Origin of the sequence: Paenibacillus sp. UMB7766-LJ446 (assembly GCF_030226665.1) — a bacterium.
Lineage (GTDB): Bacteria > Bacillota > Bacilli > Paenibacillales > Paenibacillaceae > Paenibacillus > Paenibacillus vandeheii.
On record NZ_JASOYM010000009.1, the window covers coordinates 115,344 to 230,686 of the forward strand.

Below are 115,343 nucleotides of genomic sequence, written 5' to 3' on the forward strand. Positions count from 1 at the left end.
CACTCCCATCGTCTATGATCCTCAGCTCGAACGAAGCATTCTGATGCTGAACGAGGCTGTTCAGAACGGACAGGATGAAGCGAAATGCAGTGAACTGTTCTTTGACCTAGTGCAGTTGCTCTCCCAATCGGAAATGGAAACCAAGCTATGGCGGCCTCAGGACAATCTGGTCCGAAAAGCCAAGGAAATGATGTTTTGCAGCATTGAAGATGTGCTGAAATTGGATGACCTATGTGCTGAATTCAACATGTCCAAGTTTCAGTTCATTCGTGAGTTCAAATCACATGCTGGCATATCCCCTTACCAATTTTTCCTGAACTGCAAGGTAGAACATGCACGGCAATCCATCGAGAAACATAAGGATATCTACTCAGCTGTAGCCGAATGTGGATTTGTCGATCTGACTCATCTGAACAGACACTTTAAACGGGTATTCGGTATTACGGCGTATGAATATATGCTGCAACTAAATGAATTGAATTGATTTCCAACAGGTTAATAAAGCTCCATACAAACGAAAGAGCATATTTTTAGCCCTCTTACTTCCTATTAGGAAACAAGAGGGCATTATTTGTGTTCCGGGACATTTCCGATACTAATCAAAAGGCCCGATATGGGATGCTTTTTCGAACTATTGCTTGGGTTGTGGTCCTGTTGTTTTGTTATTTCAGAAAAGACTGGGAAATCTGTTTCGCTGTATCCATCATGACTGAGTCACCGGACATCACCGTTAAAATACTCGCTCTTGTATTCACGTCCATTTTCTTCAACACCTCTATCGTTTTGGCAGAATCCGTCTGGAACAATTTTTGGATAAGACGGGCTGCACTTGGGGAAGACATCTTGGAGAAGGTATGTACCAGTTCCTTGACCGATTGATTGGCTATGTTGCTGTTTTGCTTTTTGATTTGACGCTGAATAAGGGCAAGCTCATGATCGGTAGCCGAATTGCGAGGCTTCATTTGCACCGAAAGGTCGGCAACCCGGTCCGGGTCCATTTTGCTCCAAATTAGCGCTCTCTGTTCTGTGGACATCTCGGTCATGGCATACACAATCTCCAGATCGCTCAATTGAGCCAGTGCTGCAGCAGCTTTGCTTGGAGGCATATTGGCGTAAGTCTTGGCAATATCCTTGGCTGCAGCAATATGATTTGTTGACTGTACAGCCGGAATCGCTGAAGTTGTGGTTTGTGACTGAACGGTTTGCTGTGCTTGCGACGATACTGTAGATGATGGTGATTGCGCTTGTTTGACTGGATTGGCAGATGCAACAGGCGGTGTGGCTTGAATTCCAGCCACATTCTCCACAGCATGCAATACGGTGTTTTTGACAGAAGGGACCAGAAAAAATAATGCTGCCCCTGCAGCACCAATACAGATTAGGGCAACAAACCACCTTATCCCCGATGATTTTTTCTTTGTTGAAGTTTTGGATGAACTCTTGGCAGGCTCAGGTTTGATTTTGTTATTAGGTGTGTTGGCAGATGTTGTTGCATGAATAGATTGGACCCTATTCGACTGGCTCATCATGATCACTTCCCTCTCGTTCTGAAGTAATCCCCAGTCTATACCTTCTTCATTAAAATTTGATAAGAAAATCAGATTACATTTTTTAATCTTTTCCAATTTGAATGTTGTACACTGGACTTGGTAAGCTTAACCTACAAGCTCAATCTAGCTTCTCCAAATTAAAGGAATGGATCGATTTCTAATGAAAAACATATTACTGATTGAAGATGAGAAAAACCTGGCTCGCTTTATAGAACTGGAACTGCAGCATGAAACCTACACGGTCAGTGTAGCCTACGATGGAAGACAGGGATTAGAACTAGCACTCGAAAAGGATTGGGATCTGATCCTGCTTGACCTCATGCTGCCGGGAATTAACGGGGTAGAGGTGTGCCGAAGAATACGTAATATCAAACAAACGCCCATCATCATGATTACGGCACGGGATGGTGTGATAGATCGGGTCATGGGACTCGACAGCGGAGCCGATGATTATATTCCCAAGCCTTTTGCCATAGAAGAGTTGCTGGCACGGATGAGATCCTTATTCCGCCGTTCCAACGCGGAGAGTAAGCAATCCTTGCTTGAATATCAAGGATTGCAGCTGGACCTGGAGGCGCGAATTTTTCAAAAATACGGAGAAATTGTTGAATTAACCAAACGCGAATTCGATCTGCTTGTCATCCTCATGCAAAATATTGGTCGTGTCATGACTCGGGAAGTGCTGCTTGATCTTGTGTGGGGATACGATGCTGATGTGGAGACCAATGTGGTCGATGTGTATATCAGTTATTTGCGCAATAAAATCGATGCTCCAGGCTCCCCCAGCTTTGTGCAGACGATACGAGGTTTGGGTTACGGGATTCAGAAATGATGCGCTGGATTCGGAAATATCTCCCCCATACCCGTGGCTCTATTCGCTGGAAACTCACGATCTGGATCTCGCTCTTGCTGGGCACACTGTTTATTGTGTATAACATTGTCCAATACTTTGTCATCATTGAATGGCTCACGGTTCAGGAAGAACAAAACATTGAGAAGAGCATGAATGAGATCGAAGGTTACCTCCAAGAGAAAGAAGTATCCGCAGCGCAAATTGCATCTAACCGTTCTTTCATTACCAAGTTGAATCAGGAGAATCAGATGATCCGCATTCTAGATCAGAACGGTAATGCGCTGCTTGAAGTAACCAACGGCCTTCCTAAACAGTGGGTCGAGCCGCAAAGGGTGCAAAAACGCATTTTGATCACTGCATGGCATTACGAAGATCACCTGCTAATCATGAGATCCCCCCTCATAACCACACATTTCAGCGGGACGATTGAAATCGTGAACAATCTCGAAAATACGGATCAATTAAGCGATATGCTGGTGTTGGTGATGTTTGGCGGGGGGATTGCAGCTGTGGGATTAAGCCTTCTGGGCGCATTTTTGTTATCACGCCAATTCGTCAAGCCCATTATGACTATGAATGCAACGATGATCCAGATCCAGCAAAAAGGACTTCATGAGCGGGTTGATGTGCCGGATCAACACGATGAACTGTCCAATCTTGCCCGGATGTTCAACCGCCTGATGGATGAACTAGAGCTTTCTTTTCAGCAGCAAAAACAGTTTGTCGAAGATGCTTCGCATGAGCTGCGTACACCCGTGGCCATCATTGAAGGGCATATTTCCCTGTTAAACCGTTGGGGCAAGCATGACCCGACTATCTTGAATGAGTCCCTTGATGTCTCGGCCCAGGAACTTAAACGGTTAAAAAACATCCTGAATGAACTGTTAATGCTTAGCCAATCCGAGTACGGTCACATTACAGTAGAAGCTGCGGTCGATCTTTGCCAGACTGTGCAGCATGCGCTCACCAACGTGGTGCAGCTACACCCGGACGCTACCTTTGACATTGATCTGGAGCACCTATCCGGTATTGAAATGGAGATCCTTCCTCAACATCTGGAGCAGGTCCTGCGGATATTAGTGGATAACGCCGTTAAATATTCACCACTGACCAAAGAGATTCAGATCTGTGGAACGCGACGTGACAACGATGTATCTATTCAGGTATCTGATAAAGGCATGGGTATTCCTGTAGAAGATTTGCCGTATGTTTTTGACCGCTTCTACCGTGTGGATAAAGCCCGTACCCGTGAGCAAGGCGGTACGGGCTTGGGACTCTCCATCGCGGAACGTCTCATCAAACGATACAACGGAAAGATATTCATCTATAGCCGGGAAGATGAAGGAACCACCGTGACTATTCTGCTTCCCGTATACGTGCATCCTGAATAAATTTGAATCGAAACGGGATATGGATAAAGATCCGTCCAATTCCCCAAGCGCTTGCCACACCAACGAGTGCGCCTGCAATTACATCCGAAGGGTAGTGTACTCCAGACCATACTCGGGCAAATGCAATACAAGCGGCAACGAGAACCCACCCCCATCGGTATCTGACGTGACCCAGCCAAAAGACAGTGGCACATGCAAAGGCAACCGTCGCATGATCACTTGGAAAGGAAGCATCTGCGGTATGGCTGATTAATTGGATGACCGAGTGGGATACAAATGGCCGATCTCTGTATAGCAAGTGACCAGTAATAAAACTGACGGCGGTACCGGAACATGCTGCCAGAATGGCTTGAAGCACCATCATGCGGTTTCTTTGACTCTTCGATATCCAATACACAATCATTCCCACCGGGAACATAAAAAGTGAAAACTGCGCTAAAAATATCATGATGCCATTCAAGTATGTGAGCTGACCCGCTTGCTGGTTAACCCAGTGAAAAAGTTCGTAATCGAATAATATGAAAGACATAAGCATCCCCTTTTCCCAATTTAAAAAGCCTGTTTTTGATCATAGCCCTCTTTTCTGGGAGCAGCTTAAAAGGGAAATTAGAAAACGATAAGAAAACAGACACCCTGGAGGAACATAACTATTGATGCAAAATTTGAAAAAGAACATTTCCATCCCACTACTCTCCGCAGCACTGTGCCTTGCTGTGTTTTCAATCATTGCCCTGTCTATTAGTGATAATCAAATACACCGATTTGACGATTCCCTGATAACGTGGATACAGGGCATGGAATCACAAGGCATGACCCGCTGGATGGAGCTGTTCACCTGGATTGGCAGCGGTATACCTGTTGTTATCATTACGATCCTTTCAATGGTCGTATTGTATGTCTTTTTGAAACACCGACGTGAACTTCTGTTTCTGGGCTGCGTCATTGCAGGCTCAGCGATATTGAATACCCTGCTGAAGCTTATGTTTCACCGCGCCCGACCAACCATTCACCGGATTATTGAAGTGAGTGGTTACAGCTTTCCGAGCGGACATTCCATGGCAGCATTCAGCCTGTATGGTGGACTGGCCTTCTTGATTTGGAAGCATATCCCCACCGCAGTTGGCCGTGTACTGATGATTATCGTGAGTGCAATGTTTATATTAATGATTGGAATGAGCCGAATTTATCTGGGGGTCCACTATCCCAGTGACGTGGTGGGAGGATACTTTATGAGTGGATGCTGGCTTGCCGTATGCATATGGTTTTATCAGCGATACCTGGAGCGAGTCTCCCTACTGCAGTCTAAGCCCCTGGCTTAGACTCTCTTTGTTTTCATGCATATGATCTGCCCCATACCAGAAGCGGATCAAGCAAAAAGAACCTCACGGGTGCACCCAGCACCCGTGAGGTTCTTTCAAGTCATAAATCCATTTTAAAGTGAAAACTTATAGCTCCTCGCCATTGGATTCAATGACTTTTTTGTACCAATGGAAGCTCTTCTTCGGTGTTCTGCTCAGATCACCATTACCGTCATTGTCCTTGTTCACATGAATGAAGCCATAACGCTTCTTCATCTCGCCCGTGGATGCGCTAACCAGATCGATACATCCCCACATCGTATAAGCGATAAGATCTACACCATCGGCAACGGCTTCTTTCATTTGTTCAATGTGACCCTTCAAATAATCAATACGATAGTCATCCTGAATGGAGCCATCTTCCTCGACCACGTCCACTGCACCCAGCCCGTTCTCCACGACCATCAATGGAATCTGGTAACGGTCATACAGGTGGTTCAGGGTGTAACGCAATCCTTTCGGATCGATCTGCCAGCCCCAATCAGAAGCCTCCAGATACGGATTTTTGATGCCGCCAAGAAGGTTTCCTTCTGTTTTCTCCAACGAATCATCAGCACTTTCAACCATCGACATGTAATAGCTGAACGAGTAGAAGTCCACGCAACCTTCACGCAGTGTTTGCTCGTCTTCCAGCTGCATCTCGATCTGGATGCCCTGTTCCGCAAAGAAGCGTTTGGCGAAGCCGGGATACGCTCCTCTAACTTGTACATCCCCGCAGATCATGTTGGAAATTTGATCCTTCTTCTGTGCCAGCAAAATATCGTCTGGATTACATGTGTTCGGATAGGTTGTCATGAAAGCAACCATACAGCCGATTTGGAAATCAGGGTTGATCTCATGTCCCAGCTTCACCGCTTTTGCACTTGCTACAAATTGGTGATGCAGTGCCTGGAAGCGGGTCTGTGGATCATCAACGCCGTCAACCAGCGTTTCTTTGCCTTCAAACAGGATGCCTGCCGCCATATATGACCCCATTGGCATCGTCAAACAGTTGATCTCGTTGAAGGTCAGCCAGTATTTCACCTGATCCTTGTATCGGTTGAAGAGGGTTGTACAATATCGGATATAACAATCAATGACTTCGCGGGAAGCCCAGCCGTTATATTTCTCGGTCAGACCGAACGGCGTCTCGTAGTGGGAAATCGTCACAAGCGGCTCAATATTGTACTTTTTCAGCTCGGCAAAGACGTTGTCATAGAACTGCAATCCCTCTTCGTTTGGCTCCAGATCATAACCGTTCGGGTAGATGCGGGACCAGTTGATCGACATGCGGAACATTTTGAAACCCATTTCGGCCATCAGGGCAATATCTTCTTGGTAATGACCATAAAAATCAACCGCTTCGTGGCTTGGATAATAGGTTCCCTCTTCCAGTACTGGTGTAATCCGGCGCGGTGTCGTGTGCGTTCCACCTGTCATCATATCGGAAGTACTTGGGCCTTTGCCACCCTTGTCCCATCCACCTTCAAACTGATTGGCAGCCGTTGCGCCACCCCAGAAAAATCCGTCTTTCATCGACATCATCCATTCCTCCTTATCATCTTCGTAACACTGTACATTCAGTGTACCACCCATACCCTGACACCTATTGTCATGGTATAATATCGGCATGGAAAATAACCGATTATTCAGAATGCTATTGCTGTTATTGGAGAAAAAGAAAGCTACCGCCCCCGAGCTCGCGCGTTTGTTCGAGATATCCGTGCGCACGGTGTACCGTGATATCGACAGACTGAGTGCGGCAGGTATCCCCGTATACACAACCACGGGAAAACATGGCGGTATTCATCTGATGGACAACTTTGTCATGGACAAATCCCTCTTGTCGGAAGACGATCAGAATGAAATTTTGCTAGGACTATATAGCGTCAGCGCCATACCTCATCTCAACACTGCCCATATGCTCAAACGTTTAACCACCCTGTTTGATCATAAGCTGGATTGGATCGAGTTTGATTTCTCGCCATGGGGCAGCATTCCATTGCAGGAAAGGGAACTGTTCAATCAGGTGAAGCAGGCGATATTTACGAATCAATGGATCACGTTTCACTATGTGGACTCCAACGGGGAACCCAGCGATGAGACGATCGCCCCCATCAAATTAATATTTAAAAACAATACCTGGTATTTCAAAGGAAAGGATCAGAACAGGCCAGGTCAGACGGAAGCCCTGACCTTTAAGATGAAGCGCGTTTCCGAGCTTAAATTGCTGCAACGGCCACTCGATCAGCATACAACCACCGGACCTACAGATAGCGTGCAGCCTGTGCCCAACACGCAGGTTCCCATGGAAATGCTGTTTTCCAGTGCCATTTCGTACAGGATATATGATGTTTTTGAGCCGTCGCGCGTTGAAAAAGTGCCTGACGGCAGGCTTCGCGTCGCTCTTGAACTGAATGAAGGCGAATGGCTGTATTCCTTCCTGATGTCGTTCGGTTCAGACCTGACCGTAGTTAAACCTCCTCACATCGGACAGGAATTGCTCAGACGACATATCAAAGCGGTAGAACATTTGCAGCAGGTCGTTAACAACGAGTTGAAAAATGAATGATATAATGGAGCTCTGATTACGTTTTAATTCTTTTGAATCTATTAATGCTTTTGATTTTAAAATCTTTTGCTTTCCTATCCGTTCATATCCTGAAGGAGGCTTGTCCATGCAAGACATTAGACGTAATAATGTGGAACGATTCAAAGGTTTTGGTACGTTATATGACCAGAACCGACCTGCTGCGCCCACTGAAGTCGTGGATATTCTGACGAATTATTTGGGCAGCAAACCTCGCATGGTCGCGGATGTTGGCTGTGGTACCGGATTATCTTCGTGGATTTGGTTAAATGAAGCAGAACGTGTTATTGGCGTGGAACCAAGCGACGACATGAGAGCTGTGGCGCAGTCCAAGTGGGAAGCTGCGGGCAAGCCGGACCATCTCCGCTTTGTATCCGGCCTGTCCCACGAACTGGGACTACCGGATGGCAGTGTCGATATCGTAACTTGTTCACAGTCGTTCCACTGGATGGAGCCCCAATCCACACTGCATGAATTTGCACGTGTACTGCGTCCAGGAGGCATATTTGCAGCCTACGACTGTGACTGGCCGCCAGTGATCGATTGGCAACTGGAACAAGCCTACCTGCATCTGAATACGGAGGCAGATCACCGGGCAGCAAGTCTGGCGCCTCAGGAAAATCAGGCACATAAATGGAGTAAAGACGGGCATTTGCAGCAGATAGAGCAGTCCGGCTTGTTCCGTTATTCGCGTGAAATTGTGTTTCATCACCATGAAACGTTCGATGCGGATCGTTATGTCAATTTGGCCCTGAGCCAAGGCGGCTTGCAAACGGCAGTGAAACTCGGAGCCACTGATTTGCTCACAATCGCAGAGGAGTTCAGACAGCTGGCAGCCCGCATATTTGCCGGTGAATCAAGAGAAGTTTTGTTCTCTTATCGGATGCGCCTTGGGATCGTTTGATCTTAAGCAAAGCTCATCCAGATTCTCACCAAAACAAAATACACAAAAGAACCCTAGACCGTCACTTGAATCGTGATGGTCTAGAGTTCTTTATTTCAGATAGCCATCAGGAGGAGAACAGGTCACTTAATTGCCCCTCTTGAACATTCAGTGCCAGCACCACTTTTGATGGGTCCTGCTTCGAATAGATCACGTTAATGATATGACCTTGCTGAACCTGAGGCAGAGCAGATGGATAAATCTCCTTTTGAGTGGTGACCTTAAACGTCTCTCCATTTGACTTTGTGACACTAAGCGTAAGCTGAAGTTTGATTTTGCCATTACCTCCGCTTCCAAGTGGAGTAACATCCAAAATTTTGGCCATTGCTTTCTCGCCCGTTCTGGCAATATCCATCATCTCAGGTGCTACACCTTGCTGCACCATCTTCTCATTCAGCAATTGCTGCATATGTTCCTGCGACAGATGGCCTTTCAGATCAAGCCCTACCTTGCGCTCATCCTTCACGGAGACCACTAAGGGGACGAAGCTGCCTGGCTGGAACTGGGCCATGGATGTCAACGGGATAATGGTTCTCAGTTCGGTATCGTATTTCTCACGGCCTTTGCGCGAAACGGTCAGACCCAATCGGACTTCCGGCTGTTCATTAATATACGTTCCCGTCTGCTGGACGCTCTGAATGACTCCAACCGCCGGTAATCCTGACTTCACCCGCCCTACGCCCAAGATATTACCCAAAATGGCAGGAATAAAAATCAGCCCGAATCCGGCAAAAATGGCCGGTTTATACCACCATGCCTGCATGATAATAAAAGGATCATTCCACAATTGTTGTGCCAGAAATGGGGAGAACCCTACCCCGAATACAGTCAGCACACCAACCAATCTCAGAAATCCCACCATCTGCCCCACCCTCTCTATATCTCTATTTCTCGTTGTTAATTGTATTTTCTAAATGATAGAACTCTCTCTTCCCTCAAGAACCTTCTAGTCAGACAACAATCCCATGTAGATCAGCTCGGATGGATTCGCCGGATTTTGGCCCAATCCCACCCGATCTCCCACGCGTGGAATCTGCATCTTGGACACCAATGTTTCCAGTGTTCGCTGATACTGATTGCCGTTCGTCTCTGTCACATCCAGAACAAGCACAACAATTGGATCAAAATTGATCAACTTGCCTGTATCGGTTATCGTGATTACCGTGGCTGTTGCAGTTAACGGAAGGGAGCCGCTTCCTGCCAGTTGTGCCTGCTTCGCCGAATCGAGGCTCTGATTGATCAACTCCCGATGTTCCTTAGATACGAAACCTTTCATCATCATGCCGCTAAGACCTTTGTTCATCATTTTATCCGCCTTGGCAATCGCATCTTCCTGTTTGTTCTTTTTACCAAACCATCCCATAATAAGCACCTCGTTTTTTTATTTTTGGTTATAGTTAAAGTATAAACAGCACGGTTTGTCCTTGAATACCCTTTTGACTGCATACAAAAGAAACGAAACTTCGGGCGTTTAAACCACTGGATTTTCGTTTCTTTATCATGCTTTTTGGTTGATTACGCAAAAAAAGAGCCGTAAAACGACTCTTAAATGAAAGGTTGGGAGGCATATTTTGTGCCTAATGCACGGATATTGAACAAAATCAGGCAAAAAAAACGGCTGTTCCAAGCCATTTTTGATCTATTTTTTGCGTAACAGGTAGACCAGCTTTCGATAATACATGGCAGCTTCCTTATATTTTCGCTGATCCTCAGACACCACAGCCATTCCCTCATATAAAGGTTCAAGTCGCATGACATGCTGTACGGACTCAAAATAAGGTAGACACGCGAGCGCACGCTCCATGAACACTTCACGATCTCCATGCGCAAGAGCCAGCTGGCTCTGGTAGAACGTTGCACTCATCTGCTGATCCGGAGTCGATGCACATTGGAGCAGTTGATCTATACTCTGCGCAAGTACACCCCAGTCCTTACGTGCCAGAGCCACTTCACACCGATACACACTCACTAACGGCTTCATGGCCTGCTGGGTTTCTTCGGGTTCCTGCTGCAAAAGGGAGTCGAATCGATCGATCTCCGACTGCGCCTGATCCAGCTCCCCCGTCATCGTTAACATAACAATCCGATTATTCGCAATGGCGGTGACCAGATCGCCCTGATTCCCGGCATACACCAGATTCGCCTCTGCCATGGTCAATGCCGAGAGTGCCTCCTGTACCAGTCCCATCGCAAAGCAATATCCGCTGTACGCCACATATAATCCGGACAAGCGATGAAACAGCCGCTGATCATAGACATGTCTCATGGTGAGATCAAACACCTGCTTGGCCTCTTCGTACTGTTTGACCTGAATGTAGGCCTCCATCTTGATATTTTGCACAGACAGCCAGAATTCACTTCCAGGAAGGACCAACTCACTCAGTCTGGTTGCATGTGTTAACACATCCACATAGGCGAGCTTGGAACGATAGTATTGCACTTTGTAATATAATAACGCCTTTGCCAGCGGATGCGGCAGATCTACATCGTCAGGGCGACCGTACTTCTCCAGATAAAAATTCAAATAAGATGTATGTATATATTCATGAGCTGCTGCATCATTTAGTTGCTGATAGTAGACTGCCTTCATCAAGGCCGTGGTCAGCTCTACTGTCAGCGCATCATCCCGATCCTCCAGCGCGTGCACGATATCTTCTGCTAACACTGAAGCTGGAACTGACATTTGATCAAAAATAGCCTCTGCCCGCGCCAGTGTTTCCTCATCCTGTGCAGAAGCATTTAACAGATAGGAAGACGTAACGCCAAGACGTAACGCAACAGCCTCTGCCAGATCTTGAGGGAGTGGATAACGATCAGCCAGAATATTGGCAAAGTGAGCCTGCGTGACCAGACCTTCCACGAGGTCTTTGCGAGAGATTTGCTTTCTTTTGCTCAGAAATTCAATCCGTTCCTTCAGCATGGCTAGTCTTCCTTTCAGGATAAAGGCGAACCCTTGGCTTCTCCAGTTTTGTTCTGTCCTCACCGTTATCGTGTAAATGTTTAGTTCAAATTATATAATAGCACCCCGGATGCGAAGTCGAAATACCGCCTTATAGCCAAATCCATCGAAACGGTTTCCGTTTCGGAGGCAATTGTTTTACAATAAGAAGGTATGTACAAGAGCATGATCCATTAATGATGAACAAGAGTTGAATATGAAAGGATGCAAATGAATGATTATCAAACCAAGAACACGTGGTTTTATTTGTACAACTTCCCATCCTGTAGGCTGTGCTGCACAAGTGCAGGAACAAATTGATTATGTAAAATCCAAACCGCAATTGAACGGACCACGTAACGTCCTCGTCATTGGAGCCTCCACTGGATATGGACTCGCTTCGCGCGTCGTATCCGCATTTGGTGCCGGAGCCAATACCATTGGCATTTACCGCCCGAGCAGCTCCACTGAAAAACGTACGGCTTCAGCAGGCTGGTACAACTCCGCTGCATTTGAGAAAGCTGCGGAAGAAGCAGGACTGAAATCGTACAGCATCACAGGTGATGCCTTTGCCAACGAAACAAGAGAAAAAACCGTTGAACTGATTCGCAGTGAACTCGGTCAGGTTGACTTGGTCGTTTATAGCGTAGCCTCGGCACGCCGTACCGATCCAAACACAGGTGAAGTATTCAACTCCGTGCTTAAACCGATTGGACAATCGTACACCAACAAAACAGTCAATTTCCATACGGGAGAAGTAACGTCCGTTACGATCGATCCAGCTTCCGATGAAGAAATTCGCCAGACCGTGACCGTGATGGGCGGAGATGATTGGGAACTGTGGATGGATGCCTTGCAACAAGGTGGTGTACTCGCCGACAATGCAACAACCATTGCCTTTTCTTATATCGGTCCTGAACTTACGCATGCGATCTATCGTGATGGTTCCATCGGTCAGGCCAAGAATCATCTGGAAGCGACAGCACACAAGCTGAATGATCGTTTGAGTGCAAAGGGTGGTCGTGCTTACCTCACGGTAGCCAAAGCACTGGTAACCCAATCAAGCTCCGCAATTCCAGTGGTGCCGCTGTATATCTCTGCACTGTACAAAGTCATGAAAGAAAAAGGCTTGCACGAAGGCTGCATCGAGCAATTACAACGCTTGTTTGCTGACCGTCTGTATACGGGTGGAGAGGTTCCGACCGACGCAAAAGGCCGCATCCGTATCGATGATTGGGAGATGAGAGCGGACGTTCAGGAAGAAGTAGCGAAGCTCTGGAACGAGCTGAACACCGAAAACATCTATGATCTGTCCGATCTGGAAGGGTACCGTAAGGAGTTCTTCCAACTGTTTGGTTTCGAAACCGACGGCGTGGATTATGAAGCAGATGTTGATCCGAACGTTGAAGTACTGCATCAGCGTTAATTGAAAACCAATCTTGCTGAGGGACTGTAGTAACCAGGTTTGGTACAAGTCCAGATCATCCTTTGGGGAGCTATTGCTCCCCTTTTTGGTGTCTACCGATTCTACAAAATCGACTTGAGCTGCTTTTTTAGCCCCTTGGGTACGGCCTTCTCTACCGTAATGGATCGTGCTCCATGTATGGTTGCAAATAATTGGAGCCCCTCTCGAAAATCGGCAATCCATTCCTCCACAGGCGGAGCAGTCTCTTCCATCGATAATAACCGAACCGTTAGCACGCTCGTTTTGCGATCCAGTCGTGGGTCCATGCGTCCAATCAGCCGATCTCCGTGAAGAATGGGCATCGCGTAATATCCGTAGGTTCGTTTCACCTCTGGGGTGTAAATCTCCCACTTATAATGAAAATCAAATAAATCCACAACCCGTTCCCGTCTCCACAGCAGGTTATCCAGCGGGGGCAGGAATCGTACCGGGCCTGATGGATCATAATGCGTTTCTTCCCTTTCCATCTCACGCAACATCTCTTCATCTTCTGCGCGAATGTAATAAGGCGTCGCAACGTCCTCCACCTCCAGCGGGATCATTCGCCCATCTGCGACACGTGCAGCTATATCATTCCGACGTTCCGCAGCGGTGGATTTCATCCAGCCCAACCGTGGATCTCTCGCGTCCACGACCCGATATGCGTGAATGTACTTATCCATCAGAGCCTGCTTTTGAGTCAATATATCGATATCCGATGTCATGGATTGGCCCTGCTCCAGCAGCCCGGATTCCGTAATATGAAAATAACGTTCATTCCCCTGCCTTGCCACGACACGAATGGCGGCCGAATCCAGCAGCAAGTTTAACGCTAACGTGGTATCCTTTGTTTTCGGTACATCCGCACTGTCCCAATATCCGCTTACTCGTTCGATGGCACGAAATGCTCTTGAGGGTAACGGCCCCTCTTCCTCCAAACGCTTCAGCACATGCTGCACGGTATTTTCCAGCCCTTGTAGGGAAGGAGCCAAACGATCCCGTAATCGGGCACGAACGGGTTCAAACAGAGCATAGTCTTCCATCGGAATAACACATGCGGCGTTAGCAAAATATTCAAACACTTTGTGATCACTCAGCAAGGTATGTAAATCATCGGAGGTATATCCAGAATCACGGGCACTCAGCACCAAATGCTGGTTTCCGGTTACGGCAGCGACAGGATCAATCTGAACACAGCCAAGGGATCGAATCAGGCGCATGACCTGTTCAGGACCCGAAGGCAAGGAAGCGGCGGGCCAACGTCCCAATAAAGATTGCGTTTGCAGCAAAAATCGCCGAACGATTTTTTTATTCATGCGCAGCGCTGTTGTCATATGTAGAATTCTTCCCTTCTTCGAAGATAGGAGGATATGTAGCGATAGCAATCCAATTCAAAAGCGATATATTGATTTTAACAGTCCATGGGATACCATTCCAACCGAAGGAAAGGCTTTTTTTTCAATTGGATGCTTATGCAGCACTCCGCACATTATAGACAAAATAAAAAGAAGCACCACCATCCTGGGTCCGCTTCTTGTGTTTAACCTTTTGCAATTTTTCCTGCTTCGTGGGCATGATTCGAACATGCTGGGATAATGCTCCATAATCTCCATTTACTCTTCGACCTTGTTCCGGACACCATTGTCCAGACCGCTCTGCTTTGCGCAATGTTTTTTGCGTTTGCGTACGTGCCATAGAATGAACACACTCCCTTGATTGGTATGCACTCAATATATCATGTGCAGGCAGACAAGTGAAGGTGATCTACGCGGATTCAACTCCAGTTTATCCACTAACGCGGAACTCTTTTTCGTCGCGACTGCCAAGTCTCCACAGGCTCCTGATCGTCTTCCTCAATCAATTCCAGTGCTTCTTCCATTCTTCTGGACTTAAACAGCGTGATCAAGTCCATCAGATCTTCCCGATCCAGCAGCTTCACCCCGTTGACTGCTGCCAGCGTCCGACATGCTTCCGTATATCTGGCTGAGGTGAGCACAATGGATCGATCTGCCTCATAATAACGCATGGACGTGTAAATCTCCTGTACTGCGCTGAGTCCAACCGGATGATTCGCTCCGTAACGCTTGGCCTGAATGACATTACGTCTGCCTGCTCTATCCACAAATACAAGGTCCGCTCCGAAATCACGACTGCTTGTCGTCTTATGTACTTCGGCATAACCGAGCTGCTGGAATAAATGATACAGGTACAGTTCAAATTCCGATCCATCCTGCATTTTATCAATATCCTTCATCGTTATCTTACGCGGATTGGCCTCACTTCGTATGCGCTGCCCTCGACGAATGACTCGACGAATGATCCAGGCGATGAGCAGTAAAAGGACAATAACGCCTATACCCACAGTGGTTATATTTTCATTCCAGTTCATAGCTGTTCTCCTTGTCGTTCCTCTAATCTGGCAGACTCGTACCCTTATCAGCCCTCGTCACCCGACTAAATATAGCAGACTTCACTCTTAACAGAAAGAAGATGAATTCCCTGTAACCCTCGAACTTCCCCAAACAACAATAATATTATATATCAATCATAAAAGGTTACAGACACTCAGGTTGAATTTCACATGTATGAAATGGTAGAATTCAACAATCGGTTCTATTTTGAATCGAAGAAAGGTGGTTTATAACTTGCATACATCCAACAAACGAAAGTCCAAAACATGGGCTGCACTCATTCTCAGTGGCATGCTCCTCTTCAGCCTGCATACACCAAGCTACGCAGCAGAGTCTAATGCCCCACTGCCCAAGCCTGCGTGGACCTCATCATCCCTGGCACTCACTGAGGTGAATACGGAGAAGGACGTCATCATTAAGGAATTGAATGCTGTGCCTTCCAAAAACTTGGTGTACGTTCATTCTTCACAACCCGTGATCAAAACAAGCAGCAATACCAAGCTGGATTGGCAGCTGGATTCGCTCCAGGCACTGGATGCCACAACCGGACAATTGAAGTGGAACGTGATCTTCCATGAGAAAAGCGGCCCTTATACGACTTATTCCAACTCCCTCTATTCCAGCTACGGCACAGCCTATGTCTATATGGAATATTCCGATGGAACCAAGAAAGTATATTCGTATAATACATCCGGCAAAACCAACTGGGTCAAAACCGTAAATAATTCATCATCCATCTACCTTCTGGATAACGATACATTACTGGTTGCCTCAAGCGCGGGTGTCCAATCGAACGGTTCCGTACGTTCGGCCATCTCGCTATATGACAAAAAGGGCAAACTGATTACAGAAAAGACCATTAACGGTGCTGTACTCAAGGCAGGCAGTAATCGAATCGTTGTAGACGCCAGCAAACAAACCAAAGTCGGCAACTACTGGCAAGCAGCGGCTAATCCAAAAGTGGAGATCTATGATCGCACTCTGAATCGTCTTTCCTTCTATCAGTTCCCTAGCAATGCCAACACCCTGGGAGACGGTGGCGGTGAATCGCTGGCCATTCTGGACGATGGCTCTGTGATCATGCGTGCCAATTTTGCAAACACAGGCAACAAACTGATGGGCTTTGGCACCGATGGCAAGATGGCCTGGGGTCGTGCCATTGCAGGTAATGCCTATGTTCAAACTGCAGGCAGCGGATATACCGTATTTACAGGTCAGAAGCTGGAGCTGTACACCATGAAAGGCAAAGTCACAGAGCGTACGTTCAAAGATCAACAGGAACCGTTAATGGTCGTTGAGCGTACACAGGATGAAAATTACAAATTGAATTTTGCCAAGTCTGGCTACATTCTTGATCCGCAAACATTGGAAACGGTCCATGAATATGCATTCGCATCAACTCCTGGTGTGCTCGATGGTTACTCAACATACAGCGATCATATCATCTACCAGATCAATGACGATGCATTATCCAAGTATGTGTTGAAGACTGCCTCAGCAAAATAATAAATGGAGCGCTCTGGTTGACCGACTAACGGTTAACAGAGCGCTCTGTTATTTTACACAACGATGTAGAGTCTCCTCCCTTTTGTCCTCTCTGCTCAAACTGTTATAATAGTATCGTCAACTTTTTCACCCTACTCTTGATTGGCAAAGGAGCGTAGTCCTCCCATGATTATTCAATTCATTCGATACAGATAACTTGGGGCATAACATAACCTCTTTTTTTAAGATGTACGATAGAGGTTTATTTGTTATGCCCTTTTCTTTAGTTATCCATATCTGAATGAATGGGGTGCTATTTCATGTCAATCCATCGCAGAGAACGTAGTGCTGCGCTTATTTATAGATACATCCATATGCTTAAATGTCCCATCTGTCATCACTCAATGACAACGATTAGTCGGGACAATATTCAATGTAGTTCCAGTCATACCTTTGATTTGGCAAGACAAGGCTATATTAATTTCATGACACGTTTTTTCAAAGGCAACTATGACAAACGTTTATTTACGGCTAAAAGGAATATTTTATCTCATACGGCTATCTATACGCCTCTGACAGATATCATTCGTCATTGGATTGAAGATTACTCCAACGGCAGCAGTCATCCCTTGCATATTCTGGACGCAGGTGCAGGAGAAGGATCTCTTTTGCAGCAGATTACACAGAATACTTCATCCGTGGGATGGGGGATCGACATCGCCAAAGAGGGTATTGCCATGGCTTCTTCTACTTACGACCAGCAAGTCTGGTTTGTTGGTGATCTTGCTCATAGTCCGTTTGCAGAGGGGCAATTGGACGTGATTCTGAATATCCTCTCCCCTTCGAATTATGAAGAGTTCGAACGAGTGATGAAGAAGGATGGCTGGATCATCAAAGTGATCCCCCGTAAGCAATATCTAATGGAAATGAGAGAGCTTTTGTTTCGGGGCCGATCTCATCAACTCGACGGCAGGGAGCACGTACTGGACCGATTTGCCAGGCATCATTATCTCATAGACAGTATTCCGCTAACATACACTATGCCTGTAACGAAAGTCATGATGGATTCGCTGATTCATATGACGCCACTCGCCTGGCATGGAAAAGAATCAGCCATAGCCAGTATTCAAGAGACCTTGACGCAGATTACGATTGATTTAGAAATACTGGTGGGAAAACGCAGATAAGCTCTGTGTCCATTAAGGCATCATTTTCATCATCATTGAACAATCAAAAAAAGCCGGGGAAGTTCCTGTTGGAACGTTTCCCGGCTTTTTCAATGTGATCTGAGGGCAACTCATCTGATGTATTGAAATCAATTATTTCCAGTTGTCTTCAATAAATTCATCCCGTCCAGATATCGCACGGTCTTCCTTGTAATGCTTCTCATTTTTCTTGTGGTAATCCTGATGGTAGTCTTCTGCCGGATAGAACATAACTGCATCCCGAATCTCCGTTACAATCGGTTGGTTGAATCGTCCACTTGCTGACAACTCTTGCTTGGACTGCTCTGCGAGCTCACGTTGACGTTCATTATGGACGAAGATCGCTGTCCGGTATTGAGTACCACGATCCTGAAATTGCCCTCCATCATCGGTTGGGTCAATCTGAGGCCAATAGAGCTCCAACAGTCGTTCGTACGGGAATATCTCTGGATCAAAGGTAATTTCAACGACTTCGACATGACCGGTCTCCCCGGTTTTGACCTGCTCATATGTTGGATTATCGACGTGACCGCCGGTATAGCCGGATATAATACCATGAATGCCTGGCTGTTCTTCAAACGGTGTAACCATACACCAGAAGCATCCGCCGGCAAATGTAGCTTTTTCCATTCAGATTCATCCCTTTCTTTTGTACATCTATATCTTAAAACAAAAAGAGGTTGATGGAAAGCCACCTCGTGGACTTCCATCAACCTCTTAAGATCATTTGTTTGTATTAACCGTCATTCAAATTGCTCGTTGCCGACTTAATATATTCAAGAGATCTTGAACGCGTTACCCGCGGCTGCGACCCATGGAACGGAAGATCAAGCTTACGATCGCTACAAGTACGATAGCACCGATTAATGCCGGCACAATGTAGAATCCGCCCATTTCAGGACCCATATCTCCCAGAATCACTCCGCCTAACCATCCGCCGATAAAACCGGCAATGATGTTACCGATAACGCCGCCGGGAATGTCACGACCAACAATCAGACCTGCCAACCAACCAATGATACCACCGATAATTAATGACCATAACCAACCCATATCAATCACCTCTAATTAAAGTTTTTGTTGTTGTCTGTCTACTATTAACCGCTACAGAAGCATTTAAACAGTTGGCATAAAAATTGTTGTATATTACCTTTTGTTCATATGCCCTCTTCTCTGCCAAACAGCCCTTAACACAGGATTGAAAACAGATCGCGTCACTTCCCGGCATCTTACACAGTTCAAGACTGCGTTATGTACCTCCCGAAAGTCATTGTATGTTAGATCAGACCGCCTTAGTATAACCAATTGAGGTGAGAATATTTTTGGTCTATTTTAAAAAGTTAGCGTACAGCAAGGAAGCCGTTCCGGTTACGAATCGTTCTTCCGATCGCTGTTATCCCCGGATTTTTTTTCATTCCCTATATAGTAGGGAAAATCCGTTGATAAAGGCAAGATAATGCTTACGAAGTAGCTTTCTTACAGAAATCTTTTGGCTTCGCTTCTTCAGAATCGATTTCGTACCCTCCACTAGATTGTCCTTATCTATCCAAAATTTTTAAGATCCTTAAAATATTTAGATATTAATAAAACCCTGCACGCCCCTTGCCTGGCTGGGCCAGCCAGTTGTGTTTATGGCTCTTGTCCAGCTCTCCTCGCATCGATTGAATGATCTGCACAATGTCTGTCTGTCCATTCTGATGCCATTCCAGCGCTGCGCTGACATACAGCTCTCCCAGCTGTGCAAGTGAAAAGGTATCCGTCAGTCGCGCAGCTTCCTGCGTGCCCTCTTCCCCTGCGAAGACAGCAAAGCCTCGCTGGTTCAAATATTGCAGGCGGAGCCCTTCATCCGGCAGCGGTATTTCATACGCCCGATCAAACCGTCCGGCACGGTTCATGAGCCCCGGGTCTATTTTCTCCGGATAATTCGTTGTGCCAATGAGGAAAATGCCCTCTTTGGATGTTGCCCCATCCAGTGTATTTAGGAAAAAGGAACGGACTTCATCCGGCATAGAATCGATATCCTCAATAATCAGCACCATCGGCGCCAGACGTTTGGCTGCTTCAAATACTTCACGTACCGATTCGCTATTGGTGTATTCGGTAATTTGCCAATATGCAGCAGGACCCGGAATGCTCCCGGCAATGGATTTCACAAGGGTCGTCTTACCGTTCCCCGGGTGTCCATAGAGCAGAATCCCCCGTTTATATGGGATATCGTAATCTCGATAAAAGGAGCGATCCGCCTCGAAAAACTGGTCCAGAGAACGAAAAATATCCTGTTTAATTTGCGGAGATAGCACGACCTCGTCTCTCCCCACAGAGCGGGTAATGGATTCGACATGACGGTCACTGCCATTGCGGGCATCCGTGTATACCGTAACCTTTTTCATATTTTGCTGCCGTTCCCGTTCTCTTACACTGCCCAGAAACTGCTTCAATTCCTCTTCTCCTGTAGCAAAAACAAAATCCTCATTGTAGATCCCGTTCTCCCGGAAGAACGGAATGCGGACAAGTGCTACGCCCCAGTGGGGATAGGCAAATACATTGTTGCGAATCGAATAATGTATACCATAGGTTGGCGCATCTCCATCGTCTTCATAATGCAGTGTGCGCAGCTCCAGATCTTCGAAAATCCGGGCAACCAGCTCCACTTCGGTACTGTTGCTTTGCAGATCTTCTTTAAGCAGATCCCAGTATTCACTGTTTGGATCATCGCTGGCATAGAGTTCATAACGAACACCATATCGATTGCCTAGCGCTTCAATAATGCCGCGAATCAAGCGGGCATATATGGCATAGCCTTCGTTTCGGATTTGACTGTCTTGTTGCTCATAGGAATAAATAACTCCATTAGGATTCATTTGTTTTTTCTCTACGGTCATTACTTAGCTCCCTTCACAGCGGCAAGTGGTTTACATTTGGCTACAACTTGAGCCAGACCTGCGCCGGTCACACTATCCATAATTTCATCGACATTTTTATACGCTTGCGGCGATTCATCTATAATGGATTCAAGCGAACGCTGGTTCACCACAATCTCATCTTCAGTTCCTACGCCCAGCGCCGAGGCAAAATCCTCCACGGTAACCAGGCGCTTTGTTGCTGTACGCGAACGAATGCGTCCTGCCCCATGACAGATTGAATAATAATTATCCTTCCCCTCGGGTTGGCCTACCATGATATAAGAAGCAGTCCCCATTGAACCGGGTATGAGCGCGGGATGACCTGTTGCCAGGTATGGCTTTGGATTATCCGGATGACCTGCAGGCAATGCACGTGTTGCCCCTTTGCGGTGTACAAAGACGGAGCCCTGATCCGCGTGAGATTCCTCCCATGCATAGTTGTGCATCAGGTCATAGAGGGTGCGGAATTCGCACTTCGGACCAAACACATCCCGAAAAGCTTCGCGAATCGCATACGCAATCAGATGGCGATTCACTACGGCATAATTTAATGCAGAGTACATCAAATTGACGTAATGTCGACCTTCCGCATGATCGAGCGGAGCAAAAACCAGTCTTGGATCGGCTGTTCCCAGACCATTCCGCTGCATCACTTTGGCAATCGCCGATGAACTGGTTTGGCTTACATACCCGCCCCATGCCCGGGAACCGGAATGAATCATAACAACAATTTGGCCATCGTACAGGCCCCAGGTTTCCGCAATCTCCCGGTTATCCTCGGCAATCTCAATGGCTTGAATCTCGGCAAAATGATTACCTCCACCCAAAGTCCCTAACTGGCGATGAGCCCGATGCCATGTCATATCTTGTACCATATTCAACACTTCCTCGTCAAAGGCAAACTTGCTGCTCTCGAAATGAGTAATGGAAGTAGATTTTTTCGGTGTGTAGCTGTCCGGAATATATTTCTTGGGTAAGCCATGCAAGCCTTTGCGCACGATATGCTCCAGGCGTATATCCGAGTAATGACCGCGCTGATTTGCCTCCATCGGCAGCACCTTCTCAATAGCTTTCACAAGTTTACGGCGCAGCTTCACGTCTTTCAGGTCGTCCTTATGCAAATTGGTCATATGCACCCGCATGCCACAGCCGATGTCGCTGCCTACGATGGATGGAGATACAAAACCACTCTTGGCATCCCATACCGCTGTTGTGCCGATGCAGGTACCTACACCGACATGCACATCAGGCGTGTAACTCATGTAGGAAATACCCGGGATTTGAAGATTGTTGTTCGCCATTTCGAACACCTTATAATCCAATGAGGAGAACAGCTGTTGTGCCGCATATACCGTTAAGTCCCCAGCAGGCAATTTGACTTTATGTCGGTATCCACCTGTGAGTTCGTTTTGGCTTGTAAATAAATTGGGTTGTGTATTCATAAATGTTTTTTTCCTTTCCGTACGTTCAGCTAATTCAGTTCAATTCAAAAATCGAACGCTAACTCTTTGTAATTCATATCCATATTCAGTTAAACAAAAAAAGAAGCCACGGACAGTTCGCCCGTGACTCCTTCATGACAATAACAGAAAACAAAAGCTGCATGAACATGCCGCGTCTGTTCTCCATTGCTATATACGCTGAGAGTAGCATATCGATTAATAACGTTCCAGTGATAAACGATATGCATCTTCCCCTATGTCGCCCGTATGAGGCCAAAGAGACGATGAACTGGGTATACAATTGTGTCTGTGCTTCGTAGTGTCATTGTGAGTTTCAAATCATAACCAACCATCATGTCTCTCGGCCTCCCTTCGTAAATATTATGTTTATATTAAGCGGACTCGTTTCAATGTGTCAACCCTTTTCTTGGAAAATCCCTATTGTGGATATGCACTAGATTATACTTCATACTAATAAATTTTATAAAAAAAAGCAGGATCTGAAGGAACAGACCCTGCTTACTCAAGCATATCATGATATTAGATATTGATTATTATTTTTGACAGGGTTGACCATGTTTTCGTCATTTCCCTGCTTGTTGTTCCAGTTCTTCCACCGGATTCTCATCTTCTTTTGCAGGAACCTTAGAGGACAAGAACCAACCGCATACCGCAATCGTAATCAGCACAATGTAGAACCCGAATTTCCAAATTTTATTTTCCGGGAAATGCTCATCCAGAACGCCCAATGAAGGGTGCGCCAGTGTAATAACAGCCAATTTAACCCCAACCCATCCCACGATAACGAAGGCTGCAACTTCAAGCCCTGGACGTGAATGGAGCAGCTTGACGAAGAAGGAAGCCGCAAATCTCATAATCACCAGACCGATGAATCCGCCGAGGAAGATAACGATAAACTGTCCACCGTCAAGTCCGCCGATCGGAGGCAATCCACTTGGTGGCAAAGCAACAGCCAACGCCACAGCTGCGAGAATCGAATCTACCGCGAACGCGATATCTGCCACTTCCACTTTAAATACAGTCATCCAGAAACCAGATTGTCTTTTTGGTTTTTTGGGTGTGGAATCCGCTGCTTCATCTGTTTTATTTCGGCTGCCCATAACCTTTTTGACAATGTGATTAATGGAGATGTACAAGAGGTACAGGGCTCCAATCGCTTGAACCTGCCACACGTCCACCAGGAACGAGATCAGGAACAATGAACCCAATCGGAAAATGAATGCACCCAACAAACCATAAAATAACGCTTTTTTGCGTTTTTCGTCAGGCAAGTGCTTAACCATAATAGCGAGAACCAATGCATTATCAGCTGCAAGCAATCCCTCAAGGACTACTAATACGGCGAGAACCCACCCATACTCCAATAATAATGACAACTCCAAAATTGACTCCTCCTTAGTATCCTTATGATGTACAAAAAAAAGGACCTTTACCATTACTGGTAAGGTCCTTTTTATTCACAAAAAGAGACCTTTACCCAGTATGAAAACTTGGTAAAGGTCTCGCTAACAACAAAATTGCTGCCAATAAAGCCGGGGATGGAATCCCGAACTGACGACTTTACTGTGAAAGCTACTCCCCTTTAACATAAGGAATATGCGGTTTTTAGTTGGAACGGGTTCAATAACCTGTTCTCATCATATTCATAACGATAAGCAAAGTCAAGCTTTATTTGACAGTCTTCGATCCAGCTTGCGAAAGACCAGCAGATCATAGATGAAATTGCCCAAAGGGATAAACGATACAAAAAATAAAGCGATCGGACGACGTAAGCGCCATTTTTGCGTGGTATACATACTCACCATAAATAATAAATACATCAGAAATAAAAAACCATAAATGTTCCCAAACCATGTAACCGCCTGCGGCATGATCCCCGCATTTCGCAATGGAAAAGCAACAAATAACAACAGCACATATGAAAGCCCCTGCAACCACAGCAGCAGTCGAAAGCGACCAAGTGTAGAATGTAACATTTTTTTCCTCCTGCTTCTAAATACGCGCAATGAATTCACTGCAACCCGTACAGTATATCACAAAAACGAAATTTACCCTCACGCGCAGTTCCACAGGAGCCAAACCCAGCCGAAGCACATAGGATATATGACTAAGATTGTTGCGAATATGGACAAGGAGGATCCTGTTGATGAAAATAGCCCTAATAGCACCAGAAAAATTGCCAGTCCCAGGTAACGGATCTGTCGAAATCTGCATTCTGGGCATTGCTCGCGAACTTGCGCTTCGTCACCAGGTGACGATTATAAGCCGTCAGATGCCCGCCCTTGCCATCACAGAGCAAATCGATGGAATTACGATCCGGCGTGTGCCAGCATCCAGCCCCAACGAGTACACAAGGGCCGTTATTCGTTTTCTGAAAATTCAACCCTTCGATCTTATTCAGGTAGACAACAGACCCCATAGTATGGCCGCAATTAAACGTGCTTTCCCTTCGATCCCCGTGGTGCTCTATCTTCACTCGTTAACCTTTGCACAACCTGGGCCAGCAAGATTAGCACTGCTAAAAAAAGCGAATTGGATTGCCGTCAACAGTCAATCCCTCAGGCAAAGGCTGGGTCGCAGATTCCCATCCTTGAAACGACGGATGGGCGTGGTGCCGCTTGGCGTGGACCTAAGCCGCTTTTTGCCAGCAATAAAAGGAGAGCAGCAGCTTCTGCGCAAGCAGTTCGGTATTTCAGGGCCATTCTCCATTCTGTATGTAGGTCGACTTATTCCTGGCAAAGGTGTGGATGTGCTGATTCGTGCCGTAGCTATTCTTCAGCAGCAGGTACCCGTACAACTGATCATTGCAGGGAAAGGACCTCAGGTCTACGTCCGCAAACTGCGACAGCTTGCCCGCAAATTAAAGGTTGAGGCCGCTTTCCGAGGTCAGATCGCCCATGAACACATTGACCGTTTGTACCGGGCTGTGGACTGCCTGGTATGCCCTTCCCAAGAACATGAAGCCTTTGGACTGGTGAATGTTGAAGCTATGGCTTCGGGACTACCCGTCATTGCTTCAGACAATGGGGGCATTCGTGAAATCATTGACTCCGGGAATAATGGATACCTTGTGAGACAGTATCACAACCCCCGAAGTTTCGCTGCATACCTGTATAAATTGGCAGACAATCCTTCTCTCGCCCGCTCTCTCGGAGAAGCCGGTCGTGCAAGTGCAGTTGAACAGTTCAGTTGGGCTAGGACAGCCATGCATCTCGAAGCAGCTTATACAAGGCTCATCCGGTGATTGATCTGGTTAAGGCCGCGCTTTCCGTCAGGCTTTTTCACGCGACTGCCAGTCTGCAATAAAGCTATCCATATGCGGAACAGGGACATACAACATTTCAATTAATTCCACAATTATCATCTCTTTCATGGTAAACCTCACTTTAGCACAGGTCTGTTGGTGGAAAGCATCATAGATTCCTGAGCCTGTCCAGCAGCCGTGAGGAGCGAGCAGAGGGTTATTAACAATATATCCAACCGTCCCAATGGGAGGAACGACAACCCTAATGGCTTGAGAATCTACCCGATTGTCGGGATCTTTGACCAGAAATAAGGTATCCCCCACATTTAAAGCTTCTACGCCATGATAATGTTCCATTCCATACATGGCGGCAAATATTTTGGTTTTCATCACAAAAGCTCCTTTTACACATTATTTTAAATTTAGAAGGGTCGAAATTATTGATCTTCCTCATAATGCTTCATCCACTCTATGAGTTGTTCACGAATTTCTTTACGATATTCACGGGGTTCAATTACCTCCGCTTCGGGGCCAAATTGATATAACCATTTTAGGAATTCACGACTACTGTTCAGCGTTACTTCAAATAACAATCCGCCATCAGGCATATCCGTCATTCGTGGACGAACAAACATCTCTTCTTCTTTTATGTAGGGGGCCACCTCTTTACTAAATCTTACTTTAAAATGAATCAGTTTATCCCCACGATCAATGGACCACGTGTTTTTCATGAACTGCGTTATGTTGAAATCCCCCATAACAAAATGGGTATTAGTTTGTATAACGTCCAGAAAGCGACTGATCCGAAACAAACAAACTTTCTTCAGCAAGTGACAATAACCAATCAAATAAAAACGCTGGTCGCGCGGAATGAGGTAATAGGGGTCAATGTCGCGGACCGTGATTTCATTTTTCGTAAGTGTGTGATATTGAGTTCGAATCGTTTGTTGATCCAGAATGGCTTCAATGACTGGAATAAGCAAATTGGGATACTTCCCTTCTTCCCGGTATGCAGGTGTGCCCATACGAATAATACCTGCAATATTTTCTACAATGTCACTGTTTCTCGATTTCATTTTGGTATGGGCCGTCATCACCTTATCAAAAGCTGAATCAAATTCAGCCGGGAGTTGCGAAGTATCCACCACGGATGGAAGCATGGAGAATACCATGGCTTCCTGTTCGGTAAAATCCAGAGGATACATGGCAAATTCACCAATGAACCGATACCCTTTGCCATAACCTTCATTCATGATAGGGGCAACCCTGTCCAAAATTCGGAGATCGCGATAAATCGTGCGCACAGTTGTACCACATTTCAACGCCAATTCTTTGGCGGAAATTCCGGGATTCGCTTGTATAGCCTGAAGTATACGCAGAAGACGAATTAATTTCTCTGTCATGTAGTTTCTCCCCTTCGATATTTTATCGGCAAGGAAAACTAGTTCCTTTAGTCCGGTACTAAATCTTTAGTCCCAAACTTGTTTTCGCACTTTCACCTTATATGTATAGTCCAATCGCACTTATTCGGCTTACTAAATATACAATCTCTTACTTGCTTGCGTAAAATTTTAACCTCAAGTCCATATACCTACGCCAGATAGCCTACTTGGCATTCAAAAAAAACGAAAAAAAATCTTGCCTCTTTGACCAGAGACAAGACTCTTTTTCATGTTTATTTGTGCAATTGCAATAATTTAGTCAGCACATTGACCATATGGTCGCACAGTTCAGGAATATCTCCCATCTGATCTTCATTTACACTGCGATCAAAATGTACTTCAGCTGTGACAGCATACGTTGCTGGCTCATCTTCAAAAATATAATGAATATGCTGCTGCTTTCGTTGTTCCGGCCAGCTCTGCTGTATTATGGAGCTAATCGCCAGACATTGTGTCTCAGGGTCCTTAATAACCATCCTGAACCGAAGTCGCAAACGGCAACCGAATTGACCACCCGGTGTTTCCAGAATTTCAACTGCAAGCTCCTCAAGCGATGTGCTCAGGACCACTTCACCTGTTATGTTAGGGCAATCTCTCAGGCAGAATTGCAACACGAACTCTCTGGACATACGCGCCATCTCCAGCTGATCCTTCCGGTCCGTTATGGAAATAAGTTCATCCAAATTATCAAGATCATACAGGTGGTTTTCAAAGCCTACTTTCAAATTGTCATAAATCGTCGGATCAAACATGATGCGAAACCTGCCTTCTTGTACAAATTATTCCGATTAGTTGCTTTTCCGGGGCAAATAGCTTGCCAATTTGCCTAACTGCGCAACTTGCGAGAGTCTCATTCGGCCTTACCATCATAACGAATAACGCCACTATGCGGCAATCTCTCATAAGTAAAACGGCATACGATACCACACCTTGCCCGGCCCCCCCCCACTTAGGACAGAACCTTTCCAATATAAAAAAGCCCGGTCATTACGACCGGGCTTGGTTAAGGTCAGAATATTGAATATTCTGATCCCTTATTCTTCTTTAGCTGGCTCTTCCGATGCTGCCGGTTCCGCTTCATCCGCAGAAGCCGTAGGCTCTGCCTCAGCCGCTTGTGGCGGCATCACGGAAGCGATGATGGAATCAGCTGCCGTCACCAGTGTCAGACCTTTATCCAGCTTGATATCCGCAGCCGTCAAACGATCACCAATTTCCAGTCCGCTGACATCCACCTCAATGGAGGTTGGCAGATCAGCTGGCAGTCCTTCGACCTCCAGTTGAGTTTCCTGCGTCTGGAACACACCGCCTGCCTTCGAGCCGGCTGCGGTGCCTTGGAAGTCGATCGATACACTAACGCTGATCGGCTTGTTCTTCGAAATCTGCAGGAAGTCCACATGCAGCAGACGTCCGTTACGTTCCTGCTGGTCCTTGATCAGCACTGGAACCGTTTTGCCCCCCTCCAGATTGAGGTTGAACATCTCGGAGCGACCTGTACGTGCTACTTTCAGCATTTCTTTTTCATCTACATGTATCGCGGCACCTTCCAATCCCGGGCCATAAACGACTGCCGGAACACGTCCGCCTTGTCTTAACAGGCGCAATGCTGCACCTTTCTTTTCAGTTCTTGGTGTTGCCGTAAGTTGAGCCATTTTTCCGTTGGATTTCATGATTGAACATCCTCCTTCAAGGGATCCTTACTTCATATTTGTTAGGAAGCCATAAGCTTCTCTTTTAGACCAGAATGGCCTTGTTCATGCTTGGCCGAATCTGGGGCCATATCTATATTTACCCCAATGAAAGGCCATCTCAAACACTGACTTGTACAGTTTTTTTATTTTCCAGGTGAAATGTATCTTTCTGATGAACAAAAAAGCCGCTAGATAGCGACTTTCAATAAAATAAAAATAAACGACAGCTTTCTATGGTTTAGATCGTATTTTTATCCAATGAGATCCAATCAAAATCAATATATCCGTTATTCTCCTGTTGTCCTTTGTTGATACAAAATAATCCGATCTTCGAACCAACCCAATGGTCGGGTTGTGCTTCAAACTTTGGACCAAGCTGGTTAAAATGTACGTTGTCCAGACTATAACTAAAGATACATAGGGCATTTGGTGCAATGCCTACTCTTAAATATAAGGGTTTATCTGCCGCCACTCTTGCATATTCATATTCATTTTCCCTGCCTTCTGATGGAAAACCCAGGATCAACGATATTTTTAAACGTTCCCGATCGTCTGAACATCGAGTTAATGAAACACTTGCATATTCCCTTCCGGTTATGACCACGCCTGCTTGATCATTTTCCTCAATGGAGGAAGCCATAAGCTTAGCGGTTACCGTATAAGAGGGAGACGATATTTTTTGGCAGAGCACATTGGGCACATCATATAAAAGTGTTTCTGGTCCATTGGGCGGTTTTACCGCATACAGCCTTAGAAACCCTGCTTTTGCAGATAAAGAATACCATTCCGGTTTTTCGTTCGCTGCCCACTGCCACTGCAAATGCAATGATGGATCATTAAAATGGTCACTCACTACAGGAACGTTAATTGGGTAAGTCCCACCCACGTCAGGCTTTGCCCATTCCTGGACAGGTTCGCCGATCCCCTGTTCATTATGGTTATGCCCCATTACAGGCCAATTATCTACCCACTCCACAGGCTGTAAATGTATAATTCGTCCATATGCGCCCTTGTCCTGGAAATGAAGAAACCAGGATTCGCCCGATTCCAGTTCAATCCATCCTCCTTGATGGGGGCCATTAACGTTTGAGTTACCTTGGTGCAAAACGATTTTATCTTCGTATGGTCCATAGATGTTCTTTGACCGCAGGATGGTCTGCCACCCGTTTCTGACCCCTCCCGCAGGTGCAAAGATATAATAGAATTCCCCGCGTTTATAAAGTTTTGGCCCTTCAATCGTCGGATGGTTTACCGTTCCATCGAAAATATGAACAGGATCATCCAGAAGCCCCGTTCCGTCGGGCTTCATTCGGCTAAGCCCCAGCACGCTTTTCAAGCCACAGCGGCTTTGGGCAAAAGCGATGACCAGATAGGCTTGCCCATCCTCATCCCAAAAGGGACAAGGGTCAATCCACCCCTTGACCTCCTTAACCAGATGAAGCTTGGACCACTTCTTCATTGGGTCTACGGCGCTGCTCATAAAAATGCCATGATCAGGCATGCTGAAAAACACCCAGAACTGTCCGTCATGATACCGAATGCTTGGTGCCCAAGCGCCCTCGGAAGGACGAACCGTATCATAGTATTCGTAGGGCAGTCTGTCATAAACGTAATTGATGATTGTCCAATGAATCAAATCCTTTGAATGCAAAATTGGAATGCCAGGCGAGCTGCAAAAGCTCGAGGCAACCATATAAAAATCACTCTCAACTCGAATGACATCCGGATCTGCGTAATCCGTATGCAGAATCGGATTTTGGTACCTGCCGTTTCCGAGATCGGCCAACCAAACATGCTGCTCTTGTATGGATATTTTCATTGAAATCCTCCACTCATTCTTTGTAATCCAAAGGCGCATATTCAAAATAATCGAAATCTGCATAGTTCGCGCTGGTTTCACCATTGCTGCTTGCGAACAAGCCAATATAGGTTCCTGAAAAACCCCCTGCTACATCAACGCTTAATATGGTTCCATCGGCATGCTCAATTAACGACTTCCATTCTTCGGGCTGCGTGCCAAAGTAAAAGCTGAAGTCTTGGCCTATCGCTTCCACTTTGAGGTATAGCCTCCCGATCGATTGTGCAGGTGCAACATCATGTTGGGCCAGTAATTGATCGGTTCCTTCAACACACTGAATGAGTCGAACAGTTTTATTCGTATCGTTGATTGTGCATTCCACACGGTACTGAAAATCGTTATTCTGTAGAAGAATCAGCCCTGCTGTTTCCTTCGCAGAATGCGGAACGAATTCAAGTACTGTTCTTACCGCAAAACAAATATGCTGCTGTCGCCTGCCAACAAAGCTGGGATTGCCACAATCAGTCATTTTTTCAGGCTTAAGTCTTAATCGCAAATGTCCCGGGCGTTCCGATAGGGACATGAAGTTCCCGAGTGGAGTTCTGATAAAATTCCATTCCGGTGCAAGACATTCAGCGTCGAAATGGTCGCATATCGGATGCGATGGCCATCGGTGTTCCGGAAGGCATGGCCGCGGCAGCTCAAGCTCAACGATTCCTTTGCCAGGATTAACAACGGGCCACCCCTCCTCCCAAACCAATGGCACAAGAAAGGTTTCTCGACCCAGGTTTCTGTAATAGCCTCCATAAGGGCGCGAACCCAAACAAAACATCCACCACTCGCCGTTTTGCGTCTGCACAATATCAGCATGTCCAATGTTCGTAACAGGGTGATTAAGTCCCAAATGCCGATGAGTAAGAATCGGGTTACGTTTGCAGTTTTCGTATGGCCCTGTGATGCCTGTACTGCGCGCGATAGTAACCGAATGGGTATGGCCTGTTCCGCCCTCCGCGATGATTAAATAATAGTATCCGTTCAGCTTATACATATGCGGTCCCTCTTGAGCGTGAATAAACTTCATAGCCCCATCCCACAAACTGAATTTGGACCCAATCAGGCAACCTTTAGTTACATCCAGCTCCTGCATCCAGATCTCCATGTGCTTTGGATATTGCTGTCCATCCGGTGGAAGACGGTTTGCCATCATGTAACATCTTCCATCATCATCGAAAAATATCGAGGGGTCGATACCTGGAGCATCTTGAAGCCATACCGGATCTGACCAAGGGCCAGAAGGGTCGGTTGACGTTACATAGAAGTTATTGCGAGCACCGGTTACGCTTTCAACAAAAGTGGTAATCACGTAAAAAATGCCGTTATGATGCCGGATCGTTGCTGCGTATATTCCTTTGGAGCAAGGTGTGCCTTTCAGGTTGAGTTGAGACGGGCGATCCAACACATGTCCGAGCTGCCGCCAATGGACAAGATCCCTGCTATGAAAAATCGGAACACCGGGAAAATATTCAAACGAGGAAGTGACTAGATAGTAGTCCTCTTCGACTCTGCAGACGGAAGGATCAGCATAACAGCCCGGGATCACGGGATTGCGAAACGTACTCATTTTGATGCCCCCTATTGATTAAAGAATATGAATGAACTCATTATAGGGCAATAAAAACAAAAATAGTTCTGTTTTGAAGCTGAAAACTGCTTTATAATTTGTTATTATTGTCTTTTTAATTTACATACACCGTAAAGGATGAATACGATGAAGGAGATAATTGGAACCAAATTTGCTACAGAAGATAACGAATTTACCATTCAGTATCTACATCAGACCGGGCATGTTTCTATGTTTAAGCCACACGCCCACCCAACCTATGAAATGTATTATGTCTTGAATGGCGGACGTGTCTTTTTCATTAATGGAACCGTTTATACCGCAAAAAAAGGAGACATGATTTTTGTTTACCCAAACGACATACATCGAACGACCAGCTCTGAAGCATTAAAGTGCGAACGTATTTTGGTAAATTTCAGTGAATCGTTCCTGTCTTTAGAACTATCACGTTGTGCTGTCCCTTTATTAATCGGGAGCTGCGATACTCCATTGCTCCATTTTCCGGTTGATATGCAAGCCATCGTTGAGGAACTTTTGCAAAAGATGCTGCGCGAGTGCGAGACACAGCAGGTCGCCTACGAAACCAGTGTCCGAGCGCTTCTTATTGAATTATTAATTCACATGCACCGTCTTGGGAGCAAGGGAAGTTTAAAGCAAATGATGTCTACCCATCCCATGCATCAGAAAATGACTGAAATCTCCGCGTATCTGAACGAGCATTTTCAGGACAATATTTCGTTACAGGAAATTTCAAAACGATTCTATATAAGCCCTTCCTATTTAAGTCGGACCTTCAAGAAAGTGACTGGATTTCAGTTCAAAGAATATGTGCAAACCGTCCGGCTGCGGGAAGCAAAGCGTTTACTCAGAGAGAGCAAGGAGCCGATTTCAACTATCGCTGCGAAAACTGGTTATGAGCATGCAGCTAATTTCAATGTTATCTTTAAAAAAATCACAGGCGTTACCCCCAGCTACTATCGAAAAAGCAGTCGTTAGTCCTGCTAAACGTGAATTCCGTAAAGTTACCCATTCGTTATACGTATAAGCTTAATAGGCAAGCGCTCCATTCCATGCCCCTGCTCTGTTAATAATCTCATTGTAGGTCGCTATGTCTGACATGGAGCTTATAACCATACCCGGGTAAAGATTGATTGTAACGCCGGAGTTGACCTTGATATAATCTTCAATGGCCTCCATGGTTGAAGGACTAGTCTTATGGTAGTTGCTTACGAACATTATCGAACCACCAGGATTGGAAATATAACGTTCACTGGCAGGTACGCCAGGGCCGAATACGTTCTGTGTTGCATATATAATTCCTCCAGTTCCGGTATCCGAACCTACTGCCGCGTTGACGGCGTAACCACCCCGCTGCCAATTCGAAATTTCATAGATATTTTTGTTGGTCACTGCTGCAGGGGAGATTTCCTGCGCTACATTGTCGTATACATTGTTGAACGAGTCCACAATAGATGAATCTGCAACCTTGGGGATTCTTTGATTGCTGTAATGAAAATAGTTATTATACAAACTGACCCTGGAGGGTGTTGAAGTGGATTTTGAAAAAATGCTCAGCACCTTGTCGATGTACTCGAATTCATTGTTTGAAATCGTAACGCTAGGTGAATTAATAACGTCGATTCCTCCATCCTCTGTTTTCCAGATCTTACAATGATCGATCCAAACCTGTGTTGAATCTTGAACCAAAATTCCATCTGTTCCATATAAATCACCCACCAATGCTTGATAAATCAAAAAACCGGACATAGATCGGTTTGCGGAATCCGTATCAATCCATTTGGCTGCTTTTAATTGAGTGTTAATATCATCCGATTTCTTGAACGTGACTACCGTTCCGGCAGTTCCTGCACCGTTGGCATTGGTTTGCAGTGTATAAGTGAATGTATCCGGATATGGAAATGCTGTCTGACTGACAAAGCTCTCACCAATGCCAATATTTCGAACAATTACATTCGTCGCTTTATCTATCATAAGCCCGCAATGATGAAGCATATATCCGCCTTCGCTATATAAGGTGAAATTAGAAGGCAGGTTAATCAAGGCAGCAGTGCTGAATGTATAAGGCTTGTTGTCCGACATGTCTGTTTTTGTTCGTGTGCCTCGGGTACATACGATATCTGAGTCTATACGGATGACCCTTGACAAGGAGGAATCTGCTTTGATTGCTGCTATTCGCGTAATAAATTGATCATAGGCTGTTACCGAATAAGGGGTTCCGCTCCCCCCGCCCGTTGTGCCAGCACCATATCCGTAAGGGGTGTCATCTCCGAGCGTATAGGCTTGAGCAGACCATGGGAATAGGAGAAGAATGAATATTGATCCAAGTAAGACTGATGAATACTTTGTTAGCATATCAAGGCTGAAAATCGATTTGATCATTAATATCATTCCTTTCTTTAATTAATGGGGTCCCATTGATCGCTTCCAGCAAGCACGGATTGGGTATTGATCACGGCAGCCTGAGCAGGGCTCAAAGAATGGGACCAACTTACGCGACTTTCCGTAGAAGCACCAGGACCTGAGTTGCCATATTCGGAATAACGTGCCGTACTCTTATTTGCTTCGTTCCCCCAATAATCCCAACCTGTCGGGTTAATATGCGATTCCAAATATGAGCTCACATAAACTACCGAGGCATACGGGCGCCATGGTCGTCCTAAAAAGACAGTACCCGTCAGCGATGCCGATTGAGTCAGACTACTATTAATAAATACATAACCATGTGCTGCAGATTGATCTGTTGAAGCCGCTGTTATAAAACCGTTATTCAAACTCTTTATCTCACAGCCCTCAAACACAGCAGTAGCTGAACCAAAAATAAAGTCAACGGTTCCTTCAATGTAGGAATCGCGATAATACTGCCTGCCACTATGCGCATACAAAGTATCCTGATTCCCTAAGATGCGCACATTGTTAAACGTTGCCCTGTCACCGGATACGTAAAGCGCAACGGCTTGACCCGCTGTAACTCCGGCTGTATTTCGAATGGTAACGTTCTCTGCTTTGAAGTTTTTCCCTTTCACGTAAACGCTCGCACTATTGGTTGTTCCGCCGGCAGAACTGGCTGTATCGTCATAAGTCAAAATCGTTTCAAGCGCGCTTTCACCGATAAGTGATATATTCGGTTTATTTGCGGGAAACGTGATCTTCTCTCTGTATACCCCGTTCTTGACATAGATCGTCCGGGAGGTGGTCTGATTAACAGGGATGGCATCTACGGCTGCCTGTATCGTCGTGAACACACCGCTTTCGCCACTCTTGCTAACGACAAGTGCATCGGATGGAATCGTTGCTGTAGCATTCTTTACAAGAATATCGTCTAAATAGTGGGAGCTTTCGCTGGAGTTGGGTGTAAAAGATTCGTACCCGTCAATGTGATTAACCGTTGTATAAAAGCCAGCACCACTTGTTTTCAGCAAGCCGTTGACATATACGTCAGCTGTATTGGTAGCGGTGTTGGCGACAATCCGAATACTGTACCAAGTATTAGCTGCATAACCACTTTGAAGTGTGATGTATGAGTTATCCATGTTTCGGTACGATATGTTTCCGCCTACCGTTTCAATGGAAACGGCTGCTTTTGTACCGTTAAGCAGGCGAAAAATTTTCGTGTTGTTTCCCAGTGCAGGCTGCATAAACTTGAATTCAGCGTCTATGTAACCTGTTTGAGCAGTAATCGTTTTTTTTAAACTGGAAATGGCTGTGATGCTTGTATCGTTAAGAAAAACACTTCGATTCGAGGGGCTTGGTACCTCTGCCGCGCGGACCTGACCGCCAGCCTCTGAGATGGTGAAACCGGAAGGCAAAGCGCCAGACGGAGTAGTGTTAAAATGGCTGTGATCCAGGAGCGTGGATGCCAATGCATCATCTGTGGGAATGATGCTGAACAATGGAACAGAAATTAAAACACTTATCATAATAGTACGCCAATTGATCATGTTAAAATCTCTCCTTTACATTCCGATGTGTACGTTGTGACTTGCACATATCAACCTCCCTGAAATTATTGCATCGCTTTTTATGTTAGACTGCGACACAATGTATCCGCTTTCATAATTGTCAACTAAAGAATTAGCAGAAACGATCTCTTCATCTAACATGTGCTCATCATACTATAAAATGAAATTTCATTCGTTCGGTTTATTGCTTTGTTTTTGCGGATTTTTTGTGATTATTGTCTGCATCTAAGTCCTGAGTTAAAAGTAAAGAAGCCGCTGTTAACGGCTTCTTAAGCAATCATGGTTCTATTTCAGACAGATTCAATATTAAGGTGTGTACACGCTCTCCATTTCTCGGGGAGTATTCGGAAGTTATTCTTCAAGTTTGTTCAGCTCTACTCCGCTGAAGACAGACGTATTATAACGGTTGACCTCGTTATCCACTTTGGCGGCATCCGCTGCCAAACCATAATAAACGGTATCATTTAGGTCAAGGGCCACTGTTCCGATCTTGCTCCATGTCTCCTTATCCGTAGAAATAAGCCCTGTAACTTCATTTCCGTTTCGGACCAATTTGACCCAGTATGGCGTGTTGATGAAGTTTTCAGGTTCTATCTTAACCGCTTTTGCACCTATAGATGAACGGGTAATCAGAACGCCCTTTTTCCCAAATTTAACATAGGGTATGGATAGAAAAGCCATTTCAGAGCGATCCCCAAGTGAGTTACGAATCATTACACCCGCTTTGGCATAGTTGTCAGTTGGTGTTACTGCTTCAATCCGGGCGATAATCTCCCCATTTCCTTCTAGAGACTGATAAGCAAATTGAAAATTATCCACCTCGCTTTCGCTTTCCGCGGTAGCTCCAATCAATCCAGCCGATTTGACAGTAATTGTACCGTTCTGCTCCTGTACAGTGGTATGCCCCGGAATGCCCGGGTTGCCAATGTCTACCGAAGTCCATGGAAGAGTGGAGCCGGTCGTATTAACATGGATGGCCACATTGTCGGACTGGGTTTTTAATCCTTTGTTGTCTGTGGCTTGAATCACGAGATAATGTGTACCATCCTGGACGTTTTTCCAATGAAAACGATAGGGTTCGGTTGTGGCTTCCCCCTGTTTCTCACCATTTACAATAAATTCAACCTTTGCAATACCGTCACGATCGCTCGCAGAGGCGGTTACACAGATATTACTGCCCTTTTCAAAAATTTGATTATTAAAGGGATAATGGATAGCGGTTTCAGGATTATCCGTATGCCTTCCCTCTGCTTTGCCCTGAACGATTAGGTCGTTTAGATAAACTTCAAGATTTGTATATCCTACTTCGGAAAGCGTTGTTTCGTTGCCATCTTTGGGGTCCGAAGGAGACAGGCCATTGGCTAACTCCCATACGTCATCCATTCCGTCATGATCTCTGTCGACCACACTGGACAGCGTCTGAGAATAATCAGGATATCCGCCAATCTCAATTGGAGAGTTGATATGCTGCCCGGTACGGTTTTTGACATCCTGGATGATACGTGCATCGTAAGAGTCACGTCTGGGAAGAGTAGCGCCGGCGTCTGACAGTACATTACCATATGCATCCACCGCGGATTCAGCCGTATACGGGTTTGGCATATTGGCAGGCTCCGTCAGCTTCGATATATTGGAGTACTTTTGTACACCAGCCCAGTTATCCGCTGTAACTTCCGAGCTGCCATCCATGATATTCCCATCAATAAACAATCTGGTTTCCGGAGCAACTTCACCAAATAATTGCGATTTAACGTTGTTATACGTATTTGGACCGTACTTGTAATAATTATTTATAATATTATATCGATAATCTTCTGCTCCGCCTCCATAGGTTGAAGCAAATCCCCAGTTATAAATGACATTATTCGTCATTTCCGTCAGATCAACGAGCTTCGTCACTGTAGGCAATCGAGGGTTGCGGCTGGTGCTGTGAGCAATTAGATTGTGGAGGTAGCTGGCATTTTTTCCGCCCCAGATGCCGCCGTATCCATGGCGACCTTTTTGATGGGTTGTCATCAGCATGCTTTCAGCGGAAATTGACCATTGAACTGTCGTGTTCTCGTTATCGTACAAACTGATCACTTCATCTACCGACCAACTGAATGAGCTATGGTCAATGATAATATTTTTATGATACCTGGAGCCAAAGGCATCATCTTCACTCACAACACGGTCACCCAGCCGGAAGCGCATGTACCGCATAATGATATTGTCAGCTTCTACGCTTGTCGTGTAATCGGCTACCGTAATTCCATCCCCAGGAGCAGTCTGACCAGCAATAGTCAGGTTGGAACCGGTAATTTTGAGGGCTTCTTTCAAATGTACCGTTCCCCCAACACGAAAAATAATCGTTCGATTACTTCCGCTTACAGCATCCCGAAGGGAACCTTTAATGGGTTTCTCCTTTTTGCTGTAGTCGTCAAGCGTTGTTACTTCGTAGACAGTTGTGGCCCGGCCCCCCGTCACATATTTGCCGCCGCCTTCCGCTCCAGGAAATGCAGGAAGCGCTTCCGATGACGCGGCTTCCACGCCCCCAAACGGTATACATGTTGTGAGGATACTCGCGCTTAATGCCATGGCTATCCACTTCTTTTTCATACTCTACCTCCAATGTAGGAATTGGGAAAACAGGTTATATCCCCGCGTCAGTGCTTTTTCATCTAACTGCCCAAATAAGAGAAGGTCAGCTAGAAGCGTCCACTAATGTCATCCCTGGTTATTTATCTTAATATACCGAGGGGCAGAAAAATTATATATAAATTACTTTATTCTCCATATCGCAATGTTCTTTGTCGGAAGCAAAGGCTAAAGGCTAATGGAATACCCGTTTTCAATCTAGACCTTTCTACCTCTCACAAAATGATTATGTAAGAGTCATCATTCTTGACTTGCGACCTACCCGAATAAAAATTAAGGAAACAATATGCCTTTCTTGTTTAGATCGTTATCAAGTTGGTAATCATCCATAAAACAAAAAAGCAGCCGGAATACCTTCCGACCGCTTGTTAAGCATACACTTCTCAACTAGTTGTATGAATGTTAGTACTTAAGCAAAATTATGCACTGTTACGATCATCCTCTGCATCACTTTCACGGATAACTTGCATCTGATCCGACCCACTGTGAACGATAATCTGCACATCTCCGTCTTCAGGACCGATGTCAACATAACGATCTCCGCAGGTATCTTTGGCTTCCCATTCATTCAGTCGAATGATTAAGCCCAGATGATGCAGTCCTGGAGCGACCCGAAAACGGGCTTCTGCTGTATTGCCCACTCGCTCAAACGGGACAGCCCCATCCTCCATACCTGTGCCCCATACCCAGACATCCCATCCCTCATAACACTGATCTTCCCGTTCATATCGCAGAGTGACAATTCGGGAAATGGATTTGTGGATTTTGATATTCAGCGATGCCTGAATCCCTCCCGCCTCCGCGATTATCTGGGTGGAACCTGGTGTTAAAGCACGCACAATTCCTGCTGTACTGACAGCTGCATGATCCGGGTGCGACGAGCTCCACCGTATCTTCATCCCTTGTAAGGGCTGGCCGAATTGATCCAGAACCAGGGCTCGGAATCGATTGACACGTGTCGTATACATCACAGACTCCCCTACAATTTCAATTCGTTCCGGATGGAGTTGATCCACCTGCAGCGTACACTCTGCGGTAATCGTGCCACAATGGACGCTAATGGTCGCTTCACCGGTCTCCCCTGTATGAATGGTCCCATCGGATTGAATCGCAATAATGTCCGGGTTCGAAGAGCTCCAGGTCACCGATGCGTTCTCCACCACATTACCAAAACGATCTCTGACCGATGCACGTAAGCCAGCAATCTCTCCGACACTGTACACAAGACGCGGCGAATGAATCTCAATCACAGCGGGTTCAGCACCGCCACCATACTCCGTATCATACAGTACCATCAATGACCACCGTTCTACCATTACGGTTCCGCTCACCGTCTCAATGAGGTCTGTACCTGCCTGATGATCGTTCACCACGATATGCCAGTCGCCCTCCGGCAGACTCACTTGCTGCTGCTGACCTGTTCCGTTGTAGATCACCACGATCTGATTCCAGGTATCCTGATTGGCTCCGTCCTCCAGTGTAAATGCAACCACATTTCCTTCTGCACGCATCAAACGAAGATGATGACGTACCTGCTCGGCATTCATCATGCGAAAAGCCGGATGTGTGCGGCGCAGATGGATCAGGCCACAATAATAGTCAAAAACAGGTCTGAAGCGAGACTTGTTCGCCCAAGTGATCGTATTCACGGCGTCCCCGCTGCGATAACTGTTGTGATCTCCTGCTTTGGATCTCAATATCTCATCCCCTGCATGGAGGAATGGAATACCCTGTGAGGTAAGCAAAATTCCCGTCGAGAGCAAGGAACGGCGGACCATCTCATGGTCAAGCACATCATCTGCATTAACATACCGATAAGGGTCTGCCGCCTTAACCGCCGATTCCGCACTGCCTCCTTCCACAGGCTGACCATCCCTCCATACCGGAAACCCGAGATCATGTCTGAGGTACATCGTTGTGGCGATTTTGTCCCACAGATTGAGATTATCATGAGCTGTCACATAATTGACGGATTCCACAGGTGAAGACGTAAAATCATCCAGCGCTCCGGCTACACCCTGGGCAATTTCGTACTCCTTACCGTCTGCTCCGGTAACAAAACCTTTGCCGATGCCATCACTGTCCCCTTTGATGGCACTACGGAAATGATCGTTAAATACGGCAAATCCCTGACCGCGCTGTGTTCCTTTTAACGTTTTCCGCTCCAGAGGCGAATCTCCGCCTGTCCACGGCTCCCCGTAGATCAGAAAAGCCGGATCAATCTGTTCTCTCAGCTCGCGGGTCAATTCGTTCATTGTGTCTGTATCAATCAGACCCATCAGGTCGAAGCGAAACCCGTCCACATGATATTCCTCTGCCCAGTACAGGAGAGAGTCCAAAATATATTTTCGCACCATGGGCCGTTCTGTAGCCAGTTCATTGCCTACACCCGAGCCATTGCTCAATGTGCCGTCCTCACGATAACGATAATAGTAACCCGGTACAATTCGTTCAAAAGGTCCCTCATCCACGCTATACGTATGGTTGTAAACCACATCAAGCACAACACGAATGCCTTGTCGGTGCAGGGAATGAATGAGCGCCTTGAACTCCCGGATCCGAACCGCAGGATCACGAGGATCGGTGGCATAGGAACCTTCCGGCACGTTGTAGTGCTGAGGATCATACCCCCAGTTGTATGGCAACTTGGCATTCGAGCTGGTATCCGTTGTTGCTGCCAATTCATCAACCGTCTGATAATCCGCTACAGGCAGAAGATGCACATGCGTAATGCCAAGTTCGACAAGATGATCTACGCCGATGGAGTTGCCACCTCTGTCCGTCAACCCGGAGGCCGTAAATGCCAAATATTTGCCCTTATAAGGAATATCGGCATGAGGGTCGGAGGAGAAGTCACGCACATGCAATTCATACAGAACAGCATCTGCCGGACGCAGAAATACGGGCTTCACATCCTCTTCCCAATCCACTGGATCGGTTGTATTCAGGTCAATTATGGCCGTTCGCTGCCCGTTCGCGGATACAGCACGTGCATATGGATCGGGTGCCACGGCAACATGCTGATCATCATGCGTGATGGAATACATATAATAATGTCCGGCCCAATCCCCTTCAAGCTGTACACTCCATATTCCGTCCGATTCACGGGTCATCGACCGCTTCTGTCCATCATCATGTTCGGTTACTTTTCCTCTTGCATCATAACGTCCCTCATCATCAAAAATGAGTAGGGAAACCTGCTGTGCTGTAGGTGCCCACAGCTTGAATGTGCTTGCCGCACGAGTATATGTTAAGCCAAGATCGTTGCCTTCATATCGATAAGCTGTCCATTCCGGCATCGTTCCCACCGCCTTTATATCCATTGATTTCGTGTTGTCCCGATGTTACGGAGCAGGACGTCATTTGTCAACCCGGGGTTGTCTGTACTCAACATTATCGGTTGAACAGAGGCTTTCAATTAGCATGATAAAAGTGATGCAAATCCTGATAGCAATCGCTTTCAAGATATAGCATATGTAAACAAGTGCCATAGATTGACAGCATTTGTACCTGTCCTGATGAAAAAAGAAGAGAGCACACCAAATGGGGTGTCCCCAAGTCATCAGCATGACGGGAACACCCCTTTGTAGCCTTATTCCATTCTAACGAATCGAGGACTCAGTATTATAATTTTGCAGGGGCAGCTTCTCGCGGAGCCGACATGAAACACGGATGTCGATCTGAGCCAGCTTTAGACCAAGGGAAAAGGTTCATTCGTTTGAATACATAACCATCATGGATATCGCGGGAATGCTGACCTGACCGTCCTTGACCGTGCGCAGCACCTGGGTGCCGGCTTGCCCCTGCTCTGCAACCACATTCCATATACCTGAAGGGACGGAGGTTGTACGGGTTTCTTTGGAAGCATTATAGATAATGATCATCCGTCCCCATGAATCTCCGACAGCCGTTCCTGCCAGTTCATAGGCCAACATTCCTTCTCCTTTTTCAAGCAATCGAATATGCGCCTCAATCTCTTCCCGGGTGCGAAGACGAAACGCAGGATGCTCGCGCCGAAGACGAATCAGGCCACGATAATAATCATAAACAGGCTTAAATGCTTGCTTTTGCTCCCACCGAATGGCATTAATTGAATCCCCACTCTCATGGCTGTTGGCATCGCCATACTTACTTCGCAGAAATTCATCTCCAGCAGCAATCAATGGAACCCCTTGGGAAGTCAACACGATGCCACTAGCAAGCAGACAGCGCCGGACCGTCTCGTTCTCCAGTATGCAATCCGGGTCAACGTACAAGTAGGGCTTCGCATGCTTTACAGCCTCTTCCACGCTGTCGCTGCCTTTCACACGACCATCCTCGCTATATGTGATAAATCCCAGCGTATCGTGCAACCCTTGTGTCCGTGCGACTTTGTCCCACAGGTTGAGATTATCATGTACAGTTACATAATTAATCGTTTCCGATGGGCTGGCCGTAAAATCGGTAATGGCTCCCCGTACGCCTGTCCATATATCGTCTTCCTTTCCCTCCGCTCCTGTAGCAAATCCGGTTCCCGTTCCATCGCTATCGCCTTTGATTGTTCCACGGAAGTTATCGTTAAATACAGCAAATCCGGCTTCACGCTGTGCTCCCTTAAGGGTCATTTGATCCCCGAGTGGTGATTCCAGTGCTCCCCAGGGTTCGCCGTAAAAGAGGATGGACGGTGAGACCTCGGCATGCAGTTCTGCTGTGAGCTCTTTCATAGTTGCCGTGTCAATCAGACCCATCAGGTCAAAACGGAACCCGTCCAGATGGTACTCCTCAGCCCAGTACCGTACGGAGTCGATGATGAACTTCCTCACCATAGGGCGCTCTGTAGCCACTTCATTGCCTGTACCCGATCCATTGCTATACGTGCCATCCGGATTCTGACGGTAGTAATACCCTGGGACAAGCTTCTCAAATGAACTGGCTGCGGTGTCAAACGTATGATTGTACACCACATCCATAATGACTCCGATTCCCTTCTCATGAAGGGCAAGTACCATCGATTTGAACTCACGAATTCTGGTCTCGGGCTCATCTGCACGTGAAGCATAGGAACCTTCTGGGACATTGTAATGAAGTGGATCATACCCCCAATTATAGCGTGAGTCATCGGAAGTCCCGTCATCTGGCTTCGATTCATCTACGGTCGCAAAATCAAATACCGGAAGCAGGTGTACATGAGTGATCCCCAGCTCAGCCAAATGATCGATCCCCAACGTATTCCCGTGTGAATCGCGTAAACCTGTCTCGGTAAAAGCCAGGTACTTTCCTTTGTGTCTCATGCCGGATGACTCATGGATCGAGAAATCGCGCACATGCAGCTCATATAAGACCGCATCTACCGGGCTCACCAATTCTGGACGGATATCCTCATTCCATCCATTCGGATCGGTCTGTTCCAGTCTGACAATTACACCCATTTCTCCATTCATGGTCACAGCCCGTGCATAAGGATCAACCGCAATCTCCTGGCGTCCGTCTTCAAAGGTAACGCGGTACATATAACGATATCCTTGCCACTCGCCTTCGAGCTTCAGGGACCAGATACCCTGATCCTGTTCGTGCATCGGTATTTCTTTTTGTATTGCCTGATTCTTCGGCTCATTGGGAGTCCCCCCTGTTGAAGGCGGATATATTAGTACATCCACCTGTTTTGCAACAGGCGTCCACACTTTGAAACTACAGGCTTGTGGTTCCATCGTTACACCCAGATCTCTACCCCGGTATGTATCCACTACATTCATTCCTTCTAGCTTCTGATGATCATCAATCATGTTGTGTATTCCCCTTTCAATGACAATAAAATAAATGTGGAACGAATGCTCCTTACTTTTTATACCCCTTCTGTCACTTAACCATAATCTTGGGGATGAAAAAGACCATAAAAAAAACAAGCCATGCTTCACGTCATTTCACGTAAAACACAGCTTGTTCCGCTACTACTTCCCATTCAGCTCCACATAGGAAGCTTCCAGCTCCTTGATAAGCTGGTCTCCGCCGGATTTTCTCCAGTTCTCCACTTCCTGCTCCCATCCAGCATCATCGATTTTGCCCATAATGTACTTGGTCTGTGCATCCCAGATCATCTGATCCAGCTCCTGGCCGCGCTCCGTATAGATGGCAGAGGACAGGGTCAGCGCCGGATTCGGAATGGCGTACTGCTCATTCTCACGCGCCATCTTCGTGCCCTTCATACCGATCGGTACATCGACAAGCTCAGTCACGTTATAACCTTCAACGCTTAGCAGATTGTCACGATACGGCTTCACTTCGCGCTGATACCCGTCGAAGTCCTTGAACTCGGTTTTGCCATCCGAAGTCTTCGTATAGTGTACATCCTCAAGACCCCGCAGCTGGAGCGTACTGAGCGGTTCGTCCATCAGTTGATCCAGGAACGTCAGCACCTGTTTTAACTGATCTTCGTCCGATACGGAAGCTTTGGGAATGACAAGCATGCCATAATTCCCCGGTTCCCCGGCAATTCGAATGCCATCCGGTCCCTGGAACGGGGCCACATCAATCTCGCCATCCGGCACGTTTGGTGTCAGCCGCTGCTGGAATGACTTTCCGTTCTGAGCAACACCGTTCAGCTTCATGGCTACCAGACCGGAGTCAATTTTTTTGTCCGCATCGGATGGGTCCAGCGCAGGAAAGTCACTGTTGATCAATCCTTCACTGAACAGACGCTTGAACAGCTTCATCGTGTCCACATATTCTGTGGTCAGGAATTCGGGCGTAAGTTTGCCCGCGTCGTCCACACCCCACTTGTTCACCCCACCGATACTTACGGCGATCCGTGTGAGCGGAGAGGATACACCTTCGTTGTACTTTTTGAACAGCACCGTTCCATACGTATCTTCCTTGCCATTACCATCAGGATCATCCTTGCGAATGGAACGCATCACTTCGTACCAGTCATCCAGCGTTTTCGGTACATCCAGCTTCAGCTTGTCAAACCAGTCCTTGCGGTACACCATGGCTGTACGCCCGATATCGCGGAAGTTGGGTACCCCGTAGATCTTGCCTTCGATCTTGATATTGTCAAAATAAGCCTTGGATTGAGCTGACAGGTTTTTATAATCCTTCAGGTAAGGTCCAATTTCCCAGAACAGCCCCGTCTTGGCTGCGTTAAATGTTGTGGGTACATAATTCACCCGCATAATGGTTGGCATCTCGCCCGAAGCTACCATGACGTTCACTTTATCATCAAAAGCAGACTGCGGAATCCACTGTACATTGACATCCGTGTTGGTATATTCCTCAATCTTTTGTTCAATCCCATTCTCCTTGGCCGGCACATCACCTACCTGCATCAAAGAAATCGAAATGGGAAGCTTGCCCTCCCCTGCCGCAGGCGCTTTTTCTCCCCCACAGCCTGCAAGCAGTCCAGCAGACATTGCACCAACCACAACTAATCCGCCTAAACGGGACATCCGACCTTTTGGACTCATGAACCATCTCTCCTTTGGATAAGGTTATATACACAAACCACTCCAATGACAGAACAACCTTCCGATCGCTGTTATCCCCAGATTTTTTTGATTCCTATTTTCAAAGGGGAAAATCCGGGGATAAAGGCGAACGCTCCGCTTCTTCAGGTTTTTTCTGTCCTCTCCGTTCTCATGTGTACATGTTAGTTGAACTTGTAAAGTTCCATCTCCACTCCTGCCAAAATAAACGGAGCAACCGATTTCGGATCATTAATCCGAATGGATTCAGTCACGTAATACTCGTATGACCCGTCACGATACGGGGTACCGCCCAGACCTGCCCCTCCGTTACACTGCGTCAGGGACAATACGCCTTCGCGATCCGTTTGCAGCAGATGCTGCAGCAGACCCTGATACCCCTTTTCTGCGATCGCTTTGAACTTGCCACTCAGGTAACCCTTCCGTACTCCCTTAGCCAGTGCGTAAACAAACATGGAGGTTCCCGAAGCCTCCAGATAGTTGCGCTCACGGCCCGGCTGATCGAGCAAATGAGGCCATAGCCCGGACTGTTGGTCCTGTACATGTACAAGCGCATTCGCTACACGTTCGAAGATCCCCACAATCTGGCCGCGCTGCTCATGATCTACAGGCAGATGATCCAGTGTATCCACTACCGCCATCACATACCAGCCCATCGCCCGGCTCCATACATGCGGAGAACATCCGGTTTCTCCCGAGCTCCAGCGCTGTTCCTTGCTCTCATCCCAGGCATGGTACAGCAGACCGCTGCGTGGATCCCGTGTACGCTTCTCCACCAGCAGCAGCTGTAATGCCGCCTTGTCAAACCACTTCTCTTCGCCTGTAACGCCACCATACTGTGTTAGGAACGGAGTGGCCATATACAGCCCATCGAGCCACATCTGGAACGGATAGACCTTCTTATGCCAGAATCCACCTTCACTCGTACGGGGCTGCCCCTTAAGCTGGACCATGAGCAAATCTGCGGCTTTACGGTACTTCTCTTCACCGGTTTTGTTCAGCAACAGGAACAATGATTTTCCCTGGTTAATCTGGTCCAGGTTATACTCCTCGACTGCATAGGAGCGAATTGAGCCATCTTCCTGAATAAAATTATCCATCAGTTCACGGATGTAATCGAAATATTTCTGTTCACCGGTATGGGTGTACAGCTCTTCCAGCGCTTTCAGCAGACAACCATTTTCATAATGCCAGGTCGGATACAGCTCATGATTGCGATAACTTTCCATGAACTGTTCAGCCATCCGTACCGGTGTGAATTGCATTGTTTCTTTCATGGGGTTCCTCCGCTTCCGGCTTTTTATTTAGCCTGTTTTTTGTAGTCCTCGGCATATTCCTCACGAATTTTGGTACCGCCGGCATTGCCCCAATTCTCAATTTCCTGTTTCCAGCCATTTTCATCGATTTTGCCCATAATATATTTGGTCTGCGCATCTGCAATCATCTGATCCAGATCTGCCCCACGGTCACCATACGTAGCCGAATACAAAGTTAATGCAGGATTTGGCACAGCATGTTCTGCCAGCTCTTTGGCAAGTTCCGTACCCTTCTCACCCAGTTCGGTATCTTTCAACTTCGGCACATTATATCCTTCGACGTAAGGCAGGTTGTCACGATAAGGCTTCACTTCACGCTGGAATGCGTCGAAGTCGCTCATCTCCACCTGATCTTCGCCAACCTTCTTGTAATGTTTATCTTCAATACCACGCATCAGCAGCGTCGCCATCTCGGGGTCCATCAGTTTATCCAGGAAAGATAACAGGTTTTTCAGCTCTTCCTCCGATTTCACCGTTGCTTTCGGGAAAGCCAGAATGCCGGAGTTACCCGTCTGCCCTGCAACGCGGTCACCATTCACACCGAGCAGACCTTCAATGTCTACCACGGCATTCGGGTCGTTTTTGGACAGACGCTCTTGCTGGCTCTTCCCGTTCTGGGCAACACCAACACGGATGCCAGCTACGCCTGTATCAAATTTCTTCTCCGCTTCTGTGGAGTCAAATACGGCAAAGTCCTGATTCAGCAGCTTCTCACTGTACAAACGCTTCAGCAAATCCAGCACCTGCATATACTCAGGTGTCATGAATTCAGGTGTAAAGCTGCCGTCATCCTCTACTTTCCACTTGTTTGGAGCACCAAAGCTCACGCCAAGACGTGTAGTGAAGGAGTATTGATCCTCGTTATATTTTTTGAAAAGCATCAATCCAAACGTATTATTCTGACCGTCTCCATCCGGATCGGAGGTTGCCAGCGTCTTAATCGTTTCATACCATTCATCCGGTGTCGTTGGTACCTTGAGATTCAGTTTATCGAACCAGTCTTTACGGTAAATGACCGTTGCACGGGCAATATCAGAAAATCCGGGTACCCCGTAGATTTTGCCTTCCACCTTGATATTGTCAAAGAAACGCTCGTTTTGTGCAGACAGATTTTTATAATCCTTCAGCAATGGTCCAACTTCCCAGAATACGTCGTTACGCATTGCACTCGTCACAGTAGGGTTATACTGTACTTTCAAAATTTTGGGCATATCGCCAGATGCAATCATGACATTAATTTTGTCATTGTAAGCCGAAGCCGGAATCCACTGAATGTCCAGCTTGGTATTGGTATACGCCTCAATCTTTTGCTGGACCTCATTCCCTTTGCTAGGTACATCTCCCACCTGTACGATTGCAATGGACACGTTCTGAACGCCGCCCTCGGCAGCCTGACCTTCATCCGATCCACACCCTGCCAACAGACCTGTCACCAGTGCCAGTGTGCTCAAAACAGCTGCGGCTTTCTTTATTGTTGCTTTCATCAAACGAAAACCTCCCTTTTTATATACAGTCATGATCCAGTTCCAATAGTCAAACGTATACCAATTTAACCTTTTACTGAGCCCAGCATCACTCCTTTGGCAAAATGCTTTTGCAGGAACGGGTAGACCAGCATGATTGGAATCGTGGAGAACACGATAACGGCCATTCGAATGGTAAGCGGCTGAATCTCGGTCTCTTCGATACTCGTATCTCCGATCCGGCTCTGGGCCAGGATGACAATCTCACGCAGCCACACTTGTACGGGCCACTTTTCACTATCGTTGATATAAATGACAGCGTTGAAGAAGCTGTTCCAGTGAGCCACCGCGTAAAAGAGTGAGAATGTAGCCATTGCCGGCATCGACAAAGGCAGAACAATTCGGAACAATACACCCACATCGTTACATCCATCGATTTTGGCGGCATCCTCCAGTTCGTCCGGAATGGCCTGGAAGAAGTTTTTAAGTACGATCAGATTGAACGCACTAATCGCGGTAGGCAGCATCAGAGACCATAACGTATCGGTCAGGTGCAATGATTTTACGACAAAATAGGTAGGAATCATCCCGCCGCTGAACAGCATCGTGAACAGCACACCCAGCAAAATCGGCTGACGGCCACGCAAGTATCTTCTGGAGAGCGGATACGCCATAAGCGACGTAAACAACAGGTTAAGCAGCGTACCAATTACGGTGATATAGATCGATACGCCCAGACTGCGAATCAATGTGTCTGTAGAGAAGATGTAGCGATAAGCGGCGAGGGAAAATTCTTTCGGAAAAAGAATGAATCCTCCTTTGGCCACTTCATGCGGGCTGGTAAATGAGACGGCCAAAATATAAATGAACGGGATAACGGTCACGATTCCGATTAATAGCAGAAAGCCATGATTGAGGATATCAAAGATCCGGTTGCCCCACGTTTTATCCTGTTGCATCTTAATGTTCACTCCTGTCTGGTGAAGAACGTCTGCTGCCAAGCGTTAGTAGACGCCTTCCTCCCCGAATTTTTTGGCCATCGTGTTGGCACCTAGTACAAGCGCAAGTCCAACCACCGACTTGAACAAACCGACAGCAGCACTATAACTGTACTGTGCCTGTGTGAGACCTTTGGTGTAGACATAAGTATCGAATACCTCACCCACATCCCGGTTCGTCGGCGTCAGCATCAGGAAGATTTGTTCAAAGCCTGTATCCAGAAAGTTGCCCAGACGCAGAATGAGCAAAATAATAATCGTGCTGCGGATGGCAGGCAGCGTAATATGCCACGTCTGTCGCCAGCGATTGGCACCATCCATCCGTGCAGCCTCATAGAGCTGTGTATCTACACCAGACAGTGCCGCCAGGAAAATAATCGTGCCCCAACCGACCTCTTTCCAGATGGATTGTCCAACAATCATCGTTCGAAACCAGCCGGGCTCCAGCAGGAAAGCCACTTTTTGTCCCGTCAGATTATAAAGTAATTCGTTAATGGCGCCGCCCTCGGTTGTGAACAGCATGTAGAACACACCCACCACCACAACCCAGGAAACAAAGTGCGGAACATATACTAGCGTCTGTACAAATCGTTTGAACCGTTCACGGCGAACTTCATTCATCATAAGCGCCAATACAATGGGCAGTGGAAAGAAGAACACCATATTATAAATCGCTAGCAAAAACGTATTCCGGAACAAAGTCCAGAACTGCGGTTCCCCGAAGAAACGCTGGAAATGCTTGAACCCTACCCAGTCGCTGCCCAGAATGCCCTTGTAAGGCGTGTAATCCTGAAAAGCCATCGTAATACCGTACATGGGTATATATTTGAAAATAACAAAGTAGAGCACGCCCGGTATCAACATAATATAGAGCCACCGGTTTTTGATAATGTCCCTCCACAGCAGGTTTTTGTCACTGCGGGTAGCGGGCCGTGTCCGAGCCGCCGTTTCGGCTTTCATAGTGTGTTCCTCCCCACATTGGAAACGATTACAAAATATCACTTCCTGAATTCATGTCTTCATTGTGGAGGATAAACGGGTAACTGGCTATCGTCTCGTTTTAGCTTCTTGTTTTCCCTTATGTATCAAGGGTTTAGGACGTTTATATCCCTGGGCTGCTCCCCTCAATGAACCCCATTTAACCTCTGATATTCCTGTCTTAACTCTGCTCCAATCACAGTAAAAAGGCTAACCCTGAAACAAAGAAAAACCTGCCTGCCATGGCAGGCAGAGCAGGTGGCTATTATCGCTGCTGCTCCCGGTATTTCCCGGGGGTAGTTCCTGTAATTTTACGAAAGGTTCGGATAAAAGCGGTGGGGTTCGTGTAATTGAGTTTCTCGGCAATCTCCGATATTTTCAGGTTGGTCGTCTGCAGCCAGGTTTTGGCTTTTTCCATCCGATATTCGGCCAGGTATTCCGTAAAATTCACACCAGCCTCCTTCTTGAACACACGGCTCAGGTAGACTGGATGAAAATTCAGTTCTTCTGCGCAAGCTTCCAGTGACAATTCGCGATCATAACGCTCCTCAATCAGTCGAATCATCCGGCGGGCTATATTCAGATATTGAGACTCTTCCTGTTCACGCCAGAATCGAATGACAGGTTGGAATAAACATTTGCGGAACCAGTTCGTCATTTCATCCAATGTGGACAACTTCAGCAATCGAGCCATGGAGGCTTTTTCACCCAACACTTCCGCAACATTACCACCCTGCTCCTGCACGAGCTGGTACACACGGGACAACAGCTGAACCATGATAACGGGGTACTCGCTGAAGTGCAGCTTCTTGTCTGCGAGCAATCCGAGATACCGCTTAAAGTACACATCCGTTTTCTCCTCATCTCCTTGCTTGAGTGCAGAAGCCAGCTGGTCTTCAATCATCCTGAGTTGTGTATATAACGCTGCCTCCGTCTGACCGCGCGGCTGAATATCCTCATAATGCAAAATAATACGGCTCCCCAGACTTACCCTGCCTTGCAGAGCCTCACGACTCTCCTGATAAGCCCTTGGTGAATCACCTATTGCAGAATAGGAGCGGCTGATACCGATACTTACGGGCAAATTCAGATAGGTTACGACCCGCTCACGAATCAATTCGGCTTGGGAATGCATCCATTCTTTGAGCTGTACTTCATCCTCCAGCACGGAGGCCAGCACCGTAACCTGGGCGTCATCAATCATGACAGGGGCAAATCGAATATCCGAAGGCAGCAGCTCACCGACCATATTGTTTAACGCGAACAGCAGCAGGTCCCGGTCCTGCTCTTCATACCTTGTCCCTTCAAGGGTATCGATCTGAAGCGTGAGTACCCCTAGCCGTGACCAGGATGTCGGAAAATCATAGAGCTGTCCCTGATATCTGAAGTCATCTTCCGATATTTTGCCTGTAAGCAGTTTGGTCATAAAAAATTCCTGCAAATGAACATGCTGACCCTTCATCTGCTCACGCATCGTTTTCTCCGAACTGAATAAAGTCGATAATCGCTCTTCGATGTATATAAATTCATCCTGACGGCGTCCCGACGGAGCCACTGGAGAATCCAGTCCTTTTGTAAACTGCAGAAGTCTGGAAATCGGAGAATACATCTTGCGGCTGCCGTAGATGGCTACCAGTCCCGTCACACATAACATGACCAGTGTAGCCACTCCCGTAACCAATGCAATTTTCTTCGACTGAGCGGTTATCTGACCCAGCGATACAACGGACACATACAACCAGCTATTAAGTGGGGACTGCCTGTAGCTAACCGCCACCTGGCTTCCTTCCACCTCTGCACTGAAGAAGCCCTCCGAGAGTCCCGTCGTTTGTACCTTTTCATGGATTTCCTGATTCAGCGCATCGTATTTCCCGTCTTGCTGTGTATCGTTGAGAAAATATTTCTGCTCCCGATCAAGGACGTACATATCTCCTAAATTTGAATTTCGACTCAGAAATGTACTTAGCTCTGTATCGGCTATGTCTATAACCAGAAATCCCTTGGGTTTCACATTCGTTGGGATCATCGGAATCTTGAATACCATGCTGACCACATTGTCGGATGAAATAAGGGTAGGCGCGGGTTCTTGTCCCGCTTCACCCACTCCGGCCGATACTGGCACACTACTTTCTTTGGTTGAACTCACATTTTGCGTCACCCAGAACAGGCTGTTAGTATATTTCATATAGGAGCCAATCCGGTCCCGAATACTAAAATCGTCCAACTTTCCAAAGGATCTCATCGAAACGACCCAGTCTTCATCCAGATTCACGAGATAGGCCTGATCAATATTTGTAACCGATTGCAAATTATTAAATCCGGAGGTCAGATCACGAATGTCCTGGAATTCGCTGCTGTCCAACGGTTTTTTCATCGCTTGTAAAACCAATGGAGAATTCACATATTGGATGGACGACAATTGCAGACTGCGCAGCACTTGCTCTACCCGCATTTGGGTCTGATGCAGAATCTGCAAATTACTCTCACGCACCTTCTGCTCAATGTCACGCGAAGCAATCGAATAGGAGACTGAACCAATAACAATGACCGGAAGGGCTCCAAGAATCATGGTAAAACAGAGCAAACGCAGCAGGTATTTAGGCAAAAAGAGCATCCTCCTTTGTGTTCATTTTGCGTTATTTGAACGAGAACGCTTTCGGAATTGCTTCCCGATCTCATGCAAAACGTATGTATAATATCGCTTTCATTGGATTAATTTACTATTGTTATTTTAAAACCCATTGTTATTCAAGTCCACTATTTATTATTGAAGGTTGACTTTAAGGCAATTTCCAGTTTATATTGGTTGCATATTCCTCAATCAAAGGAGAGATTTTGATGTCGGTGAGCGTTCTTAACTAACCAAGTTTCATATTCAGGAGTTTGGCCTTCGATTCGCTTGTGCCTTGTGGCATACGTGTATTTCTTGATGCGCCATTACCCTGTACTTAGTTAAGAACAGCGGATATCATAAATCGCCTCCGGGATTGTACGTGTCCGGGTCTATTTCCGCGCTGTGTTCAGCGTGGATTTTTTTGTATAGACCTATAACGGGCCCTGCTTTCCCCTACGTTAAGGGCGGAGAATGACGTTTGTTCATTCTCCGCCCTTTTTGCGTTTTCCAGGAATATGTTCCATCGCTTAAACCGAAATTCCATTTTATAACCAAGGAGAGATCAAGCATGAATGAAAACACACTAAACAGTCTGGGTTATTCCCAAATTCAAAAAAACGTTGCAGCCTGTGCCCTATCCTATTTGGGCAAACGTTATGCAAGAGACATGAAGCCCATGGTGGACGCTACTCTGATTCAAATGCGGCTGGAAGAGACCGCTGAGGCTGCTGCTTTGATTCGTTACGGCGCCAGTGTTCCCATCCCTTCACTGGACGGCATGGAGACCATCATGGATCTGCTCGGCACCGGTTATTTGTTCACGGAGCGAGATTTCAGCCATCTCGCCCAATTTCTACGCAGCTGCGCACAGCTTATGAAATACATGGAAGGCAAATCCGAGGTTGCTCCTACAGTCAGCCGATACGCTTCATCCATGATATGGATGGAGTCCCTGCTGAGCGAGATCGAACGATGCATTCATAATGGCCGCATTCAGGATCAGGCAAGCAAGGAGCTGATACGTATTCGTAAAAAAATGACGGTGAATGAGGAGCGCATGAAGCGCAAGCTGGATTCTCTCATAAGCAAACACCGCTCCATCATGCAGGAGAATGTCATTAGCCAGCGTGGTGGAAGAACGGTGCTGCCCATCAAGATAGAATTCCGCAAACACGTTAAAGGCAGTGTGCTGGATGAGTCAGGCAGCGGCCAAACCGTATACATTGAGCCAGCGGAATTAGTAGGTCTGCAAATGGAGCTGGCTTCACTGCAAGCGGAGGAATCACGGGAAGAGATGAAAATCCTAGGCGACTTAACCTCCATGGCAGAGTCGTATCATCGCGAAATTGCGCTAAATACGGAAACGGTAGGGGTTCTGGATTTTCTGTTCGCCAAAGCGAAATATGCGGCGACCATGGACGGACGGACTGTACGCGTCAATGCCAATGGACGGGTTCGGCTTCAAGGGGCACGCCATCCATTAATGGGCGCATCCATGGTTCCCCTTGATTTTGTAATGGGTCACACGTACTCCTCACTGATCATTACAGGACCGAATACAGGCGGCAAAACGGTTGCCCTCAAGACACTAGGTCTGCTCACCCTGATGATGCAATCCGGTCTGCTTGTCCCTGTCGCTGAAGAGGGCGAGATGGCCGTGTATCATGAGGTTGCCGTCGATATCGGTGATGGACAGAGCCTAGAGCAGGCACTCAGTACCTTTTCTGCACATATTCGCAACATGATTGGCATCCTGGCTCAAGCCGATTCATCGACGCTTGTACTAATTGATGAGATGGCCTCAGGTACTGATCCCGGTGAGGGAGTGGGACTCTCGATCGCTATGCTGGAGGAGCTGCAAAGCCGCGGAGCTACCGTTGTCGCCACTACCCATTTTGGGGAAATCAAACATTTTGCGGCAGCCACGCCTGGATTTGAGAATGCACGAATGGAATTTGATACAGTCTCGCTCCAGCCTCTCTATCGATTGCGGATTGGAGAAGCCGGGGAAAGCTATGCCTATTCCATTGCATTGAAGCTAGGTATGCCGCAGCGCATTATTGAGCGCTCCAAGCTCATTTCAGATCAGGGTGTCTCGCAACGTATCTCTCCAAACTTTACTTCAGCTGTGCCCGACGTGAATTCTTCACCATCACCAAATAGCAGCATGGCTGAACAAAAGCATTCAAATAAAACTAGGAACACGCTGGAAGCTGTCAATGAACCTCTCAACCCTTCCGTACAAACTGGCCCTAGAAACCAGTCCAATTGGACTGGAACATCGAAACCCACATCCCCTGCCAAAGCATTCCGCAAAGGGGATCGTGTCTATGCAGCCTATCTGAACCAGTCAGGAATTGTCTGTGATGTGGAGGACAGTCGCGGGAATATCGGAGTCATGCTGCGCGGACGCAAAGTCAAAATTCACAAGAAACGCCTGACATTGCATATATCTGCACAGGAACTTTATCCGGGCGACGACTATGACCTCGACATTGTGCTGGAGACCAAGGAAAACCGGAAGAAGCGCAAACTGATGGGTCGCAAGCATGTGGAAGGATTGACGATTGAATTGCCTCCTGAAGAATAACCACAGGATTGATATCATGGGTGGAGCTGATATACTTTAATAAACCTATCGATCGTTCGTGGTTAAGAAATTCAACGGGGGAAGGAAGACTCATATGTCTGTTGAGCAGGATACAAAGAAGGTGACTGCAGAAGTCCTTGTATGTCCTTTATGTGGTGAAGCCAATGGCTGTTCCTATGCAGCAGGCCGCCCTCATTCAGCATGCTGGTGTAACCAGGCCGTGTTCCCCGAAGGGGTATTTGACCCCATTCCGGCAGAACAACGCAGGAAGTCTTGTATATGCGAAGCATGTCTGGATACGTATAAAAAGAAGACAGAGCAAAATAAAGAGCCTCACAGTTAACCCTGTGAGGCTCTTCTTCTGTCGATATTACGTCGTACTGTAATGAAGAATGTTACTTCTGCATTTGTTGATAATGCGCTACCGCTTGCTTCAGTACAGGATGGTTCTCGTCCATGGACGTATACTGGCTGAGTGCTGCTTCAATCCCTTTTTGCTGGATCGTAGTCTGAAGTTCCACCGCTTCCGGATCTTCGGAAATATCAAACTTGCAGGCAGCCGCCATTCCCATCGCCAGATGTGTTGTCTCCGTTCCGTACTCGTAAGCCTGGAGAGCCGGGCGAACCAGACGGTCATTCGGGGACAGCTTCCGCAGCGGAGAACGTCCTACACGAGTTACCTCATCCGTCAGATGCGGGTTAACGAACCGTTCCAATATTTTGGCAATGTACAGCTGGTGGTCATCCGCATTGAATCCAAAACGCTTCACCAATACTGCCCCGGTTTCCTGCAAGGCCCCATATACAATAGATTTGACTTTTTCATCGGCAATAGCCTTCTGAATTGTATCAAACCCGTTCACATATCCAATATAGGCGGCAATACAGTGTCCGGTATTTACGGTGAACAGCTTCCGTTCGATATACGGCTCCAGATCATCCACATACATTACACCCTCAACCGGTTTGAACGCAGGCGCCATCTGTGAACGGTCAACGACCCATTCATAGAAAGGCTCTACCTGTACATGCAATGGATCTTCATGATGCTGAATTGGCACAATACGGTCTACGGCTGAATCCGGGAAATACACGTACTGATCCGCAAGCAGGCGAGTACGCTCATCAAGCAGACCATATACATGTTCTTTCAGCTGAGTGCTGGCTCCAATTGCATTTTCACAGGCAATAATGTGAAGGGGCTGGAAGACATCACCTGTTCCCAGTCTGGCTGTAAGTCCTTTGGCAATGCCGGGAGCAATATGTTTCAGTATGCCTACACCCACTGCCGTTGTGATCAGTTCCGCTTCTGCAACGTTTTGAGCAACGGTATCCAGATTCGTTCCATCGATTGCACTCACACCGGTAACGGTCTCCAGGTCCTTGGCCTCGTTAGCCAGCTCAACCGTGTACTCTCCACGCTGCTCTAGAGCCTTAACCAGCTCCAGGTTAACGTCCGAGAAAACGACATTGTAACCAGCACGGGACAGGATCAAACCGATGAAACCACGTCCAATATTCCCTGCTCCGAAGTGAAGGGCCTTCATAGTTCCATTTCACTTTCCAAAATAGTAATGACTTCTTCAGCGGTTTGAGCATGACGCAGAGCTTCCATGTTCTCTTCCTCAGCACAGATGACTGCGATGCTGGTCAGGATCTCCATATGTTCTCCGCCCTGAGCGGCGATACCAATCACCATATACGCTTTTTCTTCCCCAAAATCAACACCTTGCGGGAACTGAATAACCGATATACCTGTGGACAGGATGAATGATTTGGATTCCTTCGTGCCGTGTGGAATCGCCAGTCCGTTGCCCACATACGTGGAGACAATCTCTTCACGCTCCAGCATTTTGTCAATGTATTCTGCGGTGATATGTCCCGCGTCTTTCAAAATCTGACCTGCCATACGAATCGCTTCGTATTTGTCCTGAGCCGTTGCATTCATGATGACTTTATCTTTAGTTAACACACTCATGTTTGAATACCTCCAATTTCGGTTTTGCTGCGGTAAAATCCCGCAAGTTCTTGGGACAAGTAATGAATAAGGTCATCCCGGTTGCCTTTTTCAAGTAATGCAATCATTTCTTCCTGCAACAATAGCGCACTGATCTCACTCAGTACCTCCAAGCTTTCCTTCGATAACTGTCTCGGTCCAAGCATCAAGAGCACATGGCTGACACCTGCCGGGTCTTCCGGCGTGCGCAGAAGCGGCTCTGTTAGTTGGAAAAGCGTGATTGAAGGACTGTGAATGCCATCACTGCGTGTATGAAACAGCGCGAGGGAAGTCCCGGGAATTTTCTGGCTTCCAACCTCTTCACGCTCCTCCAGCAGCCTGGCAATCTCTTCTGGATTGTTCAACACACCAGATTGATGCAAAACGCTGCACATGGCGTAGGCCGTTTTGAAAAATCCGATCTCTTGATTATCCAGTGGGAACACCTGAAACTTGCCGATAATCTGTACAATTTCAATCAGGGTAGCTTCAAGCCCAACCGGATCGGTAAATCGTCCTGTTGCCCTTGACTCTGCTTCAGGTGGGGGACTATGTTCCCGTTGAAGCGTCGTTGTCCTGATGAAGTGCCTTAAACGTTCACTTTCTTCTGCCGTCAGTAGTGGGCTCACCTTGTAGTATTGATGTTTATCCATTGGCAGATCCACGGTAGAGAGAACCAAATCATATTCCGTCTTCGGTATACGTGCGGCTTCATACCATGACACGCTGTCCACAATCCGAATCTCGGGAATTTCCTTGGACAGACGGCTCGATAACATTCGTGAAGATCCGATTCCGCTGGTACAGACGACGACAGCCCTGATTTCTCGCTTCAGCACCCGCAGCCGTTCAATGGAAGCACCGAAGTGCATCACCAAAAATCCAATCTCCTCATCCGGCACATCCGTATTGGGCCAAGCCTCTCGCACCGCTTTCTTTACATCCTCAAATAATGATTCATAATCCTTGCGGATCTGCTGAAGCAATGGATTACGGATGAGCTGCCGTCCATCCATTCGTTCCAGCACCGGCTCCATGTGAGCAATTAGACCCTCACGCAGCAGCCGATCCTCATGGAACGAATAATGGGTATTCTCCTGCATTCGATCTGTGAGAGAACGAACCATATTGAGTAAGACCAGGTCGTCTATGGGCAGCAGACGTGAGGAATGAATCGATCGCTCGATTTCAATCAGCAGTCTGTGAAAATAAGCCTGCTCCTCGTCCACAAAATCAATTCCAAGCTGGGCAGACAGAACACCGCACAAACGGGAAGCCAAATATTCTGGTACCTTCCCCTTGTCGCCTTGCAGCGAATTTCCAACGTCTTTTTTATCCAGTTGAGAGCCCAGACCAATACCAAAGCCCTTACGGATACGCACAACCGCTACAGACATTTGAATCAGCAGCTTCATGTATTGACGCTCCGGAATATTTTCCAACCACTCAATATCTGGCTGCCACAACGCATTTTCGACCGTAAGTACATCCTCATGCCCAATCATTTCCAATAGTTTACTGTTTACTTTGGAGACGCCCTGCTCCGCTTGCCTACCGAACAAATCGGATTCATCCAGATATTCAAGAGCGAGCGCAGAAATAGCCATGCGATGAGCCCACTCGCTTCCATTGATCTTGACCCCATATCCGCGCCTGCGAACCAGCTTCAAGCCCGCCAGATGAATGCGTGGCTCCAGATCGTCCAGATCATTGCTCGCAGTAGACACGGTTACCTTCAGATCTGAGGCCAGCGCAAGCAGCTTCACAGGCTCGGACTCATCCAGCAAAATACAAAGCATGAAGAGTTTACGCTCTTCGGGCGTAAACTCTACATATTCGTTAAGCTCAAGTTGTTGGCGCAATACGGCCAAATCATCGGAACCGGGATCAATTCGAACCCCGGTTCCCGATTTTTTTTCCAATCTCATGCCAAGGGGCTCAAGCCATTGTTCAATCATCTGCAGCTCCCGATGCACAGTACGGGTGCTTACTTTGACCGCAACAGCTATTTCGCCAGCAGTTACCTCATGCGGATGCTCCAGCAGGAACTCCACGATCTCACGCTGTCTCCTTGTAATATTACTCATCAGGAATCGGATTTGAGGCGCTCCACCAGTGCCTCATATTCAGGACTCTTCAGGAAGTTATCGATGGAAATATGCTCTGCATTTGGAGCCACGGATTTGGCCCGGTCTGTCAATGTTTTCTGAGTGATGACGATGTCGGCATCTTGCGGAATCTCACTGATCGCCGTGTTCGTTACAGCGACATCCACACCGGCTGCCTTCATTTTCTTCCGCAGAATCGATGCACCCATGGCACTCGAACCCATTCCTGCATCACAGGAGAAGACAATTTTGTTTATGTCCGTTTTTACGGCCGCAGAAGCAATATCAGCCGCACGGTCAGCTTCCCGATTGTCTTTATCAACGGTGAGGTTACCCGTTTTGCCCTGATTTTTCATGTCTTTCATACGACTGGATGCAGTATCCAGATCTTCGTCATCCTTCTGTTTACCTGTTTTGAGCAGCACAGATGCCACAAGGAAGGAGATGATCGCAGCTACGGCTACCCCTGCAAACATGCCAAGATATCCACCCTTAGGTGTTAACAAAGAGTAAGCAATGATACTACCCGGTGACGGTGCTGAAACCAAACCAGCTCCTGTCAGCATAAAAGTCAATGTACCCGCTACACCACCAGCCATCGCAGCCAGAATCAGTATCGGTCTCATCAGAATGTAAGGGAAATAAATCTCGTGAATCCCGCCAAAGAAATGGATAATTACAGCACCTGGAGCGGAAGATTTGGCTGATCCCCGACCAAAGAAGCAATAGGCCAGCAAAATACCAAGTCCAGGTCCTGGATTGGATTCAAGCATGAATAATACCGATTGTCCCAGTTCTCTTGCCTGATCCGTACCAATCGGTGTCAGAATCCCATGGTTGATGGCATTGTTCAGGAATAATACTTTTCCTGGCTCAATGATCAAGTTGACCAGCGGGAGAAGACCAGCATTCATCAAGGTTTCTACCCCAGCCGATAACACCTTGCTAATCGCTTCAACGAAAGGCCCGATGCCTTTAAGGGCTAGAAGGGCCAAAATCCCACCAATAATACCAGCGGAGAAGTTGTTAACGAGCATCTCAAACCCGGATTTGATTTTGCCATCGACAGCCTTGTCAAATTTCTTAATGACCCAGGCTCCCAATGGTCCGGCAATCATTGCACCTAGAAACATGGGGATGTCACTGCCGACAATAACCCCGATGGTCATAATCGCACCGACTACACCACCACGTTGGCCGTGTACCATGGTACCGCCTGTGTAACCGATAAGTAAAGGCAGCAAATATTTGATCATTGGATCAACCAACAATGCAAAATCTGCGTTAGGGAACCATCCTTTTGGAATGAACAATGCCGTAATTAAACCCCAGGCGATAAATGCACCCATGTTCGGCATAACCATACCGCTCAGGAAACGTCCAAACTTCTGAACGCCGACCCGTATTCCTCCGCTTTTTCCGGACTTTGCGTCCACTGAACTCATACTGAAAACCTCCTCAACATATTAAACCTTAATTCCACTGAATTTTGACACGATGATCCAGACGAACGAAGGTACAAATCTGTAATAAATCTTAATTTCACAACCATATCGTAAATGAAAACGGTATCTTCTACAACGAAATGAAAACCTACTTCCGTCATGAACGTTGATGACAAGATTTAAATTTGAAGGATTGTCCCATTTTGAACCTTGTATAAGGAATGGAACCTGTTATTCCCTTTCCTGTATCATACCCACGAATTACCCCATTTTAATGACAAATAAAATTGTAAATTTATTCAATTTTAATGAGCAGTTTCTATCTCATTCAGGATTGATGATGAAACACGTTAGGGTGTTATTCATTTCATTCAAATAATCTGAAATACTCTAATAACAACGGCAAAAAGCGCAATTGCTCAGCCCGTTACAGGTGAGACAATTGCGCCTAAGTATTCTCCGGATTAGCAGGATTACCATCCGGATCTATAATCAATCGATTCATTCTTTTTAAGTTAAACGGCATTTGGCCTGAGGCTGAAATTCAGTCTCCAGCGGAAAATGCAACCCTAGTTTTATTCCGTATGTTTACGATACGCATCCGCGTTCATCAATGTGGACAATGCCGCTGTCAGATCGCCCTCAACACGGATTTCGATCATCCAGCCTTCTTCATATGGAGAGTTATTAACTAGCTCCGGGGAATCTTGCAATGCCTCATTTACAGCAACAATTGTTCCACTTACAGGAGAAAACAAATCCGAAACGGTTTTGACGGATTCAATTGTTCCAATGCTGTCTTCCGCCTTTACATCCGATTCTAGGTCAGGCAATTCTACAAACACAATGTCACCCAGCTGATGCTGCGCGAATTCGGTAATGCCAATACGTACGGTATCCTCCCCTACGGTCTGCACCCATTCGTGCTCTTCACTGTACAGGAAATCACTTTTCAATTCGCTCATCGATATCCGCCTCGCTTTTCATTAAATGAGTGCATGCGCTTCTTTGACCTTAACCTTTTTCCCAAAACATAGCGTATGATATTTTAGAATCAAATGTCAAGATACCTTACAATTTATTTGATTTTCTTCCTTATATGCCTGTAACTCTATTGGACTCTCTCTACATATAATGGTGAATATTAGAAAAGTAAGCGTACTCTTTAAAAATATACGAACATTATAGAATTATCTTGAAATATCATTCGGATTTTTTGTTGATTTCTATGATATCGTTCTTGACATCAATAGTCGATTCAGGCTTTAATGAGAGTAGTAAATATGTTTATTGGTCTATGCAATACCCGCGGATGAATGTAAAGGGAGAGATTACCCTTGACACCCGAATCAGGGTGCACATGCGGTAACGCCGAAGGAGTAAACCACCGACAAGCGGGAGGTGAATCTCTCAGGCAAAAGGACTTTTACGGGACGCAACTCTGGAGAGCATCTATTCGCCCTGTGTGGGCGTTATGATCACCCAAGGGGAAACCTGCTGCATCATGCGGCGGGGTAACTCTCAGGTACCAAGGACAGAGCCTAAGAATACAGCGTGCTTCTGGCATGCCGGTTCTTTGGCCTGTCCTTTTCCTTTTTCCCAAAAAAACGAAAACAGGTTATAGAGCGGCGCTGCCTATAGCGTCCTTACCTTACTTTTATAATTAATTGTTGATGACAGATTCATTGATCCACGGTTATACACTCGGCCGGTTGACGGCCCATGACGAGGTGATTGGATGTCCGATTTGCTTAGAACCCCACTCTTTCCACTCTATCAGCAGTATGAAGGCGTACGATGCATTGATTTTGGTGGCTGGGAGCTCCCGGTACAATTCAGCGGAATTCAGAAAGAGCATGAAGCGGTGCGAGAACGTGCCGGATTATTTGATGTATCCCACATGGGTGAATTCACCGTACAAGGTGAACACGCGGAAGCTTTTTTACAGCACATGACGACCAATGATGTAACAACACTCGTTCCCGGTCAGGCTCAATACACGTTAATGTGTTATCCGGATGGCGGCGTGGTCGATGATCTGTTGATCTATAAACTGAAAGACCAGCATTATATGCTGGTGGTTAATGCCTCCAACATCGGCAAGGACTGGTCATGGCTGCAGCAGCACATGTCGCCAGGCGTAACGATGACGAATGATTCCGAACAAACGGCGCTGCTTGCCCTGCAAGGTCCACTTGCTGTGGATATTCTCGCAAAGGTGACAGACACTGATGTGTCTTTGATTGAGCCTTTCCGTTTTGTACCTAATGCGAAGGTATGTGGCGTTACATTGCTGTTATCCCGCACCGGATATACGGGTGAAGACGGATTTGAGCTCTATGTTCCTGCCGAACAGGCCGCTGTAGTCTGGAACGGATTGATGCAGGCGGGAGAAGGTTACGGACTCGTTCCGACCGGACTGGGTGCCCGGGATACGCTGCGCTTTGAAGCCAAGCTTCCCCTGTATGGACAGGAACTGTCTGCAACCATCTCGCCGCTGGAGGCTGGCGTTGGCATGTTTGTGAAGCTGAATGCCGGGCCGTTTATCGGACATGAAGCCTTGTTGCAGCAAAAAAATGATGGACCTGCCCGCAAGCTGGTCGGCATCGAAGTGCTGGAGCGCGGTATTCCCCGCCCCCATTATCCGATATACGCCGAAGGCGTACAGATTGGTGAAGTAACCACAGGAACCCAATCGCCTACGTTGAAACGCAATCTGGGGCTGGCCTTGATTGACAGCAAATATGCTGCATTGGGTACCCCGCTGGAGATTGAGATTCGTGGCAAGAAACTGAAAGCTGAGGTCGTGAAGACCCCTTTTCATAAACGGACACGTGCGCCAAAGACACCTACTCAAGGAGCTGATCAAGCATGAGCAAGCACCGCTACATTCCCATGACCGAGCAGGATCAGAGTGCCATGCTGGCAACCATCGGTGTGGAAACAATTGAGGATCTGTTCCATGACATTCCACAGGAGATTCGCTATCAGGGTGAACTGCCTGTTTCCTCCAAACTGGATGAATATGCACTCACACGTCATATGTCAAAGCAAGCGGGAGCCAATGCCAACTTCGAGACACACGCCAGTTTCCTGGGTGCAGGCATTTATGATCACCACGTTCCTTCAGTCATTAATCATGTCATCTCCCGTTCCGAGTTTTATACAGCCTATACACCTTATCAACCCGAGATCAGCCAGGGAGAATTACAGGCGATTTTCGAGTTTCAATCCTACATCTGTGAGTTAACAGGCATGGCTGTAGCCAATGCCAGCATGTACGATGGTGCGACTGCATTCGCGGAAGCAGGCAATCTGGCGGCAGCAGCAACCCGTCGCAAACAGCTGATTGTGTCACGTACCGTGCATCCCGAATCCCGTCAGGTATTGCAAGCTTATGCACATGGCCTCAATCTGGAGATCGTTGAGATTGGGTATCAAAATGGTGTAACAGACTGGGATGCCCTGAAAGCCGCTGTGTCCGATGACACCGCAGCCGTCATGATCCAGAGCCCGAACTTCTTCGGCGCCGTGGAAAATGTAAAACAGGCCGCAGATCTTGCGCATGCGCACAAAAGCCTGCTCGTGGTCAGCGCCAACCCGCTATCGCTGGGTCTGCTGGAAGCCCCAGGCAAGCTGGGTGCTGACATCGTCGTTGGCGACGCACAGCCCCTTGGTATCGCCGCTTCACTTGGCGGCCCAACATGCGGATATTTCGCCGTATCCCAGGCTCATATGCGCCGGATTCCTGGCCGAATTGTAGGCCAGACAACGGACCGCAACGGCAAGCGTGGTTTTGTACTCACGCTGCAAGCACGTGAACAGCATATTCGTCGTGAAAAGGCGACGTCCAACATCTGTTCCAACCAGGCTTTGCTCGCGCTGAGTGCCTCTGTCTATATGTCCATCATGGGTAAACAAGGTATGATCGATGTCGCTGATTTGAATTTGCAAAAGAGCCATTATGCCCTTAACACACTTACCGCAATTCCAGGGGTCTCTCTTACGTTTACTGCACCAACGTTTAATGAGTTTGTTATCCAACTGCCTGAAGCAACAAATGTGGATGCCCTGCAACTGAAATTACTCGATGCCGGCTTCATTGGCGGGTATGAACTTGGAAGAGAGTATTCCGAGCTCGCCGGACATATGCTCATTGCCGTTACCGAACGACGCAGCAAGGAAGAGATAGACGAATTCGCACGTGTATTGGAGGGATCGCTGTGACTCAGGAAACGACAACAAAGACAACTTCAGGAACAGGACAACCGGAAACAGTAACCTCAGTCTCCACTTCGGGCCATACTGAAACAGTTACAAAAATCTCTGCCCAAGCTGCCTCTACAGCACCGGAGCAATCGTTGATTTTTGAACTCAGCAGTCCGGGTCGGGTTGCATACTCTTTGCCAGAATGTGACGTTCCCCGGCAAGCTGCCGATTCCCTGATTCCCCGGGAAATGCTTCGATCGGAAGCAGCAGCATTGCCTGAGGTTTTTGAAGTTGACGTCATTCGCCACTACACTGCTCTGTCTCGTCGTAATTTCGGAATAGATAACGGATTCTATCCGCTAGGTTCTTGTACGATGAAATATAATCCGAAGATTAATGAGGATGTGGCCCGTTACAACGGATTCGCCAAAATTCATCCATATCAGCACGAATCCAGCATTCAAGGTGCACTTGAACTGCTCTACACGTTGCAAAATGACCTTGCTGGCCTGACTGGCATGGACGCCGTTACGCTGCAACCAGCCGCTGGCGCACACGGCGAATGGACCGGACTCATGATGATCCGGGCCTACCACGAAGGTCGTGGTGAACAGCGTACGAAAGTCATCGTACCGGATTCTTCTCATGGCACTAACCCGGCAAGTGCAACCGTTGCAGGTTTCGAAACGGTAACGATCCCTTCCCGCGCAGACGGTCTGGTAGATCTGGACGCACTCCGCGCTGCTGTAGGGTCGGATACCGCAGCGCTGATGCTGACCAACCCGAACACACTCGGACTTTTTGAAAAAGACATTCAGGAGATTGCCTCCATCGTGCATGAGGCTGGTGGTTTGCTGTACTACGATGGTGCCAACTCCAATGCTATTATGGGCATCACCCGCCCTGGCGATATGGGCTTTGACGTAGTACATCTGAATTTGCATAAAACAATGAGTACTCCGCACGGCGGGGGTGGACCTGGTGCCGGCCCGGTTGGCGTGAAGAGCCGCTTGATTCCGTTTCTGCCGAAACCGATGGTCATCAAAAATGATGAGGGCATATATGCGTTGGATCGCGAAGGTGATCAATCCATTGGCCGGGTCAAAGCGTATTACGGCAACTTTGGTATTCTAGTCCGTGCCTATGCCTACATTCGCACCTATGGACCTGAAGGCTTGCGCCGGGTATCCGAATGCGCGGTGCTCAACGCCAACTACATGATGGCCCGTCTCGCACCTTACTACGAGATTCCGTATCCAGGCGTGTGCAAACATGAATTCGTGATGTCTGGCCGGGGATTGAAGCAATATGGTGTACGTACACTGGATGTCGCCAAACGGTTGCTTGATTTTGGATATCACCCGCCAACGGTGTACTTCCCGCTGAACGTGGAGGAGTGCATTATGATCGAGCCGACGGAAACCGAGAGCAAAGAAACACTAGATGGGTTCATCGATACGATGATTCGCATCGCCAAGGAAGCAGAAGAGACACCTGAACTGGTACTCAATGCCCCTTATGGCACACCGGTTACCCGTCTGGATGAAACAACAGCAGCCCGTAAGCCGGTACTGAACTGCGCTTGCAGTTGAAAGCTAATCGTTATAAATGACCAAAAACAGTCGCACTTATGTGCGGCTGTTTCCTTTTAACCTGTTAGTTTTATCTCATTCTCTTCGGTCCAGTGCTTTCAATTTTGATCGTATGTCTCTTCGAAGGCTCAGCGAATGATCACCGATGTTTCGTCTTCTTTGCGGTAGATAACTGCAGAATAGAACGTTTCGCTTAAAACAAAAAAAGCCGGTATCTGCTGTAACAACAGATACCGGCAAAATCGCTGCACGACTGCAGCTCTTTTATCGGAAAAAGAAACCCTTAAAATCGGGTGGAAACCCCATAAAATTACGCTTGAATGCTTTGAACCAATTCAACGACTTGTTCAGCCGTTTGCATATCCAATGCTTTGGCAGCAAGCTCTTGCATGTCTGCACGGGACAGCTTGGTGATCTGACTACGAGCTGGCAGAATGGATGTTGCGCTCATGCTGAACTCATCCAGTCCGAGACCGAGCAGCAATGGAATTGCTGTTTCGTCTCCGGCCATCTCTCCACACATGCCAACCCATTTACCTTCACGGTGCGCTGCATCGATAACCATTTTAACCAAACGCAAGATGGCAGGGTTATAAGGTTGATACAGATACGACACGCGCTCGTTCATACGGTCAGCAGCCATTGTGTATTGAATCAGATCGTTTGTTCCGATACTGAAGAAGTCCACTTCTTTGGCAAATTGATCCGCCAGAACCGCAGTCGAAGGAATTTCGACCATGATTCCCAGTTGGATGCTGTCTGAAACAGCAATACCTTCAGCGACCAGCTTTTCCTTCTCTTCGAGCAGGACAGCCTTCGCTTCACGGAATTCACCCAGTGTTGCGATCATCGGGAACATGACACGCAGGTTACCATGTACGCTTGCACGCAGCAATGCACGCAATTGCGTACGGAATATATCCTGACGGTCCAGACACAGACGAATTGCGCGGAAACCGAGGAATGGATTCATTTCTTTTGGCAGATCCAGGTATGGAAGCTCTTTGTCTCCACCGATGTCGAGTGTACGAACGACGACAGGTTTACCTTCCATTTTCTCCAGTACAGCCTTGTAAGCATTATACTGAATGTCCTCGGAAGGAAGCTTGTCTCTGCCCATATACAGGAACTCGGTACGGTACAGGCCTACAGCCTCGCCGCCATTTTCCAGAACACCGGCAACATCATTCGGAGTACCAATGTTGGCTGCCAGTTCCACATGAACGTTGTCCACCGTTACCGTTGGCTCATCACGCAGTTTTCTCCACTCGGCACGTTGTGCATCGTATTGCTCCTGTTTGGAACGATATTCAGCAATAACATCATCCGTTGGATTAACCAGTACATGACCGTCCAAACCGTCAACGATAATCATATCGCCTTGTTTAGCTTGAGCCAGAATGTCCTTGGTTCCAACGACAGCCGGGATTTCAAGCGAACGAGCCATGATTGCGGAGTGCGAAGTACGTCCACCAATATTGGTTGCAAAACCTTTTACATATTGACGGTTCAGTTGAGCCGTGTCGGAAGGTGTAAGATCCTCCGCAAGCACGATCACTTCTTCACTGATCTCAGCTGGACTCATGAATTCGATACCAAGCAAGTGATTCAACACACGTTTGGTTACATCACGCATATCTGCAGCACGTTCCTGCAGGTAAGCACTCTTCATGTTTTCAAACATTTCGATAAATTGCGTTGCTGTTTCGTTCAATGCGAATTCCGCATTAACCTTATCATCTGCAATTTTCGCTTTAACCGGATCAATCAGTTCCGGGTCATTCAGAATGAGCAAATGCGAAGCAAAAATCTCAGCTTTTTTCTCGCCAAGCTCTTGTAAAGTACGCTCTTTGATCGCCTCAAGCTCAGCCTGGGACTTGCCCAGAGCTGAGTCGAGTTTCGCGATTTCTGCGTCAACGTCGTTGATTTCGCGTTTTTCTACAGAGTAATTGGGATGCTCCAAGATAAACGCCTTGGCGATAGCAATACCCGCCGAAGCCGCGATCCCAGAAACATTAAGCATTAATTTCGCCCAGCCCTTCGTTAACCATAACGTCTGTCAGAGCTTGAAGAGCTTCTGCTTCGCCTTCACCTTCAACGATGATGTTGATGGTGTCGCCTTGTTCCAGACCAAGGGAAAGTACGCCCAGGATGGATTTCAAAGTTACTTTTTTACCGTTAGCTTCTGCAAAGGATTCTGCACCTTTGAATTTGTTTGCTGTATTAACCAGGGCTGTCGCCGGACGTGCGTGGATACCATCTTCGTCTGTAATTCTGAATGTTTGTTGCATTACAATCATCTCACTTTCAATAATTTAGTTTAGGCATTGCATCTATTTACACTTGCTTGCCATTGTCGTAACACTTCTTATTTTATCTCAATGATTGGCTGATCGCCAATTTTCAGTACGCCGCTCTTCTTGAGCGTCACTGTTGAGCCTTCTGGCAGGTTGGTGAAAATGACCGGAGAGATGATCGACGGAGCGTTGGCTTTGACATACTCCAGATCCACTTCCATAATCGGCTGTCCTGCCGATACCAGATCGCCTTCCTGCACAAGCACGTTAAAGCCCTGACCTTTCAGCTTCACCGTGTTGACACCTATATGAACAAGCACTTCCTTGCCTCCGTCAGACATAATGCCCACGGCATGTTTGCTTGGAAACACGTTAAACACTTTGCCATATACAGGCGATGTAATCTTGCCATCATGAGGCAGAACAGCAAAGCCGTCACCTGTCATTTTCTCGGCAAAGACCGGATCAGGAACGTTTGTGATGTCCATCAGTTCACCATTCACTGGCATAACAATGTCCTCGGCAACAATACGTTCGCCCTCTGCTCCCTGTTCCTTCTCCTTTTCAGGAGTTGGTTTGACCTCAGCTGCTGGCGTTGGTGCCGGTACACGTCCTGCAATGATATCCTGCATCTGGGATTTAATCGTATCTGAGCGTGTACCGAAGATAGCCTGTACATTATTACCCACCTCAAGCACACCAGATGCACCCAATTGTTTCAAACGATCTTTATTTACACTGGATTTCTCATTTACTTCAATCCGCAAACGAGTAATGCAGGCATCCAGATGTTTGATATTCTCTTGTCCACCGAATGCAGCAAGAATGTTGTGAGGCAGATCATCCGTTGATCCGGAGCCACCGCCCGAAGCTGTTTCAGGAGTCGCTTCTTCACGTCCCGGTGTTTTGAGGTTGAATTTGCGAATGATGAATCGGAATCCGAAATAGTAAATCACTGCAAGAATCAAACCTACGATGATAACATCCCACCAAGGTGTGCGATTCGGGATAATCCCGAAGATCAGGAAGTCAATGAATCCACCGGAGAACGTCATCCCGATTTTGACTCCAAGAATTTGCATTGTCATGAAAGACAAACCTGCGAAGATACAGTGTACTGCAAACAGGATTGGTGCTACAAACAGGAATGAGAACTCAAGTGGTTCTGTAATCCCTGTCAGGAACGAAGTCAACGCAGCTGATCCCATGATCCCTGCAACATACTTTTTGTGTTCCGGTCTTGCTTCATGGTACATCGCAAGTGCCGCAGCTGGCAAACCGAACATCATGAACGGGAATTTACCAACTTGGAACGTTCCTGCGGTAAGGTTCACACCATCACGCAGTTGATTGAAGAAGATTTGCTGGTCGCCACGAATGACATCTCCAGCTTTGTTCACATATTCACCGAACTCAAACCAGAATGGCGAGTAGAAAATATGATGCAGACCGAACGGAATAAGTGACCGTTCTACGACCCCGAAAATGAACGCCGATAATGTCGGACTAGTATCTACCATGAAGTGAGATACAGCATTCAGTCCATTTTGAATCGGAGGCCAGATGACCACCAGAAGCAACCCGATCAAGAGGGAAACAACTGAAGTAATAATCGGGACAAAGCGTTTACCTGCAAAGAAACCAAGGTAAGACGGCAGTTCGATTTTGAAAAATCGATTGTAGCATAGTGCGGCGGTAATACCTATGATAATACCTCCGAACACGCCGGTACTCAATGTAGGGATACCCAAGATGCTGGCATAACCTGGTACTTCACCGATCATCGCTGGCGTAACACCAACAGCCGTACCCAGAGTCACGTTCATGACCAAGTAACCGATGATGGCCGCAAGACCTGCGACACCTTCACCTCCGGCCAGCCCGACGGCTACCCCGACAGCGAACAGCAATGCCAGATTATCAAATACGATCTGCCCCGCATTCATCATAATCGTCGCGATTGAGCTCACCCATGGAGTATCTAGCACGGTAGCATACTGTAGGAAATCCGGGTTCACAAGCATATTACCGATTCCTAGCAGTAGACCTGCCGCCGGCAGGATGGCTACAGGTAGCATAAGAGCTTTACCTACTCTTTGCAACACACCAAAAAGCTTTTTAAACATTGCGTCGTATCACCCTTTCTTTTAATTTTTTATGTTGTGAAGCAAGCAAGGGAAAACAAAAAAGGCACGAGTTAATAAAGGAAATTGATCCAACCTTCGGGTATAGCATACCCGGGATAAGGTAAGAACAATCACGCTCTATATAACTCATGCCTGATCGAATCAGTAACACGTCGTTTGTGTTTATTCAGTTGCTTGATTACGGAAATCATTGTAGCACCACTTTTAAAGCGATGCAAGCCTTTACACGAAATTTGTCGAATTAGAATTCCACTAGTGGAATTATTTCACTTGTTCTCTTCTTCTTTCCTTTGATTCAAGCGTTGCAAATGAATGGTCAGATAGCCTACTTCAGCAGGATATACAGGGAGATTTAACCTTTTTTCCATCACCTTGGTTAGCTTCCATGCAAGCGAGTACATTTCAGGATACTCCAACTTCAACAGGGAATCCAATTTATGAAGTTCTTCCACTTTGTCTCCCCGACGGACACGCTCCAAGGCGAATCGAAGATGGGTCAGCAGCCGGGAGTAGTCCAGTGATTCCGTCTCAAACGAATAATCCAGTTGGGTGGACACCAGGCTCACCAAATCGGTAATCAGTTGGGAATGCTCCCGAACTTGAGAAATATTTTGGTTGGTCATGGCGCTATAAATGTGAAGCGCAATAAAGCCGATCTCATCCATTCCCAAATCAACGCCCAATTTTTCCTTAATCAAACGCACCGCGTAATCACCCATGCGATATTCGTCAGGATAGATTTCACGGGTTTCATATAAAAAAGGATTCTGTATGATAATGCCTTGTTCTTTCCGTTTTAATGCAAAAGAAATATGATCGGTCAATGCGATATGAATATGTTCGTTTAAAGGAACGTCCGTATGTTCTGCAATATACGTAATGACTTCATTAATGATTTCAATCAAGGCTTCATCCACTTGTGGAAGAAGCTGTTTATACTGCTCTTGCTCCTGCTGGTTTCTCAGAATGAACATCTTCTCCACAGCCATCAGTGGAATAATGTCATTTGTTTTCCGATTGAAGCCGATGCCTTTACCAATCACGACAACTTCTCCATGTTCAGGATGCTGTGCAATAATCACATTATTATTTAGAGCTTTGGCTACTTGCAGGCTACTCAATGTTTGCACCTCTTTTTCACACCATCTTAGGTGTGATTCAGTCACACCCTAGTAAGAACGAAAAGACATCCGGAAGCGGGCAAACCGCGCCGGACGTCTCGCTTAAAAAGTAACAAAAATTCGTCTTAAGGTCAATAGAGCATAAGTGCTTTACGACTCGTTGTCTTACTCATCAACACCAGCTTTTTCCACAATCTTGTCGATTATAGAGGGAGTCGTTACAGGCTCACTCTGTTGAATAGCAATCGGTGCTGCTGTTTTAGGCTTGGTGAAACCTTTAATTAACTGTTCTACATCAATGCCGGAGACACTTTTGAGCATCTCGGGAGCCGTTGCCATGAGCTCTGTTACATAATTGCTTACACGAGCAGCGCCTTCACCCTTACCTGTATCCACAACGGTCAGCTTATCAATCGCGGAAATCGGCTCCGCAATTTTACCAGCAAGTTCAGGCAGCATTTTGACGATGATATCGAGCACGGCAGCTTCGCCAAACTTTTGGAACGCTTCTGCCAGCTTCTCCTTCGCTTCTGCTTCAGCAAGACCTCTCAGACGAATAACTTCTGAATCCGCTGTACCTTTGGCAAGTTCTGCATCCGCCATAGCCTGCCCTTCAAGCCGCTTCTGCTCAGCTGTTGCCTTGGCATGCGTCTCGATGGAATACTGGATCGCATCGGCTTCACGCATTCTTTTGGCTTTATCCGCTTCGGCAGCCTGCTCCACCGCGTAACGATCGGCTTCTGCTTTTTTCTTCACCTCAGCATCATATTGCTTCTCACGTACGATAATTTCTTTCTCTTGCAGGTCAATTTCACGTTCCTTACGAACGAGTTCAACCTTCATCTCTTCCTCTACCACGGTTTGTCTTGCACGCGCTTCGTGGATATGGTACGCCTGATCCGCTTCCGCCTTCGCTGTATCCTGATCCCGCTTAAACGTCGCAACTTTCAGTTCCTTCTCTTTTGCAGCTTCAGCGATATTCGTATCACGCAGCAGCTCCGCTTTTTGCCCTTGCTCTTCCGCATTGGCCTTCTGAATACGTGCATCCCGCATCGCTTCCGCTTCCGCAATTTCAGCATCCCGCTTAACGGCTGCTATTCTCGGTTTACCGAGCGCATCCAGATAACCTTGTTTGTCACGTACGTCTTTGATTGTAAAAGAGACAATTTGCAGTCCCATTTTTTTCAGATCTCTGGCTGCTACGCCTTGAACCTCTTGCGCGAAGCGATCGCGGTTACGGTATACTTCCTCCACCGTCATCGTTCCGAGGATGGCCCGCAAATGCCCCTCCAGAACCTCCTGTGCTTCACCTCTTAACGATTCCACTGGCTTACCAATAAATTGCTCCGCTGCCGTAGCCACGTCTTCTACGGCGCTTCCCACCTTGATAATAGCGACACCATCGGCAATGACAGGTACACCCTGTTCCGTGTATACTTCCGGTGTGGAAACATCCAGCTTATGAGACAACAGCGAGATAAACTCCGACTGCTGGAACACCGGCAAGATAAATGCGCCGCCACCACGAACAATTTTAATTTTTCGACCGGAGTCATCGTCCGAAATGTTTTTGCTGCCAAGGAACGAACCTGTTACGATCATGGCTTCATCCGGCCCAACCGTTTTGTACCTCGCCCAGAAAGCCAAACCAAGAATCAGAATCACACCGACAACGATTGCAGGAATCAACAATACATCCATATCCAGATAACTCATTCCACATCTCTCCCCTTATTCCATAAGTGCTTTACATTGCTAACGGTTAAACTACCTTAAACATCTTTAAGTACATCTTCATCCCATTCCGATACACGCAGCACACCTTCGGTTACATCTACAACTACAACACGCGCTCCCGCCGCAATGGGACGATGTTCGAAGCTGGATGCCGTGTGAACTGTATTACCGGCAGCAATTCGAATCATGACTTCTCCAAAACCCTTTTCCGGTACCGGAATGGTAATTTCTCCAATTTTCCCGGATAGCTCTTTCATGGAAAATGCAATGGAGACGTCACTGTTACGCATTGGCTTGATATATGCAAAGAATACCAGCATGGCTGCAGCAAGACCTATAAGCAGGGATAGTATCAGTGCCGAAATCGCACTTATCGAGCTATAACGTGTCAGCATAATACCGGCCCCACCAAAAGTCGTTATGGAACCAGCCAGCACAACAGGTTTGAAAAAATCAAGGCCAGGCATTTCAAAGGCCCCGTCCAGCAAGCCATCAATCAAGTCACCTAGCACAAGGCTGACGACTGCAAATATGGCTCCTCCAATCAGACACCCCCAATAGATTGACTCCATTCCCCGTTCCTCCTCTCTTCTGCCGCAATTCCATCCAACTGGGCATTCCTCATGTAAATAAATACGTAGCAAAGTGCCATGATGTTTCAAAATCTTTCCTCATTTGTATTCAAGACCCGATAATGGTTATTTTCATTGCAATATGACCCACTAGCTGGAACATTCTCAGATTTGCTCTTATTCACAACAAAAAACCGCAAATCTCCGTTAAAGGAGACTTGCGGTTCCAGAACACATTGCTGTGCCTTCATGTTTTGTTTTTACAGAGAAGCCTTGTAGATGGATACAACATCTTCACGTTGCAATTTTTTGAAGTTACCAAATGGGCCGAAGAGCATGGCTTTATCAGCCATAACTTCGATTTGGCTGTCATCGATATCATAATCAGCCAGACGGTTAGGCGCACCAATGGATGTCCAGAACTTGCTCAACGCTTCGATGCCTTCTTCAGCAATCTGTTTGTCCGATTTACCTTCAGGGTTAACTTCAAACACATTGATCGCCAAACGTTTGAAACGATCCACATTTACGTCCACATTATGCTTCATCCAATGCGGGAACAGAATCGCCAATCCTCCGCCATGCGGAATATCATATACTGCGGATACCGCGTGTTCAATATTGTGAGTAGCCCAGTCACCAGCAAGACCCATGTTCAGTACGCCATTCAATGCCATCGTTCCACAGTACAGAATCGTTTCACGCAGTTCATAGTTCTCCAGGTCTTCAACCAGACGAGGTGCTGCATCCATAACTGTGCGCAGAATTGTCTCACAGAATCCAAGCTGAACCGGTGTGTTGGCATCCAGGTGGAAGTAATGCTCCAGTACGTGGGACATCATATCCACCATGCCATAAACCGTTTGGTCCAGAGGAACGGTATATGTATTTACCGGATCAAGGATCGAGAACGCAGGGAACGAATATGCACTGCCCCAGCCCAATTTCTCCTGTGTATCCTGATTCGTAATAACCGAACCGGAGTTCATTTCCGAACCGGTTGCGGCCATTGTGAGCACGGTACCGAGTGGTAGAGCATCCTGTGCAACGGCTTTGCGCTGAGCAAAGTCCCACATGTCGCCATCATACTTGGCACCTACGGCAATTGCCTTGGCACAATCCAGTACACTGCCGCCGCCTACAGCAAGAATCAGGTCGATGTTGTTCGTTTTGCAGAGGTCTACACCTTGGTGAACAGTCGAAAGACGCGGGTTCGGTTCCACCCCAGCCAGCTCCGTAACTTCAGCTCCAACTTCCTTGAGCAATCCGATCACCTGATCGTACAAACCGCTGCGTTTGATACTGCCGCCACCATATACAAGCAGAACCCGTTTGCCGTATTTCGGCACTTCAGTTTTCAGTGCTTCCAGCTGACCTTTACCGAAAATCAATCGGGTTGGATTATAAAATTGAAAAGATCTCATATCTATGTCGCCTCCAATGGAGATTCATATTTTATTGCAACTCCCATTATAGTACCCCGATTATATAAAAACAAATCGATAGCCACTCACTTTATATCAACCCGTTGATCTGCAAGTGTGCACGGAACATTTCGCGGGTTGAAGGCAGGCTTTCCTTATCCACCCATGTCTCAGACGACCATAATCCCGCCTGTTTAAACGCTCTTGGACAATGAATGAAGCATTCTTCCACATCCACAATGACAGCGGCCCCAATGGTTTTACCGCTCCAGCCGATACTGGCCATAAATTCCTCATCCTTGGTAATCGAAGCCCTCCCATTGATACGCAGCACTTCATTCATTAAAATAATGGCGACATGGACAGAAAGTACTTGACATGTGAATCCACAAACGAAATCACCTTGTTGCGCACTTGTTCACTTGGTTGTCCCACCATGTTTTGCAGTTCCTCTGCATCGGCTACCAATGGTAAATTCAAAGCCTTTTTCTCCATTTTCGTATCCCCTTTTCTTCTCATGATAAGGAGTATCAATGACTTTTCTTCTAACATTATACATGTGTGCATTGAAAAGAAGTATTCTTCCATTATCGAAAGTCAAACAAATCAAAACACCAGCCCTTGTATGAGCTGGTGTTTCTCGTTATATCTGTTTATTCAGTGTATCCCATGCTGGCCACGAAACGACGGAAGGCCTGACGCCCTGACTCATCGTATTTGTAGACACCTGCATGCTCCAGAATTTCGGCGAATTTCAAGCCTACTTCCTGTTGTACAAGCGTAACGGCTTGCTCCTTGTTCAGGTTGGGACCGAAACGTTCAATCAGTTCTTCTGCCCAGCCCAGATGCTTGTTCAACACATGTTCGGAAGCTTTGGCTGCCTCGGCAAGCTTGGTATCCCCAGCGAGAATATCCGCGATGCTGTCCAGCTCTTCTTTCAAACGACCTGGCAGGATGGCAAGCCCCATCACTTCGATGAGTCCAATGTTCTCCTTCTTCAGATGATGCATCTCGCGGTGCGGGTGGAAAATCCCTTCGGGATGTTCATCATTTGTGCGATTGTTCCGCAGTACGAGGTCCATCTCATAACCACCGTCTGCACTTCGACGAACGATGGGAGTAACTGTGTTGTGCGGAATCAGCTCTCCGTCAACCTCACTGAATGCCTCGATCTCCACAGTAGAATCACTGTAAACCTTCCAGGCTTCATAAACGGCATTGCCCGCTTCGAGCAGCTCAGCCGGATCATGTGAAGCCAGTCGCAGTACGGACATTGGCCATTTCACAAGACTAAGCGTAAGTCCCGGTGAACCTGGATGGCGGAATACCGCCTCTGGCTTCGCATTTTGAATGGCAAAGGTATGACGTCCACCCTGGAAATGGTCATGGGTCAGAATGGAACCGCCAACGATGGGCAGATCGGAATTGGAACCGATGAAGTAATGAGGGTACTCTCCCACGAAGGCCAGCAGCCTGCGCAGCGTATCCTTGGTCAATTTCATCGGCACATGATCGTGATGGAAAATAATGCAGTGCTCGTTGTAGTACACGTATGGCGAGTACTGGAAGAACCAAGGTTCGCCGTTTAATTCCAATGGAATGACACGCAGGTTTTGACGAGCCGGGTGGTTGACCCGACCGGCATAGCCCACATTTTCACGACAGAGCTGGCACTTTGGATACACCGGAGGCGGAAGCAGTTTTGCCATCGCGATTTCCTTCGGGCTTTTCTCCGGCTTGGACAGGTTAATTGTAATCTCCATATCGCCATAAGCTGTATCCTGTGTCCAGTACACATTTTTGGAGATGCGGTCCATCCGAATGTAGTTGGAATGAATCGATAGCTCATAAAATTGGGAAGTAGCCGCCTCAATGCCTTCGGTCTGCTCCGTATGGCGGAATGCGCGCACCACCTCGGATGGACGGGCCATTAATTGACCCATAATTTTGGCATCGAGCAAATCACGGTACGTGTCCGTATTTTCAGGTATAAGTCCAATTTCAAATCCATAGTCAATCAGTGTATCCAGCAGTGGTTGTGGTCCGTCTAACACTGTCTCGTTTAATACTCCGGCATACGGCTCAGAGAACCCGAACTGCTCCAGCAGCAGATTACGACTGTAATCCCGATCCGCTTCTTCAATCAGTTTGTTCTGCAAGGCAAATGCTACCAGACGTTCAATGGCATGCAGTGCTTCCTGCTGCTCCGGGGTCCGCTCTGTGGCACCTGCTGCAATATGAGTCTGTGACATATCAATATTCGCCTCCTAGTTTTTTCCGTAGCCGTCAGGATGAGACTGGTGCCAGCTCCATGCACTTTGAATGACATCTTCAAGATTCGTCCATTTCGGGTTCCAGCCCAGTACGGATCTAGCTTTGGCAGACGATGCCACCAGTACAGCCGGATCACCCGCACGACGTGGCTCCTGAACAACCGGAATGTCCAGACCGGTCACTTTCTTAGCCGTCTCAATAACCTGTTTAACTGAGAAGCCTTGACCGTTACCCAAGTTGAACACGTTGCTGTTCTCGCCTTTACGGAGATAGTCTACGGCCCGCAGATGCGCATCCGCCAGATCACTTACGTGGATGTAATCACGTACACAGGTTCCGTCTTCAGTCGCGTAGTCGTCACCAAACACGGCGATGTGAGGACGTTGTTTTAAAGCCGTTTGCAGCACGAGTGGAATGAGATGACTCTCTGGCTGATGATCTTCACCAATTTTGCCACTGTCATGGGCTCCGGCTGCATTGAAGTAACGCAGGGAGACGTATTTGATGTCCTGTACTTTGTCGAACCAGGACATCATGCGCTCCATCATGAGCTTGGTTTCACCGTATACGTTCGTAGGCTCTGTGCGGTCGCTCTCTTCAATAGGCACTTTCTCCGGCTCGCCATAAGTGGCAGCTGTAGAGGAGAAGACGATGCGACGTACATTCGCTGCATTCATCGCTTCCAGCAGACACAATGTGCCAAATACATTGTTGTCGTAGTATTTCACAGGATCTTTCATGCTCTCGCCAACTAATGAATTGGCTGCAAAGTGAATGACTGCATCGATGGTATTCTCAGCGAACAGCTTCGCCAGAAGTTCCTTGTCACGCAGATCTCCTTCATATAATTTCCCACCCAGCAGAGCTTCACGATGCCCTGACTGCAAGTTATCCACAACAACAACCTCTTCGCCGCGCTCCAACAAAGCCGCTACCGTATGAGAACCAATATATCCTGCTCCACCTGTCACCAAAATCGCCATCTTACTTCGCCTCCTTCAATTCTTTAACGCCGTCGCCCACTCCGCATACATAGAACTCGCCTTTGAGACTGGTGTGTGCTTCATAGGCTGCTCCAACTTCAGTTACAAAACGATCCACATCGTCCTCATGGACAAGGGATACCGTACATCCGCCGAATCCGGCTCCGGTCATGCGTGCACCAAGAGTTCCCGGAATTCGTTGTGCTTCCTCTACCATCACGTCCAGCTCTTCGCAGCTCACTTCATAGAGATAACGAAGCGATTCATGAGAAGCATTCATCAGCTTGCCGAAGGTTTCGAGATCGTTATCACGAAGTGCCTCCACCGATGCAAGTACACGTGCATTCTCTTCCACCACGTGCTGGGCACGCTGTCTTACCTTCTCATCCTTGATATGATCCTGGAGTGTGATGAACTGTTCTGGTGTAAGTTGCGCCAGGTAGTTCAGCGCAGGCAGCTGTTCTTTCAAAATGGCAAGTGCCTGCTCGCATTGAGAACGCCGTTCATTGTAAGCCGAGTCCACCAAACCGCGGCGTTTGTTCGTGTTACCAATGACCAGCTTATAGGCGCCGGTACGGAATGGAACTTTTTCATATTCAAGGGTGTCACACATCAGCAGGATCGCATGATCCTCTGCGCCATTGGCTACAGCAAACTGATCCATAATGCCGCAGTTAACACCGACGAATTCGTTCTCCGCCTTTTGAGACACAAGCGCCAGCTGAACCGTATCGATATCCTTTACACCTTCGAGGGACTGGATGGCATACCCGGTGAGAACCTCCAGCGATGCGGAAGAGGAAAGTCCTGCGCCGTTCGGAATTTCTCCATGGTAGAGGAAATCATAACCTTTGGTTACTTTCACGCCTTTGCCTTGAAGTTCAACTATGACGCCGACCGGATAGTCCGTCCATTCCCCTGTTTTCTCCTTGCCAATGGAGGACGTATCCAGCGTTCCTTCATAGGGCATATTGGTGGAAGCCAACTGCAACTTGTTGTCCTCACGCTCGCGGATAATCAAAGTGGTACCGAATTCAAGCGCTGCCGGAAGCACGTATCCACCGTTATAGTCAATGTGCTCACCGATCAGATTCACCCGCCCAGGGGCATGGAATACACGGATGTCCGCTCCACTCTCTCCGTACTTGTCAATAAACTTTTGTTTCAATTCATTTATGTTCATTGCTGCTGCACCCCATCTCAATGTTGTTGGTTTTCTTAATGTTATTATACAAGAAGGCGGTCCCCCTTGAAATGCAACCATGTGTGTTCCATATGGATAAATGTGACCTTTCGACGTATAATGAATGGAACATCAAGGAAGGAAAGGAATGTCATCATGACTGAACAACGTATGGAAGATGCAGCGGTTTCACCAGCCGAACGCACCACGCCGGAGCCCTCGGGTAAAAGTGGGGCACTCAGCTACTCGGTTGCCTCCAATCCTGTCTATTATGAAAAAGGGGCATTGCATGTCCTCTTTGCAGGTGCAAGCCAAACCCTACCCGGTCACGCCCTTGGACCAAAGCTATACGATTATTATCTATTGCACTATGTAGAAAAAGGGTCCGGTACGTTCCGTACTGAACTGCATACCTACGAGCTATCCGCAGGAGATTGTTTCCTCATTCATCCGGGGCAGCTTGTGAGCTACCAATCCCACGCACGTCATCCCTGGCAATACCGATGGATGGCCTTTACTGGCAGCCAAGCTGCGAAGCATGCAGAGGAAGCAGGATTCCGTCCTGAGAAATCCGTCTTTCATGCCGGACCATCTTGTGAAATTTCGGATTGGTTATCTGTCATGCAGATGGCTTTTGCCGAGCGGAAAGAAAGCTCTCATTTTACATCACTGGGTACGTTATATATGATTCTAGCCGAAGCACAAAATCACCTTTCTCAAGGCCAAACCTTAATACCAGGTGAATCTTCAATACGTCGAACGGTAAAACAGATGATTCAATATATGTCTACCCAATATGCCTACCCTGTCTCGATTGAGCAAATGTCATCAAGTCTTGGCTATAATCGTGCGTACCTGTCCCGCATATTCAAACAGGAAACCGGACTATCACCAGTTACCTACCTGCTCAAACTGCGGATCGACAAATCGCGCCAGCTGCTGCGGGAACGTCCTGATCTGTCCATTGAACAGGTATCTGCCTCTGTAGGGCTGCCAGATGCGCTGTATTTCTCCAAACAGTTCAAACGATTCCACGGTGAAGCCCCCAGCCTGTACAGGGAGAACATTCTTAAGAGACCGCAGACGCAAGGGACACGCCAAGCACCGCCTAACAATCGATGATTCTTTATACCGAAAAGGATGCTTTCTTGCATCTTGCATACATATAGAAAAGAAATGATAAAAAAGGTGCATCCCGCCATTATGGCTAAGATGCACCTTTTGAACTTTATTTATGATCCGGTTCGGGACGAAGAATCGATTCAATACGCTCTAATTCCTCTGTGGAGAATTCCAACTGACTGAGTGCAGCCACATTCTCTTCAATCTGCGAAGGACGACTGGCACCAATCAGTGCAGAAGTTACCTTGCCATCACGTAATACCCAAGCAAGTGCAAATTGAGCCAGACTCTGACCACGAGATGCTGCAATCTGGTTTAGAGCACGTACTTTGCGCAATGTCTCTGGCGAGATATTGTTCTCATTCAGGAATACAGATGGTCCCTTGGCACGTGAATCTTCCGGGATACCATTCAGATATTTGTTCGTAAGAACCCCTTGCGCTAATGGACAGAATGCAATACTGCCCGTTCCGTTCTCATGAAGTACATCCTGCAGCCCATCCTCAATCCAGCGATCCAGCATCGAATATTTAGGTTGATGAATTAACAGAGGTGTACCCAAGCCTTTGAGAATCTCGGCCGCTTGCTTCGTCTGCTCTGCAGGATAATTGGAGATGCCGACATACAGTGCTTTACCGGAACGAACAATATGGTCCAGCGCCATCATCGTTTCTTCCAGAGGTGTTTCGGGATCATAACGATGAGAATAAAAGATGTCTACGTAATCAAGGCCCATGCGCTTCAAGCTCTGATTGAGACTGGAAACAAGGTTTTTACGAGAACCCCATTCACCGTAAGGTCCAGGCCACATATAGTACCCGGCCTTAGTGGAGATGACGAGTTCATCTCGATATGGCTTCAGATCCTGTGCCAATACCTGACCGAATAACTGCTCTGCCGAACCTGCCGGCGGACCATAATTGTTGGCAAGGTCAAAATGCGTAATGCCCAGATCAAACGAACGGGTAATCATATTTCGGCCGTTCTCCGCATTATTAATGCCACCAAAATTATGCCATAACCCAAGTGAAATCGCTGGCAGTTTCAAACCTGAACGTCCAACGCGGTTGTATTTCATTGTTTCGTAGCGTGCATCGCTGGCTACGTAGACCATCATGAATCCCTTCTTTCCCCAGGTTCCGCCTCTCGTACCCGGTCCGTATGCCGGAGAATGCGGTTATTCGGACAATGTTGACTTACTTAACCAAGAAGCTGGTCTACCCTATTCATTACCTCACCAATAGGATCAGTAATCAGCAAATCAGCTCGGCGGTCGTAAGCCGTAGGTGTAGCGTTAAGCAAGACCGTATGTTTTCCCTGAAAATACGTAATCAATTGTGCCGCAGGATACACGGTCAGTGAAGTTCCACCAACCAGCAATAAATCCGCTGCAGACAGAGCGTCTACCGAACGATATAATATCGTCTGATCCAATTCCTCTTCATATAACACGACATCGGGCTTGATTACGCCACCGCACGCATGACAACGAGGAACCGTATCTTTGGCTGTAATAATGTCATCCAGCGCGTAGAACCTCTTGCAATCCATACAAGCGTTTCGATGGATTGAACCATGGAGCTCCAGGACATTGCTGCTGCCAGCTTTCTGGTGCAACCCGTCGATATTCTGCGTTATGACCGCCTGAAGCCTTCCTTCCTGCTCTAATCTGGCGAGAAGTCGGTGGCAGCCGTTGGGCACCGCATCGGGGTGAAGCATTTTGCCTCGATAAAAATCATAAAAAATATCAGCATGCTGGTCGAAGAAACGTCTGCTCAGCAGCTCTTCCGGTGGATAGGGTGAATGCTGCTCTGTCTGGTACAAGCCAGCGGCAGAGCGGAAGTCGGGAATCCCGCTTTCCGTTGAAGTTCCGGCCCCTCCGAAAAAAACAATGTTCGAACTTTCCTTAATCCAGGCAGCCAGTTGTTCTGTTGCGTTCATCCTCTCTCCTCCTTTTACGAGATCATCTCTGGAAAGAACGTTCAGAAATGATTTTTAACTCATTATAACCCTGAATGACGTCATCTGCTTCATGCAAATAGTCACTTCCCCCAACTTCGGGACAGAAACCAATCGTATAGGATGCCCCTGCGTTACGTCCCATCTGCATATCCCCATTGCTGTCACCGATCACAACAGCTTCCTCAGGAAGAATATGTAACTCCCGGCAAGCTAGAACCGCAGCCTCTCCATCCGGTTTGCCCTTGGTTACCCGGTCACTGCCTACAATTGATGTAAAATACGACCGAATTCCCATCCATTCCATATGTTCCTCCGCAGCAGCTGTGTTGTCCGAAGTCACGACTGCCATGGGAATAGATGCCTTCTGGCAGCTCTGCAAAAATGCTCTTAATCCAGGCATCGGTTCGGCCATTTTTCTCTGCTTTATCTCACGCATGGCCACACTGGAAAAGTGGCGGACCGTAGTGATTGCTTCATTCCATGGCATGCCTGCAGCATACAACTGCCCAGCTAGCAGTCCGTTACTTTCGTCCACCGTGGCAATTGCCAAAGGCCCTTGAACATCATATCCGATTAGATGACCTTCACGATTGCGGACCGTACCCAGGACCTGCTCACGCTCGACCGTGAACGAAGCTCCAAGCTCTGACAGCTGTGATTCCAGCTGATTCAGTAAAGACTCCGCCCACGGCCCCCATAATTGCAAGAAATCCAGCAGCGTTCCATCCTTATCAAATAGAATACCTCGGCAGGCAACTTGCTTACCATGGATTTGAAGCATGGACATCCCGATCACCTCCAGTTACTGACTGCTATGCATTCGTCCCATTCAACTTTGAACTGACAGCTTATTTGATTGTATCCAGCCAGCCTACAATCGTTTTAGCCGTTTGGGACAATTGTTCCTCTTCACTGACCCCAGCTTCGCCGTCACCGCTCTGGTGGCCATAGTCACCGAACTGCGAATGGTTACCACCTTCAATGGTGTAATACACCGTATCTTCCGGCAAATATGCCCGCCCATTCTGATACTTTGTTGCATTCACCACTTCATCATTCGTGCCCAGTATGGACAACGCTGGTATCCCCAATGATTTCACACTGCCTTTTTCATCCGGATAGGATGCGAGAAAGAAGATACCTTTAAGTGCATCCGGATGGGAAGCTGCATAACGTGCCGCCATCGATCCACCTAGAGAATGCCCTCCCATAACAAATGGTTCATCCGGATAGGCTTTAATAATATCATCGGCGAGATTTTGTTTGAGCACCGCCAGATTGACCGGCATTTTTGCAATAATGGTATGATGTCCTGCTGCCGCAAGTTCATGGGCAAGAGGTGCATAACTTTCCGGTTTAACCAATCCACCTGGATAAAAAATAACACTCACCCCAACAGATTTTTCCGGCACAAAATCAATCCAGTTGTCTTTTTCAGTTACAGTCACCTGATCTGCAGTTTCCATGGCTGTCTGAGCCATCTCCTGTGGTCCATAAGGCGTGAACAGCTTCCATGCCACAAACCCACACCCAATAACAATGAGCGCCAGAAGAACGAGCAGGAACTTCCCAATGCCCCTCTTCTTGCGCCCTGTATTATATCGATTTCTCAACGTTCATCACCTTTCTATACTTCCGCAGGTGCCGCGGCTTGCAGAACGGGAGCCTTCATTCCTGAGGCTCCCCTTCTCCATCATTCATCGCTATTCGGCCTTGGCCTTGCGGTAAGCATCCATATATTGTTCCGCTTTGCGGCGAACATGACTCAAGTCCCCCGTCTTCACTGCTTCCGTTGTGAGGTCTGAGCCAATACCTACAGCAACGGCGCCTCCCTTAATCCAGTCACCCAGATTGGACAAGGAAACCCCGCCGGTCGGCATAAAATTCGCTTGCGGCATAGGTCCCTTCATCGTTTTGATAATGGACGGATCGTAGAGATTTCCCGGGAACAACTTTACAATATCCACGCCAAGTTCCAGTGCACGTTGTACATCGGCAATGGTCATCACCCCTGGGAGAATCGGAATCCGGTACAGATTGCAGATTTTCACCGTGTCCGGGTTCAGGGAAGGACCCACAACAAACTCGGCACCTGACATGATTGCGGCACGCGCTGTCTGGGGTTCAAGTACGGTTCCAGCTCCAATAATGGCAAATTTCTCTGGATCCTGTGTGTTCCAATGGTATACACGGCTTAATTTCTCGATGGCTTTGAGGGCACTAGGCACCGTCATCGTAATCTCGATAATCTTGATACCACCCGCAATGGCTTGCTCAGCCATGGCGATCACCTGATCCGCAGAATCTGCACGCAGAACTGCAACAACCCCACTATCCGTTATTTTTTGCAGCAGCTGAAGCTTCTTCATTTCATTCTCTCCCTTGTCAATGTGGTTGTGTATTACAAGCCTTACATTAATGAACGAAGATGAGACATATATGATATCAGCAGCGACTAGCGCTCAACATGAGCTACATTGTTCAGCTTGGCCTCGACCTGCTCCCACGTTGGGAGCGCCTCCCAATCGCCAACAGCCTGTATAACCATGGAACCGGTCAAATTCCCGAGACGGGTCGCCTCCTGCGGAGAATATCCTTTAATAAGGCCGGACAAAAAGCCCGCACAGAATCCATCACCTGCCCCGACTGTATCCAGGACATGATCTGCCTTGAAGTACGGAACTTCCGTTAGGGTACCATTCACCAATACGTAGGTCAAATCAGGGCCGCCCTTCACGATACAGACTGCATTCATGGCGGACAAACGCTCAAGTACTTTTTGATCATCTTCTTCGTTATACAGAAGCTTCATCTCATCCAGACCCGGTAAGAAATAATCCGCCTGCTCAGCGAGACGAAGCAGAACTGGACGTGCTTCTTCAGCTGACCACAGTTTAAGACGCAGATTCGGATCAAAACTCACTTTCACACCAGCCTGCTTGGCTATATGTATAGCAGCTTCAACCGTAGCAAGTCCAGACGCGCTTATTGCTGCAGTGATGCCTGTCACGTGAAGGATTTGCGCACCTGCAATATAATCCGAGTCCAGATCTTCAGGAGTAATCGCGCTTGCAGCGGATAGCTTCCTATAATAGTGCACCGAGGCTTTCCCGGAAGCGTTCTCACGAATCATCAAACCGGTGGGCTCTTTGTCGCTCATCCTTGCTCGGGATACATCTACACCTTCACCACGAATAGCCTTCATGATCATGTTACCCATCGGATCATTACCCAAGCGGCCAAACCAGCCGCTGGTATGCCCTAGCCGGGATACACCAATCGCCAGATTACTTTCCGCTCCGCCAAATGACTTATCTAATGTCGCCGCATATTCAAGACCTCGTGTATCCTTAGCCGTCAGCAAACCCATACTTTCGCCAAACGTAACAATTTCAGGGCTTCGGCGGGTATTCGTCGACATGAACTCTCCCCTCCTTATATTTACAATTTCTCATCTTCTTTCACCATTGTCAGCCTCTATGCAACCGTTGTCAATCCCGGAGCGTTCATTTTGTTGACACAGTTTTGAGAAAGGATAGCGCTTTCTGATGTGAAATATATCACAATGTATGATGCATATCCATATTACCCTTATTACAGAACCAGATTGCAATTGCCAAGGGTTATCAAGGGGGGTTACAACATGAACAAACCGACCATAATTCACGAAGATCAGGATTCTTTTTTTTACAACTTGCGCTTTATGCTCATTGTCTGTGTACTTGCGGGCAATGCTCTCGAACCGATCATTACACGATTTGCAGGAGCAGAGGCTCTGTTTCTGTGGATATATACGTTTCACATGCCGCTGTTTGTATGGGTAACCGGCTACTTTGCCAGACATTCACTCCAAGGTGCATCTGGCCGTAATGTGCTTAAGCAGATTGCATTACAGTACCTTCTGTTTCAGTCCCTGTATGCAATAACGGATTTCACCATATTCCACACACCGCATATGCGTTTGTCTTTCTTTGCGCCTTATTTATTGCTCTGGTTTCTGGCAAGTCATTTCTGCTGGCGGCTTCTGCTTCGTCTTACACTCTCCTGGAAACCGATATACAGACTGCTCGGTGCTGTGATGCTGGGGGTATGTGCCGGATATTTACCCATTGACGGTTTCTGGCTGAGCTTCAGTCGTACGTTTGTATTTCTTCCTTTCTTTGTTATTGGGTATGACTACGGAGCGTCCATCCGCTCCCGTTTGCGATCCGGCTGGGGCCGCAAAATTGCAGCTGCGTTGTCTGCTGCTCTTCTTGGTTGGATCGGACTGGGAGGACTCAGCATTGCACCAGGCTGGTTACTGGGTAGCATGACTTACGCAGAGCTTGGACAGCATGAGTGGTTTGCCGGAATTTACCGACTCGGAATCTATGCACTTGAGATCGGATCGGGAGCATTATTTCTCGCCTGGGTCCCTTCATTAACATCCAGATTGACCGATCTGGGACGGCGCACTCTTTATGTGTTCCTTTTACATGGATTTCTCGTTCGTCTGGCCATCTGGTCCGGGGTTTACAATTATATGGAAACCAGTTTGTACATTCCGGTGATTGTCTCCATTGCGCTAATGTTCGCTATAACGCTGGCTCATCCAGCCGTCCGTCATGCCTTTCGGCCTCTCATAGAGCCCGATATTTCCCGCTTTCACCTCAATCGTCAGGCGGGATTGAAACGCTCAGCATCCTGGTTCAGATGAGCTGAAACCCTGCTCCTCTCCATCAGGATCAACTTGTTTCATACTGGAAATGTTGTGGTAAGTAGGAATACGCGCTACAACAATCTACTTATGATATAAGGAGTGATTTGTAATGGCACGCCCACAGACGTCTGAACACAAAATGAGTCGCGAGGAAGCGGGTAGATTAGGTGGCAAGGCCACCTCCAAAAATCATGATCGCAGCTTCTACCAAATGATAGGTAAAAAAGGTGGAGAAGCGACTTCAGATGCGCACGATTCTCAATTCTATAAGGAAATTGGACGCAAAGGTGGAGAAGCAACTTCCGAAACACATAATAAAGAATTCTACCGGGAGATTGGACGCAAAGGCGGAAGCAGTTAGCTATCCCCATGGGCAGCGGCGAAAGAACACCCGAGAGAGGCATCAAATCAAGAAAGCTTCATTCCACTAATGGATTGAAGCTTCTTTCTATTCATTGTAGAAATATAACGACGGTTGTGATAGACTCTATAGAAAAACCGGGTTGTTCACGGGTTTAAAGCAGCAAAGAGTTTCATAAACTACGGGAAGCTCGAAGCCAGTATCACTGGTCTATTTTTAAGAGTACGGATGAAATTAAACGACAGATGCACTGCCATTTATATTTCCATTCATGTTGCTCAATATTATAAATTTGGGGGGAAATACACCATGTCAGCCAAGAAGATGCGTTCCGATATGATCAAAAAAGGTTTTGACCGTGCACCGCACCGCAGTTTGCTCCGCGCAGCGGGCGTTAAAGAAGAGGACTTTGGTAAACCATTTATTGCCGTATGTAACTCTTATATTGATATCGTGCCCGGCCATGTTCACCTACAGGAATTCGGTAAAATTGTTAAGGATGCTATTCGTGAAGCCGGTGGCGTTCCATTCGAATTCAACACCATCGGAGTTGACGACGGAATTGCCATGGGACACATTGGTATGCGTTACTCGCTGCCAAGCCGTGACATTATTGCGGATTCCGTGGAAACGGTTGTATCTGCACACTGGTTCGACGGCATGGTATGTATCCCGAACTGTGACAAAATCACACCAGGTATGATGATGGGTGCGCTTCGCTGTAATATCCCAACCGTGTTCGTCAGCGGTGGACCTATGAAGGCAGGTCGTGACAGCAATGGTAAAGCTCTGTCCCTGACCTCCGTATTTGAAGGCGTAGGTGCTTATCAAGCAGGTAAAATCGATGACAAGAGCCTTCTTGAGCTTGAACAATTCGGTTGTCCGACATGTGGATCATGTTCCGGCATGTTCACAGCGAACTCCATGAACTGTCTGGCTGAAGCGATGGGGCTGGCTATGCCAGGCAACGGAACCATCCTGGCTGTTGCTCCTGAGCGTCGTGAGTTTGTTAAACAATCTGCTAAGCAACTGATGGAACTCATCAAAATGGATCTGAAACCACGTGATATCGTTACTGTAGAAGCTATCGACAACGCTTTTGCACTGGATATGGCTATGGGCGGATCTACGAATACGGTACTTCATACGCTGGCACTGGCTCATGAAGCAGGTATCGAATACCCAATCGAGCGCATCAACGAAGTTGCTAACCGCGTTCCTCATCTGGCGAAACTTGCACCTGCTTCCGATCTTCACATTGAAGACGTGCACAATGCGGGTGGCGTAAGTGCAGTTCTGAACGAATTGCTTAAGAAACCAGGTGCGATTCACGGTGACTGCATTACGGTAACCGGTAAAACGATCCGTGAGAACGTTGAAGGACAAGAAATCCAGGATACGAATGTCATCCACCATCTGGACAACCCGCATTCCGAAAAAGGCGGCTTGGCTGTATTGTTTGGTAACCTTGCACCACAAGGAGCTATCATCAAAGTCGGTGCTGTTGACGCATCGGTTGGCGGATATCACAAAGGTCCTGCTATCTGCTTTGATTCCCAGGAACAAGCGCTTGAAGGCATTGCGAATGGCAAAGTAAAAGAAGGACACGTTGTCGTTATCCGTTATGAAGGACCAAAAGGCGGTCCAGGTATGCCTGAGATGCTCGCGCCTACTTCCCAGATCGTAGGTATGGGCCTTGGTGCCAAAGTCGGTCTGATCACCGACGGACGCTTCTCTGGCGCATCTCGCGGAATCAGTATCGGACACATCTCTCCGGAAGCTGCTGAAGGCGGTCCAATCGCTTTTGTCGAAGAAGGAGACATCATTGAACTGGATCTGAATAACCGTATCATCGAATTGCATATCAGTGACGAAGAATTCGAACGTCGTCGCGCAGGTTGGAAAGGCTTTGAACCAAAAGTAAAAACCGGTTACCTCGCTCGTTACTCCAAACTGGTAACGAATGCAAGCAACGGTGGCGTACTGAGTATCTAATTCAAGTGTAAGGATATCCGAGGAATTGCCTTATCGGGAAACATAAATAAAGGGTTGCTCTTCAGCCGACTTCGGCCGAGAGCAACCCTTTTGTTTTATTCGTTTCGCTTTTAGTTGTGTTCAGGTACAAGATCCTGTTCAGGAACCAACAATTCCTCAGAGGACTGTTCCGCCGTCGCAGCCACCAGTGCGTGCTGTCCATACCGATCCAGCAGCACATCAAGCGGCATGGCAATCATTTTGGGAACCAATTGTTCGGAGCGCTGCTTCAAACGTTTCGTTCCAGCCGGATGAATGACACTTAGCAGAAGTTTCAGATACACTTTGGACGCAGAGCTGAACGGCCCAGAAGCCAGTTCCCGAACCGTAAATCCAAATTTCTCCGGCCCCCGGTTAATCATGCTCACACCGTATAGAGCCTTGGCTGAACGGAGTTCAGGTTCAAGTGTTACCTGTCGGGCCAAATCAGGAAGCTGCTGCTCCATAGCCCGAATCATACGAATGGCCAAATGCATGCTTGAGCGTGAAGTCATACCCAAATCGAATAATTTTTTATTATCAAAATGAAGTTCAATTACCGGATCTCCGTTCCGAATCACATGACCGTCGTTCATTTCAACTAATGCTCCATGGTATACACGGGAGCGATAGTGCAGCAAAGGGTCTTCCGGCGAAGCTGTTCGCAGATGGTATACCCAATGAAACAACTTCTCCCAGCCTAGCCATAGCGCAACAACCATCCGTTTCCAAAAGGATAAATGCGTTTGTGGCTGACTTGTACTTTTAGGTTCGCTCACTGTAACGCCTCCCATCAACGTATCGATGCGTACACTATGCAATCGCTGCCTGTCGGCCTCCTGCAATACGACTTCGAGCGCCTGGAGCATCTGCTCCGGCGCGTGTGCATCAGCGCCGAGGGTAGTCCCTCGATCATGCAGCAGCATGACCTCTCCGCCCCTTAGCTCCTTCAACATTCGTTCCGTCAATTTCTCAACGCCCACACTGCTTCTCCAATCCTCAAACATGGATGACCAGAGGATAATTCGGCGATCTTTTTTACTGAAAAAATCAAACAGGTTCATAATCCCCCACGGTGGACGATAATAACAAGTTCTTACCCCCGTTACCTCCTGAATAATCTGCCCTGTTCGTTGAATCTGATCTCGAACCGTACGCGGACGCATTAACCAATTGGTTTTGTGAATATAATTATGAATTCCGAGAAGATGACCTTCCTCATGTATGCGCTGAATCAGTTCGGGATGACGGGCAGCATGCTCCCCGACTACAAAAAACGTAGCCTTCGCCTCATACTGACGCAATAAATCAAGCAATCTAGGTGTGTATTCCGGATCTGGCCCGTCATCAAAAGTTAAGGAAAACTCCTTCTCACTTCTCCCGCGCCTGAACACACGAAAACCGAAAAGTCTGCTAACTAAACTCGGAATAAAGGCATAAAACGATGAAATGTACAATAACCACAGTAATATGCTCTGAAGTAAATTTGTCATGCTACAAACTCCCCGCTTCTCATGCTGAATTACCGTGCCATAATATAGCACTAACCAAAATAAACCGCCTTTAATTTTATCATAATTCAGCCTTTTCTTGAATCCTCTTTTCCCAAAAAGATAGCTATCGTGTACAATAAATGCATCCTAATTTTTACCTTAACGACTACAAAGGAGCCCTGCCCATGCTGCCGCTTTACAAAAAGTACGGGCGCACCGTCTTTGACATTGCGCTGCTCGTATTAACCGTGTACTTTATCATGTACGGTTTCAGTCGATTATATCAATTGGCTGCGCCAGTTTTTCTTTCATTTATAGTGTATTGGATGATCGAACCCCTGGCAAGATTCCTGCATCGCAAAGGATTGCCCAAAACGCTGGGCGCTGCCATTTCGGTTTTATTGTTTCTTGCGGTTATTGTTGCTGCCTTTTTTGGATTGGGATTAATTATCGTATCCCAAATTTCTAATTTGCAGGATAACTTCCCTTATTATATCGAGATGATTCAGCGTGAATTCACCAATCTGGTTTATTTCATTCAGGACAAGTCCGATGCTTTACCTGACGGAATAACCGAGAAGGTGAATGACTATTTTGCTACACTGACCGGATTCCTGTCCAAATGGGTAACCAGTGGTGCACAATTCGTCATCGGTTTTCTCAGTTCGTTTTCTTCCTTTATTACGAACTTCGGGATTGCCATTATTCTCGCGTTCTTTCTCAGTATCGAGATTGAATCCTGGCGTAAATTTGCCCGGGCCAAAACGCCAAAAACGTTGAAGCTGGCTCTTGAATTTATGCGAAATCATGTATTCAAGACGATCCGTTCGTATTTGAAGGCCCAGATGATGATGATGCTGATTACTTTTGTATTGATTTATGCAGGCTTGTTGATTCTGGGAACAGCCAATGCCTTCACCATCGCAGCCATCTGTGCCGTTTTTGACCTTGTGCCTTTGTTGGGTGTTCCTGTCATATTCATTCCGTGGATTGTGTATCTGTTCATTGTGGGGAATAGCAGCCTTGCGATTGGCTTGATTGTGGTCCTTGCTGTAACCATGCTGACACGCCAACTGCTGGAGCCGAAAATATCGGGTAATTCAATCGGGGTCTCTTCCGCATACTTGATGCTTTCCTTTATGCTGATCTCGCTCTCTGTCTTTGGTCTGGCCGGTGTGGTGTTGTCTCCGGTGCTGCTGATTCTGCTCAAAGAATTGCTGCAACAAGGATATCTTCAGCAATGGATTCACTTGCCGAAGGATGAATTCGAATCATCCCCGTTAGTGATGGACACACCGGCCAGTGCCACCGCTGGAATGAACGCTGAGCCTTCGGTGCAGGAACCTGCTTCTTCCGGGGATCATGAGGATTCAGCCAGATAGTCCATTACTTTCCTGAATATTGCCGTTGCTTGATGACGGCTGCTTGGAACCACATTTTGGACAAGGACAGCTACAGCATATTGGGGTTTCTCGGTAGGTCCATATCCAATGAACCATTGATGGTTACGTTTCTCTCTGTGCTGCTGTACTTGTGCTGTACCTGACTTCCCTGCCACTTGCCACCGCGCATGTTGCAGGGATTTTCCCGTTCCGTCACTGACTACCTTCTTCATCCAAGACAACAGCTGATGCGCCGTAGCTGGAGAGATCCGTCCTGCTGAAGAAGGTGAATCATGCATCGGCATGTCCAGCATCATATCACCGTCCGCATACCGGATACGCTGAACGAGGCGTGGAGCAGTCACCTTACCCTCATGCAAAAGCGTAACGATCAGATTGGCTGCTTGCAGCGGGGTCACCAGGACGTCGCGCTGACCGATAGCTGTCTGTACTTTCGCTCCTTCATCTTGAGGTGAGACGGAAGGCAGTCTCACTCGTCCTGCATCCTCGTGATCAAAATGATGCAGCACGGGCATTCCGGCGACCTGTTTTCCCTCCCAGCCAATCGGACGTGCCAATCCCAAAGCATCCGCCGTACGCTCCAACTGCCCCATACTCAGCCGACGGGCGGTTTCAGCAAATACAATATTGCAGGACTCGGCAAACCCTTGCTCCAGATTCAGTGTGCCATGCCCATGTTCTTTCCAGCAGGACAGGCCATATTTCCCCCATTCTCCACCACAATGAAAAGTCTCTCCTTTGGATACAGCTTGATATTCAAGCGCGGCCGCGGCTGTAACGATTTTGAATATGGAACCCGGTACAGCCCCCTGAACGGCACGATTCGCCCAAGCTGTTTGTTGGGGATCTACATGCTGTGGATTATAGAACGGCGCGGAAACCATGGCACGCACGTCTGCATTGGCCGCATCCAGCACAACGACAGCTCCTTCCTTCATTCCGGATTTCTTCACAATCTGCTCTATCCCTTGCTGTAAATCGATATTGATTGTCGTCTCCGCACGCAAAGGATAGTGTGTATTGGAGGGTGCGATGACGCGCGGCTGGATACTGGGGATAACCTCTCCTGAGCCTGTAACCATACGCGAAACGAGGGTGGGGCCTATTCCCATTAATAAAGGTTCCAATGTTTTTTCCAGCCCTGCTGCTCCAGATTTCATGGCAAAAGGCTGCTTCACCTCATTTTTGTGACGCGGATGCCCATGGATAGATCCAGGCTGTTCAGCAAGATAACCTAACCATTGCATGCCCGTAGCGCCTTGTCCATAACGCGTCATTATGGGATACACACTCGCTCCGTCTGCCTTCAATTCACGCAGTCGAGTAAGCTGAGCTTCGGTCAACGTGATCGGCTGGTCTGTACCTCCTGTCCAGAAATGGGGTGCGTTTCCTTGATTCCATTCCTTTTGTAACGACTTCACATCTGTATGTAGTAATGCTGCCAGTTCCTTAATTTTTGAATGCGCCGTAGAAGATGGGTATGAATGATTGGATTGATCCGTATGCGGGAAAAGTACCACCCCCCACTCCAGCTCGCCTGTTAATGGCACCCCTTTGTAATCCGTAAACTGCCCTCGCCCCGTGTCCAGCATAACACCTCGTTCACGCTGCAAAACGGACATTTCACGAACGGTGCGTTGAAACCCTGGCATCGTGCGATTCACCTGAACCATCTGAACCCAGGCCAAACGAAACATAAGCAAACCAAACACAATTGTCAGAAGAATACATGTAATATAAATGCGCCGTTTCAGTTGTACATGCATTGGGCCACCCCGTTCAACATTTTGGCATAGTATGCGTTATTCATATTGGAATTATCCGGTAAACACCAAAAAAACCTGTCCCCTAGAAGGGACAGGTTTCTCGATAGACCCATTAATGGTTGGGTTAGACCGTAAAGCGAGACAATGTATCTTTCAATTCTGTCGACACATTCTCCAGTTTTGCAGACAAATTCACCAGCTGGTTACTGATATTTTGCTGTTCACTGCTCAAGGAAGCAACTTCCTGAGACGTTGCAGAAGATTGTTCAGCTACGGCGCTGACATTACTCATCGCTTCGGACAACGTACCTTGAGATTGATTCAAATCTCCAATTGACCCAGTGACCATGCTCAGACTTTCAACAAACGCACCCATTTGCTGCTGTACTGAAGCAAATATGACGTTGGTATCTTTCACGGCATCCATCTGTTCCTTGAATAGCGGATAAGCTGCAGACAATTGATCTACGGTCTCATTCATTTCAGTCATAATCTTGTCCGTAATGTCGCCGACCATATCAATGGACTGTCTGGATTGTTCAGCCAACTGGCGGACCTCATTCGCTACCACCATGAATCCACGTCCAGCTGTACCGGCACGAGCGGCTTCAATGGTTGCATTCAAGGAGAGAATGTTCGTTTGTTTAGTGATATTCTGCATAACGTCAAGCACCTTCAGAACAGAAGAAGTACTCTCTTTCAATGAATCTACCTTGTTTACCAACGCACCAATCATTTCTTCGGTCTTCTGCGTTTTGGTCATCAACTGATTCAGATGCTGTGTACCTGTCTGACTGGATTTCTCTACATGACGGGCTGAATCACCCATTTGTTCATTCGCGGCGACCACACTCTCCATCTGACGGGAGATATTGTCGGTCAATTCGTTTCCACGCTCCGCTTCTGTTGCCAGACTGCTTGCTCCACCCGCAATTTCTTCAGTGGCTACTGCAATCTCGGAAGCAGAAACTGCTGTTTTCTTGGATGCACTGCTCAGCTCAGAAGCAGTATCCAATACTTCCTGTGCAGAACGGTTGGTTTGCTCCACCAGCTTCGTAATTTGCTCCATCATCAGATTGAATGCGGCCGATAATTGACCAATTTCATCCTGGGAGGTATACGGTGTACGCACCTTGAGGTTACCTTTTGCCCCTTCTTGCATCAGATCTTTCAATCTGCCCAATGGACGGGCAATCATGCGAACCATCCAAATACCGATTAGTATCGCAATAGCGGCATCAATCAGTGCCATCCACAAGGTGAGCGTCAGAATGCCCTTGGCATCTTTCACCAAGACAGAAGTTGGAACCATCCCGATCAGTTTCCAATCGGATGTGTCCATAGTGCTGTATGACGCCAGCATATTCGTTGAATTTCCATCAACGGTATAATCCGTATTCGTGCTGCCCGATTTTTCTTTCAAGTCTTTGACAAAAGCCAAATCTGTATCTTTCCCTGTGTCATCAGCTATCGTCGATGCTACAACTTTATTGTCCGGAGCGATCAGTTGAAGTACATCTCCCTCACCCAAATCGAGTGATTTCAACTGCTGCTCCAGAACTTCCAGTTTCAACTCAATGATTAATACATAGGACTGGGTTGTCCCTTGCAGATTCTTCATTGAACGTGCAATCCGGAACGTTGGTGTACCGCCATCTTCCTTGGTTTCCGTTGGGAGCCAGCGGTATCCACCAGCTTGAACCAACTCGTCATACCAGGCCTCTTTACGAATATCACCCATAGAAGAACTGCTGCTTCCTGTACCCATAGTGGATCTTGTTTCATCCGTCGGCACAAGATAAATCGCTTCCATAGATTTATTCGTAAAAGCAATGTTCGATAATTGTTTGTTGATGGAGCTTGAATTTACAAACGTATCGTATGCCGACAAGTTTTTATCAGACATCTTTTGAAGCAAGGACTGCATTTCTGGATCGAAGAAAATTTGTGTAGATGTATCTACAAACCGCTCCAAAATGATGTCCATTTTCTGCTTGGTTTGTTCAATCGTTTCCTGATTCGATCGGGATGCATTCTTCTCGATCGTATCTTTGGCTTTAGCATAGGATAATAGACCTAAACCAATGACAAAAAACATGATTCCTACAAAAAAGACCAAAAACAGTTTAACGCCTACCGATTTAACCGGATTAGCCTTCTTAATCTGTGTAAACGTTGTTCCCCCAACATTTTTCCAGTTCTGCTTTTTCAATTGGGCTTTTGTTTTATTCCATCCCAACTTCAGCTTACTCCGATCCAATTTAAAGGATTGTTTGTCTGGAGCATCCCCGGTCTTCCTTTTTGCTACCTTCTCTTTTTTTACTTTCTGTACCTTCTCGGGCTTAACCTTCTCGGGTGTTGTCAATTCTTCCCCACTGTCCTTCTGCTTCTTTTGAACCAATCCCATTCACCTGCCAGTAATTTACTTGTTGGATTTTTCTTTCTCTCCCCTATAAATATGTAGTATTCGACAACATTCCCCTTTCCCCTTTCGTTTTCCCGAAATTTTTTACAACTTTTTTCCTATTTTTCTATAAAAAAAAGACCCCCATATACCGATAGACGGAGGTCTAATTTGTAAATTTTATAACACTATATTGTTAAATCATAGCATTATTTTGTTAAAAACTAGGCATTTGAACCTATTTCTTTTTTCTCATCATATCAAAGTAGGAAACAGGTTGATCCACCTTCATTTTCACACGCTGTAACGGGTGACGAGCTGCATCCAGCACATTGCCCTCTTCATCCTGCAATTCCCCTACAACCTGTTTGAAAAAGTGGCCCCCCGGACCGAAAAATTCGATCTCCTGTCCTGGTTTGAAATGATTGCGCTGTTGAATGGTCGCCATCCCTGTAGTTGCATCATAGTCGATAACCAATCCGGCAAAGTCGTAAGGTACCGCTTTTTCTTCCGGTTCATAGATGTGATCCTCATGATCCGGTGTATCATAGAAAAAGCCGGTATTCAGTGGACGATTTGCCGCCTTGTTCATTTCCTCTACCCATTCAGGCTTCAATACATAATTCTCCGGGTCAGCCATGTAGGAGTCAATTGCCTGACGATACACGTTAACTACGGTAGCCACATAGTGAATCGACTTCATACGTCCTTCAATTTTGAAACTATCCACACCGACATCAATCAGCTCGGGAATATGCCCAATCATGCACAGATCCTTCGAACCCATGGAAAAAGAATTGTCCTGCTCCTGGAATAACGGCAGCTGGTTCTCTCCCAATTTGAATGGGGCAGGGGCCTGCATTTGCATTTCTTCTTCACTGACCCATACAGTACCTTCTCGGGCATCTTCAAACAAATCATACTTCCAACGGCAGGACTGGCAGCAGCCGCCCCGGTTGGAATCCCGATCCGTAAAATGGTTGGACAACACACACCGTCCGGAATAGGACGAGCACATAGCTCCATGAATAAAGGCTTCGATCTCGATATCCACATTGGCCTTGATTTCTTCAATTTCCTCAAAGCTTGTCTCACGTCCGAGAACGACGCGTGGAAGGCCTTCATCCTTCCAAAACTTCACAGCTTGCCAGTTCAGGGTCGATTGTTGAGTACTCAAATGCACTTCCAAACCCGGCACTGCACGCTGAGCTACTTCAATAATCGCTGGATCTGCCACAATAATGGCTGCAATTCCTGCATCATACAAGTTTTGCAAATACGCTTGGATACCTTCGATATCTTCATTATGTGCATATATATTGGTGGCAACGAAGACTTTGGCTCCGTATTTTTTGGCAAATTCCACGCCTTCGCGCATTTCTTCAAAGGTAAAGTTATCCGCGTTAGAACGCAATCCGTATGCCTGTCCACCGATATACACAGCATCTGCTCCATAATGGATTGCAAATTTAAGCTTTTCCAGATTACCAGCCGGAGCAAGCAGCTCCGGTTTGTCCAGACGGTTACGTTTACCCGAGAACTTCCGCTTTACCGCCACTGTTTCCATTTCGTTCACCTCGTCTATTAATACACCTGTTCTTTATAGAAAAATCCAAACGACAACTCTCGTTCAGGGTCCTGCAGTTGACGAACCTCGTCCAGCCATTCTTCACAAAATGCATAAGCATCGGCATCAGCCGCATAGCTATCCAGTGCTACACGGTATGCACGTACAACAGCTTCGTTATACGCAAGCGGTTTTAACATGCCTTCGATTTTGAAGCTGTGCACCCCGGCCTCCATCAACAGATGAAGATCCTCAAGAATACAGATATCCTCCGAACTCATGATGTGAGTTCCGTTCACATCTTCATAGATCGGGAACTTCTCATCCCGACGTTCAGCCTCAATCAGAAACAAACCTCGCTCTTTACCCAAATGCCCCTCTACTGGACGCCCCTGATGGGACATATAACTTTGCACCAGACTCCGTTTGGAATGATAAATATTCGTCATGCCATGCACCTGGACCTGGGCTTCCACCTTCAGAAATGGAACCATCTCCGTCAGCTCGTCCATATTCAGCTCCCGAGCAAGCACGACACGACTCGCGCCTTTGGTTCCCCAGTAGTTGGCCGTTGCATAGTTGGTCGATGTCATCTCAGCATTCCAGTGCAGCTGGATATGAGGAGCATGCTCCTTAATTGCGGCTAGCACAGATGGGTCGTTGAACTCCACTCCATGAACACCGATTTTACCCAGTGCCTGAACATATTCAGGCAATTCCTTTAGCAGCTCGTTGGACATCAGATTATTCATGGACACGTATACACGCGCCTGATGTTTGGCTGCAACGGCAACCACCTCTGCTGTCTCTTCCACACTGAAGCTGCCGGGAAGACGCATGCCGAAGCGATCGTCCCCAATTAACAGAGCATCTGCTCCTGCCTGGAGCAGCACCTCTGCTTCTTTCACATTTGCCGCCGTAACGAGCAGTTCATGTTTCGTACTCATATACATCCCCTCCGCTTATTGCGCAGCCTTACTTTTGGCTATATTTTGCTGATGTTCCTTATACGTTTTGGCAAACAGATGTCCGAATGTACCGTCCTTCTTGGTCACATAGAACAGGTAATCCGAAGCTTCTGGATTCAACGCTGCTTCAATGGATGCCAGACTTGGACTCGCAATCGGTCCCGGTGGCAGCCCTTTGTTCAGATACGTATTATAGGGACTCTGTACCTTCAGATCCTTGTAAAGCAATCTGGCCTTCGGCTTATCCAGTAAATACTGTACTGTAGCGTCAATCTCCAGTTTCATATCCTGTTTGATCCGATTATAGATTACGCCTGCCACAAGCGCGCGTTCCTGATCCACCACGACTTCTCTCTCCACAAGCGATGCGATCGTTAACACTTCATGCAAAGACAGATTTCTCTCCTTGAGCTTGGACGCCAAATCAGGAATAGAATCAACCTTGGTCTGGAATTCCTCAAGCATTCGCTGCATGACCTCTTGCGTAGAACTACCCTCTTTCAGCTCATACGTCTCTGGGAACAGATATCCCTCCAGCACATATCGCAGTTCTTCATCCACTGGAATGTCCTTGATGATGTCGATATCAAAAGCAGATGGATCATTGGCAAGCTTGATAAATTCCTCACGATCCACAATGCCCTCAGCAGATAGTTTGTCCGCCATTTGTAATACGGTATATCCCTCAGGAATAGTAAACTTGACCATGGATTCTGGCACAACTTCACCGTTATTCAGCTTATTAATTATCTCATCGTATGACACGCCGGGATTTAAGGAATATGTACCTGCCATAAAATTCGATCCTTGTTTCTTCCACTTCAGGTATCCCTTAAAGGCTAAACCACTTCGAATCAGACCTTCTTGCTCTAACTGATCCGCAATTTTGGAAGTTCCTGACCCGCTCTTGATCTCGAAAACGATCGGTTCTGCGGATGCTTGTACCGGACGAATCATGTTCCAGACATATACGCCTGCTCCTCCGGCAACAACCAGGATGATAAGCAAAAAGACTAAAATCGCTTTTCCTTTCAAAAAAGACACAACTCCTTTACACAACCAAAAAGAGCGGACTTCTCCGCCCTTCCGGTTTCTTCAATTTGAAGCTGATTCATCAATCTTCGTCAATGGGGAGTGTACATTCATCATACAGTTCAGAGATGTTCTCCCACTCATCATCATCGTCAATCGTAACTAATTCCGGCATGATCTGGCCTTCACTTCCCGGTAAAACCCGCAGAAGTTCAACTTCGTCATAAGGACGTAATGAACTGCGGAGCACCGCATACTGCTGGCCCTTCACTTCAAACTCAGCCAGCAGGTCATACGGATGCGATTTACCGTTCTCTTCTTCCAGCTCAACATGAGCACCAAAAGCCAGACGCAGCGAATCTGTCCATTTCAAGTCTTCGCGGCTGTATTCTGTCATTTAGTTCGCTTCCTCTTCATCTTCTGCAAGAAATGTATTAAACGTCTCCTCGACGATATCCCATTCAGCATCATCTTGGATGACGAAAAGTTTAATATCGTCGCCCTCTTCTTCATAACGGAATGCATACACATCCGTCTCTCCATCTTCGGGTTCAACCGGAGCAACCATCATGTACTTGGCCTCCGAACCGTCCACTTCGAATTTCATGATGACTTCAAATTCCTCTTCATTACCCTCGTCATCCGCAATGTAAATAATCTCCGATTCTTCTTCCATACCCAGTTGATCTTCAGCCATTGTTGATCCCCCTCACCTTTTACTATTGGCATCCAAATAATTTTGCAAAATCAAGCTTGCGGCCATTTTGTCCACAACCTGCTTGCGTTTTTTGCGACTGACATCCGCTTCAAGTAACGTTCGTTCTGCTGCAATGGTTGTCAGCCGTTCATCCCAAAGGTGAACAGGTAAATTCAGTTCGCCCCGCAGGCGTTCGGCAAAAGCAATGCATATTTCACCACGCGGTCCTACGGTGCCGTTCATGTTTTTGGGAAGTCCGACTACAATCTCGCCGATCTCATGCTCACGCACAAGTTCTGCAATTCGAGCGAACTCACCTTCATCCCGGCGGCGTTCAAGTACTTCCAATCCCTGGGCAGTCCAACCGAAGGCGTCACTAGCGGCAACTCCGATTCTTCGGTCCCCATAGTCCAAACCTAATATTTTCATCCATGCTCTCCCATCCTCAAGCCTGCTCAGGTCGAACAATACTCGCCTTCTCAAGCTTCAGGCTGTCTTCTGTCGGTTCATTCCCCGCTGCCTGCATAGCTGCATCACAGCGGAAGCGATGTACATTACCGGTGATTGGCCAGATAAGAACGAACAAGCTCTTCAATCAGCTCATCGCGTTCTTTTTTACGGACCAGACTGCGTGCATTGTTGTGACGAGGGATGTATGCGGGGTCTCCAGAAATCAGATACCCGACAATCTGGTTAATAGGATTATACTCCTTATCCACCAGTGCATCATATACCGTGAGAAGAATCTCTTTGGAGGATGCTTCCTGCTCGTCGGCTTTCACATTAAATTTAACCGTCTTATCCATGGAGTCCATTGATGACACCTCGCTCCTGCATGAACATGGGGACCATGTCCTGCCGAATTGATTTCTGCTTATATAATAACATATTCTGACTGCTACAAGTAAACAAAGGATAAGCCAATTGTGTTTTTTGCTTGTCCTTTACTGGCTAACCAATGAAACCGCCAGTTTCAACGCTTCATCCAGCTTGCTCGCATCCTTGCCTCCGGCTTGCGCCATATCAGGACGTCCGCCACCTCCGCCGCCGCATACTGCCGCAACTTCCTTGACAATTTTACCTGCATGCAGCCCTTGTTTTACCTGTTCAGCAGGGACAGCTACAACGAAATTCACTTTACCATCAGCTGGAGCACCCAGTACGAGTACTGCATCAGGCAGTTTTACTTTTAATTCATCAGCCACTGTCCGCAGTGCATCCATATTCGGAGCATCCACACGAGCTGCAAGCAATTGTGTATTTCCTGCTTGTACCACTTGATCTGTCAATGCGCCTGCTTCCATGGCACTCAGCTTGCTTTGCAGTGACTCAGTCTCTCTAGCAGCTTCTTTCAATTGCTGATTCAGACCTTCAATGCGTTTAGGCACGTCGGCCACGTTCGCTTTGAGCAGGGATGCCGATTGTTTGAGCAATTCAAGCTGACTTTCTACATACAGATACGCACCACGGCCAGTAACGGCTTCGATCCGACGTACGCCGGAGCCGATTCCACTCTCGCTCACCAGCTTGAAGATACCGATCTCTGATGTATTGTTTACGTGACAACCGCCACAAAGTTCCAAACTATAATCTCCGACTTGCACCACACGCACAATATCACCGTATTTTTCACCGAACAGTGCCATCGCACCCATTTCTTTGGCTTCATCAATGGCTTTCAGTTCAATGTTTACGTTCAGACGATTCCAGATCTGTTCGTTCACCTGACGCTCGATCTCTGTTAATTCTTCCGGCGTAATACTGCCGAAGTGCGAGAAGTCAAAGCGCAGACGTTGAGGCTCTACGAGAGATCCTGCCTGATTGACATGCGTTCCGAGCACATCTTTGAGCGCTTTGTGCAGCAAGTGGGTTGCGGTATGGTTTTTGATAATATCGCCACGTTTGGACGCATCCACTTCAGCTTTAACCACTTCACCCACACGCAATTCCCCGGACTCTACCGTCACCAGATGCACATGTTGTCCCATCGGAGCCTTGAACAGACCTTGCACTTTCGCCGTTACACTGGCTCCACGCAGCAAGCCCTGATCACTTACTTGTCCGCCGCTTTCCGCATAGAATGGAGTCTTGTCAAGGATGACCTGGCAAGTCTGTCCTTCGCTTACGGAGTCTACCAGTGCGTCACCAGCAACGATGGCTACCACTTTTGCTTCCGTCAACAGGTCATTATAACCAACAAACTCGCTTTTAACCTCCAGATCAGCAAGCGGTCCGCCTTGAACCTTCATGCTCTCGCTTTCCTGGCGTCCTGCACGTGCACGATCACGCTGCTCCTGCATCGAGGCATCGAATCCTTCACGGTCAACAGTCATGCCATGCTCTGCTGCATAGTCTTCGGTCAGGTCAAACGGGAAACCGTACGTATCATACAGTTTGAACGCTTCAGGCCCGCTAATAACCGTGCGACCTTCAGATTTGGCTGTGCTGCTCATGTCCGCGAGAATAGCAAGTCCATCCGTGAGTGTTTCGTGGAAACGCTCTTCCTCGGTTTTGATCACTTTAGCGATAAACTCCTGCTTGTCCACCACTTCAGGGTAGTACATCCCCATCACTTCACCGACAGTCGTTGTCAGTTCATACAGGAATGGACGGTCGAGTCCCAGTACTTTACCGTAACGTACGGCACGACGGAGCAAACGGCGAATGACATATCCGCGTCCCTCATTGCTTGGAAGAACACCATCACCTACAGCAAAGGCAACCGTACGAATGTGATCGGCAATGACTTTCAGTGCAACGTCAATCTCTACGCTGTCATTATATTTCACACCGGCAAGAGCCGCTGTTCTTTGAATCATCGGTTGGAACAGATCTGTGTCAAAGTTGGAATCCACATTTTGCAGAATGGATGCAAAGCGTTCCAGACCTGCACCTGTATCAATATTTTTGTTCGGAAGCGGTGTGTAGCTACCGTCCTTGTTGTGATTGAACTGGGAGAATACCAGGTTCCATACTTCCAAATAACGTTCATTTTCCCCGCCTGGGTACATCTCAGGGTCATTCATGTCATTGCCATAAGCTTCGCCGCGGTCATAGAAAATTTCGGTACAAGGTCCACACGGGCCCTCGCCGATATCCCAGAAGTTCTCATCCAGCTTGATGATACGTTCAGCAGGCAGTCCCACTTTTTCGTTCCAAAGTTTGAAAGCCTCTTCGTCTTCAGGGTATACCGTTACCGAGAGACGTTCCGGATCGAAACCGATCCATTCTTTGCTTGTGAGAAATTCCCATGCCCAAGTAATGGTCTCTTCCTTGAAATAGTCTCCAATGGAAAAGTTACCGAGCATTTCGAAGAACGTATGGTGACGGCGAGTTTTACCGACATTTTCAATATCGTTCGTACGAATACATTTTTGGGAGTTGGCGAGACGTGGATTCTCGGGTTTCTCCCGACCGTCAAAATACGGTTTTAACGGAGCCATACCTGCATTAATCCACAGAAGGGATGGATCATTATGAGGTACAAGCGATGCGCTTGGCTCGATTTTATGTCCTTTACTTGCAAAAAACTCTATCCATTTGGACCGGATTTCACTGGCTTTCATACGGAGTGCCCCCAATTAATTATAATAGTCCGGTGCATATTCGCTCCGGGTTGTTAACAAGTAAAAACAAACACAAAAAACGCCCCTGATAGTCAGGGACGATTGTAATCGCGGTACCACCCTGGTTATTGCTGTTCATCCGCAGATGAAACAAACAATCTCCTCGTTGATGCGAAATAACGGTCGCTCCCGGCAGGGTTGTCCTGCACTCCGAAATCAGCTTTCCGCCGCTTCAACTTTCAAGACTCTTCCAGCCATCGGGCTCAGATTGCATCTGATCCGAAGAAGTCTATTCTCTGAGGAAAGGAACCCTCGGCGTACTTTATTTCATCATCGATTTCATGTTCTAAACATACCCCTCCATTATATCGATATGCCTATATGGTGTCAACGCACCCTTGAGGAACCGACTCGTGCTTGGGTCAGTCGGTTCTTCGTTTGATGTAATACGCAAAAAAGTGCTGCACGATCACCTTGAGGACAGCAAAGACCGGTACTGCCAGAATGAGTCCCACAATGCCCGCTAGTTCGCCTCCCACAAGGAGCGCGAAGATAATCGACAACGGATGCAAATGCAGAGTCCTCCCCACCACCTGAGGAGAGATGACGTTGCTCTCCAACACTTGGCACAGTGTGTTCACAATGACAACAAAGAGCACCATTTTGAAAGATACCGTTGATGCCATAACCACTGCTGGAGCAGCTCCAAGAAATGGACCCAGATAGGGCACGATGTTAAATACAGCGACAATGCTTGCAAGCAGCAATGCATAAGGCATATCAATGACGATGTAACCGATATAGGCAAAGATGCCCACAATCACACAGACGATAAATTGTCCGCGTATATAGTTCCCCAAGGCCGTGTCGATCTCTTTCATAACCGAAACAATCGCTTTGCGCCGTGAGCGAGGCAGGTAGGCCACTATGGTGCGCTCGAATACCTCAAAATCTTTTAACATATAGAAAATGAGAAATGGCACAATAAACACATTAAATAACACATTAATGGTTGTCCCGATATTATCCATCAGCTTCGTGATCCCCTGAGTCAGCCGATCCTCCATCTGGAAAAACCAGCTGTTCATGCCTGTGCGTACACTTGGTGGCATTAATTTGTGGTCCATATTATTCATCAAACTCTGGGCACGCATCGACAGCTCCGGCATATGTTCGTTCAGTTCCTTCAATTGTTCAATTAATACCGGAATGACATTCATCAGGATGACCCCGATACAGGTGAGGAAAAAAGCATAGATTAACAGCACGGCAATGGTTCGAGGGACTTTACGTCCTCCCAGCTTGCTTACAATCGGATTGAGTACATAAGAGATGATGAGGGCCACGATAAAAGGTGCCAGCACTGTTTTCAAAAATCCATATATATGAAGCAGCAATGGCCGCAGCAGCCAGATAAAATACAGGATAATCAATCCGAGTAGCAGCCAGATGGCATAACGGAACATCTTGTTTTTGGTTAATTGCTCCACTTGCATCTCTCCCTTTTGGACTGGCTCTGAAAGTCAGTATATGTAAGGAAGGGAATATTTATTATCGCCGTCCAGAAGTGGGGACTAACAATTCTCACCCATGGATGGACAATCGGGTAGACGTCGTATTTTGGACACAAAAAAAGCGCCCCCTTCATGATGAAGGAGACGCATCTTGTGATTCGGGGTAGCATATATTATACAAGTCCCTTGAACCACTATGTAACCGCAGCTATATACATCTGTCATCATTTCATGACAGCATTCAATGACATTCTTTGTCATGAAACCGCATATAGAAGAAGTTAGACTGCTTATTAAGAAGAAGCATGAAGATGAGGGAAGTCTTGCGGCAGCTCTTCCCCGAAGAACAGATCATCGAGGGAACTGAGCGTGCCGTCTTCTTCCACCTGGTATACAGACATTTTCTCACCGTTCACTGTTAATTCGATAAAGCATCCCCAGCAATAAAATTGGTGGGAACCGATTTTCCCAATATCTTTGGAACTACAGTTTGGACATTTCATATTCATTCACCTATCCATTAACAGAATGAATGGCATTTTCCAAGCGCTGTTCACTCAGCGGCGGCACCATAATGGCACTTTCCCCAATGGACATATCACTTGTACATGGCAGCCATTTGCGGCCCTCAATCAAATCGGACACAAAACCGTCCGTAATTTCAATCCCTATTATTGTATTTCCCAACTCCTGGTCAAAATAAACATCAGAGACTCGTCCAAGCAGCAAACCTTCTTCGGTGAGCACGGACATCTCCTTCAATTTAGACTGGCCGAGGAGGTACGTGTGTTTTATGTCGTCGGCTCCCGTTTTGCGGACAGCCTGTTGATTACGGATCATGACGGCATCTTCGCCGTAGGCAACGATATCTTGCCACTGCACGATTTTGACATGACTGGTAAACAGGCCTTTGTTTTCAAGTTCAATGCCTTCAATTTTCCAATCGTCATTCACAATGAAATCCTGGATTTTGCCGACCTGCTTCCCGTCCTCAACGTCAAACACAGCAAGTCCGATCATTTCCTGAAGCTTCATCGCAGGGTCCCCCTCATCTTCTTATCATTAAATAGCCGCGGCGCTATTGCTAGGTATGCCCAAAGTTGATGAGTGGCAATCAGACGCCGATCATCAAAACCGCTTCTATCCAACCGATGAAATGGAACTTCTTCCCTCCTTTTGTTCCATGTGCAATGAGCCCTTAGGCTCTATTACGCAGTCGCCCAAGAATGGTTCCAATTTTTTCGGCGGTTATCATGATTTCTTCCGTAGTATTACCCAATCCCCAGCTAAAACGAATCGCGGAATGCAAAAATGTCTCCGGCAAGTTCATTGCTTTCAGCACATGGGACACTTCGAGAGAACCGGAAGTACATGCCGAACCGCTCGCCACAGCGATGCCTTCCATATCCAGATTCATGAGCATCGTCTCCGTGGACACCTCCGGAAAGCTAATGTTCAGGATATTGGGCAGCGTATATTCAGGATGTCCGTTGATGTGAAAATGCTCCGCCCCTACGTGTTTCTCCAGTTGTTCCAGCAGCAATGACCGCAATGCCAGATCATGTTCACGGCGCGCGTTCGCTTGTTCCCCTAATATTTTCAACGCCTCCGCAAAGCCAGCAATACCTGCCATATTCTCAGTCCCAGCCCGTCGTTGCCGTTCCTGCAGTCCACCATGTGATCTCGCCTCAAGCACAATTCCGCGCCGTACATAGAGCGCACCCACGCCTTGAGGCCCATTGATTTTATGAGCAGAGAAGCTGATCAGATCCACAGGCAGTTCCTTGCAGGAAATTTCCTGGGTGCCAAGAGCCTGAACTGCATCGGTATGGAACAAAATATCATGCTGACGAGCCAGTTCACCAATTTCGCGGATGGGCTGAATCGTGCCTACTTCATTGTTGGCATACATCATGGTGATCAGTATGGTATCTGGGCGAATGGCCTCTTTTAGCTCTTCCAGACGTATTCTTCCGTATTCATCTACAGGCAAATAGGTCACGTCATAGCCTTGTCGTTCGAGTTCCTGACACGTATGCAGTACCGCATGATGTTCAATGGCTGTTGTAATGATGTGACGTCCCCGTTCTTTCCTCGCTGAAACTGCGCCAAATATGGCCAAATTGTCACTTTCCGTGCCGCCTCCGGTAAATACGAGTTCATCCGGGAAACAACCCAAAGACGCCGCAATGACATCCCTTGCTCCACTGACGGTCCGTTTGGCTTCGCGGCCAAAGGCATGGATACTTGATGCATTGCCATATTGCCCTGTCATAACTTTCATCATCGCTTCCGCGACTTGTGGATGCATAGGTGTCGATGCGGCGTGATCCAAATATATTCTTTTCATTGATTTCACCCCGTTATATGTTGGACTTCCATCTTTTCATGTTGTGTAATTGAAAATTTAAACCAATGCTATTGTGTCATATCTTCGTGTATAATGTTTAATATCCATTCAAAAAGGAGAGATCGACATGAGTGATCAGGTTCTCAGTCAAATTCTGAATCAGCTTCAACAAATGGACAAGCGTTTCGACAACATTGATGGACGTCTTGAAAAGATCGAAGACAGCCTTGGTACATTGGATAGCAGACTTGACGTCATGGATGGCAGACTTGATACCATGGACGGCAGACTTGATACCATGGATACCAGACTTGACACCATCGAGGAACAAACCAAAAACATTCCTCTGCTTCAGCAGGCCGTTCTGGAGACACTGGAAGTTACCAAACGTCTTGAAGCTTCTCAAATCACGTTTGAACGTAAAGTAACCGCCGAATTAAACACCCATCAGCACAGCATTGATATTTTGAACCGTCGTCAATTGCGTATGGAAGCAGATATAGAAGCACTCAAGCATCGTTAGAACTTCTGACTACATCGATTCGGAAGGTCAGCCACGAAAACTGTGCCTTCTTCAGTACAGTTATTACATAAAATTTTGTTCATTCCAGACTATCGTAGAATTGGAAGAATCACAATGTAGCTTGTTGCACGGCTAAAGCCCCCAATATGGGGGCTTTAGTGTGTCGTCTCTGATGCTCGTAATCAACTATGTTAGATGTAAAACATGTAGCTATCTTTTTGTTCCTGATTTTGGAAAGTAATCAGATCCTTCAACGTTGTTGAATCCAGTACTTCTGCAATGCTATCACGGATGCGCAACCACAAGTCGCGCTTCGCCGGATCATCTTCCTCCGTGAAATCCACTGGAGAGATTGGACCTTCCAGTACACGAATAACATCCCCTGCCGTTACGGTAGCCGGATCGCCTGCCAGAATATAACCGCCGTAGGCGCCACGGATACTTTTGACCAGTCCTGCATTACGCAGGGGAGCAATCAATTGCTCCAGATAATGCTCCGAGAGCTGATTGCGCTCGGCAATACTTTTCAAAGATGTAGGGCCTTCGCCTGTTCTGGCTGCCAGCTCCATCATGATTGTGAGCCCATAACGGCCCTTTGTCGATATTTTCAAAGGAGTCACCTCTTTCAATTTTCGAAAAAACAAGTTGTGAAACATAAATTACAGGCTGTGGCCCAAGCCTGTCTTTCCAGGATTCCAGGATCCGCCACAGGGGGATATTAAAAATACAGGCCTAGTCCCTCTAATCCTCCGTATTCCGATCATAACCCTCAGCTAATGTTAACATATCTGCATGCTTTATGGAAAAGAAAGATTGACGAAATTCAGAAAATGTACGCCTGTGGTGGACACTATCCAAAATTGGCCGGGTGTATCGTAACTTGAGTCCGGTTATGCTAGAATAGAAACGAAACACATTTATATAGAGAAATGGTGATAACGATGTCCAAAACAATTGAAAATACACGGGTCGTCGTTGGCATGTCCGGAGGTGTCGATTCTTCCGTCACCGCACTGCTGCTGAAGGAGCAGGGTTACGATGTCATCGGCATTTTCATGAAAAACTGGGATGACACGGACGAGTTCGGCCACTGTACCGCTGAAGAGGATTCAGAGGACGTACGCCGGGTTTGCGAACAGATCGGCATTCCTTACTACACTGTCAACTTCGAGAAAGAGTACTTTGATAAAGTATTTTCCTATTTCCTTGATGAATATAAGTCGGGTCGGACTCCGAATCCGGATGTCATGTGTAATCGCGAGATTAAATTCGGCGAATTCCTGAACAAAGCACTGGATCTCGGCGCTGATTATGTGGCTACAGGCCACTATGCTCGCCTCATTGAAGAAGATGGAACGTTCAAACTGCTGCGCGGTGTCGACAGTAACAAAGACCAAACGTACTTCCTCAATGCACTGAATCAGAACCAGCTGTCCAAAGCCATGTTCCCGATTGGTCATCTTCCGAAACCGGAAGTGCGCAAGATTGCAGAAGCGGCTGGCCTGTACACCGCGAAGAAAAAAGATAGCACAGGTGTCTGCTTCATCGGCGAGCGCAACTTCAAAGAGTTCCTGAGCAACTATCTTCCTGCCAAAGGCGGAGACATGGTTGATATTGCAACCGGAGAAGTGAAGGGCCGTCATGACGGTCTGATGTACTATACGCTTGGACAGCGTCAAGGTCTCGGCATTGGCGGTTCCGGTAATGGTGAACCCTGGTTCGTGGCAGACAAGGATCTGGAGAAAAATCAGCTGCTTGTTGTTCAAGGCGATGCACATGCAAGTCTGTATTCAACCGGTCTGACTGCAACGGGTGTAAACTGGATCGCAGGTTCAGCACATATGCCTAACGTGCCCCTCCGTTGTACCGCCAAATTCCGCTATCGTCAGCCGGATCAGGGTGTAACCCTGACATGGCAGGAAGATGGCAGCGTGGATGTACAATTTGACCAACAGCAAAAAGCGATTACGCCTGGTCAAGCTGTTGTGTTTTATGATGGAGATGTGTGTCTCGGCGGTGGAACGATTGATCAGGTTCAAAAAGTGCCTGTACCAGCGCTGCAATAGATTCAATAATAGAAATGAACCTATCCCATATGCATTTTGCACAATACCCTGTATTCCTATAACAAAAGCCATCTTTCATGTATACCATGACGGATGGCTTTTTTCCTTCTTTTTCCTGCAAAAAAAATAATTTTATTCAATTATGCAGCCAGCCACACGCCTGCAAAAGAAGCCGCAACCCCCAGCAGTACCGAACTGATGACGTATACAACTGCTCTTGAGTAACGTTCCTGCCCCAGCAGACCGAGGGTCTCATATCCAAATGTAGAGAATGTGGTATACGCTCCGCAAAATCCAGTCCCCCATATCACCCAGATTCCGTCCGAAATCGAGGCTGACTGATGCCAGCCATAGAGCAATCCAAGTAACAATGAACCACTGATATTAATGACCCATGTCCCCCATGGGAAGGCCGTTCCGAGCGAACCGGATATCCATCTACCCAAACTATAGCGGAGCACTGCTCCCAGCATCCCTGCAAGACCAATCCAGATGATCATGGTGCAACACCATCCTGCGTTGGTTTACCCAACATTCGCTGTCCAAGCTTCATTCCCAATGCACACAGCAATAACCCTACAAGTAAACTCACAACGAGGTATACAACAGCCTTCACCCACATTCCTTCCTCAGATAAATGGACAATATCCAACGTAAACGTGGAGAATGTGGTGAATGCGCCCGTAAACCCCGTCCCAATCGCTAGACGAAGTTGAGGCGTTATTTTGCCTGGAACAGCTATGGTGAAGAACCAACCCAAAAACAGACTCCCGATGGCATTAATCAGCAGCACTGCCCAAGGGAAGCCTTCATTTGTTACTGGCATCCATAATTGAATCCCATATCGGCACAACGTACCTATAATGCCACCGATTCCAATATAGAAAATTTCTTTCATCGTTCAAGCCTCTCCCGGTTCATCGATCTTACAGCTCTCTGCGCCGCTGCTGGTTTAGACGAATCTTGGATTCATTACCTTGTTCCGTTGCTTCATAGAAATGCGGCGTGAGAGCTGTTTCGGCAAATATTCCTGCTTCACATAATGGCCCGGATAATTATGCGGGTATTGATAGCCCTCATGTCCAAGCTTTACTGCACCGGAATAATGAGTAACCCTCAAATGAAGAGGGACCTCAGCAGATTTCACCTCATCAATGGCATTCATCGCTTTCGAGATCGCAGTGTACACCGCATTGGACTTCGGACTTTCAACAGCAAACAGAATCGCTTGGGCAATGTTCAGCTTGGCTTCAGGCCAGCCATTATTGCGATAAGCATCTAGCGCTCCAATCGCCTGGGTCATCGCTTGCGGATTCGCAAGTCCAATATCTTCACTGCTCGCTGCAATCAGACGACGTATAAACGTCATCGGGTCCATGCCCAACTTTTCCACCGCATACAAAAACCAGAACAGTGCCGCATCACTGGAACCCCGAATGCTTTTGTGAAATGCCGATAATACATCATATTGAGTCGATTCATCCGCCTTCACAATCGGACGACGAATAGACTCTTCAGCCACATCGAGCGTGATGTGAATGGAGCCGTCCTTCTCTGGCGGTGTAGTCAGTGCAGCCAGTTCCAACGCGTTCAGCGCACGCCGAATATCGCCATTCGCCATCGTCGTAATATGCTCAAATGCCTCGTCGTCAGCCTGCAGATCCATGAATCCCAAACCTTTATCCGCATCCGCCAGTGCCCGGCGCATCGCAATCAGGGAGTGCTCTTTGTTCAAAGACTCCAGCTGAAACAGCGTAGAACGGCTCATCAAGGCTCCATTCACATAATGAAAGGGATTCTCTGTCTTATATAGGATTTGGTGAAAATTAATATCTCCTAGATTTAAATTAATGACGGATTGTAATATGAAGTGCGACACCTACTGAAAATAAATAAAAAAGGACCCATGGCCGGATTCGTGTAGAATGAAGGTTCCTTACACCATATTCACACAAGGAGAATCCACCATAAGCTACACACATCTTAGCATAATTGAGCGCAGCAAGCTAGAAATCCTCCATCGGCAAGGTCAAAGTTCAAGAGCCATCGCAAAAGAATTAGGAAGACGGGTAAGCATGCTTGTTCCCTCCTATGGACACAACAAATTAGCGCGGCAATTTATTTTAAAGCCAGTTCCGGCCAGGATCTTTGCTAAGACTCGACCTTAATTTTGCTGACATGAAATATCCTTGCCGGGAACATCCAGCTTATTCTTCAAATACCGGATGTACACATCGACCACATTCCTTTCCACCAGCGAATCGTAGCCCCATACCAAGTCGAGCAGCATATCTCTCGTTTGGACAAGGTTTGGATGCTTCATAAACACGGCCAACAGGGCGAATTCACGCTTGATCAGTAATTTTATCCAACGCTTACTGCGTAGCTTCGGTTGAGATGGGTCACTTTC

The 115,343-nt window shown here is 47.2% G+C and carries 96 protein-coding genes, 4 pseudogenes and 2 riboswitches (1 of these 102 only partly in view); of the genes and pseudogenes, 24 read left to right on the forward strand and 76 right to left on the reverse strand.

What is annotated here, in order from left to right; genetic code table 11:
• Positions 1-484, forward strand: the 3' portion of a protein-coding gene (locus QP794_RS21490) for an AraC family transcriptional regulator (RefSeq protein ID WP_285078802.1). It extends 302 nt beyond the left edge of the window; only the last 484 of its 786 coding nucleotides appear in the window; its start codon lies beyond the left edge, outside the window; it ends in the stop codon at positions 482-484.
• A gap of 178 nt (positions 485-662) precedes the next feature.
• Here the strand turns inward: QP794_RS21490 and QP794_RS21495 are convergent, their stop codons facing one another.
• Positions 663-1,529: a MotE family protein gene (locus QP794_RS21495; RefSeq protein WP_285078803.1), complete on the reverse strand. Its 867-nt coding sequence runs from the start codon at positions 1,527-1,529 to the stop codon at positions 663-665.
• Between the two features lie 181 nt (positions 1,530-1,710).
• On the opposite strand from QP794_RS21495, the gene QP794_RS21500 reads away from it, so the two are divergent.
• Both QP794_RS21500 and QP794_RS21505 read left to right on the forward strand, forming a co-directional pair.
• Positions 1,711-2,382 (forward strand): response regulator transcription factor, encoded by a 672-nt coding sequence (locus tag QP794_RS21500; protein WP_079350620.1) that lies wholly within the window; start codon positions 1,711-1,713, stop codon positions 2,380-2,382.
• Positions 2,379-3,794 carry a HAMP domain-containing sensor histidine kinase gene (locus QP794_RS21505; RefSeq protein ID WP_285078804.1) on the forward strand — a complete coding sequence of 472 codons (1,416 nt, stop codon included), beginning with the start codon at positions 2,379-2,381 and terminating at the stop codon, positions 3,792-3,794. Before QP794_RS21500 ends, QP794_RS21505 begins: the two co-directional genes overlap by 4 nt.
• On the opposite strand, the gene QP794_RS21510 is transcribed toward QP794_RS21505, so the two are convergent.
• The gene (locus QP794_RS21510; RefSeq protein WP_179132928.1) at positions 3,760-4,323 is read right to left on the reverse strand and encodes an undecaprenyl-diphosphatase; all 564 of its coding nucleotides are present in this window, start codon (positions 4,321-4,323) and stop codon (positions 3,760-3,762) included. The genes QP794_RS21505 and QP794_RS21510 overlap by 35 nt on opposite strands.
• 124 nt (positions 4,324-4,447) lie before the next feature.
• Between QP794_RS21510 and QP794_RS21515 the strand changes: the two genes are divergently transcribed.
• The gene (locus QP794_RS21515; RefSeq protein ID WP_285078926.1) at positions 4,448-5,113 is read left to right on the forward strand and encodes a phosphatase PAP2 family protein; all 666 of its coding nucleotides are present in this window, start codon (positions 4,448-4,450) and stop codon (positions 5,111-5,113) included.
• A gap of 126 nt (positions 5,114-5,239) precedes the next feature.
• Here QP794_RS21515 and QP794_RS21520 read toward each other — a convergent pair whose 3' ends face one another.
• Positions 5,240-6,673, reverse strand: a complete 1,434-nt coding sequence (locus tag QP794_RS21520; protein ID WP_483311939.1) for a glycoside hydrolase family 1 protein — start codon at positions 6,671-6,673, stop codon at positions 5,240-5,242.
• Between the two features lie 112 nt (positions 6,674-6,785).
• On the opposite strand from QP794_RS21520, the gene QP794_RS21525 reads away from it, so the two are divergent.
• Positions 6,786-7,703 carry a helix-turn-helix transcriptional regulator gene (locus tag QP794_RS21525; protein WP_285078927.1) on the forward strand — a complete coding sequence of 306 codons (918 nt, stop codon included), beginning with the start codon at positions 6,786-6,788 and terminating at the stop codon, positions 7,701-7,703.
• Between the two features lie 106 nt (positions 7,704-7,809).
• Positions 7,810-8,625 carry a class I SAM-dependent methyltransferase gene (locus QP794_RS21530; RefSeq protein WP_285078806.1) on the forward strand — a complete coding sequence of 272 codons (816 nt, stop codon included), beginning with the start codon at positions 7,810-7,812 and terminating at the stop codon, positions 8,623-8,625.
• A gap of 106 nt (positions 8,626-8,731) precedes the next feature.
• Here QP794_RS21530 and QP794_RS21535 read toward each other — a convergent pair whose 3' ends face one another.
• From QP794_RS21535 to QP794_RS21545, 3 genes are all read right to left on the reverse strand, one after another.
• Complete coding sequence (locus tag QP794_RS21535; protein WP_285078807.1) at positions 8,732-9,526, reverse strand: hypothetical protein; 795 nt, start codon at positions 9,524-9,526, stop codon at positions 8,732-8,734.
• An 84-nt stretch (positions 9,527-9,610) separates the two neighbouring features.
• A complete protein-coding gene (locus QP794_RS21540; RefSeq protein ID WP_024633139.1) occupies positions 9,611-10,030 on the reverse strand; it encodes a hypothetical protein in 420 nt (139 codons plus the stop codon).
• Between the two features lie 273 nt (positions 10,031-10,303).
• Positions 10,304-11,584 carry an XRE family transcriptional regulator gene (locus QP794_RS21545; RefSeq protein WP_285078808.1) on the reverse strand — a complete coding sequence of 427 codons (1,281 nt, stop codon included), beginning with the start codon at positions 11,582-11,584 and terminating at the stop codon, positions 10,304-10,306.
• A 253-nt stretch (positions 11,585-11,837) separates the two neighbouring features.
• Between QP794_RS21545 and fabV the strand changes: the two genes are divergently transcribed.
• A complete protein-coding gene (gene fabV, locus QP794_RS21550; RefSeq protein ID WP_079350628.1) occupies positions 11,838-13,028 on the forward strand; it encodes an enoyl-ACP reductase FabV in 1,191 nt (396 codons plus the stop codon).
• 101 nt (positions 13,029-13,129) lie between these two features.
• On the opposite strand, the gene QP794_RS21555 is transcribed toward fabV, so the two are convergent.
• The 3 genes from QP794_RS21555 to QP794_RS21565 form a co-directional block, all read right to left on the reverse strand.
• Positions 13,130-14,362 (reverse strand): DNA glycosylase AlkZ-like family protein, encoded by a 1,233-nt coding sequence (locus QP794_RS21555; protein ID WP_285078809.1) that lies wholly within the window; start codon positions 14,360-14,362, stop codon positions 13,130-13,132.
• Between the two features lie 154 nt (positions 14,363-14,516).
• Positions 14,517-14,741 (reverse strand): hypothetical protein, encoded by a 225-nt coding sequence (locus QP794_RS21560; protein WP_079350630.1) that lies wholly within the window; start codon positions 14,739-14,741, stop codon positions 14,517-14,519.
• Between the two features lie 97 nt (positions 14,742-14,838).
• Positions 14,839-15,435 carry a restriction endonuclease gene (locus tag QP794_RS21565; protein ID WP_079350631.1) on the reverse strand — a complete coding sequence of 199 codons (597 nt, stop codon included), beginning with the start codon at positions 15,433-15,435 and terminating at the stop codon, positions 14,839-14,841.
• 256 nt (positions 15,436-15,691) lie between these two features.
• Between QP794_RS21565 and QP794_RS21570 the strand changes: the two genes are divergently transcribed.
• Together QP794_RS21570 and QP794_RS21575 are read left to right on the forward strand one after the other, a co-directional pair.
• Positions 15,692-16,963, forward strand: a complete 1,272-nt coding sequence (locus tag QP794_RS21570; RefSeq protein WP_079350632.1) for a hypothetical protein — start codon at positions 15,692-15,694, stop codon at positions 16,961-16,963.
• Positions 16,964-17,316: 353 nt separating this feature from the next.
• Positions 17,317-18,129, forward strand: a complete 813-nt coding sequence (locus tag QP794_RS21575; RefSeq protein WP_350338891.1) for a putative RNA methyltransferase — start codon at positions 17,317-17,319, stop codon at positions 18,127-18,129.
• A gap of 132 nt (positions 18,130-18,261) precedes the next feature.
• Here the strand turns inward: QP794_RS21575 and msrA are convergent, their stop codons facing one another.
• The 6 genes from msrA to QP794_RS21605 all read right to left on the reverse strand — a co-directional run bounded on the left by msrA (position 18,262) and on the right by QP794_RS21605 (position 24,489).
• Complete coding sequence (gene msrA / locus QP794_RS21580; RefSeq protein WP_079350633.1) at positions 18,262-18,777, reverse strand: peptide-methionine (S)-S-oxide reductase MsrA; 516 nt, start codon at positions 18,775-18,777, stop codon at positions 18,262-18,264.
• 165 nt (positions 18,778-18,942) lie between these two features.
• A complete protein-coding gene (locus QP794_RS21585; protein WP_017686880.1) occupies positions 18,943-19,200 on the reverse strand; it encodes a GlsB/YeaQ/YmgE family stress response membrane protein in 258 nt (85 codons plus the stop codon).
• A 527-nt stretch (positions 19,201-19,727) separates the two neighbouring features.
• Positions 19,728-21,029: an ATP-binding protein gene (locus tag QP794_RS21590; RefSeq protein ID WP_483311935.1), complete on the reverse strand. Its 1,302-nt coding sequence runs from the start codon at positions 21,027-21,029 to the stop codon at positions 19,728-19,730.
• A complete protein-coding gene (locus QP794_RS21595) occupies positions 21,029-22,492 on the reverse strand; it encodes an RtcB family protein (RefSeq protein ID WP_285078819.1) in 1,464 nt (487 codons plus the stop codon). The genes QP794_RS21590 and QP794_RS21595 overlap by 1 nt, the downstream gene beginning before the upstream one ends.
• Positions 22,493-23,076: 584 nt before the next feature.
• Complete coding sequence (locus QP794_RS21600; protein WP_024633128.1) at positions 23,077-23,895, reverse strand: TerC family protein; 819 nt, start codon at positions 23,893-23,895, stop codon at positions 23,077-23,079.
• 279 nt (positions 23,896-24,174) lie between these two features.
• Positions 24,175-24,489 carry a DUF3817 domain-containing protein gene (locus QP794_RS21605; protein WP_079350635.1) on the reverse strand — a complete coding sequence of 105 codons (315 nt, stop codon included), beginning with the start codon at positions 24,487-24,489 and terminating at the stop codon, positions 24,175-24,177.
• Positions 24,490-24,659: 170 nt separating this feature from the next.
• Between QP794_RS21605 and QP794_RS21610 the strand changes: the two genes are divergently transcribed.
• Positions 24,660-25,757, forward strand: a complete 1,098-nt coding sequence (locus tag QP794_RS21610; RefSeq protein ID WP_285078821.1) for a glycosyltransferase family 4 protein — start codon at positions 24,660-24,662, stop codon at positions 25,755-25,757.
• 27 nt (positions 25,758-25,784) lie between these two features.
• Here the strand turns inward: QP794_RS21610 and QP794_RS21615 are convergent, their stop codons facing one another.
• The 6 genes from QP794_RS21615 to QP794_RS21640 form a co-directional block, all read right to left on the reverse strand.
• Positions 25,785-26,147 (reverse strand): HIRAN domain-containing protein, encoded by a 363-nt coding sequence (locus tag QP794_RS21615; protein ID WP_079350637.1) that lies wholly within the window; start codon positions 26,145-26,147, stop codon positions 25,785-25,787.
• 47 nt (positions 26,148-26,194) lie between these two features.
• Positions 26,195-27,160 (reverse strand): helix-turn-helix transcriptional regulator, encoded by a 966-nt coding sequence (locus QP794_RS21620; RefSeq protein WP_079350638.1) that lies wholly within the window; start codon positions 27,158-27,160, stop codon positions 26,195-26,197.
• A gap of 272 nt (positions 27,161-27,432) precedes the next feature.
• The gene (locus QP794_RS21625) at positions 27,433-27,951 is read right to left on the reverse strand and encodes a hypothetical protein (protein WP_285078823.1); all 519 of its coding nucleotides are present in this window, start codon (positions 27,949-27,951) and stop codon (positions 27,433-27,435) included.
• 282 nt (positions 27,952-28,233) lie between these two features.
• Positions 28,234-28,866: a 50S ribosomal protein L25 gene (locus tag QP794_RS21630; RefSeq protein ID WP_024633122.1), complete on the reverse strand. Its 633-nt coding sequence runs from the start codon at positions 28,864-28,866 to the stop codon at positions 28,234-28,236.
• 259 nt (positions 28,867-29,125) lie between these two features.
• Positions 29,126-30,706 carry a glycoside hydrolase family 43 protein gene (locus QP794_RS21635; protein WP_285078824.1) on the reverse strand — a complete coding sequence of 527 codons (1,581 nt, stop codon included), beginning with the start codon at positions 30,704-30,706 and terminating at the stop codon, positions 29,126-29,128.
• Between the two features lie 13 nt (positions 30,707-30,719).
• Positions 30,720-32,306, reverse strand: coding sequence for a glycoside hydrolase family 43 protein (locus tag QP794_RS21640; protein WP_285078826.1), 1,587 nt, complete (start codon positions 32,304-32,306; stop codon positions 30,720-30,722).
• Between the two features lie 147 nt (positions 32,307-32,453).
• Here QP794_RS21640 and QP794_RS21645 point away from each other — a divergent pair, with 147 nt between their 5' ends.
• The gene (locus QP794_RS21645; RefSeq protein ID WP_285078827.1) at positions 32,454-33,302 is read left to right on the forward strand and encodes an AraC family transcriptional regulator; all 849 of its coding nucleotides are present in this window, start codon (positions 32,454-32,456) and stop codon (positions 33,300-33,302) included.
• A gap of 51 nt (positions 33,303-33,353) precedes the next feature.
• Here the strand turns inward: QP794_RS21645 and QP794_RS21650 are convergent, their stop codons facing one another.
• The 11 genes from QP794_RS21650 to QP794_RS21700 all read right to left on the reverse strand — a co-directional run bounded on the left by QP794_RS21650 (position 33,354) and on the right by QP794_RS21700 (position 53,740).
• Positions 33,354-34,706 carry a pectate lyase family protein gene (locus tag QP794_RS21650; RefSeq protein ID WP_285078828.1) on the reverse strand — a complete coding sequence of 451 codons (1,353 nt, stop codon included), beginning with the start codon at positions 34,704-34,706 and terminating at the stop codon, positions 33,354-33,356.
• 17 nt (positions 34,707-34,723) lie between these two features.
• Positions 34,724-36,265, reverse strand: a complete 1,542-nt coding sequence (locus QP794_RS21655; RefSeq protein WP_285078829.1) for a pectinesterase family protein — start codon at positions 36,263-36,265, stop codon at positions 34,724-34,726.
• Positions 36,266-36,637: 372 nt separating this feature from the next.
• Positions 36,638-38,884 (reverse strand): Ig-like domain-containing protein, encoded by a 2,247-nt coding sequence (locus tag QP794_RS21660; RefSeq protein ID WP_285078831.1) that lies wholly within the window; start codon positions 38,882-38,884, stop codon positions 36,638-36,640.
• Positions 38,885-39,342: 458 nt separating this feature from the next.
• Positions 39,343-42,222, reverse strand: coding sequence for a type I pullulanase (gene pulA / locus QP794_RS21665; protein ID WP_285078832.1), 2,880 nt, complete (start codon positions 42,220-42,222; stop codon positions 39,343-39,345).
• A 411-nt stretch (positions 42,223-42,633) separates the two neighbouring features.
• Entirely contained in the window at positions 42,634-44,685 is a 2,052-nt protein-coding gene (gene pulA, locus QP794_RS21670; RefSeq protein WP_285078833.1) for a type I pullulanase, read from the reverse strand.
• A 165-nt stretch (positions 44,686-44,850) separates the two neighbouring features.
• Positions 44,851-46,362, reverse strand: coding sequence for an extracellular solute-binding protein (locus QP794_RS21675; protein ID WP_285078834.1), 1,512 nt, complete (start codon positions 46,360-46,362; stop codon positions 44,851-44,853).
• Between the two features lie 182 nt (positions 46,363-46,544).
• The gene (locus QP794_RS21680; RefSeq protein WP_285078835.1) at positions 46,545-47,657 is read right to left on the reverse strand and encodes a glycoside hydrolase family 88/105 protein; all 1,113 of its coding nucleotides are present in this window, start codon (positions 47,655-47,657) and stop codon (positions 46,545-46,547) included.
• A gap of 23 nt (positions 47,658-47,680) precedes the next feature.
• Entirely contained in the window at positions 47,681-49,180 is a 1,500-nt protein-coding gene (locus tag QP794_RS21685) for an extracellular solute-binding protein (protein ID WP_285078836.1), read from the reverse strand.
• A 65-nt stretch (positions 49,181-49,245) separates the two neighbouring features.
• A complete protein-coding gene (locus QP794_RS21690; RefSeq protein WP_024633116.1) occupies positions 49,246-50,118 on the reverse strand; it encodes a carbohydrate ABC transporter permease in 873 nt (290 codons plus the stop codon).
• Positions 50,119-50,163: 45 nt separating this feature from the next.
• Positions 50,164-51,117: an ABC transporter permease gene (locus QP794_RS21695; protein ID WP_063566889.1), complete on the reverse strand. Its 954-nt coding sequence runs from the start codon at positions 51,115-51,117 to the stop codon at positions 50,164-50,166.
• A gap of 283 nt (positions 51,118-51,400) precedes the next feature.
• On the reverse strand, positions 51,401-53,740 hold the full coding sequence (locus tag QP794_RS21700; protein WP_285078839.1) for a helix-turn-helix domain-containing protein: 2,340 nt from the start codon (positions 53,738-53,740) through the stop codon (positions 51,401-51,403).
• A 577-nt stretch (positions 53,741-54,317) separates the two neighbouring features.
• Between QP794_RS21700 and QP794_RS21705 the strand changes: the two genes are divergently transcribed.
• Positions 54,318-56,339: an endonuclease MutS2 gene (locus tag QP794_RS21705; RefSeq protein ID WP_285078840.1), complete on the forward strand. Its 2,022-nt coding sequence runs from the start codon at positions 54,318-54,320 to the stop codon at positions 56,337-56,339.
• A 94-nt stretch (positions 56,340-56,433) separates the two neighbouring features.
• The gene (locus QP794_RS21710) at positions 56,434-56,682 is read left to right on the forward strand and encodes a cysteine-rich CWC family protein (protein ID WP_285078842.1); all 249 of its coding nucleotides are present in this window, start codon (positions 56,434-56,436) and stop codon (positions 56,680-56,682) included.
• A 52-nt stretch (positions 56,683-56,734) separates the two neighbouring features.
• Here QP794_RS21710 and QP794_RS21715 read toward each other — a convergent pair whose 3' ends face one another.
• From QP794_RS21715 to gcvH, 5 genes are all read right to left on the reverse strand, one after another.
• Positions 56,735-57,886, reverse strand: coding sequence for a mannitol-1-phosphate 5-dehydrogenase (locus tag QP794_RS21715; protein ID WP_285078843.1), 1,152 nt, complete (start codon positions 57,884-57,886; stop codon positions 56,735-56,737).
• Positions 57,883-58,317 carry a PTS mannitol transporter subunit IIA gene (locus tag QP794_RS21720; RefSeq protein WP_024633110.1) on the reverse strand — a complete coding sequence of 145 codons (435 nt, stop codon included), beginning with the start codon at positions 58,315-58,317 and terminating at the stop codon, positions 57,883-57,885. Before QP794_RS21720 ends, QP794_RS21715 begins: the two co-directional genes overlap by 4 nt.
• The gene (locus QP794_RS21725) at positions 58,314-60,422 is read right to left on the reverse strand and encodes a BglG family transcription antiterminator (RefSeq protein ID WP_079350655.1); all 2,109 of its coding nucleotides are present in this window, start codon (positions 60,420-60,422) and stop codon (positions 58,314-58,316) included. Before QP794_RS21725 ends, QP794_RS21720 begins: the two co-directional genes overlap by 4 nt.
• Complete coding sequence (locus tag QP794_RS21730) at positions 60,422-61,888, reverse strand: PTS mannitol transporter subunit IIBC (protein ID WP_024633108.1); 1,467 nt, start codon at positions 61,886-61,888, stop codon at positions 60,422-60,424. Before QP794_RS21730 ends, QP794_RS21725 begins: the two co-directional genes overlap by 1 nt.
• Before the next feature lie 575 nt (positions 61,889-62,463).
• Complete coding sequence (gcvH, locus tag QP794_RS21735) at positions 62,464-62,853, reverse strand: glycine cleavage system protein GcvH (protein ID WP_024633107.1); 390 nt, start codon at positions 62,851-62,853, stop codon at positions 62,464-62,466.
• A 347-nt stretch (positions 62,854-63,200) separates the two neighbouring features.
• A riboswitch (glycine riboswitch) is annotated at positions 63,201-63,324 on the forward strand.
• A gap of 3 nt (positions 63,325-63,327) precedes the next feature.
• A riboswitch (glycine riboswitch) is annotated at positions 63,328-63,428 on the forward strand.
• A 198-nt stretch (positions 63,429-63,626) separates the two neighbouring features.
• Here gcvH and gcvT point away from each other — a divergent pair.
• The 3 genes from gcvT (at position 63,627) to gcvPB (ending at position 67,689) form a co-directional block, all read left to right on the forward strand.
• Complete coding sequence (gene gcvT, locus QP794_RS21740; protein ID WP_285078844.1) at positions 63,627-64,763, forward strand: glycine cleavage system aminomethyltransferase GcvT; 1,137 nt, start codon at positions 63,627-63,629, stop codon at positions 64,761-64,763.
• Positions 64,760-66,115: an aminomethyl-transferring glycine dehydrogenase subunit GcvPA gene (gene gcvPA, locus QP794_RS21745; protein ID WP_285078845.1), complete on the forward strand. Its 1,356-nt coding sequence runs from the start codon at positions 64,760-64,762 to the stop codon at positions 66,113-66,115. The genes gcvT and gcvPA overlap by 4 nt, the downstream gene beginning before the upstream one ends.
• Positions 66,116-66,210: 95 nt before the next feature.
• On the forward strand, positions 66,211-67,689 hold the full coding sequence (gcvPB, locus tag QP794_RS21750; protein ID WP_285078929.1) for an aminomethyl-transferring glycine dehydrogenase subunit GcvPB: 1,479 nt from the start codon (positions 66,211-66,213) through the stop codon (positions 67,687-67,689).
• A gap of 310 nt (positions 67,690-67,999) precedes the next feature.
• Here the strand turns inward: gcvPB and ptsP are convergent, their stop codons facing one another.
• The 12 genes from ptsP to QP794_RS21810 form a co-directional block, all read right to left on the reverse strand.
• Positions 68,000-69,712 carry a phosphoenolpyruvate--protein phosphotransferase gene (gene ptsP, locus QP794_RS21755; RefSeq protein WP_285078846.1) on the reverse strand — a complete coding sequence of 571 codons (1,713 nt, stop codon included), beginning with the start codon at positions 69,710-69,712 and terminating at the stop codon, positions 68,000-68,002.
• Positions 69,705-69,980: an HPr family phosphocarrier protein gene (locus QP794_RS21760; protein ID WP_024633102.1), complete on the reverse strand. Its 276-nt coding sequence runs from the start codon at positions 69,978-69,980 to the stop codon at positions 69,705-69,707. The genes ptsP and QP794_RS21760 overlap by 8 nt, the downstream gene beginning before the upstream one ends.
• A 77-nt stretch (positions 69,981-70,057) precedes the next feature.
• Entirely contained in the window at positions 70,058-72,112 is a 2,055-nt protein-coding gene (gene ptsG, locus QP794_RS21765; RefSeq protein ID WP_285078847.1) for a glucose-specific PTS transporter subunit IIBC, read from the reverse strand.
• 287 nt (positions 72,113-72,399) lie between these two features.
• Positions 72,400-73,254: a glucose PTS transporter transcription antiterminator GlcT gene (gene glcT, locus QP794_RS21770; RefSeq protein WP_024633100.1), complete on the reverse strand. Its 855-nt coding sequence runs from the start codon at positions 73,252-73,254 to the stop codon at positions 72,400-72,402.
• 165 nt (positions 73,255-73,419) lie between these two features.
• The gene (locus tag QP794_RS21775) at positions 73,420-74,970 is read right to left on the reverse strand and encodes a flotillin lipid rafts scaffold protein FloT (protein ID WP_285078848.1); all 1,551 of its coding nucleotides are present in this window, start codon (positions 74,968-74,970) and stop codon (positions 73,420-73,422) included.
• Between the two features lie 56 nt (positions 74,971-75,026).
• The gene (locus QP794_RS21780) at positions 75,027-75,563 is read right to left on the reverse strand and encodes an NfeD family membrane protein (protein ID WP_285078849.1); all 537 of its coding nucleotides are present in this window, start codon (positions 75,561-75,563) and stop codon (positions 75,027-75,029) included.
• A gap of 260 nt (positions 75,564-75,823) precedes the next feature.
• Positions 75,824-76,987, reverse strand: a complete 1,164-nt coding sequence (locus QP794_RS21785; protein WP_024633097.1) for an iron-containing alcohol dehydrogenase — start codon at positions 76,985-76,987, stop codon at positions 75,824-75,826.
• A gap of 91 nt (positions 76,988-77,078) precedes the next feature.
• Positions 77,079-77,330, reverse strand: a complete 252-nt coding sequence (locus QP794_RS21790; RefSeq protein WP_285078850.1) for a PNPOx family protein — start codon at positions 77,328-77,330, stop codon at positions 77,079-77,081.
• Positions 77,330-77,467, reverse strand: a complete 138-nt coding sequence (locus QP794_RS21795) for a hypothetical protein (protein WP_285078852.1) — start codon at positions 77,465-77,467, stop codon at positions 77,330-77,332. Before QP794_RS21795 ends, QP794_RS21790 begins: the two co-directional genes overlap by 1 nt.
• 173 nt (positions 77,468-77,640) lie before the next feature.
• Positions 77,641-79,239 carry a UDP-glucose--hexose-1-phosphate uridylyltransferase gene (locus tag QP794_RS21800; protein ID WP_285078853.1) on the reverse strand — a complete coding sequence of 533 codons (1,599 nt, stop codon included), beginning with the start codon at positions 79,237-79,239 and terminating at the stop codon, positions 77,641-77,643.
• Positions 79,240-79,254: 15 nt separating this feature from the next.
• On the reverse strand, positions 79,255-80,244 hold the full coding sequence (gene galE, locus QP794_RS21805) for a UDP-glucose 4-epimerase GalE (protein WP_285078854.1): 990 nt from the start codon (positions 80,242-80,244) through the stop codon (positions 79,255-79,257).
• 1 nt (position 80,245) lies between these two features.
• A complete protein-coding gene (locus tag QP794_RS21810; protein WP_285078855.1) occupies positions 80,246-81,427 on the reverse strand; it encodes a galactokinase in 1,182 nt (393 codons plus the stop codon).
• Between the two features lie 156 nt (positions 81,428-81,583).
• Between QP794_RS21810 and QP794_RS21815 the strand changes: the two genes are divergently transcribed.
• Complete coding sequence (locus tag QP794_RS21815) at positions 81,584-82,549, forward strand: AraC family transcriptional regulator (protein ID WP_483311936.1); 966 nt, start codon at positions 81,584-81,586, stop codon at positions 82,547-82,549.
• Positions 82,550-82,655: 106 nt separating this feature from the next.
• On the opposite strand, the gene mgrA is transcribed toward QP794_RS21815, so the two are convergent.
• The 6 genes from mgrA to QP794_RS21845 all read right to left on the reverse strand — a co-directional run bounded on the left by mgrA (position 82,656) and on the right by QP794_RS21845 (position 87,932).
• Positions 82,656-83,663: an L-glyceraldehyde 3-phosphate reductase gene (mgrA, locus tag QP794_RS21820; RefSeq protein ID WP_079350667.1), complete on the reverse strand. Its 1,008-nt coding sequence runs from the start codon at positions 83,661-83,663 to the stop codon at positions 82,656-82,658.
• Between the two features lie 86 nt (positions 83,664-83,749).
• On the reverse strand, positions 83,750-84,490 hold the full coding sequence (locus QP794_RS21825) for an NAD-dependent protein deacylase (protein WP_094937621.1): 741 nt from the start codon (positions 84,488-84,490) through the stop codon (positions 83,750-83,752).
• 22 nt (positions 84,491-84,512) lie between these two features.
• Positions 84,513-85,298 carry an HAD family hydrolase gene (locus tag QP794_RS21830; RefSeq protein ID WP_285078857.1) on the reverse strand — a complete coding sequence of 262 codons (786 nt, stop codon included), beginning with the start codon at positions 85,296-85,298 and terminating at the stop codon, positions 84,513-84,515.
• Positions 85,299-85,359: 61 nt separating this feature from the next.
• Positions 85,360-86,124, reverse strand: coding sequence for an alpha/beta fold hydrolase (locus QP794_RS21835; RefSeq protein WP_285078858.1), 765 nt, complete (start codon positions 86,122-86,124; stop codon positions 85,360-85,362).
• A 90-nt stretch (positions 86,125-86,214) separates the two neighbouring features.
• Positions 86,215-86,880 carry a bifunctional 2-keto-4-hydroxyglutarate aldolase/2-keto-3-deoxy-6-phosphogluconate aldolase gene (locus QP794_RS21840; RefSeq protein ID WP_024633088.1) on the reverse strand — a complete coding sequence of 222 codons (666 nt, stop codon included), beginning with the start codon at positions 86,878-86,880 and terminating at the stop codon, positions 86,215-86,217.
• A gap of 86 nt (positions 86,881-86,966) precedes the next feature.
• On the reverse strand, positions 86,967-87,932 hold the full coding sequence (locus QP794_RS21845; RefSeq protein ID WP_285078860.1) for a sugar kinase: 966 nt from the start codon (positions 87,930-87,932) through the stop codon (positions 86,967-86,969).
• Positions 87,933-88,154: 222 nt separating this feature from the next.
• Here QP794_RS21845 and QP794_RS21850 point away from each other — a divergent pair, with 222 nt between their 5' ends.
• The 3 genes and pseudogenes from QP794_RS21850 to ilvD all read left to right on the forward strand — a co-directional run bounded on the left by QP794_RS21850 (position 88,155) and on the right by ilvD (position 91,566).
• Positions 88,155-89,207 (forward strand): acyltransferase family protein, encoded by a 1,053-nt coding sequence (locus tag QP794_RS21850; protein WP_285078861.1) that lies wholly within the window; start codon positions 88,155-88,157, stop codon positions 89,205-89,207.
• 112 nt (positions 89,208-89,319) lie between these two features.
• Positions 89,320-89,568: pseudogene (locus QP794_RS21855) on the forward strand (KGG domain-containing protein); the annotation flags it as partial.
• A gap of 312 nt (positions 89,569-89,880) precedes the next feature.
• Positions 89,881-91,566: a dihydroxy-acid dehydratase gene (gene ilvD, locus QP794_RS21860; protein ID WP_024633084.1), complete on the forward strand. Its 1,686-nt coding sequence runs from the start codon at positions 89,881-89,883 to the stop codon at positions 91,564-91,566.
• Positions 91,567-91,676: 110 nt separating this feature from the next.
• On the opposite strand, the gene QP794_RS21865 is transcribed toward ilvD, so the two are convergent.
• Positions 91,677-93,077: a polysaccharide deacetylase family protein gene (locus tag QP794_RS21865; RefSeq protein WP_285078862.1), complete on the reverse strand. Its 1,401-nt coding sequence runs from the start codon at positions 93,075-93,077 to the stop codon at positions 91,677-91,679.
• Between the two features lie 185 nt (positions 93,078-93,262).
• On the opposite strand from QP794_RS21865, the gene QP794_RS21870 reads away from it, so the two are divergent.
• The gene (locus QP794_RS21870) at positions 93,263-94,459 is read left to right on the forward strand and encodes an AI-2E family transporter (protein ID WP_285078863.1); all 1,197 of its coding nucleotides are present in this window, start codon (positions 93,263-93,265) and stop codon (positions 94,457-94,459) included.
• Here the strand turns inward: QP794_RS21870 and QP794_RS21875 are convergent.
• The 15 genes from QP794_RS21875 to QP794_RS21945 all read right to left on the reverse strand — a co-directional run bounded on the left by QP794_RS21875 (position 94,438) and on the right by QP794_RS21945 (position 110,344).
• Positions 94,438-96,246 carry a peptidoglycan D,D-transpeptidase FtsI family protein gene (locus QP794_RS21875; protein WP_285078864.1) on the reverse strand — a complete coding sequence of 603 codons (1,809 nt, stop codon included), beginning with the start codon at positions 96,244-96,246 and terminating at the stop codon, positions 94,438-94,440. The two genes, QP794_RS21870 and QP794_RS21875, sit on opposite strands and share 22 nt — an antisense overlap.
• A gap of 124 nt (positions 96,247-96,370) precedes the next feature.
• Positions 96,371-98,653: a methyl-accepting chemotaxis protein gene (locus QP794_RS21880; RefSeq protein WP_285078866.1), complete on the reverse strand. Its 2,283-nt coding sequence runs from the start codon at positions 98,651-98,653 to the stop codon at positions 96,371-96,373.
• Positions 98,654-98,888: 235 nt separating this feature from the next.
• Complete coding sequence (locus QP794_RS21885) at positions 98,889-100,217, reverse strand: peptidase U32 family protein (RefSeq protein WP_285078867.1); 1,329 nt, start codon at positions 100,215-100,217, stop codon at positions 98,889-98,891.
• Between the two features lie 17 nt (positions 100,218-100,234).
• The gene (locus tag QP794_RS21890) at positions 100,235-101,164 is read right to left on the reverse strand and encodes a peptidase U32 family protein (RefSeq protein ID WP_285078868.1); all 930 of its coding nucleotides are present in this window, start codon (positions 101,162-101,164) and stop codon (positions 100,235-100,237) included.
• Positions 101,165-101,179: 15 nt separating this feature from the next.
• Positions 101,180-102,220, reverse strand: coding sequence for an endolytic transglycosylase MltG (gene mltG, locus QP794_RS21895; RefSeq protein ID WP_285078870.1), 1,041 nt, complete (start codon positions 102,218-102,220; stop codon positions 101,180-101,182).
• A 79-nt stretch (positions 102,221-102,299) separates the two neighbouring features.
• Entirely contained in the window at positions 102,300-102,614 is a 315-nt protein-coding gene (locus QP794_RS21900) for a DUF1292 domain-containing protein (protein WP_024633076.1), read from the reverse strand.
• On the reverse strand, positions 102,615-102,914 hold the full coding sequence (locus QP794_RS21905; RefSeq protein ID WP_024633075.1) for a DUF1292 domain-containing protein: 300 nt from the start codon (positions 102,912-102,914) through the stop codon (positions 102,615-102,617).
• A 12-nt stretch (positions 102,915-102,926) separates the two neighbouring features.
• Complete coding sequence (gene ruvX, locus QP794_RS21910; RefSeq protein WP_053779129.1) at positions 102,927-103,343, reverse strand: Holliday junction resolvase RuvX; 417 nt, start codon at positions 103,341-103,343, stop codon at positions 102,927-102,929.
• A gap of 16 nt (positions 103,344-103,359) precedes the next feature.
• The gene (locus QP794_RS21915) at positions 103,360-103,500 is read right to left on the reverse strand and encodes a hypothetical protein (protein ID WP_285078874.1); all 141 of its coding nucleotides are present in this window, start codon (positions 103,498-103,500) and stop codon (positions 103,360-103,362) included.
• The gene (locus tag QP794_RS21920; protein WP_024633073.1) at positions 103,469-103,729 is read right to left on the reverse strand and encodes an IreB family regulatory phosphoprotein; all 261 of its coding nucleotides are present in this window, start codon (positions 103,727-103,729) and stop codon (positions 103,469-103,471) included. Before QP794_RS21920 ends, QP794_RS21915 begins: the two co-directional genes overlap by 32 nt.
• 129 nt (positions 103,730-103,858) lie before the next feature.
• The gene (gene alaS / locus QP794_RS21925; RefSeq protein WP_285078877.1) at positions 103,859-106,480 is read right to left on the reverse strand and encodes an alanine--tRNA ligase; all 2,622 of its coding nucleotides are present in this window, start codon (positions 106,478-106,480) and stop codon (positions 103,859-103,861) included.
• Between the two features lie 422 nt (positions 106,481-106,902).
• The gene (locus QP794_RS21930) at positions 106,903-107,970 is read right to left on the reverse strand and encodes an AI-2E family transporter (RefSeq protein WP_285078879.1); all 1,068 of its coding nucleotides are present in this window, start codon (positions 107,968-107,970) and stop codon (positions 106,903-106,905) included.
• Positions 107,971-108,287: 317 nt separating this feature from the next.
• On the reverse strand, positions 108,288-108,497 hold the full coding sequence (locus QP794_RS21935) for a hypothetical protein (RefSeq protein WP_024633070.1): 210 nt from the start codon (positions 108,495-108,497) through the stop codon (positions 108,288-108,290).
• A 10-nt stretch (positions 108,498-108,507) separates the two neighbouring features.
• Positions 108,508-109,029, reverse strand: coding sequence for a PRC-barrel domain-containing protein (locus QP794_RS21940; protein ID WP_024633069.1), 522 nt, complete (start codon positions 109,027-109,029; stop codon positions 108,508-108,510).
• A 163-nt stretch (positions 109,030-109,192) separates the two neighbouring features.
• Positions 109,193-110,344, reverse strand: a complete 1,152-nt coding sequence (locus QP794_RS21945; RefSeq protein WP_285078882.1) for a cysteine desulfurase family protein — start codon at positions 110,342-110,344, stop codon at positions 109,193-109,195.
• A gap of 127 nt (positions 110,345-110,471) precedes the next feature.
• Between QP794_RS21945 and QP794_RS21950 the strand changes: the two genes are divergently transcribed.
• Positions 110,472-110,867 carry a hypothetical protein gene (locus QP794_RS21950; RefSeq protein ID WP_285078884.1) on the forward strand — a complete coding sequence of 132 codons (396 nt, stop codon included), beginning with the start codon at positions 110,472-110,474 and terminating at the stop codon, positions 110,865-110,867.
• A 191-nt stretch (positions 110,868-111,058) separates the two neighbouring features.
• Here QP794_RS21950 and cymR read toward each other — a convergent pair whose 3' ends face one another.
• Complete coding sequence (gene cymR, locus QP794_RS21955; RefSeq protein ID WP_024633066.1) at positions 111,059-111,478, reverse strand: cysteine metabolism transcriptional regulator CymR; 420 nt, start codon at positions 111,476-111,478, stop codon at positions 111,059-111,061.
• A gap of 330 nt (positions 111,479-111,808) precedes the next feature.
• On the opposite strand from cymR, the gene mnmA reads away from it, so the two are divergent.
• Positions 111,809-112,933 carry a tRNA 2-thiouridine(34) synthase MnmA gene (gene mnmA / locus QP794_RS21960; protein ID WP_285078886.1) on the forward strand — a complete coding sequence of 375 codons (1,125 nt, stop codon included), beginning with the start codon at positions 111,809-111,811 and terminating at the stop codon, positions 112,931-112,933.
• A 140-nt stretch (positions 112,934-113,073) separates the two neighbouring features.
• On the opposite strand, the gene crcB (QP794_RS21965) is transcribed toward mnmA, so the two are convergent.
• The 3 genes and pseudogenes from crcB (QP794_RS21965) to QP794_RS21975 form a co-directional block, all read right to left on the reverse strand.
• Complete coding sequence (gene crcB / locus QP794_RS21965) at positions 113,074-113,433, reverse strand: fluoride efflux transporter CrcB (RefSeq protein WP_094937631.1); 360 nt, start codon at positions 113,431-113,433, stop codon at positions 113,074-113,076.
• Positions 113,430-113,831 carry a fluoride efflux transporter CrcB gene (gene crcB, locus QP794_RS21970; protein WP_285078889.1) on the reverse strand — a complete coding sequence of 134 codons (402 nt, stop codon included), beginning with the start codon at positions 113,829-113,831 and terminating at the stop codon, positions 113,430-113,432. Before crcB (QP794_RS21970) ends, crcB (QP794_RS21965) begins: the two co-directional genes overlap by 4 nt.
• Before the next feature lie 28 nt (positions 113,832-113,859).
• Positions 113,860-114,737 (reverse strand): annotated as a pseudogene (locus tag QP794_RS21975) (AAA family ATPase); the annotation flags it as partial.
• 163 nt (positions 114,738-114,900) lie between these two features.
• Here QP794_RS21975 and QP794_RS33360 point away from each other — a divergent pair.
• Positions 114,901-115,014, forward strand: a pseudogene (locus QP794_RS33360) (helix-turn-helix domain-containing protein); the annotation flags it as partial.
• Between the two features lie 83 nt (positions 115,015-115,097).
• On the opposite strand, the pseudogene QP794_RS21985 reads toward QP794_RS33360, so the two are convergent.
• A pseudogene (locus QP794_RS21985) lies at positions 115,098-115,292 on the reverse strand (winged helix-turn-helix domain-containing protein); the annotation flags it as partial.
• Between the last annotated feature and the right edge of the window lie 51 nt (positions 115,293-115,343).

What these genes read in the sequence shown, in the direction of transcription:
- QP794_RS21495 (WP_285078803.1), bottom strand. Translation starts at nt 1,529, where the DNA reads ATGATGAGCCAGTCGAATAGGGTCCAATCTATTCATGCAACAACATCT.
- QP794_RS21500 (WP_079350620.1), top strand. Translation starts at nt 1,711, where the DNA reads ATGAAAAACATATTACTGATTGAAGATGAGAAAAACCTGGCTCGCTTT.
- QP794_RS21505 (WP_285078804.1), top strand. Translation starts at nt 2,379, where the DNA reads ATGATGCGCTGGATTCGGAAATATCTCCCCCATACCCGTGGCTCTATT.
- QP794_RS21510 (WP_179132928.1), bottom strand. Translation starts at nt 4,323, where the DNA reads ATGTCTTTCATATTATTCGATTACGAACTTTTTCACTGGGTTAACCAG.
- QP794_RS21515 (WP_285078926.1), top strand. Translation starts at nt 4,448, where the DNA reads ATGCAAAATTTGAAAAAGAACATTTCCATCCCACTACTCTCCGCAGCA.
- QP794_RS21520 (WP_483311939.1), bottom strand. Translation starts at nt 6,673, where the DNA reads ATGTCGATGAAAGACGGATTTTTCTGGGGTGGCGCAACGGCTGCCAAT.
- QP794_RS21525 (WP_285078927.1), top strand. Translation starts at nt 6,786, where the DNA reads ATGCTATTGCTGTTATTGGAGAAAAAGAAAGCTACCGCCCCCGAGCTC.
- QP794_RS21530 (WP_285078806.1), top strand. Translation starts at nt 7,810, where the DNA reads ATGCAAGACATTAGACGTAATAATGTGGAACGATTCAAAGGTTTTGGT.
- QP794_RS21535 (WP_285078807.1), bottom strand. Translation starts at nt 9,526, where the DNA reads ATGGTGGGATTTCTGAGATTGGTTGGTGTGCTGACTGTATTCGGGGTA.
- QP794_RS21545 (WP_285078808.1), bottom strand. Translation starts at nt 11,584, where the DNA reads ATGCTGAAGGAACGGATTGAATTTCTGAGCAAAAGAAAGCAAATCTCT.
- fabV (WP_079350628.1), top strand. Translation starts at nt 11,838, where the DNA reads ATGATTATCAAACCAAGAACACGTGGTTTTATTTGTACAACTTCCCAT.
- QP794_RS21555 (WP_285078809.1), bottom strand. Translation starts at nt 14,362, where the DNA reads ATGAATAAAAAAATCGTTCGGCGATTTTTGCTGCAAACGCAATCTTTA.
- QP794_RS21560 (WP_079350630.1), bottom strand. Translation starts at nt 14,741, where the DNA reads ATGGCACGTACGCAAACGCAAAAAACATTGCGCAAAGCAGAGCGGTCT.
- QP794_RS21565 (WP_079350631.1), bottom strand. Translation starts at nt 15,435, where the DNA reads ATGAACTGGAATGAAAATATAACCACTGTGGGTATAGGCGTTATTGTC.
- QP794_RS21575 (WP_350338891.1), top strand. Translation starts at nt 17,317, where the DNA reads ATGCTTAAATGTCCCATCTGTCATCACTCAATGACAACGATTAGTCGG.
- msrA (WP_079350633.1), bottom strand. Translation starts at nt 18,777, where the DNA reads ATGGAAAAAGCTACATTTGCCGGCGGATGCTTCTGGTGTATGGTTACA.
- QP794_RS21585 (WP_017686880.1), bottom strand. Translation starts at nt 19,200, where the DNA reads ATGGGTTGGTTATGGTCATTAATTATCGGTGGTATCATTGGTTGGTTG.
- QP794_RS21590 (WP_483311935.1), bottom strand. Translation starts at nt 21,029, where the DNA reads ATGACCGTAGAGAAAAAACAAATGAATCCTAATGGAGTTATTTATTCC.
- QP794_RS21595 (WP_285078819.1), bottom strand. Translation starts at nt 22,492, where the DNA reads ATGAATACACAACCCAATTTATTTACAAGCCAAAACGAACTCACAGGT.
- QP794_RS21605 (WP_079350635.1), bottom strand. Translation starts at nt 24,489, where the DNA reads ATGTTACATTCTACACTTGGTCGCTTTCGACTGCTGCTGTGGTTGCAG.
- QP794_RS21610 (WP_285078821.1), top strand. Translation starts at nt 24,660, where the DNA reads ATGAAAATAGCCCTAATAGCACCAGAAAAATTGCCAGTCCCAGGTAAC.
- QP794_RS21615 (WP_079350637.1), bottom strand. Translation starts at nt 26,147, where the DNA reads ATGAAAACCAAAATATTTGCCGCCATGTATGGAATGGAACATTATCAT.
- QP794_RS21620 (WP_079350638.1), bottom strand. Translation starts at nt 27,160, where the DNA reads ATGACAGAGAAATTAATTCGTCTTCTGCGTATACTTCAGGCTATACAA.
- QP794_RS21625 (WP_285078823.1), bottom strand. Translation starts at nt 27,951, where the DNA reads ATGTTTGATCCGACGATTTATGACAATTTGAAAGTAGGCTTTGAAAAC.
- QP794_RS21630 (WP_024633122.1), bottom strand. Translation starts at nt 28,866, where the DNA reads ATGAAATCCAACGGAAAAATGGCTCAACTTACGGCAACACCAAGAACT.
- QP794_RS21635 (WP_285078824.1), bottom strand. Translation starts at nt 30,706, where the DNA reads ATGAAAATATCCATACAAGAGCAGCATGTTTGGTTGGCCGATCTCGGA.
- QP794_RS21640 (WP_285078826.1), bottom strand. Translation starts at nt 32,306, where the DNA reads ATGAGTACGTTTCGCAATCCCGTGATCCCGGGCTGTTATGCTGATCCT.
- QP794_RS21645 (WP_285078827.1), top strand. Translation starts at nt 32,454, where the DNA reads ATGAAGGAGATAATTGGAACCAAATTTGCTACAGAAGATAACGAATTT.
- QP794_RS21650 (WP_285078828.1), bottom strand. Translation starts at nt 34,706, where the DNA reads ATGATCAAATCGATTTTCAGCCTTGATATGCTAACAAAGTATTCATCA.
- QP794_RS21655 (WP_285078829.1), bottom strand. Translation starts at nt 36,265, where the DNA reads ATGATCAATTGGCGTACTATTATGATAAGTGTTTTAATTTCTGTTCCA.
- QP794_RS21660 (WP_285078831.1), bottom strand. Translation starts at nt 38,884, where the DNA reads ATGAAAAAGAAGTGGATAGCCATGGCATTAAGCGCGAGTATCCTCACA.
- pulA (WP_285078832.1), bottom strand. Translation starts at nt 42,222, where the DNA reads ATGCCGGAATGGACAGCTTATCGATATGAAGGCAACGATCTTGGCTTA.
- pulA (WP_285078833.1), bottom strand. Translation starts at nt 44,685, where the DNA reads ATGATTGATGATCATCAGAAGCTAGAAGGAATGAATGTAGTGGATACA.
- QP794_RS21675 (WP_285078834.1), bottom strand. Translation starts at nt 46,362, where the DNA reads ATGAGTCCAAAAGGTCGGATGTCCCGTTTAGGCGGATTAGTTGTGGTT.
- QP794_RS21680 (WP_285078835.1), bottom strand. Translation starts at nt 47,657, where the DNA reads ATGAAAGAAACAATGCAATTCACACCGGTACGGATGGCTGAACAGTTC.
- QP794_RS21685 (WP_285078836.1), bottom strand. Translation starts at nt 49,180, where the DNA reads ATGAAAGCAACAATAAAGAAAGCCGCAGCTGTTTTGAGCACACTGGCA.
- QP794_RS21690 (WP_024633116.1), bottom strand. Translation starts at nt 50,118, where the DNA reads ATGCAACAGGATAAAACGTGGGGCAACCGGATCTTTGATATCCTCAAT.
- QP794_RS21695 (WP_063566889.1), bottom strand. Translation starts at nt 51,117, where the DNA reads ATGAAAGCCGAAACGGCGGCTCGGACACGGCCCGCTACCCGCAGTGAC.
- QP794_RS21705 (WP_285078840.1), top strand. Translation starts at nt 54,318, where the DNA reads ATGAATGAAAACACACTAAACAGTCTGGGTTATTCCCAAATTCAAAAA.
- QP794_RS21710 (WP_285078842.1), top strand. Translation starts at nt 56,434, where the DNA reads ATGTCTGTTGAGCAGGATACAAAGAAGGTGACTGCAGAAGTCCTTGTA.
- QP794_RS21715 (WP_285078843.1), bottom strand. Translation starts at nt 57,886, where the DNA reads ATGAAGGCCCTTCACTTCGGAGCAGGGAATATTGGACGTGGTTTCATC.
- QP794_RS21720 (WP_024633110.1), bottom strand. Translation starts at nt 58,317, where the DNA reads ATGAGTGTGTTAACTAAAGATAAAGTCATCATGAATGCAACGGCTCAG.
- QP794_RS21725 (WP_079350655.1), bottom strand. Translation starts at nt 60,422, where the DNA reads ATGAGTAATATTACAAGGAGACAGCGTGAGATCGTGGAGTTCCTGCTG.
- QP794_RS21730 (WP_024633108.1), bottom strand. Translation starts at nt 61,888, where the DNA reads ATGAGTTCAGTGGACGCAAAGTCCGGAAAAAGCGGAGGAATACGGGTC.
- gcvH (WP_024633107.1), bottom strand. Translation starts at nt 62,853, where the DNA reads ATGAGCGAATTGAAAAGTGATTTCCTGTACAGTGAAGAGCACGAATGG.
- gcvT (WP_285078844.1), top strand. Translation starts at nt 63,627, where the DNA reads ATGTCCGATTTGCTTAGAACCCCACTCTTTCCACTCTATCAGCAGTAT.
- gcvPA (WP_285078845.1), top strand. Translation starts at nt 64,760, where the DNA reads ATGAGCAAGCACCGCTACATTCCCATGACCGAGCAGGATCAGAGTGCC.
- ptsP (WP_285078846.1), bottom strand. Translation starts at nt 69,712, where the DNA reads ATGCTTAATGTTTCTGGGATCGCGGCTTCGGCGGGTATTGCTATCGCC.
- QP794_RS21760 (WP_024633102.1), bottom strand. Translation starts at nt 69,980, where the DNA reads ATGCAACAAACATTCAGAATTACAGACGAAGATGGTATCCACGCACGT.
- ptsG (WP_285078847.1), bottom strand. Translation starts at nt 72,112, where the DNA reads ATGTTTAAAAAGCTTTTTGGTGTGTTGCAAAGAGTAGGTAAAGCTCTT.
- QP794_RS21775 (WP_285078848.1), bottom strand. Translation starts at nt 74,970, where the DNA reads ATGAGTTATCTGGATATGGATGTATTGTTGATTCCTGCAATCGTTGTC.
- QP794_RS21780 (WP_285078849.1), bottom strand. Translation starts at nt 75,563, where the DNA reads ATGGAGTCAATCTATTGGGGGTGTCTGATTGGAGGAGCCATATTTGCA.
- QP794_RS21785 (WP_024633097.1), bottom strand. Translation starts at nt 76,987, where the DNA reads ATGAGATCTTTTCAATTTTATAATCCAACCCGATTGATTTTCGGTAAA.
- QP794_RS21790 (WP_285078850.1), bottom strand. Translation starts at nt 77,330, where the DNA reads ATGAATGAAGTGCTGCGTATCAATGGGAGGGCTTCGATTACCAAGGAT.
- QP794_RS21800 (WP_285078853.1), bottom strand. Translation starts at nt 79,239, where the DNA reads ATGTCACAGACTCATATTGCAGCAGGTGCCACAGAGCGGACCCCGGAG.
- galE (WP_285078854.1), bottom strand. Translation starts at nt 80,244, where the DNA reads ATGGCGATTTTGGTGACAGGTGGAGCAGGATATATTGGTTCTCATACG.
- QP794_RS21810 (WP_285078855.1), bottom strand. Translation starts at nt 81,427, where the DNA reads ATGAACATAAATGAATTGAAACAAAAGTTTATTGACAAGTACGGAGAG.
- QP794_RS21815 (WP_483311936.1), top strand. Translation starts at nt 81,584, where the DNA reads ATGACTGAACAACGTATGGAAGATGCAGCGGTTTCACCAGCCGAACGC.
- mgrA (WP_079350667.1), bottom strand. Translation starts at nt 83,663, where the DNA reads ATGGTCTACGTAGCCAGCGATGCACGCTACGAAACAATGAAATACAAC.
- QP794_RS21825 (WP_094937621.1), bottom strand. Translation starts at nt 84,490, where the DNA reads ATGAACGCAACAGAACAACTGGCTGCCTGGATTAAGGAAAGTTCGAAC.
- QP794_RS21830 (WP_285078857.1), bottom strand. Translation starts at nt 85,298, where the DNA reads ATGTCCATGCTTCAAATCCATGGTAAGCAAGTTGCCTGCCGAGGTATT.
- QP794_RS21840 (WP_024633088.1), bottom strand. Translation starts at nt 86,880, where the DNA reads ATGAAGAAGCTTCAGCTGCTGCAAAAAATAACGGATAGTGGGGTTGTT.
- QP794_RS21845 (WP_285078860.1), bottom strand. Translation starts at nt 87,932, where the DNA reads ATGTCGACGAATACCCGCCGAAGCCCTGAAATTGTTACGTTTGGCGAA.
- QP794_RS21850 (WP_285078861.1), top strand. Translation starts at nt 88,155, where the DNA reads ATGAACAAACCGACCATAATTCACGAAGATCAGGATTCTTTTTTTTAC.
- ilvD (WP_024633084.1), top strand. Translation starts at nt 89,881, where the DNA reads ATGTCAGCCAAGAAGATGCGTTCCGATATGATCAAAAAAGGTTTTGAC.
- QP794_RS21865 (WP_285078862.1), bottom strand. Translation starts at nt 93,077, where the DNA reads ATGACAAATTTACTTCAGAGCATATTACTGTGGTTATTGTACATTTCA.
- QP794_RS21870 (WP_285078863.1), top strand. Translation starts at nt 93,263, where the DNA reads ATGCTGCCGCTTTACAAAAAGTACGGGCGCACCGTCTTTGACATTGCG.
- QP794_RS21875 (WP_285078864.1), bottom strand. Translation starts at nt 96,246, where the DNA reads ATGCATGTACAACTGAAACGGCGCATTTATATTACATGTATTCTTCTG.
- QP794_RS21880 (WP_285078866.1), bottom strand. Translation starts at nt 98,653, where the DNA reads ATGGGATTGGTTCAAAAGAAGCAGAAGGACAGTGGGGAAGAATTGACA.
- QP794_RS21885 (WP_285078867.1), bottom strand. Translation starts at nt 100,217, where the DNA reads ATGGAAACAGTGGCGGTAAAGCGGAAGTTCTCGGGTAAACGTAACCGT.
- QP794_RS21890 (WP_285078868.1), bottom strand. Translation starts at nt 101,164, where the DNA reads ATGAGTACGAAACATGAACTGCTCGTTACGGCGGCAAATGTGAAAGAA.
- QP794_RS21900 (WP_024633076.1), bottom strand. Translation starts at nt 102,614, where the DNA reads ATGACAGAATACAGCCGCGAAGACTTGAAATGGACAGATTCGCTGCGT.
- QP794_RS21905 (WP_024633075.1), bottom strand. Translation starts at nt 102,914, where the DNA reads ATGGCTGAAGATCAACTGGGTATGGAAGAAGAATCGGAGATTATTTAC.
- ruvX (WP_053779129.1), bottom strand. Translation starts at nt 103,343, where the DNA reads ATGAAAATATTAGGTTTGGACTATGGGGACCGAAGAATCGGAGTTGCC.
- QP794_RS21920 (WP_024633073.1), bottom strand. Translation starts at nt 103,729, where the DNA reads ATGGACTCCATGGATAAGACGGTTAAATTTAATGTGAAAGCCGACGAG.
- alaS (WP_285078877.1), bottom strand. Translation starts at nt 106,480, where the DNA reads ATGAAAGCCAGTGAAATCCGGTCCAAATGGATAGAGTTTTTTGCAAGT.
- QP794_RS21935 (WP_024633070.1), bottom strand. Translation starts at nt 108,497, where the DNA reads ATGAAATGTCCAAACTGTAGTTCCAAAGATATTGGGAAAATCGGTTCC.
- QP794_RS21940 (WP_024633069.1), bottom strand. Translation starts at nt 109,029, where the DNA reads ATGAAGCTTCAGGAAATGATCGGACTTGCTGTGTTTGACGTTGAGGAC.
- QP794_RS21945 (WP_285078882.1), bottom strand. Translation starts at nt 110,344, where the DNA reads ATGAAAAGAATATATTTGGATCACGCCGCATCGACACCTATGCATCCA.
- QP794_RS21950 (WP_285078884.1), top strand. Translation starts at nt 110,472, where the DNA reads ATGAGTGATCAGGTTCTCAGTCAAATTCTGAATCAGCTTCAACAAATG.
- mnmA (WP_285078886.1), top strand. Translation starts at nt 111,809, where the DNA reads ATGTCCAAAACAATTGAAAATACACGGGTCGTCGTTGGCATGTCCGGA.
- crcB (WP_094937631.1), bottom strand. Translation starts at nt 113,433, where the DNA reads ATGATCATCTGGATTGGTCTTGCAGGGATGCTGGGAGCAGTGCTCCGC.
- crcB (WP_285078889.1), bottom strand. Translation starts at nt 113,831, where the DNA reads ATGAAAGAAATTTTCTATATTGGAATCGGTGGCATTATAGGTACGTTG.